Raw genomic sequence first — 113,303 nt, 5'->3', positions numbered from 1 at the left:
ATGGCACGGGCGAAGCGTTTCGCCAGGCGCGGCCCGACATCACGGCCCATGCGGGTGGAGCCGGTGGCCGAAACCAGCGGCACCTTGGGATTATCCACCAATGCCTCGCCGACCGCGCGATCGCCGATCAGCAGTTGGGACAGACCTTCCGGCGCGTCGCCGAAGCGGGCGGCAGCGCGTTCGAAAATGCCCTGAACGGCAAGCGCCGTCAGCGGCGTCTTTTCGGACGGCTTCCAGACGACCGCGTTACCACAGACGAGGGCAAGTGCGGCATTCCACGACCAGACGGCGACGGGGAAGTTGAAGGCGGAGATGACGCCGACAACGCCGAGCGGATGCCAGGTCTCCATCATCCGGTGACCGGGGCGTTCGGTGGCGATGGTGAGGCCATAAAGCTGGCGGGAAAGACCGACCGCGAAATCGCAGATATCGATCATTTCCTGCACTTCGCCCAGACCTTCTGACGGGATTTTGCCCGCTTCCAGCGACACGAGACGGCCGAGATCGGCCTTGAAAGCGCGCAGTTCTTCACCAAGCAGCCGGATCAACTCACCACGGCGCGGCGCGGGAACATTACGCCATGTCTTGAAGGCAGCGTCCGCCCTGTCGATCACGGCCGCTACGCCCTCGACCGACACGGTCTTCAGACTTGCAATCCGCTCGCCTGTCACCGGGCTGAAAGAGGCCATGTCGCCGCCAGTGTAGAGATCGCGGGCAACGCCCATCCTCTCGAGCAGGGCGGCGGCTTCCTGTTTCACGTCGAGCTTCGTGGTTGCATCCATATCAATCGTCCTTCTGGCTGAGAGGGAGGAAAGGCCGCCTTGATATGGCGCCTTCAACTCCCGTCGCTCTTCTTTCCCCGGAATTCGTTATATGTTCTGGGAACTCGCTCCGTCGAACTCGGCAAAACCCCGTTCCATTCTTTCCCGTAATCATATATGGGCATTATGACCCTTTTCCAATGAGGAAAGCGGGTAAGTTGATGCGAGAATGGAATGGATCCGCGTAGAAGACTGGTCCCTGACATCGTCACCCTGCAGGCGTTCGAATGCGCCGCACGGCATGGCAATTTTACCCGCGCTGCCGAAGAACTCAACCTCACGCAGAGCGCTGTCAGCCGACAGATCGGCGAACTCGAAGCGCAGACGGGGATGCAGCTTTTCGAGCGTATCCGCAGACGGGTGGTCCTTTCAGAGGCGGGGCGCAAATTCCTGCCCGATGTGCGGCGCCTGTTGCAGCAATCCGAGCAGCTGATGGTGCGTGCGGTTTCTGCCGGGACCTCACATGCATCGCTCTCCGTCGCGACGCTGCCGACCTTCGGCAGCCGCTGGCTGATGCCGCGCCTGCACCGCTTCATCGACGCCAACCCGGATATGACGATCACAATCGGCTCGCGCTCCCATCCCTTCGATTTCGACGAGGAGGGCTTCGATCTGGCCATTCACTACGGCCAACCGGTCTGGGCACATGGCACCTGCACATTCCTGTGCGATGAGGTGATCGTACCCGTCGCCAGCCCTGCCCTGCTGCGCCATGCGGCAGTGACGCGGCCTGAAGACCTGACGCGGCAGCCATTGCTACACGTCACCACGCGCCCGAAACTGTGGACGGAGTGGCTGGAAATGAACGGGGTGATGGCCGACAATGCCTATCAGGGCAGCCGTTTCGACCAGTTCTCCATGATCATCGAAGCCGCCGCGAGCGGTATCGGTTTCGCCCTTCTGCCGAAATATCTCATCGAGGCCGAACTTTCCTCCGGCCGCCTCGAAATCGTTTTCGATATGCCGTTGCAGACCGACAAGAGCTATTATGTCGCCCTGCCGGAAGGGCGGCAGGACAATGCGCTCGCCCGTGCCTTTCAGGCCTGGCTGCTGGATCAGGTCGGCAAGCCGTTATAGCTGTGCGCATTAGAGGCGATTGCGGAAAAACGGGTTCCAGCGCACCGTGCCGAGCCTGACCTTTTCGCGGATCATTGTCAGCAGCCCGGATGCGGCGATGACGGCAAGCCCGAGTACCGCAATGGCGTCAGGATATTCGTGGAAGAAGACCATGCCCATCGCGACTGCCCAGAGGATTTGCGAATAATGCGAAGGGGCGATCTGGCTTGCCGGTGCAATGCGGGTTGCCACCAGAAGCGTGATCTGCCCTGTCGCCGTGCAAAGCCCGATAAAGGCAAAGGCCAGCAGCTGGTGCAGGTTGGGCATGACAAAATCGGGAATGGAGGCAATGCCGTTGAAGGTGAGGCCGTAGACCAGCAGCACACCCATGATCGAGGTGCGCTTTTCCTTGCCCGCAAGCGAGCGCAAAAGCACGATGGTCATGGCCGCCAGGAAGGCGACGCCGATTGCGGCGATATGCCCAAGTTCCAGCGTCTTGAAACCTGGCCGCACGACAAGGATAACGCCCACGATGCCCGCCAGAACCGCAGCCCAGCGCCATGGGCCGATATTCTCCTTCAGCACGACGGCGGAAAGGACGGTTACGAAGAGCGGTGACAGGAAGATCAGCGCATAGGCTTCCGCCAGCGGAATGGTGGTGAAGGCATAAATACCGAAAATACCCGCGAACAGGCCGGAAATGGCGCGACCGTGCACCGCGAACGGCCGGCTCATGCGCCAGAACTCACGCCACCTTTCCTCGCGCGGTTTGCTGAAGAAGATGAAGATGCCGGAGAACAGGATGCTGAAAAAGCCGATTTCGAAAACGCTGATCTGCGATCCAAGCGACTTGATGGTGGCATCGCCCATGGAAAAGGTCGCGTAGGCGAACAGACCGAGCAGAAAACCCTTTTGCATTTAAACGTCCCCGAAAATCGACCGCAACGCAAAGCTTCTCCCAGCCGCGTGGAACGCGGCCCGGACGCCCCCACTCCGGGGGACAGACAGTCTGGCAGATTTTGATCCTCTCCCTATGGCTAGACCCGGCTACCTATGAGTGCAAGCCGGAAAAATCGTAAAATGGTCCGATTGAACGCGACCAGTGCAAATGGCTGCAAGGTGCGGCAAATTTGTCCCGTCACCGCCATCACATCCCCGTCATGGAAAGACGTTAGCCGGTGTTGATCGCGGCGCTTGGCGGCGGGCATGAAGGCGGCTAAATATTATCCTGCGATTTTCACCCGATGATTTCCCCGGCTGATATTGCTGCGTTACCATGGCCTCGCTAACCGAAAGGGAAAAGAATGCGGATTGTGATGATCGGTTCGGGTTATGTCGGCCTTGTGTCCGGCGCGTGTTTTGCAGATTTCGGCCATGACGTGGTTTGCGTCGACAAGATGCCGGAAAAGATCGAAGCCTTGAAAAATGGCCATATCCCGATCTTCGAGCCGGGTCTGGAGACCATCGTCGCCAACAATGCCAAAGCCGGGCGGTTGAGCTTCACCACCGATCTTTCTGCCGCCGTTGCCAAGGCCGACGTGGTCTTCATCGCGGTCGGCACGCCTTCGCGGCGCGGGGACGGCCATGCCGATCTCGGTTATGTCTATGCAGCGGCAAAGGAAATTGCCCATGCGCTGGATGGTTTTACCGTAATCGTCACCAAATCCACCGTTCCCGTCGGCACCGGCGACGAAGTGGAACGAATTATCCATGAGGAAAACCCCTCGGCCGATTTCGCCGTGGTTTCCAACCCGGAATTTCTGCGCGAAGGTGCGGCGATAGAGGATTTCAAGCGGCCGGACCGTATCGTCGTCGGCCTGTCGGATGAACGTGCCCGGCCGGTCATGACCGAGGTTTACCGCCCGCTCTATCTCAACCAGTCGCCGCTGCTCTTCACCACCAGACGCGCTTCCGAACTCATCAAATACGCCGCCAACGCCTTTCTGGCGATGAAGATCACCTTCATCAACGAAATGGCCGATCTGTGCGAAAAGGTTGGCGCCAATGTGCAGGATGTCTCGCGCGGTATTGGCCTCGATGGCCGTATCGGCCCGAAATTCCTGCATGCCGGCCCTGGTTATGGCGGCTCCTGTTTTCCGAAGGATACGCTGGCGCTCGCCAAGACCGCGCAGGATTATGATGCGCCGGTGCGGCTGATCGAAACCACCATCGCCATCAACGACAACCGCAAGCGCGCCATGGGCCGCAAGGTCATCAACGCGGTGGGTGGCGACGTGCGCGGCAAGAAGATCGCCGTGCTAGGCCTCACCTTCAAGCCGAATACCGACGACATGCGCGACAGCCCGGCGATCGCCATCATCCAGACCCTGCAGGACGGGGGCGCGAAGGTGGTGGGTTACGATCCGGAAGGCATGGCGAATGCCCGCCATCTGATGGAAGACATCGAATATGCAACCGGGCCTTATGAGGCTGCGGAAGGCGCTGACGCGGTGGTCATCGTGACGGAGTGGAACCAGTTCCGCGCCCTCGACCTGCCGCGCCTCAAGGCGATCATGAAAAGCCCGGTGCTGGTGGATTTACGCAATATTTACCGCACCGACGAAGTCGCCGCCCATGGCTTCATCTATGCCGCCGTCGGTCGCCCGCAGGAAGGCGGGTCGGATAACGACGCTTGAAGGCGCCGCCATCGCAGTTTCATCAAAAGGTTTTCTGCGTTTCGGTTTAACCGCAGACGCACCAATGGATTCGGGAAATCATCATGCGTTATCTGGTCACCGGCACAGCAGGCTTTATCGGCTTTTACGTCGCCAAGCGTCTGCTCGATGCTGGTCATTTCGTCACCGGCTTCGACGGCATGACGAAATATTACGATGTCAGCCTCAAGGAAAAGCGTCACGCCATTCTTTCCCGCTCCAACGGCTTCCGGGCGGAGATCGGCATGCTCGAGGATAAGGATGCGCTGAATCGCGCGGCCGACGCCGCCGAGCCTGAAATCATCATTCATCTCGCCGCCCAGGCGGGTGTGCGTTACAGCCTTGAAAATCCCCGCGCCTATGTCGATTCCAATCTCCTTGGCTCGTTCAACATGCTGGAGCTTGCCAGAAGCCTTGATGTCAAGCACCTGATGCTGGCATCGACCTCCTCCATCTACGGCGCCAATGAGAAAATCCCGTTTGCGGAAAGCGACAAGGCCGATGAGCCGATGACGCTTTACGCCGCCACCAAGAAGTCGATGGAACTGATGGCGCACAGTTATGCCCATCTGCACAAGCTGCCCACCACCGCCTTTCGTTTCTTTACAGTCTACGGTCCTTGGGGGCGGCCGGACATGGCACCGATCAAATTCGTCGACGCCATCTCGAACGGCCGCCCGATCGATATCTACGGTCAAGGCAAAATGAGCCGCGACTTCACCTATATCGACGACCTGGTGGAGGGCATCGTCCGACTGAGCGCGGTCATCCCTTCCGAGGAAAACCGCGTCACACAGGAAGGCGTCACCGACACGCTCTCCCACCATGCACCGTTCCGCGTGGTCAATATTGGCGGCGGCCAGCCGGTGGAATTGATGCATTTCGTCGAGACGGTCGAAAAAGCGGTTGGGAAACCGGCGGTCCGCAACATGCTGCCGATGCAGCAGGGTGACGTTCCCCGCACTTTCGCCTCGCCCGATCTTTTGAGAGCCCTTACCGGCTACGTGCCGCAGACGTCGGTCGAAGAGGGCATCAAAGCCCTCGTCGCCTGGTATCGGCAGATGCAATCCTCCGCGCTGCAGGAATAACTACAGCGTTGCCAGCAGGCGATTGGAGATGGAGCCGCCGGACGCGCTCTGCATGGCGATCTTGGTTTCCACTGCCTCTATGATCGTGTCGCTGAAATCCATATCGGTGAGGTCGCGGATATTGGAAAGCCCGCCCGGTGAAAACACGTTCACCTCCAGTATCTTGTCACCGACGATATCAAGTCCGACAAGGAACATGCCGTCCTCCACCAGCTTCGGCCGCACCATTTCGGCAAGCGCCACGATGTCGTCTGTCACCTTCACGGCCTCCGCCGTACCGCGGGCGTGGATGTTGGAACGCAGATCGCCTTTTGCAGGCACACGGCGAAGGGCGGCATATTTGCCGTCGCGCATCAGCGGCCGGCCATTCATCATGAAGAAGCGGATATCGCCGTCCTTAGCAGCCGGCAGATAGGCCTGCGCGATCAGATAACCCTCGAGGCTGACGGCTTCGAAAATCTGGTTGAGATTGGTTTCCTTGCTGGAGCCGATCTTGAAGACGTTCTTGCCGCCGGAGCCCTGCAGCGGCTTGACGATGACGCCTTTTGGATGGGCATCGGCGAAGGCTCGGATTTCATCCACATTGCGCGAAATAATCGTGGTCGGGCGGACGATTTCGGGAAAGCTCTGGAAATAGAGCTTGTTCTGCGCCAGCGCCAGACCTTCGGGATCGTTCAGTACGACGACACCGCGCTGTTCGGCGAGCCGACCGAACAGGATGCCGGCATGGACCGCCCAGGGCCGTGTGGTCTGGTCGAGCGAGGGATCGTTGCGCAGCATCAGAGCATCGACCTCCTCGACATCCATGGTCCGCCGTTCCAGCGTCTTGTCCTGAAGAGCAGCATGAAACGCTTCGGATTTCTTGTATTTCGCCTTCGGCAGCACCGTGGCATGGATCGTCAGGCTGTCATCCGAACGCAGGGTAAAGTCACCCGGCGTCAGATAGATAACCTCATGGCCGCGATTGAGCGCCGCCATGGCCAGCAGGCCGGTTGCAAAATTCGGCCCCTCGGTTTCAATCGAATTGACGAAAAATGCGATACGCATGAAGCCCCTCCTATAATGTCGCGAGTTCGGCAATGGATATTCCCGCCCGGATTTTTTCCAGACGCTCGTTGGCCCTGGCCGGCAGCAGGAATGCGGGCCTGACGCCTGGCGGGCGCAAAAGGCCGCGCAGGGCAAGCTCCTGCATGACCGGGAAATGCTGGGCGGCGATCTTGCCCATCCAGAACGGATCGAGCGCACCGCCCTTGCGCAGATGGTCCAGCACCTCCGCCAGCCCGCGCAAATAGATCGCGTCCTTCGAGAGGCCGCCGCCGCGATAGATGCGCAACGTCATGTTGAAGGCGCCAGCCTCATCAAAACCATGGTCGCGGGTCATGAGCCGGAACGTCTCCACAAAGCTGGCGCCATCCAGCATGGCGGCACAGCCGACGACGCGGGCCGCAATCAGCCGCAGGCGCTCGCGCGTCATTCCGCCAGCCAGATGCTCCGCCAGCACCGCCAGCCCTTCCTGCACGCCCTCATAGCCGGAGAGGCCGGTACGAAAGAGCCTGAGCCCCTGAAACGACCCATTGAAATAGGTGAGGAGATGCACGCCGATCTCATGCGACAGGAGCGCTTCGACACGGCGCTGTTCCATGACGGTGTGCCGGGAAATCAGAAGTTTCTCGCCCGTCACCATCAGACCCGGCGGCAGGTCGTCGCGGATTTCCACCCGTGCCTTGAAGCCCGGCTCCTCGGCCAAGTAGGACTCGACCATCTCGCGCGACTTCCGTGCGACGGCGTAACAATCTACCATCGCGATTTCGCCGCCCTCCTCCCGGCGGGGACAATCCTCCAGCACCCGCAGCGCCAGCGTCAGCAGCGCAGGTTCGACGGCGCCATAGAGGGCGCGGGAAAAATCCGTGAAAGTGCGCCGGTGCAGATTGGCCAGCATCGTCAGTTGCAGATCGATCTCCTGCTGTTTCTCCCGATAGAGATGGTAAAGCACCGGATCTTCCAGATGATCGAAAACCACCGAATAGAGCTTTCGCTTCTGCTCCTCGACATCGACGCCCAACGGCCGGTAGAGAAGACGCGGCTCGAACTGGAAGCTGCCGTCCCGAAACTCCTCGAAGGCCCGGCGGGCATTGATTGGCGTGACGGAGAGAAGGAAATCGAAGGACGATACGATATCGTCGATGGACCTGTCTGCGCGCCTGACCGCATCGACGAAGGCCTTGCGGCCGAGCGCCCTGTGGCTGGTCACTTTAAGCGCGTCCATCCCTGCGGAGAATGACGAGAAGGCTTGCAGGCCCGCGTCGAAAAGATCGGCGATCATCGTCTCGCGCAGGCCCGGATAATCGGCACCGGATTCCGGCTGTCTATAGATCGGCGCGAAACGGACACTGATACAGGGAAAGTCCAGTCCTGCATTCTGAAACCGGAGGATCGGGTCGCCTTCCGGCTCGGGCCGGGTGATGCGCGGTGTACGAAACCGCACCTCGGCGTCACACACAGCCTTGATGAATACCCGACGGGCCTTTTGCGTTTCCGGTTCGGCTGTTGCCGAGGCGGAGACTTCATAATGCGGTAAGAAGGGTGAATCGTCGGCAAGCAGGATGTCGTGCTCCAACTCACCGATATCGAGCACGATGAAGGCGCCGAAACGCTCCCGCATGGCCGTACCCACGGCCTCGATCAACGGCGCGGCCTCCTGAACGGTCGAAGCAATGAGATAGGAAGCGTGAGCGGCGGCAATGTCGCGCGCGGCAAGATCTTTCGTGCCGCCGGTCAGATGCAGGCACAGGAAAGGTAGTGGCCGGTCGATATGAAGCCGGCCGTCTTTGCCGATATCGCGACGTATTGCCTTGCCTGCCTGGAGGCAAGATGTCACGTCATCCACCAGCTCGGCAGTGGGAGAAGGGACATCACGGGCGGCAGAAACATTCATCGCCGCGACCTCAGACATTCCTCGACAACGGGCTGAAGTGCCGTGATCATGTCCCGTATTTCCGACACTACGCGCCTGTCCGGCTTTCCTGTCCATTCGTCCATAAAGAATTTCTTGAACTCGATGGCGATGGCACAGCCGTTTTCCGCGAAACGCTCGTGGATGAAACGGGTCTGTTCCCCCTTGCCCTGAAACGCAACGTTCTCGCGGACATCAAGACGGCGTCCGGCAATGGTCGCTGACGCGAAATGATGACCGACGGCGCTGACGATGTCGTTCCAGCGGCTGCGGTCCATGGAAAAGGTGCCGATATTGATATCGGGTGCTTCCGCAGGCGTGGTCGGCGGCGCAGTCGGACCCTGCCGGCGATGGTTGTAGGTGTGCACGTCGAGCACAACAAAAGCGCCGTGTCGCCGTTCAAGCGCGGCCAGCGTATTTTCCAGCATCGCGTAATAATCCGCGTGGAAATCCAGAGATCGCCAGACCGCTGCCGGCGCGGGCTCCTGTTTCCATACCTCAAGCCCCCAGGATTGTTCCCGCTTCAGATAGATGGCCTGATCGGCGGCGCGGTTGAGGTCGATTTCGAAACGTGAGTGGTGCACGATGATGCGGTTGGTCAATCCCGCAATCATGTCGCCGGTGAACGGATCTTCCTCTCTCAGGCGTTGTTCGCCCGAAAGGGCCATCAGCCCGGCTATATCGGGCCGTATGCGGTGGCCGTCATGGATGGCAGTGCCGATAACCGGCGAATTGCCAAACCCGATCGTCCAGAAGCCCGTATTTTCATCCTTGCCGTCGCTGTGTCTGGCTACCATGCTGCCTCCCCTGCATCAGGGGTAGAACAGCACAAGCGGCCCGTTTGTTCCGGCAAAAATTGCGCGCGATTTATTGGGCCGCAGCACGCATGCGCCGTCAAAAAACTGCGGAACCATACCGGAAAGCTCACGTTGTTCTGGCAGGAGGGCCGCCGTGTCAAACGGACATGATGGCGCTGAAGAACATCGGGGTTTTTCCGTTTTCTCCCGGTGGCCAACGAAACGGCAGTCGAGCTTCTTACCCATCCGGCGTCCCTCCGTTCCCGATTCCACACACAAGGAGCCGCGACATGGAAAAAACCGAAACGCGCAAACTTGCGGAAGAATATCTGCGGCTCGGCGGCACGCGTCAGGTGATGATCGACGACAACAAGACATTTGTGCGCCAATGGGAGCACGAACCAGCTGCAGCCGAGACATTCTGGCAGACGCACATCGAATCGCTCGACGCGGAACGCCGCAAGGACGTGGAATTTTTCCTCCCCTCCGTGAATTCGGACAAGGAAGATTGAACCCAAAGGAGACAGATATGACTGCTATTAACGCCGCAAAAATCCTTATCCTGGCAACCGACGGCTATGAACGCTCGGAGCTCAGGGTGCCCTACGATCAGCTAAAGGCCAAAGGCGCGGATGTAAAGATCGCCTCTATCAAGGAAGGAGAGATCAAAAGCTGGGATGAAAAGGACTGGGGCGACAGTATTGCCGTCGATCTCCCCGCGAAAAGCGTTCGCCCGGATGATTTCGATGCGCTGGTCCTTCCCGGCGGCCAGATCAATCCGGACGTGCTGCGCCATGACGAAGACGCCATGCGGGTGGTCCGCGATTTTCTGAAATCCGGCAAGGTGGTAGCGGCCATCTGTCACGCGCCCTGGCTTCTGGTCGAAGCCGACGCCCTTCGTGGCCGTGACGCCACATCCTATTGGTCGATCAAGACCGACCTGAAAAACGCCGGCGCCAACTGGAAGGATGAAAAGGTGGTTACCGACAAGGGGATCATCACCTCCCGCAGCCCCGATGACCTTGATGCCTTTGTGGCCAAGATCGTCGAAGAGGTGGAGGAAGGTCGCCACGAGCGCCGTGCCGCCTGATACACTCCGCAATTCCTTTGTGCCGCCGGCTTCCGGCGGCACTTTTTTTGGGAGGAAGTCATGAAAAGCAGATTGCTGGCGAGCGCCGCCGAACGTACCTTCATTCTCGTGATCGAGCCGGAAGAAGAGGCATTCGACGCGATCCGCCGCTTTGCGCGGACCGAAAACATCAACGCGGCGTCGGTGACGGCGATCGGTGCCTTCTCCACCGCGACGCTTGCGTTTTTCGACCTTTCATCGCGAGAATACAAAGAAATACCCGTGGCGGAACAGAGCGAGGTCCTGAGCCTGCTCGGCGATATTACCCTTGACGAAAACGATACGCCGAACCCGCACCTGCATGTCGTTCTGGGCTTTGCAGATGGCTCGACCAAGGGCGGGCACTTTCTGAAAGGCGTGGTACGACCGACACTGGAAGTGGTTATCCGCGAAACACCCGCAGAACTGCGACGCCGCTATATCAGTGAGTTCGGCATAGCCCTCATCGACCCCACGAAATAATCCCGCGGAACCGGAAAAACGCCATTGCGTTATCTTTTCACACGGGGGATGGCATGGCGGCGACAATCGATCGGGACGGTGAAGGCGACGACGAGGTCAGACAGTTTCTGACAGGTCTGGCGCGAGGAACGGCGGGCGCATTGCTGTTTGCCCTGCCCATGCTGATGACCATGGAGATGTGGTTTCTGGGCCTTTACATCAGCCCATGGCGGCTCCTGCTGCTTTGCGTCCTCAACCTGCCGCTGCTTCTACTTCTCGCCCGTCGGATCGGGTTCGAGAATATTCACTCCTGGAGCCAGGCGGCGCGAGACGCAATAACCGCCTACGGGCTGGGCGTCGCGGTGAGCGCGGCCGCACTTCTGCTGTTCGGTGTCCTCAACGACCAGATTACCGCCTCCAACATCGTCACAAAGGTTGCGTTACAATCCGTTCCCGCGAGCATAGGCGCCCTGCTTGGCCGCAGCCAGCTTGGACAGCATTCCGATGAGCAGGATGAAGAGAAAGGCGAATATTCGGGCGAGACCGGATATCTGCACGAGCTTTTCATGATGGTGGTGGGTGCGCTCTTTCTGAACCTCAACGTCGCACCGACGGAAGAAATGATCCTCATTGCCTATAAGGTGACCCCCTATCACATTCTCGCCCTGTGCCTGCTGTCGATCGCCATCATGCATGGTTTCGTCTACGCGCTTCATTTCAAGGGCTCGCATCGACTCCACGAGGGACAGAAATGGTGGCAATCCTTCATCCGCTTCACCCTGCCGGGCTACGTCATCGCCATCGGCATCAGCATCTACACGCTCTGGACTTTCGAACGCCTCGACCACACCTCCCTGTCGCAGATATTGAATGCCGCCGTCATTCTCGGCGTTCCCGCCTCGATCGGCGCCGCCTCGGCCCGGCTGATCCTGTGAGGACATGATGACAATCTCCAAGGATGGAAAACACACGGAAAGTTCCGATCCGCACTGGATCGAATGGGTCACGGGCGCCATCTGCACCCTGCTCGTCGCCGCCATGCTCGGCTGGATCCTCTACGACATCTATCGCTACGAACCGGACGACGCCCGCTTCGAGATCGCCGTGACAGACGTTAACGGTGAGCCGGGGCAATATCGGGTGAAATTCGATATCCGCAATCTCTCCATGACGACGGCGGCGCAGGTGCAGGTGCGCGGAGATCTGCAGCAGGACGGCGCCACGCAGGAAAGCGCGGACGTGACATTCGATTACGTTGCCTCGGAATCGCGCGACAGCGGAACGCTTTTCTTCCGCAACGATCCCGCAGGCGGGAGGCTTATCATCAACGTCGCCGGCTATACCGAACCGTGACAGTTTTCAGGACCATTTCATGACCGCATCAGACCTGACGAAGGAACGCGACCTCAGGGAGTCAACCCCGCTCTGGGCCGATACGCCGCGGATCGGTGTCAGAAGCGGCAAGACGCCGAAAGACAACCACTACGACACAATCGTTGTCGGGACCGGCATCAGCGGCGCGCTGGTGGCCCACTCGCTGCATCGCCCGGGACAATCCATGCTGATCGTTGACCGACGCGAACCCGTCAAAGGCAGCAGCATGGCGAGCACCGCAATGATACAGCACGAGATCGACACGCCGCTGACGAAACTTCGGACGATGATCGGCAGGGAGGCCGCAGACAGGGCTTGGCAGCGCTCGGCGCGCGCGGTTCTTCGTCTGGAAGAAATCGTCACCTCGCTCAATATTTCCTGCGGCATGAGGCGAAAACAGGCACTGTACCTCGCCGGTGACGACATGGGTTCGCGCGCTCTGAAGGCAGAGGCGGATGCCCGCGCAGAAGCCGGCATCGAGGCTGAGTTTCTCGGTGCCGCGCAACTGAGAGAGCATTATGGGTTGGAACGGACCGCCGCCATCGTCAGCGACATATCGGCCTCCGCCAATCCCGCCCAGTTGACAGCGGGTCTGCTGCGCCATACCGCGAGCGCTGGAGCGGAAATCGTCGCTCCTCTGGAAATCACCGATCTCAGAAACGTTGGCGACGAAGTAATCGTCGCCACTGCCAACGGGAAAATCCTCTCCGCCGGCAACATCGTATTTTGCACCGGGTATGAGTTCTTGAAAGCGCTTGAAAGCCCGACACACCGGATCATTTCCACCTGGGCGCTGGCCAGCAGAAAAGGGCTGGATCTGCCGGACTGGCTGCAAAGCCACATCGTATGGGAGGCGGCAGACCCCTATCTCTATCTGCGAACCGACCGTGAGGGACGAGTGATTGCCGGCGGCGAGGACGAGGAAAATCCTGTCTCCTATCAGTCGAAGAGCAAGCTGGCAGGCAAGACACGAACGATCCGCCGCAAGATTGAAAAACTGCTGGGCGTGGATATCGGCGAACCCGATTATCGCTGGGCGGGAGCCTTTGGTACGACCACCACGGGCCTGCCGCTGATCGGCCTCGTTCCGGGCATGAAGAATGTCTATGCGGTGATGGGGTTCGGCGGCAACGGCATCACTTTCAGCCAGATCGCCGCCGAAATCGTGGCCGCCGCCATCAATGGCGGTACCGACCCCGACGCCGATCTTTTTCACTTCCGCTGATGCCGTTCATTCATCCTTGATACCGGTTACCACCTGGATACGGCGAAGCGTCCACAATACGACGATGCCCATTGCTGCGGCGAGCAGAGCGAGCGGCCACATGCCAAGACCGGCCGAGAGGCCGATCGCCGCCGAAAGCCACATGCTTGCGCCCGTCGTCAGCCCCTTGACGTCGCCCTTGGTGTAAACGACCACACCTGCGGCGAGAAAGGCGATACCAGCGGTTACGGCTTCCACCAGTCGGATGGGATCGAGCCGCGCTGCCTCATGCCCTTCCGCCATCGTTTCCATCATATGGATGGTGATGACGCAGAAAGTGACGGCGGCAAGGCCGATGAGCATATTGGTGCGCAGACCAGCGGTGTTTTTGTGGAATTCGCGCTCCAGACCGATCAGGCCGCACAGGATGACCGCGCCGAACACGCGCACCAGCAGCACCTCGAACGGAATGGAAATATTCATGGAAAATTCTTCTGCAAGGCTTTGGGGCACTGTCGCGTCTCCTCCCGGAAATTTCTCCACACTAAGTTCGAAAAGGCGCGATGGTTCCGCACAGCAATATAAACGTTGCGTACAACCGAACCGGAACCATAGGAGCAGCTGAAAGTTTGTTTCCCGTGCGCATGAGCGCACATCTTGCATTTCCACTTCATGGGAGAAGGACCAATGGCCGAGAAGAAACTCGACGACCTGTTTTACGACACGCTGAAGGACATCTACTACGCCGAAAGGCAGATCCTGAAAGCCCTGCCGAAAATGGCGCGGGCGGCGACCGACCCGAAGCTGAAGCAGGCTTTCGAAAAGCACAAGGAAGAAACGCAGGGCCACGTAGAGCGCCTGCAGGAAGTATTCGAGATCATTGGCAAGCGCGCCCAGGGCAAGACCTGCGAAGCCATCCAGGGCATCATCGCCGAGGGCGAGGAAATCATGGAGGATTTCAAGGGCACCGCCGCCCTCGACGCCGGCCTCGTCTCATCTGCCCAGGCGGTCGAACACTATGAAATCGCCCGCTACGGCACGCTGAAGGCCTGGGCCGAAAAGCTCGGCCATACCAAGGCGGTATCGCTGCTCGATGCCACTCTTAAGGAAGAGTCCAAGACCGACGACGCGCTGACCGCGCTTGCCAAGACTTCGGTGAACGCCGCGGCCGAGAAGAAGGCTGCCTGACGCCATCCGCATCGGCTCAAAGAAAAACCGGAATGGTCACCCATTCCGGTTTTTTATTGTCGTCGTAGCCTGAAGGTTAAGGCAGGGTGTAGGCGATGACGTAGTCGCCCGGTTTGGTCCCGACGGAACCGTGACCGCCCGCAACCATCACCACATATTGCTTGCCGTCTTCCAGTGCATAGGTCATCGGCGTTGCCTGACCGCCGGCGGGCAGGCGCGCTTCCCAGAGCTGCTTTCCGGTGGTGAGGTCATAGGCCCGCAGATAATTATCCACTGCGGCACCCAGGAAGGCTACGCCGCCCTTGGTGATCATCGGTCCGCCAATTCCCGGCACGCCCACCTTGAAGGGGAGCGGCAGCGGGGTCATGTCATAGACCGTACCGTTCTTGTGCTTGTAGGCCACATCCCCGGTGCGCAGGTCCGCGCCGGCGACATAACCCCACGGCGGCGCCTGGCAGGGAATCTGCAGCGGGCCGAGGAACGGTCCCATGAAAACGCCATAGGGCGCACCGTCATTACGGTTCAGACCCTGCTCGCTGCCCTTTTCGTCCTGACCCTTCGGCGGAATCTGATCGCGCGGGACGAGCTGGGAGGTGAAGGCGAGATAGGTCGGCATACCGAACATGACCTGCCTTTCAGGATCCACAGCCACACTGCCCCAGTTGAAGGTGCCGAAATTGCCGGGATAGATGATCGAGCCGGTCAGTGACGGCGGGGTGTAGCGGCCCTTGTAGTTCAGCTGGTGGAAGCGGATGCGGCAGGCGAGCTGGTCGAACATGGAGACGCCCCACATGTCCTTTTCCTGCAATGGCTCCGGCTTGAACGAGAGGGCCGTTGTCGGCTGCGTCGGCGAGGTGAAGTCCTCGGGGATCGCACCGCCCGGGGCTGGCTCCTCCGTGATCGGCAGAAGCGGCTCACCTGTGCGCCGGTCGAGAACGTAGATATCACCCTGCTTCGTTGGCCCGACGAGCGCAGGAACGGTCTGACCATCCTTGGTTATGTCGAGCAACACCGGCTGGGCCGGCACATCCATGTCCCAGAGATCGTGATGAACCGTCTGGCGCACCCAGCGATCCTTGCCCGTATTGATATCGAGCGCGACGATGGAGGAAGAATATTTCTCCACATTCTCGCTGCGGCCCATGCCGAGCTGGTCCGGAACCTGATTACCGAGCGGGACATAAACGAGCCCGAGGCCTTCGTCATAACTGAAGACGGACCAGCTGTTCGGCGAGTTGGTCGTGTAGGTCTCACCGGCCGCAATCGGCTCGGTCTTTTGCGGGTTACCGGAATCCCAGTTCCAGATGAGCGCACCGCTGTTCACATCGAAAGCGCGGATCACGCCGGATTGTTCCTGCGTGGAGTAATTGTCATTCACCGCGCCGCCGATGATGATCTTGCCCGCGGCAATCACGGGCGGCGATGTCGAATAATAATAGCCGGCGGGATTATATTTCATGCCCTGCTCGAGATGCAGCACACCCTGATCGGCAAAGGAGGTGCAAACCTGGCCGGTGGCGGCATCGAGCGCGATCAACCGTGCATCCGACGTCGGCAGATAGACCCGCTCGGCGCAGGCCGTTCCCGGCGCGGCACCCGGTTCGGCATAATAGGACACGCCGCGGCACGTCTGGTGCTGGCGATCCGGATTTAGGCCGACATTCGGATCGTATTTCCATTTTTCCTTGCCGGTCGCCGCATCGATGGCGATGGCCCAATTATGCGGCGTGCAGATGAAAAGCGTATTGCCGATCTTGAGCGGCGTCACCTGATAGGTGGTTTCGCCCACATCGTCCGGCAGCTTCACGTCGCCGGTCTGGTAACGCCACGCCTCCTTCAATTGCGAAACATTGTCGACATTGACCTGGGTCAGCGGCGAATAACGCTGCCCATAGGGCGTGCGGCCATATTGATGCCAGTCACCATCAGGCACGTTGCCGCCATAGGCGGGCGTCGCGGATGCCGTTTCCTGCGGCAAGGACCCTGGCTGATCATGCGGGTCCTGTGCCATCGAATATCCGGCAACCGCGATGGAAGCGAGAACGGAAAGCGCCAGCGGCCAGGCATTCGGCCCATAGCTCAGCCCCGTCGGGCTTGCAAAACCGAGTGGCTTCCTCACCCAGGGCACCAGGAGCCAGAGGCCTATCACAATGATAAAACCGCCGCGCGGGCCAAGCTGCCACCAGTCAAAACCGACTTCCCAGACTGCCCACGCAAGTGTTGCGACAATGAACACGGCATAGACGTGAAGTGCTGCGCGATTGCGCTTGAAGAGCAGAACGGCCGTCAACAGAAAGGCCAGTCCGGAAAGCACATAATAAAAACTGCCCCCAAGCATCACAAGCTGGGAGCCAAAACCGAACAGCGCGAGGCCGATGAGCGTGAGAAAAACTGCAGTGACGGTGACTGCCATGAATGAAACCCCCGATTCCTGTCACTTTGTGTGAAATGAAATCGGGAGCAATATGGTTCCATTCAAACGCCACGAAAATTCATGGCATCTGCGTCACGGGTTCTGCGGCGCACCCGTGGAGTCCTGCGGGGAAGGGTTTCGCTCCGTTGAAGCCGGCGGCGAAGCACGGCCGTTTGCGGGATTGTTGTCGAAGCTTTCCGAGCCCGACGGCTGCTGCGGGACAGGGGCGTTCTCCGTCTGCGGATTTTGCGGCAGGTTCTCGTCCGGTTCGAAAACCGCGTATTCCACAACAGCCCAGACCACCAGCGCTAACAACACGCTGACGATCAGAATGACAAGAACCGGACGTCCTGTCGATCCTTGCCGTGCCCGTGTGGCCGTCTCCTTTTTCGGAGCATCCCGACCGTCGAGATAGCTGGTATTTTCTCTGGCCATGTCTTTCACTCCCTAAACTCTGTCAATCTAATCCACAGGGAGAGGTTTTGTTCCCGCGAGGGGCCGGCGCATTCGACATGGCGCAATCTGACCCTCACCGGAAGAGGGCGTCCGGGCCTCTCGGTTATTTCGCGGTCCAGCCGCCATCGATGGAAATGGTGGTGCCGGTGATGGAACGGGCCATATCGCCAGCGAGATAAAGTGCCATTTCGGCGATTTCCTCCGGCTGGATGAAGCGTCTTGTCGGCTGCGGCGCAAGCATCACCTTTTTCACCACATCTTCCTCACTCATGCCGTGTACCCTCGCCTGATCCGCGACCTGCGCGGCCACAAGCGGGGTCCAGACATAGCCGGGGCAGATGGCGTTACAGGTGATGCCGAGTTCGGCAACCTCCAGCGCAATGCTTTTCGTCAGTCCCACCACCGCATGTTTGGTTGCCACATAGGGCGCCTTGAAGGGAGACGCGCGCAAACCATGCGCGGAAGCGATGTTGACGATGCGGCCCCAGCCTCTTTCCTTCATGCCCGGCAAAGCAGCGCGGATGGTGTGAAAGGCGCTGTCGAGAGAAATGGCAACGATGCGGGAAAAATCCGCGAAGTCGAACTCATCGATCGGCGCGACCTTCTGAATGCCGGCATTGTTGACGAGGACATCGACATGGCCGAATTCCGCAATGACCTTTTCAGGCAGATGCGCGCTTTCTTCATAGTTCGCGAGGTTGGCGGAGAAATAGGCCGGCCTTTGCCGCGCCACTTTCCCTACAGCCTCCAGCGCCTGCGTCGCCTCCTCCACCGTTTCTATGCCATGCACAGCGACCAGATAGCCCGCCTCGGCGAAACGCCTGGCGATGGCAAGTCCGATGCCGCTGGTGGAACCGGTGACAAGCACGGTTTTCGGTTGATCCTCCATGGGCCTAGTCCTTCAGCTGCGGCAGGTTGCGGAAAAGTTCGAGCGCTTCGGGATTGGCGAGCGCATCGGCATTTTTCACCGGCCGACCATGGATGGTGTCGCGCACCGCGATTTCGGAAATCTTGCCGGAGCGTGTGCGCGGGATAGCGCTGACAGCAATGATCCTTGCCGGCACATGCCGCGGCGTCGCCCCCGAACGGATGCGGCTGCGGATGGTCTTTTCCAGCTCTTCCGTCAAGGCAGCACCACCCTTCATGCGCAGGAAGAGGATGACCCGCTGGTCCCCGTCGATATCCTGCCCAACGGCAATGGCCTCCTCTACTTCGGGCACGGTTTCCACCTGCCGGTAGATTTCCGCAGTCCCGATGCGCACCCCACCTGGATTAAGCGTCGTGTCCGAGCGTCCATGGATCACATAACCGCCGGAGGGCCGCAGTTCGGCGAAATCGCCATGCGCCCAGATGCCGGGGAAACGATCGAAATAGGCGGCCTGATACCGTGAACCATCGTCATCGCCCCAGAATTTGACTGGCATGGACAGATGCGCATTTCGGCAGACGAGTTCACCGGCAACGCCGCGAACGGAACGGCCCTCATCGTCAAGCGTATCGATATCCATGCCGAGCATCGCGCCCTGCAATTCACCGCGATGAACCGGCTGTAGGGGATTGCCGCCGAGGAAACAGGCGCAGATGTCGGTGCCGCCGGAAATGGAGGCGAGATGCACATCCGCCTTCCAGTCGCGATAGATATAATCGAAGGATTGCGGGATGAGCGGCGAACCGGTGGAGAGAATTGTTCGCAGCGATGAAAGATCATGGCTTTCCCGCGGTTTCAGTCCCGCCTTCAGGCATGCATCGATAAATTTCGCAGACGTACCGAAAGTGGCGATCCCTTCGGCGTCGATGAGATCGATCAGCCGGCCGGGCGTCGGATAGCCGGGATTGCCATCATAGGTGACGAGGGTGGCACCGAGCGCGAGACCGGAGACCTGCCAGTTCCACATCATCCAGCCGCAGGTGGTGAAATAGAAAAAGCGCTCACCCTCCTTGATATCGCATTGCAGTTTCAGCTCCTTCATGTGCTGAAGAAGCAAACCGCCGCCGGAATGGGTGATGCATTTCGGCTTGCCCGTCGTACCGGAGGAATAAAGGATCGCCAGCGGCGCCTTGACGGGCAGACGGTTGAAGGCAATCTCGCCAGCCGCATAAGGCGCGACGAAATCCGTAAGCGTCACGCAGCCGAGATCGGCAAGGTTTTCGGGCACGGCATCGCCGATCAGAACGATCTTTTCAGGGGCCGCACTTTCCCCCACGGCGCGGATGGTCGGGCCGACGTCGATGCGTTTACCGGCATAACCATATTCCGGCACGGCGAGGATGATTTTCGGGCCGATCTGAGACAAGCGGTCAGAGGCACCTGCCGGGCCGAAATCCGGAGAGCAGGACGACCAGATGGCACCGATGGCGCTCACGGCCAGATATCCCACGATCGCCTCTATATCATGGGTGACGATCGCCCCGACGCGATCACCTTCCTGCACCCCGGCATGCACGAGCGCCTGCACCATGCGGGACACTGCGTTGTAAAGCCCCTTGCGGCTTATCTCGCGCCTTGCACCATCGTCACGATGGGCGATGAGGGCCAACCGCTCATCGGCATCGCGCAGCAGGTTTTCGGCGTAATTCAACCTCGCGCCCGGATAGAACTCAGCCTCCCGGATCGTCGCGCCCGGCTTGAACGCAACGTCGCCGCGCGTGCCGATAATGCCGAGCTCGTCCCACAGCGCATCGTAAAACTCTTCCGGCGCATCGATCGACCAGCGCAGCAGGCCGGCATAATCATCGTCGGCCTGCCCGTGTATCTTTGCGGTTCTTGTCGCGAAGGCGAAAAGCGCCGAGCGCTTCACCCTCTCTTCCGGCGGCACCCACAGAATGTCAGATGGCCCGGCGGCTGTCATGCTCTGCTCCCGCGCAGCATTTCAACGATGGCGGAAAAATCACGCCCGCCCTGCCCGCCGTCGACGAAGCTCTCATAAAGCGCTGCCGCGGCAGCACCCAGCGGCGTGGAGGCGTCAGCACCATTGGCCGCCTCCTGCGAAAGCTTCAGGTCCTTGAGCATCAAGGCTGCGGCAAATCCGGGCTGGTAATCCTTGTTGGCGGGTGATGTCGGCACCGGACCCGGCACCGGGCAATAGGTGGTGAGCGACCAGCATTGCCCGGAAGATGTGGAGGCGACATCGAACAGCGCCTGGTGCGAAAGCCCGAGTTTTTCGCCGAGCACAAAAGCCTCGGAAACCGCGATCATGGAAATGCCGAGGATCATGTTGTTGCAGATCTTGGCCGCCTGCCCGTTGCCGCCCTTGCCGCAATGCACGATCTTTTTGCCCATGGCTTCCAGCAGCGGCTTCGCCGCCGAAAAAGCCTCCGCCTCACCACCGCACATGAAGGTCAGGGTGCCGGCGGCCGCACCGCCCGTGCCGCCGGAAACGGGGGCGTCGACCGAAGGGCAGCCGGCGGAAGCGGCCAGTTCATGCGCCTTCAATGCGCTTGCCATATCCACGGTCGAGCAGTCGATAAGGAGCGTTCCGGCAGAGATTTTACCAATCAGATCGCCATAGGCCGAAACGACATGCTCGCCCTTGGGCAGCATGGTGATGACCACATCAGCCGCGTTGACTGCTTCGGCAGAATTCGCGGCAACCGGAATGCCCGCCTCCTTTGCCGCTGCGCGGCAGGCTTCGGCAAGATCATATCCCCTGACGGCATATCCCGCCTTGACGAGATTGGCGGCCATCGGCAGGCCCATATGTCCCAGCCCCAGAAAAGCGACGGTCTTCATCGGTAGGTTCCTTTCAGCGATTATCCGCAAGGATCATGTCGGCGGCCTTTTCCGCAATCATGATCGTCGGCGAATTGGTATTTCCGGATGTAATGCGCGGCATCACCGAGGCATCGGCGACGCGCAGCCCGGCGAGCCGGCGGAACTTCAGGCGCGCATCAACGACACTTTCCATATCCGATCCCATGCGCAGCGTGCCGACAGGGTGGAAGATGGTAGTGCCGATATCACCTGCCGCCTTGGCAAGATCATTGTCGTTTTCGAAGGAAGGGCCGGGCCGGTATTCCTCCGGCCTGAAGCGGGAAAAGGCCGGCTGGGCGACGATGCGGCGTGTCAGCCGCATGGCATCTATGGCCACCTTCCGGTCGCCTTCGGTGGAAAGGTAATTCGGGCGGATTTCCGGTTGCATGGCGAAATCCGGTCCTTTCACATGCACTGAGCCACGGCTTTCCGGCCGCAGATTACAGACGCTTGCCGTTATGGCGGGAAAAGTGTGAACCGGATCCCCGAACTTGTCGAGCGAAACCGGCTGCACATGATATTCCAGATCAGCGGTTTCCTTTTCCGGCGAAGAGCGGGTGAAGACACCGAGCTGGCTCGGCGCCATCGACATCGGCCCGGAGCGCGTCAGCGCATATTCGAGGCCGATCCGCGCCTTGCCGAAGAGCGTCGAGGCCCGCTCATTGAGCGTCAGAACACCGGAGACCTTGTAGACCATGCGCAGCTGCAGGTGGTCCTGCAGGTTCTCGCCCACGCCCTGCACCTCCGCCACCGTATCGATACCCGCAGCCTGCAACACATCCCCACGACCGACCCCGGAAAGCTCCAGAACATGCGGCGAGCCTATTGCGCCGGCGGACAGCACGGTTTCGCGCCGCGCCCGCATTTTTTTCAGGACGCCGTCATGATGGAATTCGACACCCGTCACCCGGTCTTCTTCGATGATGAGCCGTTTGACATGGGCCTTGGTCAAAACGGTGAGGTTCTTGCGGCCAAGCACCGGTTTCAGGAATGCTTTCGCCGTGTTCCAGCGCCAGCCCGCACGCTGGTTGACATCGAAATAACCCGCCCCTTCATTGTCTCCGCGGTTGAAATCGTCAGTCGCGGGAATACCCGCTTCTCCTGCCGCCTTCTTGAAGGCATCAAGCACATCCCAGCGCACGCGGGCCTTTTCCACACGCCACTCGCCCCCGCTGGAATGCAGGTCACTCTTGCCGCGATAAAAATCCTCCGACTTCAGGAAATAGGGCAGGATGTCGTTCCAGCCCCAGCCTTCGCAGCCAAGCTGCCGCCAGACGTCATAGTCCCGCGCCTGCCCGCGCATGTAGATCATGCCGTTGATGGAGGAGCAGCCGCCCAGCACCTTGCCACGCGGATAGATCAGCGCGCGGCCGTTGAGGCCCGGCTCTTCCGCCGTCTTGAAACACCAGTCCGTGCGTGGATTGTTGATGCAATAGAGATAACCGACCGGAATATGGATCCAGTGGTAGTTATCGTTGCCGCCCGCTTCCAGAAGCAGCACGCGGTTGTTCGGGTCTTTCGAAAGGCGGTTGGCGAGAACGCATCCGGCGCTCCCCGCTCCGATGACGATATAGTCATATTCGCCCATTCTCTTCTCCACACGCCATCCTTGCCGCGTCGTCCCGAACGCGGGGAGGCTTTTCAGGTGTTTTCAAAATTGGCTAGCTGCGGTGCTGAAAGCCGAGTTTCCGCCCCAGCCGGGAAGCATAAAATTCACCGATCAGACCGCGACGGAAAACCAGAACGCAGGCCATGAAAACGAGGCCGGTGATGATGGTGACCGGGAAGTCCGAGGTCGCGAGATAGTTCTGCAGGGTCACGACAAGGCCCGCGCCGAAAATCGGGCCGATCATGGTGCCGATGCCGCCGAGCAGCGTCATCAGGATCACTTCACCGGACATCTGCCATGTCACGTCGGTCAGCGTCGCGAACTGGAACACCAGCGCCTTCAGCCCGCCAGCAAGCCCGGCGAGCGCCGCCGACATGACGAAGGCGCCGAGCTTGTAGCGCTGCACGCTATAGCCGAGCGAAATGGCGCGTTGCTCGTTTTCACGGATCGACTTCAGGATCATGCCGAAAGGCGAATTGACGAAACGCCAGATGATCAGTAGCGCCAACACGAAGGCGGCAAGCACCGTGTAATAGATATTGAGCGGACCGTTGAGATCGAGAATACCGAAGAGATGGCCGCGCGGCACGCCCTGCAGGCCGTCCTCTCCATGAGTAAACGGCGCTTGCAGGCAGAAGAAATAGAACATCTGCGACAAGGCGAGCGTGATCATGGCGAAATAGATGCCCTGGCGGCGAATGGCGAAAAAGCCGATGACAAGGCCGAGAAGAGCGGCACCGGCCATGCCGATGACCAGACCAATTTCCGGTGTGACACCCCATTCCTTCACCGAATAGGCGGTGAAATAGGCGGCGCCGCCAAAGAATGCCGCATGGCCGAAGGAAAGCAGCCCGGTATAACCGATCAGCAGATTAAAGGCGCAGGCAAAGAGCGCAAAGCAGAGAAGCTTCATCAGGAAGATCGGATAAACGAACATCGGCGCGGCGATGAGAATGGCAAGCCCGGCCAGAATGAGCACCGTCTTGATGGTTGCTGCCGTCGTCGATACTTCCGTCCGCGGCATTGCGCCGGCTGTCGGGCTATGGGTGGCTTTGGACATATCAGGCGTCCTTTCCGAAAAGTCCGGCGGGGCGGATGAGCAGCACAAAGGCCATGATGACGAAGATGACGATATTGGAGGCCTCAGGGTAGAACACCTTGGTGAGGCCCTCGGCGATACCGAGCATGTAGCCGGTGACGATGGCGCCCATGATCGAGCCCATGCCGCCAACGACCACCACCGCAAAGACGACGATGATGAGGTTTGTGCCCATCAGCGGCGAGACCTGATAGATGGGGGCGGCGAGAACGCCGGTGAAACCCGCAAGCCCGGCGCCGAGCGCGTAGGTGAGCGTCAACAGAACAGGCACATTGATGCCGAAAGCCTGCACAAGGGTCGGGTTTTCCGTCGCGGCGCGCAGATAGGAGCCGAGACGCGTCTTTTCGATCAAGGCCCAGGTGGCGATGCACACGATCAGCGAGATCACGACGACGAAGGCGCGGTAGTTCGGCAGGAACATGAAGCCGAGATTGGTGCCGCCTGCGAGTTCGCGCGGCACCGAATAGGGTTGGCCCGCCGCGCCGTAAAGCCACCGGAACGTGCCTTCCACCACCAGCGCCAGGCCGAAGGTGAAGAGCAGACCATAGAGTGGATCGAGATCATAAAGCCGCGACAGAAGGAAACGTTCGATGATCGCCCCGAACAGCGCGACGACGAGCGGCGTGACGATGAGCGCCACCCAGAAATTGATGCCGAAATATTGCAGGCCGAGAAAGGCGACGAAAGCGCCGAGCATATATTGGGCGCCATGGGCAAAATTGATGACGCGCAGCAGCCCGAAGATGACAGCAAGCCCAAGTGACAGCAGCGCATAGAATGAGCCGTTGATAAGGCCGACCAGCAATTGCCCGAGGAGCGCCTGAATTGGAACGCCGAAGATCATCGTCATGGTTAAACCCCCAGCACCTTGTTAAGCTCGCCCATGCGGGCGGAAAGCTCCCCCACCGGAAAATCGCCGACCATCTGGCCGTGGTCCATGAGATAGAAGCGATCGGCGATACGGCTCGCAAACCGGAAATTCTGCTCCACCAGAACCACGGTCATGCCGCGGCTCTTCAGCTTCTGCAAAACCTCTCCAATACGCTGTACGATGACGGGGGCAAGCCCTTCGGTCGGCTCATCCAGCAGCAGCACCTTGACGCCGGTGCGCAGGATGCGCGCCATGGCCAGCATCTGCTGCTCGCCACCGGAGAGCTTCGTGCCGGGGCTGGTGCGGCGTTCGTAAAGATTGGGAAACAGCTCGTAGATTTCATCGAGCGTCATGCCGCCGGACGCGACGACGGGCGGCAGCTTCAGGTTTTCCTCAACACTCAGGGTCGCGAAGATGCCGCGCTCCTCCGGTACGAAACCGAGGCCGTATTTCGCCGTACGATGCAGCGGCACCGGCATAAGATCCTTGCCGCCGAGCTTGATGACGCCCTTGCGGTTGCGGATGATGCCCATGATGGTTCGCAACGTCGTGGTCTTGCCCACGCCATTGCGGCCGAGAATGGTGATGGTTTCGCCCTCGCCGACCGTCAGATCGACGCCGTGCAGCGCCTGGCTTTCGCCATACCAGGATTTCAGGTTGGAGACTTCGAGCATCGCCGCCATATCAAGCCTCCTCCGTGCCCATATAGGCCGTGCGCACGCGCGGATCGGCAGAAACCGTGGCATAATCGCCCTCAGCCAGAATTTCTCCACGCTGCAGAACAGTAACGTGATGGCAGATATCGGCCACGACCTTCAGATTATGTTCGACCATCAGCACCGCACGGGTCTTTGCCACCTCACGAATAAGCTCGGCCACATGCGAGACATCTTCTCCACCCATGCCCGCCATCGGCTCGTCCAGCAGCAGAACTTTGGGATCAAGCGCCAGCGTAGTCGCGATTTCGAGAACCCGCTTGCGGCCGTAAGACAGATCAGCCGCAAGCGCGTGTTTTTCCCGCGTGAGGCCCACCATGGAGATCAGCTCCTCGGAGCGGGCATTCAGCCTGTCCAGCGAAGAGAGCGGCAGCCAGAACTGCGTTGCAAGGCTGTTGGGCCGCTGCAACGCCACCCGCACGTTTTCCAGAACCGTCAGATGCGGAAACACCGCCGATATCTGGAAAGACCTGACCAGGCCAAGACGCGCCACCTTGTCCGGTGGCGTTTTTGTTATATCCGTTCCCATGAAGGTGATCGCCCCGCCTGTCGGCTGGAGAAACTTGGTCAACAGGTTGAAAACCGTTGTCTTGCCGGCGCCGTTGGGGCCGATCAGCGCATGGACACGGGCGTGATGCACGTCGAGATCGACGTTTTTCACGGCTGCGAATGCGCCGAAGGTCTTGGTGAGACCACGCGCCGAAAGAACGACGCGAGGTTCTGCCTGCCCGGCGGGGGCGGGAGCGATCGTCATGAAACTTTCCCCTTTATTGCGTCAGTCTTTTATTGCGTCACCAGCGGGCAACCGCTCTTTGCGGGGTCCATGAAGGCTTCCTTGCCGGGGATGGTGGCGAGAACCTTGTAGTAATCCCAGGGCTGCTTGCTTTCGTCAGGCTTCTTCACTTCCATGAGGTACATGTCGTGGATCATCCGACCATTGGCAGCCACATGGCCATCCTTGGCGAAGACGTCGTTGACAGGCATTTCCTTCATGGCCTTGGCGACGGCGTCTGCATCGTCGGTGCCGGCCTTCTCGATCGCCTTCAGATAATGCAAGACAGCGGAATAGGTGCCGGTGTGAACCATGTTCGGCATGGCGCCGGTTCGTTCCTTGAAGCGCTCACCAAACTTGCGCGATTCATCGTCGCGGTCCCAATAAAAACCTTCCGTCAGTGTCAACCCTTGAGCTGCCTCAAGGCCGAGGCCATGGACTTCGGCTAGCGTGAAGAGAAGCGCTGCAAGGCGCTGGCCACCTGCAACGATACCGAATTCCGCAGCCTGCTTGATGGCGTTGGAGGTGTCGAGACCGGCATTGGCAAGACCGATAACCTTCGCGCCCGAAGACTGCGCCTGCAGCAGGAAGGACGAATAGTCGGTGGTGGCGAGCGGATGGCGTACGGAGCCCAGCACCTTGCCGCCATTGGCCTTGACGAAATTGGACGTATTTTCTTCCAGCGAATAACCGAAGGCATAGTCGGCGGTCAGGAAGAACCAGCTGTCGCCGCCCTGTTTGACGAGTGCGCCACCGGTGCCGACAGCCAGCGAATAGGTGTCATAGGCCCAATGAAAACCATAAGGGCTGCACTGCTTGCCGGTCAGCTCGGTGGTGGCAGCACCGGTGTTGACGGTGATCTTCTTCTTGTCCTTCGAAAGTGCCTGCACGGCAAGGCCGACAGACGACGAGGTCAGCTCCATGATCGAATCGACCTGTTCGGTGTCGTACCATTGGCGGGCAATGTTGGAGGCAACATCCGCCTTGTTCTGATGGTCGGCGGTCACCACTTCCACCGGCGCACCGAGCACCTTGCCGCCAAAATCCTCGACCGCCATCTTCGCGGCTTCATAGGAGTATTTGCCGCCGAAGTTAGCGTAAACGCCAGACTGGTCGTTCAGGATGCCGATCTTGACCTTGCCGTCCGAAATCTCGGCGGCATAAGCGGCAGTGCCGGCGGCAAGTGCCATGGCCGTGGATAAAACGATACTCTTGCGCATGACTTCTCCTCCCAGAGATGATTGCGAGCCTCAGATTGTCTGTGCAGCGGTGAACCGAAACCCTGCACATGAATGGCCGCACCGCCCTCCTCAAAGCGGTGCATCCTGAGCGTAGACTTCTCGAATTCGGCCGTTGACACAAGAGCGTGTCATCATCAAATTGCGAACAGGAACTGTTCATTTTTGAACAGAACTCTTGATGGGAGACAATTATGGCGACCCCTTTCACCTGGGACGACCTTCAATATTTCCTGGCCGTGGCCCGCACCGGACAGCTCTCATCCGCCGCCAGAAGCCTGCGCACCAGCCACGCCACCGTCTCCCGCCATATCGACCGGCTGGAATTTTCGCTTAAAACCAAGCTCTTCGAGCGGAACCCGCGCGGTTATGAGCTGACGACGGTGGGGCGGCGACTGGTCGATACCGTCGAGCGGATAGAGGCAGAGGCTGAACGGCTGCAATCGGATATTTCCGAAAGCGGCAGCCTCCTGCGCGGCGTTGTGCGCCTGAGCGCTCCCGAAGGTTTTTCCAATTTTTTCTTCGTCGAGAGGCTGAAGGACTTCGCCGCCACCCATCCCCACATCATGGTGGAAATGGTGACGATCCAGCAGATCATGGCGCTTTCCCGAAAGGAGGCGGATGTGGCTGTCACGCTCGATCCGCCGAAGGCCGGTCCCTATATCAATGAACAGATCATCGATTACACTCTGCATATTTACGCCTCACGGTCCTATCTCGCCGGACAGCCGAAAATCACGAAGCGGGAAGACCTGCTCGACCACTTCTTCATCGGCTACGTGCAGGATCTGATCTTTTCACCCGGCCTCGACTACATGCGCGATGTGCTTCCGGGCCTGCGGCCAAATTTCCAGTCCTCGAGCATTTTTGCGCAACTGACCGCCACGCTTGGTGGCCGAGGGCTTTGCATCCTGCCGAATTTCATCGCCGCGCGCTTTCCGGATTTGCAGATGGTGCTTCCGGGTGAGGTCGAGCTGCGGCGAGGTTACTGGCTCACCAGCCATCAGGACTTTGCCAATGTGCCGCGGGTGCGCTCCTTGATGGATTTCATCCTCACCACCGCGCGCGCCCACGAAAAGCTCTTTATTCTCAAGCGCGGCATCATGGTCTGAAGTCGCGATCGTTCACATTTCGGCGACACCCTGTCTTCGTCTCGCAGGTTGGAGGATCTGCGCCGTTGCTTATATGAGGGACAACAACGATGTCGCTGCACTAGCGGACATCCTCCAAATCTGGAAGGTCATTATGAAAAAGATCGGATTCCTATCCTTCGGCCACTGGACGCCCTCCCCCCAGTCGCAGACCCGCTCGGCGGCCGATACGCTGCTGCAGTCGATAGACCTCGCCGTGGCCGCAGAAGAACTGGGGGCTGACGGCGCCTATTTCCGTGTGCACCATTTCGCCCGTCAGCTGGCCTCGCCCTTCCCGCTTCTGGCCGCCGTCGGCGCCCGCACGAAAAAGATAGAGATCGGCACCGGCGTCATCGATATGCGTTACGAAAACCCGTTCTACATGGTGGAGGACGCCGGTTCGGCCGACCTCATCGCCGGTGGACGCCTGCAGCTCGGCATCAGCCGCGGCTCGCCGGAGCAGGTCATCGATGGCTGGCGTTATTTCGGTTATCGCCCGGCCGAGGGCCAGAGCGAAGAAGATATGGCGCGTCAGCACACCGAGGTCTTCCTCGAGCTTTTGAAGGGCGAAGGCTTTGCCGAGCCGAACCCGCGGCCGATGTTCCCCAACCCGCCGGGTCTTCTGCGGCTGGAGCCGCATTCCGAAGGCTTGCGCGAGCGCATCTGGTGGGGCTCGAGCTCCAATGCAACGGCAGTGTGGGCGGCAAAGCTGGGCATGAACCTGCAAAGCTCCACGCTGAAGACCGACGAAACCGGTGAGCCTTTCCACGTCCAGCAGGCGCAGCAGATCCGCACCTTCCGGGAAGCCTGGAAGGAGGCCGGACATGCGCGTGAGCCACGCGTCTCCGTCAGCCGCAGCATCTTCGCCCTCGTCAATGATCGCGACCGGTCATATTTCGGTTACGGTAACGAAGGCGACGACAAGATCGGCTATATCGACGATAAGACGCGTGCGATCTTCGGACGCAGCTATGCCGCCGAACCGGAAAAGCTGATCGAACAGCTGAAGGCCGACGAAGCCATCGCCGAAGCTGACACGCTGCTGCTGACCGTGCCGAACCAGTTGGGCGTCGATTATAACGCCCATGTGATCGAGACCATCCTGAAGCAGGTAGCGCCGGCACTTGGCTGGCGCTAAATCTGGAAAAATCGTATCATCCACACGCCGTCACCCCGGACTTGATCCGGGGTCCAGCGCGATCAAGTCTTTGATCGCGAAAGAGTCGTTTTACGGCGCAGACGCGCCGTGGCTGGATGCCGGATCTAGTCCGGCATGACGGAGGACGTGCTTTCCCTCCGTTAAAATCCGGGCTGTATACCGCTGCTCTATTTCAGCGCCTTGCCATAACGCGCGAAACTCTCCGCCAGCGGCGTGGTGCTCGCACCCGGCTGCTCAGGCCGTTTGTAGACACCATCCCGCACTTGGATCGGTTCTTCGAAATGATCCTTGATCCACGGAATATATTCGAGAATGGTCGACGCCGGATGCCAGTAGCTCAGATGCACATGCACCTGGCTCATCTCGCCGGCATGCGGCACGACAGGCAGGCGATGGGCGAGTGCCAGATCGGCAACCTGGATATATTCGGTGACGCCGCCAAGCCGTGTTACATCCGGCTGGACATAAGCGACGGCGCCGGCATCGATGAAGGAACGGAACGCATCCACCGTATAAAGCTGCTCGCCGAGCGCAATCGGGATAGTGGTATTGCGCGCCAGTCGGGCATGGCTTGTCACATCGTCATACCACAGCGGCTCCTCGAACCAGTAGATGTCCAGATCCCTCGCTGCCGCACAGAAGCGCTGGCATGTGGGCAAATCCCATTTGCCGTTGCCATCGATGGCGATGCCGATGGATGAGCCGACGCGTTTGCGGACAGCAGCAAGCCGGGCGATATCGATATTCGGGTCGTCATGCCCGACCTTGATCTTCAGCCGGGTGAAACCGTCTTCCTCCACCGCCCTTGAGCTGCCTGCGAGCAAATCGTCCAACGAGAAGGAAAGCCAGCCGATATCGGTATTATAAGCTTCCACTGCCGCCGTGCGTGCGCCGCCGAGATAGTGCCACAGCGGCACGCCTGCCTTTTTCGCTTTCAGGTCCCAGAGAGCCACATCGATCGCAGCTAACGCCAGATGGGTGATGCCAGCCCTGCCGACCCATTGGAGCGAGGGATAACGGGCGAGCTTCATCCAAAGCCGTGAATACTCCGACGCATCCTCGCCGACGAGCAAGGGCGCATAACAATCGCTGATGCAGGATGTGATCAGCCTGTCCGATGCCAGATGCGCATGGGTGCCGGTGAAACCATAGCCCTCGAGGCCGTCACTGGTGGTGATCTTTGCGCCGACAACACCCCAATGGGTGATGCTGTGGGTGGAATCGGAAATGGAGTCCGATGTCAGCGGCAGGTGCAGGATGAAGGGTTCGACGGCGGTAATTTTCATGATCGGTCATTCCTCGATGCTTGAACGCTTCTGGGGAGGAGAGGCGGAAGTCCCTTTCTGAGACACGCTTTGCCGACTGGGCGGGTGAAATCGCGTCATCTCCCGCGTCCAATGGTTGCAGGAGTCAAACCGTCAGGGGATTGCCGGACCGCCCTCCTCCGGCAGCCGGCTTCCGATGGCAGATAGAGCTAACGGAAAAACGGATTTTGTAAAATAAAAAATTTTTTATTTTTAATATTCGATCATTGCCTGCTTCACAAAGCTGGGCGATGATGTGGGCATGAACACACTCGTCAAAGTCACGCTCGCCGAACAGGCGCACCGGGAACTGCGCGCACGCATCGTCAGCGGCAAATTGCGCGGCGGCGAACGTCTGCTGCCAAATGAACTTGCCGCCGATCTCGGCATCAGCCCGACGCCGGTCAAGGAAGCCTGCCTGAAACTCGAGGCGGATGGGCTGGTGGTCAGTTCGTCCCGGCGCGGAATGGTGGTGCGCGACTTCACGGTCGAGGATGTGGAGGAACTATACGCGGCCAGGATGCTGCTTGAAAAAGGTGCGGTGGAAGTGGCCTTCGATGCCGGGCAGCTGGACGGAACGCTGCACGTGGCACTGCTGGAAAGCCTCGACAAACATCGCGCCTTCGCCAAAGGCTCGACGCTGGATGAATTGTCGAAAGCGCTTTTTTACGACCGCAGTTTCCACGCGACCCTGGTCGCAGCGGCGCGCATTCCGGTCATTTCCGGTTCGCATGAGCGCATTCTAGACCAGACCCACACGGTCTTCGTCTCGATCCTCGGTGATTACGCCCGCTCGGTCGAGGAGCACCAGAATATTGCCGATGCCATTGCCGCCGGCAGCAAGGCCCAGATCATCGATGCGCTGTGGCGGCACCTGGAGCGCAGCCGCCAGAACACGCTGCGTCAGGTCCGATTGCTCAAAGAGGCCGGCGCCTGATCATTTAAAAGACAAGTGGAGGACTGCATGTACGAAAACCCCGGGGTCGCAATTCCATCAGCGCGAGCCGAAACCATCTCATTCGCCAGGGGGATTTTGTGCTGATGATGGACCGGCTTTCCGCTAGAACCCTGCCCCGCCTGCCGCACACGGTCACGACCCCTGCCTATGAGCGCATGAAAATCACGCCCGGCATCGTGCATCTCGGCGTCGGCGCCTTTCACCGGGCGCATCAGGCGGTTTTCATCGACGATTGCCTCAATCGCGGCGAAACAGGATGGGGCATCGTCGCCGCATCGCTGCGCAGCCCGGACACCCGCGACGCCATCGAACCGCAGGATAATCTCTACACCTTCTGCCTTCGCGATGGCCAAAGCGAGCGCCTGCGCATCGTCGGCTCGATTCTTGAAACCGTCGTCGCCCCGGAAAACCCGGAGCGACTGGTGGAGCGGATGGCCGACCCGCGCGTTCTCATCGTGACTCTGACTGTGACGGAGAAGGGTTACCTGACCAATCTCGCCTCCCGCAGCCTGCTGCGTGACCATCCCGATATCGTCCACGATCTCGAAAATCCGGAGCGGCCGCGCTCGATCTTCGGCTTCATCCTTGCAGCGACCCGGCGCAGACGTGCCGAAGGTTCCCTGCCGCTGACACTGCTGTCCTGCGACAACCTGCCCGCCAACGGCCACGCGCTGCGAAAGCTGCTGCTGGAATTCGCGAGCCTTGCGGATCAGGAACTGGCCTCCTTCATCGAAGCCAATATTGCCTGCCCCTGCTCGATGGTGGACCGTATCGTTCCCGCCACCACGGATGCGGACCGGGATGCGATTTCGGCCGCACTCGGCCTCAGCGATGCATGGCCGGTCGTTGCGGAACCTTATTTCCGTTTCGTCATCGAAGACCGTTTTCCTCATGGCAGACCGGCGCTTGAGAAATCGGGCGTGGAATTCGTCGATGATGTCGAACCTTACGAGCATATGAAGCTGAGGATGCTGAACGGCTCCCACAGCGCCATCGCCGCCATCGGCCAGATTGCCGGCCTTGCGACGGTGGCCGATGCCTGGGCTGAAAAGACCGTGCGCGACTTCATCGACGTCTATTGGCGTGAGGTCGGACGGACGCTGGATCCTGCCGTCGATGGTTCTGAATTCGCAGCCGGCCTGCGGCAGCGTTTCGCCAATCCCTCATTGCAGCACAAGACCATGCAGATCGCCTCCGATGCGTCGCAGAAAGTGCCGCTGCGGATACTTTCACCACTACGAGAATTGCTGGCGGAAAAGGCTGAGTGCGGAGCGGTCATTTTTGCCGTCGCGCTGTGGATCAGGTCCTGCGCAGAGGAGGATGAAAAGGGGCAGCCGATCACCATTCTCGACCCCGCCTTCAGGGAGTGGGATGCGCCGGATCAACTGGCGATGGCTCCGGATGCGGTGGTCGACCGCTTCCTCGGTTTCGAACGCACCTTTGGCAGCGACCTGCCCGCCAACGAAACCTTTGTCCTGGCCCTGAAAGCCGCCTATCGCAACATTCGCGAGCAGGGCGCCCTGGCGGCAATTGGGCGATTCCTGAAGTCCTGAAAAAAGAACAGGCCGGAAATCCGGCCTGCTCCCAACCTTTCGTCAACCGTCAGGCTGTCGCCGCCTGTCTCGCCGCCTTGCGGCGCTCCACGCGGGCGCGAATGGCATCGACATCCGTGATTGGGGTCGCGGCGAAGAGCTGACGGGTATAGGGGTGCTTCGGATCGGCGAAAAGTTCCTCGCGCGTGCCCTGCTCCACCGCTTCGCCCTTGGAGATGACCATCACGTCATCAGCAATGTAACGTACAACGGAAAGATCGTGGCTGACGAAGACATAGGTCAGTTCGAATTCCTCCTGCAGATCGCGCAGCAGGTTCAAGACCTGTGCCTGCACCGAAAGATCGAGTGCCGAGACCGGCTCGTCCAGCACCAGCAGCGCCGGGTTCAGCATCAGTGCACGCGCAATGGCGATACGCTGGCGCTGCCCCCCGGAGAACATGTGCGGATAACGGTTGAAATGCTCAGGACCAAGGCCAACCTTGACGAGCATGGCTTCAGCCCGCTCGCGGCGCTCGGAAGCAGGAATTTTCGTGTTGATGATGAGTGGTTCCATCAGCACGTCACCCACCTTCTGGCGCGGATTGAGGCTGCCATAGGGGTTCTGGAACACCATCTGCACCTTGGAGCGCATTTCCGTGCCGGGACGGCGCCTGGCGATATCGACCGGCTGGCCATCGATCTTCAATTCACCGCCGGAAGCCGGATCGATGAGGGCAATGATGCGAGCCAGCGTCGACTTGCCCGAGCCGGATTCACCGACAATAGCGAGCGTCTTGCCGCGCTCGACGGCGAAATCGATGCCCTTCAGGGCCTGCACCATCCTCGCACCGCCGAACAGGCCGCCGGGAACGTGATAGTCGCGGGTAATGCCCTTGCCTTCAACCACGATACTCATCGAACGCCCTCCTTGCCGAAGAAATCGGAGACGGTGGGCAGACGGTCGCCGGTGGCATTTTCCGGCAGGGCCGAAAGCAATGCCTTGGTGTAGGGATGCTGCGGGGCTTCGAAGAGGCTCAGCACATCCGCCTCCTCCATCTTGCGGCCCTTATATTGCACGACGACACGATCGGCGGTCTCGGCAACCACGCCCATATCGTGGGTGATGAGGATCAGCGCCATGCCATATTCTTCCTGCAGCTTCATCAGCAGGTCGAGAATCTGCTTCTGTATCGTCACGTCGAGCGCAGTCGTCGGCTCGTCGGCGATCAGGAGACGCGGCTTGGAGGCAATCGCAATGGCGATCATCACGCGCTGGCACTGCCCGCCCGACATCTGGTGCGGATAGGCCTTGAGCTTGGATTCCGGATCGGGAATACCGACAGCACGGAATAGCTCCAGCGCGCGGGCGCGTGCGGCAGCGCCGCTCATGCCGAGATTGAGGCGAAGCACTTCCTCGATCTGGAAACCGACCGTGAAGGACGGATTGAGCGAGGCGACCGGCTCCTGGAAGATCATGGTGATCTCACGGCCGATCAGCTTGCGGCGCTCCTGCGGCGACATGGCCAGCAGATTGATGCCGTCAAAGACCATCTCATCGGCGGTAATCGTCGCCGTATCGGGCAGCAGGCCCATGACGGCGAGCATCGATACCGATTTGCCCGAACCGGATTCACCGACGATGGCCAGCACTTCGTGTTTGTCCACGGACACATCAATGCCGTCGACGGCGGTGAAGGCACCGGTGGCGGTGGCGAATTTCACCGTCAGGTTCTTGATTTTCAGCAGGCTCATATCTCAGCTCCGCTTCAGTTTGGGATCGAGCGCATCACGCAGCCCGTCACCCATCAGGTTGATGGCAAGCACCGAGGTCAGGATCGTCAGGCCGGGAAGGGTAACAACCCACCAGGCGCGCAGAATGAACTCACGCGCTTCCGCCAGCATCGTGCCCCATTCGGAGGCAGGCGGCTGAGCGCCCATGCCGAGGAAGCCGAGTGCGGCCGCATCGAGAACCGCAGACGAGAACGAAAGCGTTGCCTGTACGATCAGTGGCGCAAGGCAGTTCGGCAGGATGGTCTTGAACATCAGCCGGAGATTGCCGGCACCGGCCACGCGCGCGGCCGTGACATATTCACGCCGAAGCTCGCTCATCACCGCCGCACGCGTCAGACGCGCAAAATGCGGCTGATAGACGATGGCAATGGCGATCATCGCGTTGGTGAGCCCCGGCCCAAGGATCGCGACCAGCACCAGCGCCAGAAGCAGCGATGGGAACGCCAGGATGACGTCCATCACACGCATGATGACGGTATCGACCCAGCCGCCGAAGAAGCCTGCGATGAGACCGATGACAATGCCGCCAACGAGCGCGATGGAAACGACAACGATGCCAATGAACAGCGAATATTGCGCGCCGTATATCAGACGGGACAACATGTCACGCCCGACGGCGTCGGTGCCGAAGAAGAAGCCGGCACGGCCGCCTTCCTGCCAGACCGGCGGCACCAGCAGCGCATCGCGATATTGCTGGGTTGGATCATGCGGTGCGATGAGCGGCGCAAAAACCGCGACCAGCACGAGGAGAATAAACACGGCAAGGCCGATGACGGCACCACGGTTCTGACGGAAATAGAACCAGAAATCGGCGATCATCCGGCGGCGGATGGCGGCGTCAGAAAGCCTGACGACCGGAGCTGTGGTCACATCGCTCATTTGTGACGGATCCTTGGATTGATGAGGCCGTAGGTCAGGTCGACGAGCAGGTTGACGATCATCACCAGACCCGCAATCAACAGCAGGCCGCTCTGCACGACCGGATAGTCGCGGCGCGAGATGGAATCGATCATCCACTTGCCGATACCCGGCCAGGAAAAGATGGTTTCGGTCAGGATGGCGCCAGCCATCAGCACGCCGATCTGCAGACCGATGGTGGTGATGACGGGGATCATGGCGTTGCGCAGCGCATGGATGCCGACGACACGGGAAGGCGACATGCCCTTGGCGCGGGCCGTGCGCACATAATCCTCGCCGAGAACCTCCAGCATGGCCGAGCGCGTCTGGCGCGCAATGACGGCAAGCGGAATGGTGGCAAGCACCACCGAGGGCAGGATGAGATGCGAAAAGGCCGAGGCGAAGGCGCCCTTCTGTCCCGAAATCAGGCTGTCGATCAGCATGAAACCGGTAACGGAGGGGAAGAAATACATCAGCGAGATGCGGCCCGAAACCGGCGTCCATTGCAGGATGCCGGAGAACATGATGATGAGCAGCAGACCCCACCAGAAGATCGGCATGGAGAAGCCGACGAGCGCCGTCGTCATGGAAATCTGGTCGAACCAGGAGCCGCGGCGAATAGCGGCGATCACGCCGACCGGAACGCCGATGAGCGTTGCGATGATGATGGCGACGAGACCAAGCTCGACCGTCGCGGGAAAGAGCGACAGGAACTCGGTGAGAACCGGCTTCTTGGTGACCAGCGAATTGCCGAGATCGCCCTGAAGCAGCCGTCCCAGGAAATGAAGATATTGCTGCCACACGGGCTGGGCAAAGCCGAGCTGTTCGGCAAGCTGCGCATGCCGTTCGGGCGAAATGCCACGCTCGCCCGCCATCAGCAGCACGGGATCGCCCGGCAGGACGCGCACGAAGGCGAAGGCAACGATGGTGATCCCGAGGAAGGTCGGAACGAGATAGAGAAGTTTGCCGAGAATGAACCGGATCATGGCTTTTTCCTGAAAAGACGCGCGGAAGAACAGGGTTCTTCCGCGCGTCCGGTTGTTCGGGGATTACTCCGCGATGTCGACGTTTTCGAAGGTGAAGTCGCCAAGCGGGCTCATGGTGAAGCCGGAAACCTTGGCAGACATGGGAACGAACTGCGTGGAGTGCGCAAGCGTCGCCCACGGAGCCTGTTCCTTGAAGATCACCTGTGCCTGCTCATAAAGCTTGGTGCGCTCGGCAACGTCGGTGGTCTGCTTTGCCTTGGCCAAGAGGTCCGAGAACTCCTTGTTGCACCACTGTGCACGGTTCGCACCGCCTTCACCGGTTGCGGCGCAGGACAGGAGAACGCTAAGGAAGTTGTCCGGGTCGCCGTTGTCGCCGGTCCAGCCGAGGATGACGGCACCGTCGCGCTTCGTTTCGGTGGACTTCTTGAGATATTCACCCCACTCGAAGGAGACGATCTCGGCCTTGACGCCGACCTTAGCAAAATCCGACTGGATCAGCTCGGCGGTACGACGGGCGTTCGGCATGTAAGGACGCTGCACCGGCATCGTCCAGATCTTCATCGACAGATCCTTGACGCCAGCGGCTTCGAGAGCCTTCTTGGCAGCTTCCGGATCGTAAGCATCGTCCTTGATGCTGTCGTTGTAGGACCACATTGTCGGCGGGATCGGGTTCTTGGCAACCTGGCCTGCACCCTGGAACACAGCGTCGATGATCGCCTGCTTGTTCATCGCCATGTTCAGCGCCTTGCGGACTTCCGGCTTGTCGAAAGGTGCAACGGTCGTGTTGTAGGCGAAGTAAGCGACGTTCAGGCCCGGCTGTTCATCGAGCTTGAGGTTCTTGTCGGCGCGGATGGTCGCGAGATCAGCCGGAGCGGGGTATGGCATCAGGTGGCATTCGCCAGCCTTCAGCTTCTGCAGGCGAACCGCGGCGTCAGGCGTGATCGCGAAGATCAGGTCGTCGATCTTCGGGGCTTCACCCCAGTAGTCGGCGTTCTTCTGGAAGCGGATGACCGCATCCTTCTGATAGGCGACGAACTTGAACGGACCGGTGCCGATCGGCAGGTTGTTGAAGTCTTCCTTGGTGCCGGCCTTCTCAAGCGTATCGGCATATTCCTTCGACACGATGGATGCGAAAGGCATGGCGATGTTGGCGAGGAACGGCGCTTCCGGGCGGGTCAGCACGAACTTGACCGTGTAATCGTCAACCTTGACGATTTCCTTGATCAGGGACGGCATTTCCATGGAGTTGTAATATTCGTAGGTGATGCCTGCGATATACTGGTTCCACGGGTTCTTCGCGTCGCCCTGGCGGTTGTAGCTGAAGATCACGTCGTCAGCGTTGAATTCGCGGCTCGGCGTGAACTTGTCGTTGGAGTGCCACTTGACGCCCTTGCGCAGGTGGAAAGTATACTCGAGACCATCCTTGGAAACGTCCCACTTTTCCGCAAGGCCTGGCTCTACTTCTGTCGTGCCCTTTTTGAATTCCGTCAGACGGTTGTAGACCGGATGCGCGGAAGCGTCGAAGGTGCCGCCGGCGGTGTAAGGCGACGGATCAAAGCCTTCCGGCGATGCCTCGGAGCAGTAAACGAAGGTCTTCGCCATGGCTGGCATGGCGGAAGTCATCGCAAGTGCAGAAGCGATAAGCAAACTGCGGGTCAGCATTTTCATCTGATGGTCCTTTCCCTCTTTTTCTGAGTTCCTGCGGCCCCCTCCAGGGGCCTACCTCTTCTGGTCAGCGGCGGCACGGGGATGCCCGTCTCGCCGTTCGGTCTTTGCCTCCCGACCAATTACCCGGCGACCGGCTGAAACAACCGGTCGAGGTTCGTTTCCGGTGGGCAGAACCAACGCGGCCCTGCCTCCGTCATGTAAGCGATATCTTCGAGACGAACGCCGCATTCCCCATAAACGCACAGCATCGGCTCGATGGAAAAACACATGCCGGGCTCAAGCGCCGTGGCATTTCCTGCAACGATATAGGGTTCTTCGTGAATATCCAGCCCAAGCCCGTGACCCGTGCGGTGCGGCAGACCGGGAAGCTGATAATCCGGACCAAATCCGGCCGCCTTCAGACTGTCCCGGGCGGCCTTGTCCACCTCGAAACAGGCGGCGCCAACGCGGGCGGCAGCGAAGGCCGCGGCCTGTGCGTCACGTTCGGCATTCCAGATAAAACGCTGCCGTTCCGTTGGCTTGCCAAAGACATAGGTACGGGTGATATCGGAACGATAGCCATGAAGAATACCACCGAGGTCGACCAGTACCATGTCGCCCTGGTTCAGCGTCTGCGCATGGGGCACGCCATGCGGATAGGCCGTCGCCTCGCCGAACTGCACCGCCACAAAAAGCGGCTTCATGCCAAGGGCAATATGGGCGGCATTAACGAAATCCGCGACTTCCGTGGTGGAGATGCCGGGACGCAGGCCTTCGAACACCGCCTTCTGCACATTATAGCTCGCGTCCATCGCTGTCTGAATGAGGGCGATCTCCGCTGCAGACTTGACCTGCCGCTGGGCGACAATCAACGGCTGAGCGGAAATGATGCGGCCTTCCAGACGCTGCATGAGCGCGGATGCGAAAACAAAGGGCGTGGCGGGATCGATGGCGACGAAGTGACCTGCACAGGCCAGCGCACCGATGCGCCTTGCCATCACGTCGAACGGGCTTTCATCCTCTTCCCAGGTGGCGACTGCGCCGGGGATACGGATCAGGGTCTGGAGTTTCGGTTCCTCGAAGGTTGGGCTTATATAGATCGGCTCGCCCTCGGCCGGCACCAGAGCACCGTGAATACGCTCGGAAAGGCCAAGCGACAGACCGGTATAATAAGTCAGCGACGACGAAGCGTCGAGCCAGACCGCCTTGATGTTTTGCTGGGTCATTCGCGCCTGCAGGCCACGCAACCGCAACCTGAGCTCGTCTTCAGCGATCGATGAAACCGCGACCGGCTGAAACTGCTTCAGCGCCTCTTGAAAGTCTGCCATTCTCTCCCCGCCGCCTTCGGGCGCACGGACACTGGCGTGCCGGCACCTCCCAAGCGTTCTTTTGCCCATGCTTAACCACAGGGGGAGGGCTAAGCAATGGGGCGGGAGGACGCACCGCCACAAAACTGTGCATATTTATCTAGACATAACGAAATCGTGATCGACGCGAGCCTGATTTCAGGAGTCGTTGCCTTGACGCGGAAATCAAAAATCCCCCAGAAATCCAAGGGAGAAACCGGCCCCTTATCCACGCGTCGCGTGCAGTCGGGGAAACGAACGCCAATCCACCACGTAAAAAAGAGCCCAGAAAAGGAAAAAGCCTGCCGCGGGAGGAGGTGCGGCAGGCTTCAAACTTGATCGGTGATTGGGAGGAGGAGTACCACCGATCCACATCGAGCGACGCTGGGAGGAGGAGTGCGTCGCTTCGATGATTTGAATATAGCGGTATCTGTGATTTTTAACAGAGCAAGTCTCGCAATGCAGCATTGCATTTCTGCATAGCTCCGGAATGACTGCCCGGTTTTTCGGCACAACCTACCCTACCGCGGGAGGTCAGCTCTCCCGGTAGACCTGGAAACCGGCGAAGGACTGGTTGACTGGCATGAGCTCAAGACTGTTGATGTTGATATGTTTGGGCTGTGAGGCGACCCAATAGATGGTGTTGGCGATATCATCGGCCGTGATCGGATTGACGCCCTTGTAGAGATTGTCCGAAGCTTCCTGATTGCCCCCGGTGCGCACCAGCGTAAATTCCGTTTCGCACATGCCCGGTTCGATTGAGGTTACCCTGACGCCCTTGCCGTGCAGATCCGAGCGCAGACCGAGCGAAAACTGCCGCAGGAAGGCTTTGGTGCCGCCGTATACATTGCCGCCCGTATAGGGATAATGCGCGGCAACAGACGAAAGGTTGACGACGATACCTTTACGGTCGATCAGTGTCGGCAGGAGATGGTGGGTGATGTTCAGTAGACCGGTGATGTTGGTGTTCACCATGGTCTGCCAGTCCTTTAGCGGCACCTGCGGCGCGGGGGCCGTGCCCAGTGCCAGACCGGCATTGTTGACGAGGACATCGATGTCTCGGAAGCCCTCCGGCAAGGCGGCAAGCGCTTTTTCGGCCGCGTCCTCATCGGTGATGTCGAAGGCGGCGCCGTAGAAAGCCGATCCGAGTTCGGCCGCCAGTGCCTCCAGTCGTTCCGCCCGACGGCCCGTGCCGATGACCTTCCACCCTTCTCTAATGAAGCGTCGGGCCGTAGCCTCTCCGAAGCCCGACGTCGCGCCGGTGATGAGGATGGTTCCGCTCATGATGATGCCTCCACTCTATTCGTTTTTTCAGGGTCAATCGGTGTCAGTAGTTTTTCCGCCGCCGCTGCAAGGCAACGCCGGTAGGCGGCGAGATCCGTATACAAGTCCTCATCGGAAACGTCGCCGACAATAACGCTGCCGCCCCGCCGCAAAATCCCGCCGTGCAGCATGAGATTGTCGACCATGTCGAAATTCTCGATCGACAACCCGTCCGGTCCGCGATACCGCCCTGTTTCATCCACGGTGACGACATTGCCGTAATGCGCCTTGATGCGGCTGAAGTGATTGGCCGCGACATTGGTGTAGGCGAACACCGGCTTGCCCAGCGCGCACATGAAGCCCAGCTCGTAGCTCGTTCCCGTGTCGGCGGCGATGCCGCGAAACGGTGTGAGATTGGCAATCACGGCATCCGCTTCAAGCATCATCCCTTCGTCGACTTCATTGATGTTGCAGCCATGACCGATCCTGGTATCCGCCGGCGGGATCTGCAGATCGCCCGGCGAAAGCGGGATAAAGCCGGCCTCCCGCGCCAGTGCTGCCTTGAGGTCGAGCATTTCGCGCGCGTTCGGGAGGAACACTTCCGGTCCAGCGAGATAGATTTTCTTTGTCATCGGGAATTCATGCGATTTGTCAGGAAAAGATTTCCGACCCTAACCCGGGGACTTTCGCAAAGGCAAGTGCCAAGGGCGTGCGGCGTGGCGCGGCGGACCGACCGATAAAACGGTATCGTCCCGCTAGTCTTTCCGTTATAGCCGGAGCAGTAGACTGGAATTTCTGGAGCAGGACATGGCAGCACCCATCCGTTATCACGAAGGCGATATTTCCGCCGAAGATGCCGCGCGCTATACCGGCGCCATCGCCATCGATACGGAAACGCTGGGGCTGGTGCCGCGTCGCGACCGCCTCTGCGTCGTCCAGCTTTCGCCGGGCGACGGCACGGCAGACATCATCCGCATCGCCGCTGGGCAGAAAGAAGCGCCGAACCTCGTGCGCATGCTTGCCGATCCCGCCCACCAGAAGATCTTTCACTATGGCCGTTTCGATATCGCCGTGCTTTTTCATACGTTCGGTGTGACGACCACGCCTGTCTTCTGCACCAAGATCGCTTCACGGCTGACCCGCACCTATACGGACCGGCACGGGCTGAAGGACAACCTCAAGGAAATGCTGGAGGTCGATATTTCCAAGGCGCAGCAATCTTCGGACTGGGCAGCGCAAACGCTTTCCCCGGCGCAGCTCGAATATGCCGCTTCCGACGTTCTTTATCTGCATGCGCTGCGCGACAAGCTGACGGCGCGTCTCATCCGCGACGGCCGCCTTGATCATGCCGATGCCTGTTTCGCGTTTTTACCGACCCGTGCGAAGCTAGACCTGCTCGGCTGGGACGAAACCGACATTTTCGCCCATAGCTGAGCGTTTTCGCCTTCGTTTAAACACTGATTTACCAGACTTGCCTATTCTCGGCCGTAACTTTGGGCGGCCGGGGACTTTCCAGATGATTACTCCGCTACAACAGACGGCGGGCATTGCAGTGAGCGACCTCATGCGCTCGATGGTCGAAACCATCGAGGAACGCCAGCGCGAGGAGCAGGAAAAGGCCAACGGCACCAAGAAGGATGATGCGGTCAGAACGAACCCGCAGCCGGATGAAAGCCAGCGCGTCGCCAATGAGAAGATAAGCGCTTATCTCTTCGGTGCCATGAAGCCGGACCCGGATGCCTTCGCCTCGCTTGTTTCCCGCTTTTCTGCCGCCCTCGGCATCACGCAGGACGTGGATGAATCCAATTTTTCCTTTGCACAAAGGCTTCAGGATGCGCTGACCCTGACCCAGAGTTTCGAAAAAACCGATGCGCAGGGAAAAGCCACCACAATTTCCCTCGCCTCCTTCGGTGTTTCGCAGTTGCAGGTCGTCGATGTGCTGAACAACGGCGTCAACGCCAAAACCGATCCCATGGCGGCGCTTGCCGCCCGCATCGCCGAGCGTGCCGGCCTCACCGGAACGGAGGAGGATTTTGGCGCGCAGATGTCGGAGGCCATCATGGCCGCGCGGGCGACCTTGCCCAGGAACGTCAGTGAACTGGAGGAATCGACCGGTCTCGAGGAGCTCGGCATCTCAGCCAGCGCGATGATCGCCGCCATCGCCAATCCTTACGGAGATCAGGCGCGAGCGGTAAAAGATGCGCTCAATGACAAGGCGCAAGGCACTCTCTTCATGACAAGGGAGACCCTGAAGGTCATCCAGCGTCTGGAAGACGTGACAGATCCGAAGTCCAAGGAAGAATTGCAGGCCGAACGTGGCGAAAAGCGCATTGGCGAAATCAACGATGCGGAAGTGGCAGCCGAACGGGAAGAAGATATCCAGACCCGTGACGCACAGGGCAAGCTTGAGGACGTGCAGGAAATTCAGGACGTCGTGAAGGAGCACATTGACGCCTCCGCCGATGAGAAGGCGGATGGCGCAGCCGGCCAGGGCCCCGCCGACATCTCATCGGAAATCGCCCTGATTTCCGTGCTCGCGGCAACGCCGGCGGAAGAGGCCCCACCTGCTGAAGGCGATAACGAGCCTGAGGGAGCGGATGCGGCCACCACGCCGGCCGATGCGGAAAACGAGGCGGAAAAACTGCTTGATGCACAGGCAGCTGTCGAAGCTGCCGGAACCGACATCTTGCCGATTTCGGTCGATGAAAATGGCCTTTATGCATTGCTGAAGAAAAAGGCGGCATGATTGCCGTCTGGAACTGCCACGTGAGCGAAACATGATGTGAGTTCAGACATGGTTGATATCTCAGGCGTATCAGGCGGCGCCATTCACGATGCCGAACCGAACGCGGCCCAGGCCCTTCTCTCCATGGCGGCTCCGCCCCTCGCGCCGGAGGATGCCGCCATCATTTCACTGGCTGGCGAAGAAGCGACTATCGCGCCCGCAGAAATCCAGCCGGAGCGGAGCTTTCCGAAAGCGAGCTGGCTGGATGCCATGCCGCCGGAGGCGCTGGAAGTCACGGTGAGCGAACCCGATCGTATCTCCTCCGTCAATTCGGACGATAACGGGCTTTATCGCATGTTCATCGGCGTTTCGCCCTGAGCCGGTCCGGCCGGTCGCAATCACTTGGTTAGCCAAATCTTAATATCTGCAGGCGAGGATTCGGCTTGATGATTCTGTGTGCGCTGAAAAGAGCGGGCCTTCGAGCCTATGGTGCACATGGCGCTCCCGCATGAGCGGGCGAGATGACACCTGTATGCCAGCGGCGTGGCGATTTTCAACATTCGAGGCAGATGCGGATCACAGAGCCAATGGGGATTGGCGCTTTCGCAGCCGGCGCCGGCCACCGATAGAAACGGAGCGCAGCATGTTACCGCCTGTATCCAAAGTTTCCGCAGCCGATGCCACCTATGGAGCCTCGCTCGCGCCGGCGCAGCGCGCGCAGCCGAAAGGCGTCGTGCAGCCGCAACCAAGCGCTGCCCTTCCCGAACAGAGCGCCAGCCTTTTTTCACGGGCTGCAGTGGCCTCCCTCGCCGGCGAGTTCCAGCTGGCCCGGAGCACCGCAGTCTTGGCGGAAACACTCGGCAAGCTGATGAACCTGCCGCGACGGGACGGCGAAGCTGTCGAAACCTATGTCGGGCGTCTGACGGAAGCCTTACGCGCCCTGCCGCCCGCGCAGCGTCTTGCGCTGGAACAGCAGATTGGCAAAGCCCTGCAGGGTCTCAGCCTTTCGATGCTCGCGGAAATCCTGAAACAGCCGACGGGACCGGATGCGGCGCGGCTTGCGCTGCTGATCGAGCTTTCGCGCTACAGGGGGGCCGATCTGGCTGCGAGGGCGGTGGTCTCCTCCTATCAGCAGAATAATTCCGCCAGTCCGGCGCCCGCCCAGCCCAGGCAGCAGCCGACCGCCGCGAACCCCAATGCGGAGTTCCGTTCCAATCCGCCCGCGGCAGCGCAATTGCCGGGCTCCACGACAACCGGCCGTCTGTTGCCGCTGCTCACTGGCCCCCTCGCTCTCAGCGGTGCGGCAATGAAGGCAACGGTCACGGCGCTGACCGCGCAACCGGAAGGAGCCGTCCGGCATTCCGCCGCGCCCGCAGATGCGCCTGACCTGCCAGACCAGTCGGCAAAACCGGAAGGCAGGACGGAAAACACGACGCGTCCGCTTCCGCCGCAGACGGGCAGCATGACAAAAGAAGCGCCGGCAGAGACCCGTCCAGGCAATTCGCCTCGCGCGCAAATCGGCGAAACACGCCCTGCCCTTCCGCCTCGGGAGATGATGAAGACCGAGCAGAAAGACGTCCGCACCGCCTCACCATCAATCTTCGGCCCGCCTGCAACTGATGCAGAGAACGTGGCCCGTCTTGTGCTGGCCGCCACGGCCGGCAAACTGCCGGCGAGAGCAAGCACGACGCAGCAGCCCCCCGCCATGCCGCAGGGCATCGAGCCGCCATCGCCCGACGATCAGCCAACCGAAAAGTCGGGGCTGATGACGTCCGCTGCCCACCCAACAGGGGAAGAAGCGGAAACAGTGGCTCACCGGCCTGAAACTCCCTACTCTTCGCGACTCCCGCTGGACCCGGAAGCGAGAATGGCGATGATGGAGCAATCCGCTTCGCAATCGCTGATCGCCGCCGCTTTGGCAAAAGACGGCACGCCGCTGCCGCTCGTCGCTTATCCCCCTGCCGATGATGATTACGAATCAGAAACGCCACCCCGCGGCGGCGGGCCTTTTTCCGACGATGAGGCGGAAAGCGAAAGCGGAGCGGAGTCTGAAAATTCCGGCGATGGCGATGGCCTGGAAGAGCGCATTGCCGCCAATGACGGGATCGACACGCAGGAAAGTCCGACGGCGACGGCCTCCGACGACAGCGCGGAGAATTATTATCTCAAGATGAGCGGCGTCCTCTGAACGCCACATTGCCTGCCGGCGGATCGCCCAAGAAAAAACCCGCCGGAAAATTCCGGCGGGTTCTTCATTTCAACGATCTAGACGATTATTCGCCGCGGTTCTTCAGAGCCGCGCCGAGGATGTCGCCGAGTGAAGCGCCCGAGTCGGACGAACCGAACTGTGCGACGGCTTCCTTCTCTTCAGCGATTTCCAGAGCCTTGATCGAAAGCATGACCTTGCGGTCCTTCTTCGAGAAGTTGACGACGCGGGCGTCGACAACCTGGCCAACGGAGAAGCGCTCAGGGCGCTGCTCGTCACGGTCACGGGAAAGATCAGCGCGACGGATGAACGAGGTGAGGTCTTCGTGGTTGACGAGCTTCACTTCGATACCGCCATCGTTGACCGCGGTGACTTCAGCGGAAACGACTGCGTTCTTGCGCAGGTCGCCGGAAGAAGCGGCTTCGCCGACAGCGTCCTTGCCGAGCTGCTTGATGCCGAGCGAGATGCGTTCCTTCTCAACGTCAACGTCGAGAACGACAGCCTTAACGACGTCACCCTTGTTGTACTCTTCGATGACCTGCTCGCCCGGACGGTTCCAGTCGAGGTCCGACAGGTGAACCATGCCGTCGACATCGCCTTCGAGGCCAATGAACAGGCCGAATTCGGTCTTGTTCTTGACTTCGCCTTCGACTTCCGTGCCAGCCGGATGGCTGTAAGCGAATGCCTGCCACGGGTTTTCAAGCGTCTGCTTGAGACCGAGCGAGATACGGCGCTTGGACGGATCGACTTCGAGAACGACAACGTCAACTTCCTGGCTCGTGGACAGGATCTTGCCGGGGTGTACGTTCTTCTTGGTCCAGGACATTTCGGAAATGTGGATCAGGCCTTCGATGCCCGGCTCCAGTTCAACGAATGCACCGTAGTCGGTGATGTTCGTGACCGTACCGGAGATCTTCTTGCCAACCGGGTACTTGGCGGAGATGCCATCCCACGGATCCGACTCGAGCTGCTTCATGCCGAGCGAGATACGGTGGGTTTCCTGGTTGATGCGGATGATCTGAACCTTGACCTGCTGGCCAATGTTGAGGATTTCCGAAGGATGGTTGACGCGGCGCCATGCCATATCGGTGACGTGCAGCAGACCGTCGATGCCGCCGAGGTCAACGAACGCACCGTAATCGGTGATGTTCTTGACGACGCCGTCAACAACCTGGCCTTCTTCGAGGTTCTGAACGATTTCAGAACGCTGCTCGGCACGCGACTCTTCGAGAACCGTACGACGCGAAACAACGATGTTGCCGCGACGCTTGTCCATCTTGAGGATTTCGAAGGGCTGCGGGTTGTGCATCAGCGGGGTAACGTCGCGGATCGGACGAATGTCGACCTGCGAACGCGGCAGGAACGCAACAGCGCCATCCAGATCGACGGTGAAACCACCCTTGACCTGGTTGAAGATGACGCCTTCGACGCGCTCGCCAGCTTCGAACTTGGCTTCGAGCTTGACCCAGCTTTCTTCGCGGCGAGCCTTCTCGCGCGACAGAACGGCTTCGCCGAGAGCGTTTTCAATGCGCTCGACGTAAACTTCGACTTCGTCGCCGACCTTCAGCGTGCCGTCCTTGGACTTCGCGCCGAATTCCTTCAACGGTACGCGGCCTTCAACCTTGAGGCCGACGTCGACGATGGCAACGTCCTTCTCGATTGCCGTTACGATACCCTTGGCAACATAGCCTTCGGCAAGATCGTTGGAGGCAAAGGATTCTTCGAGAAGCGCTGCGAAATCTTCGCGCGTGGGGGTAGATACTGACATGAAATCTCCTGATTGCATCCGCGCGATGGCGAATACAAAAGCGCCGGTGGGCTAGTGTTGTTGATACCCGACCCCATGCCCGCCTTTTCAAAAGGCTTTCCGGCGCAAGGACATGTCTTCGGGCAATTCCTGACTAAACGCAGACGGCAGGAAGCCGTTCCGCGAAAAACCTATCTCTTCAGAGCGGCGTCGATGATCGTGCGCGCGGCCTGAAACGCCGCCTCTATACTCATTTCCGACGTATCTAGCAAGTGTGCGTCTTCCGCCGGCTTCAGCGGACTGTCGGCGCGGCCCATGTCGCGCTCGTCGCGTTTTTTCACCTCGGCGAAAATGGCATCATAATCCGCGGTGCCGCCATTGGCCAGAATCTCATCGTAGCGCCGGCGCGCCCGCACGTCGGCAGAGGCGGTGACATATAGCTTCACTGGTGCATCCGGGCATACTACCGTGCCGATATCGCGGCCATCGAGAACCGTACCCGGCTCCCTCAAGGCAAAACGCTGCTGCGCCATCACGAGCGCGCGCCTCACCGGTGTCATCACCGCAATCCTCGACGCGGCTTCGCCAATATCGTGCCGGGACAGGACGGAGCGGTCGAGCCCCGCAAGATCGACCTCCAGGGCGACCTTCTCCGCCACGGCCTCGTCATCCAGCGGCAGGCCCGCGTCCAGAAGCGCCTTCGCTGTCGCCCTGTAGGTCAGCCCGGTATCGAGATGATGAAAACCGTAGGCTTCCGCGATCTTTCGCGACAGGGTTCCCTTGCCCGCCGCAGCCGGCCCGTCTATGGCGATCGTGAAGGTCATTAAGCTTTCCGCCTGTGCATCTGTTATTCATATAATAGAGTGCGACACGCCTTACGATTTATATCAGCATTCCCGCACAGGGGTTGCGCCAAGGCAGGAGGCACCCGAAGTTTGTCTTTGACACGAAAGAGCGCAACGATTAAGGGGACCGGCTATAAATTTTACCGTCTATGCCGGTTTTACGGCGTACACACCGAAACTCATTCGACAATTTGAGGCTTAGACAGTGGCAAAAGCGGAACTTGGTACCAAGCGCACAGACCCCGATACCGGCAAGAAGTTCTACGATCTGAACCGCGATCCGGTCGTTTCTCCTTACACCGGCAAGTCCTGGCCGCTCTCCTTCTTCGAGGAAAGCACAGCTCAGGCAAAGCTCGAGCAGGCTGAAGAAGAGGATGTAGCGGAAGTCGATACCGAAAACACGGAAGTCGAACTCGTGTCGCTGGAAGATGCCGACGGCGACAACAGCGGCGACGATATCCCTGATCTCGGCGACGACGATGACGTCGAAATCGACGACGACGACGACACCTTCCTGGAAACCGACGACGAGGATGACGACGACGACATGTCCGGTATCATCGGCGTATCGGGCGACGACGAAGAAGCTTGATTTTATTCGATAATTCGGCCCGACGACAAAAAAATGACGCCGGGCCGTTTTTTATGCTTGCACTCGTCGGAAAGCCGCAGTAGTAAGCCGCCACCGAACGGAACAACAACCGCTTCGGTTCCCGGAACCGGAAGAAATGCCGGAACCCTTATGGGGCTATAGCTCAGCTGGGAGAGCGCTTGCATGGCATGCAAGAGGTCAGCGGTTCGATCCCGCTTAGCTCCACCAATTTTCCTAGACATCCATATTTGATAATTTTATCAAACCCTTACGGGGAATTTCCCGAACCCTCTCAGACCAATTCAGACCAACCTTTCAGACCAATTTTCAGCTATCGCTGATATTATTGGGTTTCAGGCTGTGGCCGGCTATCGGTCGGGACGGTGGATACCCGAGGCGGAAGCAGCAGGGGGTGCAATTGCACCTCCCTACTCATTGCACCCTTGGTGTCAGAAGTTGACGTCCTCCATCTCGTCGTCCGAGCAATCGGCATCATCGGTCAGGGTGTCCCCGAACCATTCGTCCCGTTCCTCATTCTCTCCGAAGAAGTAGTCAGCCAGTTCCTTGAAGCGTTTGTCGCCAATAGCCTCAAGGATTGCGGTATCGACCGCCCAGCCATCCCGTAAGATCGCCTTCTCTGGCCTCTTACGTCTGTCGATGACATCGCGGATTTCAGACACGAGGATTGCAATCTCCCGTTCCCGTCGAGCGTCGGTCATTTCCGACCCCTCCCGCTCCTCCGATGGACCAGAGCGGTCACGCCACCATTCCCCTGTAGGCTCCTGCCCCGCCTTGACCATTTCGGTCCATCGGCTGCGCATATAGTTGACTGTACGGGCCGACACGCTGGCCATGCCGACAATCTCCTTGCGGGTATAAGATGGCTCGACAGCTTCCCTCACCAGCCTCCAAGCCGCGTCCGTTCTCTCTGTTCGACTGAGCGGAAGGACCTGCTTTGCATTCGCCCCCAGAGCAGCCAGCAACGCCGTTCGACGGTCACAGTGAAGAATGACCGCCGGAATACCCCGCTTCCACCCTGCGGCCTTGTACGCCGCCAAGCGATGCTCGCCATCAATGAGGACCAGAGCGACACTCGTGTCTTGGCTGGCCTCGCTGTCTTGCCATAGGAGAACAGGATCAAGTGCCTTCCCGGTCTTCCGTATATGACCCGCAAGGTCAGCCTTATGGTACTTGTCGAGCTTGCCCCAGCGGAACTTGAAGTGATCCGTCTGGTTGATCCGCTCGATGGCAACCGTCGCTCTCTTGCGAAGGGTGGCGGGGTTTCCCGCGCCCCCGCTCATACTGCGACCTCCATTTCGGAGATTGACGCAATCTGGCCGTCGCACCTCTTGGCCGATCCGCGCCGACTTCTGAGATTGCTGGCTCTAAGATCGAGCCTATCCCCATTTGCATAGCGGACGATCTTCCCTCTCCCCGCGTCGGTGATCAACCTTGCGACCTGAACTAGAGTTGGCTTGCCGCTACCGCTCGCGAGGCTCCAGCATCGGACATAGGAGTTACCGTGTCCGTTGTCGTTCAACAGCCAGACGCCTGTGGCTCTGTCCGCTGTAGCTCTTTGATAAGATGCTTCGTCAACGACCGCGTATCTCTTTCTCTTGCTGTCCAACGGCACCCGAAGGCATCGCTGGCCAAACTCGTCAATAAACGGGATCGGCTGTCTTTCCTGTGCCAATCTGCTTCTTTCGGACACTGTTCTTGCTGCTTCTGCTCTCATGAGCTTTTCCTTTCGCATAAAATGAAAAAGGCCCTCCGAGGGGTTCTCGGAAGGCCACTGAGGTGGATTGATGAAGGCGGTCGCTAGGTCGCCATTAAGCGCCCGATAGACATGGGATATGTGAACCGGGAATTAGTTCTATTGAACGGCCTAATTGGTCGAGGGCCGCTCATTGGAAGAAGCGAGGTGGTCGGGTACTGTTGTGCGGCGAAATGCGATCAGCCCAGACATGGGTATGATTGGGGAGATGATCGCGCCTGATTTCTAGTGGGTGGGGTAATTGGAAGGCTTCGGAAAACCTGACTGAGATTGCAGGTCGTTGTCCGAGTGTGCATCCTAAAAGGGTCCACCTATCATGAAACCTGATTGGAGGATGTTGCTATACTAGTGGACGGCGTAATCACTTTCGCTGCATCCACCCGATCAAAACGAAGGTCGCAACAGCCGCTGCCCCAATGCCGGAAATGATGGCGATAGAGGCCAGCGTCCCGAGGTTCGACATAGCGAGAGCGAAAACGAAAGGCGCACTGGCGGAGACGATGAGCCGAGCCGACATGACCTTTCCTTGTAGTCGCCCATAGCCTTCACTGCCGAACAACGACAGCGGAAGCGTTCCCGAGACGATGCTGAACAGCCCGTTCCCGAAGCCGAACAAGACCGCAAAGACCATCGCGCCCATCGCGGCGGGGGAAGTTGCGGCAAGAACCAGTCCCGAAAGGGCCATGAGCGCGGCGGCTATGGTGGCCAACGTAAGCGGCGGGAGGTCTTTCCCTAGCACCATGTTGATCAACCGGCTGGCAACTTGTGCAGGGCCGAACAGTGTCCCAACCAGCGCAGCGGAAGCGCCAAGCCCAAGGCCAGACAGCAGCGGCACCATATGGACAAGCACCGCTGAGCCTACGAGCGATTGCAGCGCAAAGGCTGTCACCATCAGAATGAAGCCAGTCTTCCGGGCATCGGGGGAAAGTGATCCCGCTACCGTATGGGCGGTCTTATGAGCGCCGCCGTTCTTCTTGCGTTGCGTGGCTGTGTGGGCCAGCCAAGCATGGATAGGGAGGCAAACCAGAAGATTGAGGCCCGCGAATACGAGATAGACGCTCTCCCACGAAAGGTGCGCGTGAAGGGCGCTTGTGATCGGCCAAAAGATTGTCGATGCGAAACCGGCGATCAGCGTTAGATACGTGATGCTTCGTTGCGCGGTGGCAGGGCCGATCTGGACCAGCAAGGCAAACGCCGCCCCATACTGCACCAGATTGGCAGACACCTCGACCGAAATCAGCGTCACCGTGAAAGTGGTTCGATCAGGTGCCAGGGCGCATCCTATCAACGCCACAGCAGCAGCCAGAGAGCCAAACGTCATGACCCTGCCAGCGCCGAACCGATCTATCCAGCGGCCAAGCCAAGGGGCAACAAGCCCGCCGACAAGCAGTGCAGCGGAGAGAACTCCGAAGACCCACTCCACGGACCATTCAAAGTCTTTCGCCATGTCAGGCGCGAGGATGCTGAAACTGTAATAGAGGCTTCCGTAGCCGATGATCTGGGTGATGCCGAGGCCGAGGACGGCTCCGAGGGGAAACCGTTCCGGGGTCATATGGACTTGAGCGCCACGCGTTGCTCTAGCTTCTCCGCGTCTTCTTTCCGCTCGCTGTAGCGGTTAACCAGATAGGCAGAAGCGCCCCTCGTCAGCAGCGTGAACTTCACAAGCTCCTCGCAAACATCCACCACGCGGTCATAGAATGGCGACGGCTTCATTCTGCCGTCAGCGTCGAACTCCTGATAAGCCTTTGATACCGACGACTGGTTGGGAATGGTGATCATCCGCATCCAGCGCCCGAGGACGCGCATCTGGTTGACCGCGTTGAACGACTGAGAGCCGCCCGAAACCTCCATCACTGCGAGGGTCTTGCCCTGTGTCGGACGAACCGAACCGATGGCAAGGGGTATCCAATCGATCTGTGATTTCATGACGCCGGTCATTGCGCCGTGGCGTTCCGGACTGACCCAAACTTGCCCCTCTGACCATTCCGACAGTTCGCGAAGCTCCTGCACCTTGGGGTGACTTGCTGGTTCCTCATCCGGCAGCGGAAGTCCCTTTGGATCGTATATGCGGACCTCACAACCGAAATGCTCTAACAACCGCCGCGCTTCTTGGGCGAGTAGACGACTGTATGAGACCTCGCGAAGTGACCCATACAGGATCAAAATACGGGGCTTGTGGTTCGCACACTGCGGGCGTAGCGCCTCAAGATCGGGCTGCTGTAGATGGTCGAGCGAAGCTGCGGGCAGATCAGACAATGCGCTTCCCCTGCTCGTTCAATACCTGTTCGCCGTCTTCCTTGGTGAAAGGTCCCTTATGCGTATCTGGCAGGATGTCGAGGACGACTTCGGACGGTCTGCAAAGGCGCGTCCCTGTCTGCGTCACAACAAAAGGCCGGTTTATAAGGATCGGATGCTCAAGCATGGTGTCGAGAAGCTGCGCATCACTCAAGCCCGGATCGTTCAAGCCAAGGTCTCCGTACGGCGTTCCCTTTTCCCGAATGGCCTCCCTCACGGACAACCCTGCATCAGCGATCATGGAGGCGAGTTGGTCCCGTGACGGTGGCTCTTTCAGATACTCAATGACTGTCGGCTCAATTCCCGCATGGCGGATCAGGGCCAAGGTGTTGCGAGAGGTTCCGCATTCGGGGTTGTGATAGATGGTGGCGTCCATTGTCATGCCTCTTTGGAATTGATGGAATGAGAACCAGTGCGCACCCGATGGCCACGCTCGTACCAACCCTTGCTACGATTGACGATCCAGACGACAGACAGCATGACAGGCACCTCTACGAGGACACCGACGACTGTTGCGAGTGCAGCGCCCGACTTGAAGCCGAACAAGCTGATTGCAGCAGCGACGGCCAGTTCGAAGAAGTTAGAGGCACCGATCAGAGCCGATGGACCAGCAACGCAATGCTCCTCACCGCTCCATCGGTTGAGTAGGTAGGCCAGCCCCGCATTGAAGTAGACTTGGATCAGGATAGGGACGGCCAGCAGCGCAATGATAGTCGGCTGCGCAATGATCTGCTCTCCTTGAAAGCCGAACAGCATAACCAAAGTTGCCAGTAGTGCGATCAGCGAGACCGGTTGCAGCGTTTCGGCCAGCCGATTGGCGTCGGTAAGGCGGCGCAGGACTTGGGACACGATCACCGGAAGGACAATATACAGGACCACCGAAAGGATCAGGGTGTCCCATGGCACGGTGATTGCGGACAGCCCGAGCAGGAGGCCAACGACCGGCGCGAATGCCACAACCATGATCGCGTCGTTCAAGGCGACTTGCGAGAGAGTGAAGTGGGGCTCTCCTTTGGTCAGATTGGACCAGACGAACACCATTGCGGTGCAAGGGGCGGCGGCAAGGATGATCAGGCCAGCAACGTAAAAATCGATCTGGTCCGCTGGAAGGAACGGCCGGAACAGCCAGCCGATGAACAGCCAGCCAAGCAGCGCCATCGAGAACGGCTTGATCGCCCAATTCACAAAGACCGTGACACCGATACCGCGCCAATACCGACCGACCTTCCCCAGCGCCGAGAAGTCGATCTTCATCAGCATTGGGATGATCATTAGCCAGATCAGGACTGCCATGGGCAAATTGACATTGGCAACCTCCAGCGCCCCAATCGCGTGGAAAGTGGCTGGCATGAAGTGACCAAGCGTGACGCCTACGATAATGCAAAGGCCAACCCAAACGGTCAGGTATCGTTCAAACGGAGACATCCCGGTTCCTCACTGCACATTCTGGACAGGAGCGCAGCAAGCCGCGATCTCGGCAGCGGGAGCGCAAATCTCGGGATGGCCCGCGCAACAGTCCTCCATGAGAAACCGCACTAGACCGCCAAGCGCCTCATAGTTGGCGAATGAGATGATAGAGCGTGAGACGCGCTTCTGAGTGATCAACCCGGAACGCTCCAGTTCCTTGAGGTGGAATGAGACATTCGACGGCGACAGGCCGGTTCTCTCTGCCACCATTCCCGCCGCCATCCCATCTGGTCCTGCCACTACGAGCATTCGAACGATCTGAAGCCGGGTTTCCTGCGAAAGCGCGGCGAACGATGTCAGAGCTTGACGTTGATCCATATTTCAATGATCCTTGAACTATTGAAACGGGAGTAACGCAGATGAATGCTCACGGCAAGCCCCTTTTGCAGTCCGCTACCGACATCAGCTTAGGCGACCTATTAGCCACGCTGGACAACGCCACAGAGATGCCCCTGGTCTTCACCTACGATGGTGGAAGGATTAGAGGCGGCTACCACGTCACTGAGGTAAAAGCCGGTCAGTTCGCGGCGCTTGACTGCGGTGCTAACCCCGAAGCATGGGCGGAGATATTCGTGCAGCTATGGGATATTGACGAGGATGATCGCACTCACATGCCAGCCGGGAAGTTCTCCGCTATCATCCGCAAAGTGTCCGAGCATGTCAGCCTTGAAAGCTCCGCACGGTTGACGTTCGAAGTTAGCGACGGAGTGCAGCCGATGCGGCTCTATTGCGCAGACAGTCCAACCGTTTCAGGCGACACTCTGGAAATCCGCCTCGCACCTCGCGCAGCCAGTTGCAAGCCACGTGACCGGTGGTTGGCGCAACAGAATACGAAAGCAGATGGCTCTTGCTGCGGGGGACAGAAGACGTCCTCATGCTGCACTTGAAGGGAACGCGCGGGGGCTTTGGGGGAAACAGATAGGGACGCACGAATGACGGTAGGCGAAACCCAGCGCGAATGGCGGGAAGTATCAGGAAGTAAATCCGACTGATTTTTTTGACGTCATTTCCTTAATGGGGTGGTAATTGACAGACAGTAAAAATCATCCTCTTCCCATTTATAGCCCTAGCAACTAATTCGCATGTTGCATCAGAATTTGATCGCCTTTGATGATAGAAGCGCATTCTCGCTTAATTTTTACTCAGCCTGTTTTTACCGAAAATCGCACTAATCTTATATAATCTACAATCCGTATCCATCTTTATTCTTGCTTGGCCTCCCAAGATCATCGCCGGAAGAACGTCTCCCAGACGCCGATGACCCCCGTAATAGTCATGCCGCCTATGACCAGCCAGTGCAAAACTTGAACCGCCGCTTCCATCCTTATGCCTCCTGTGCGGAAGCAATGCGCTTCGCCAGTCGAGATAGTGTCGAGCGCGAGCACCCTGTGGCGCTGACGATATTGTTCCAGCTTTGGCCAGACTTGAGCATAGCAATGATTGCCTCGTTCCGCTTGGCGTCCTCTGGGCGGCCCCGATAAACTCCATCGGACTTGGCCTTATCGATGCCCTGTCGCTGCCTCCTGCGGCGATCCTCGTAGTCCTTACGTGCTATAGCGGCCAGCATGTCGAGCATCATGCCGTTGATTGCATCCAGCATTCGGCTTGTGAAGTCGTCTCCCGAGTTCGCCAACTGGTAGGAGGTGGGAAGATCAAGGGCGACAACCCGAACGCGCTTAGCGGTGATTTCAGCTTTGAGCTTCGACCAATCCTCAGCGTTGAGGCGGCTAAGGCGGTCAACTTGTTCGACCAGTAGGATGTCGCCGGGATGGCAGTCGGAAAGCAGCCTAAACAGCTCAGGGCGAGCCAAGGAAGCGCCGCTCTCATTCTCGACGTACCAAGACGCCACTTTCAGACTGAGTTCGTCAGCAAACCTCTGGAGGTCGTTTCTGGCTCGGCTCGCATCTTGCTCTTTTGTGCTGGCGCGAAGGTAGGCTCTGGTAAGCATCTGGAACCCCTTGGTTCGTTTTATGTGGTTCGCTTATCATCGGTTCCATTTGGGTTGTCAATAGGTATTTATCGAACCGGTATTTTCGTGGTTCTCTTGATGCACACCCAAATGGACGCCAGCCACATATGGAATTCAACTTGAAAGCGTATTACGCTAAATGCGCAACAAAGGGGGGGCGTGGTGGATTTTCTTTCTATCATTTTGGCGGCGATCGGTTGGGAGAAGGACCGAAGCAGCAAAGTCAGTGAACGCCGGATTGAAGCCTACCGTCTGAACGCGGAAGTGGCTGCGGAGGCCGCACAATGCGTAAATATGTTGAGCCTCGCCACACCTGACCTACTTCGCCGGGTAGAGGCACAGTTTCCGGGGCAACCCGCGATTTACCAAAGTGTCCATGACACGCTAACAACGATGCGTTCTCAAGCGGAGCAAATCTATCTGATGGCGGAGGGCTATAAGCCAACGATCGAACGCACCAGCACATGGACCGACTGGGAGAAAGCGCTCAGCAAACTTCATGAATGGCGGGCCACGGCCTCTATGTTACGCCCGCAGACAGCAAGCATAATCGATAGATACGAGACCCTGCTAGCCAGCGCGGGGAGCCCTCCTCCGGCCGTTGCCGCTCCCGTCAAAGATAGGGGATGGAACGCCCCGCCACTATAATAGCCGCCTAAGCCTTAACTAGATAAGCTCACTCAATAACCTAGAAGCCGCGAATATCGTCATGCCAAGCCGACCAAGAAGTCATGTCATTGAAGACCGTGCCCAAGCGAAGTTCATGCTTGCTATCCAGCCGAGATGGATCCTCCGTCCAAAGGACAAGGACTATGGAGTTGATTGGGAAGCGGAGCGGTTAGGTGAAAATGACAGCGGTACAGGCGATGTTTTCTATGTTCAGTCCAAGGCGACAGATGTGGAAAAAAGTGCCCAATCGGTTCAGATCAAAACCGACCGGCTGCGCTATCTCACATCTTTTGAAGTACCGGCGATCATCGTACGATACTGCGTTCCGACGGATACCACATATTGGATGTGGGCTAATGAAGCTCTAGCTCAAAGCAAACCCGGCGCAGAAACGGTCAACGTAAAATTTGGGGAGCGGCATTTATGGGATGACGACACGCTTAGTGAGATCGAACGAACAATCCCCATCCTCCGGGTCATCAAACGACGTGATCCGAAAACCGCTTTTTCGCTCGCCCTACCAGCCGAGGTGCCCGCGAAGGTATCTATCAGCTTTGGCAGGATTTTTAGCCGTCTTTCTACCTCGTTCCACTTCATAGATCAGCGCCAGCAGAGCGGCGTTCCTATCCGGCTGGCTTTTGCTGGAACAGAAATAATGCTGAGCATCGAACGCGTTGCTTCTGTCAAAGCAGAAGTCAACCAAGATGACTTTGATGCTTTATCCAGCACCATCTATTATCTACTGGCAGCGCTGCTGGAGGAGCTAGATCAGATATCTCAATCAGCCGCTGTGGCGAGTTTTTGCCTTAATGAAAGACGCGCGACCCATAGAGACGATCTAGCCGCGAAAGCGGCTATGGCACTCCTGCAAAATGGTCGCGCGAATGAGGCGACCGATCTTGCAATTCTGAATGAGCTTCATGCCAGCCAAGGCTTCGGTCACGCTATGTTCAGGTTAGTCCTAGCATCCCCTATCATTCCGCAGGATCGCACGGCCGAAGCGGCAGATAGATTTTACAACGCAGCAATTTCGGCATGTCAGGTGCAGGGCGAAGGCGTGGGTGCGCTTCGTTACTCCTATGCGAACTACTTGGCCTCAAAAGGCAGATTTTCTGACGCTGTGAAGGCCTTTAATGCCACCAGAAAAGACGAACCAGGCTATTGGACACGCTCCTATTATCTTAAGGAGTTGGGCGGAATTCTTTTCCGAAGTGCCAGATACAGGGCATCTGCAAAGGCATACAAATGCGCATTCGCATCTGACCCGACCGAGCGCACCCGTTTTTGTCTCGCTGACGCAGAACTATACGCCGGAAACCTTCGCGCTAGCGTAGAAGCATTTCAGCCGCTGGCAGAGTTGGGATCGTCAGTGGGAGCAGAAGTTCGTCTTAAGTTGGCGCTTATCGCATGGGCAGAAAGCCGTGGCTTGCAGACCGTGAACGATTGGAGCGGGTTGCATTCCATCCGCGAAGCTGCCCTCCCGGGAAGTGACGTCATGAATGCCTTCGGCGCTCAACTGGCGATAACTTTTATTCTCGAAGATGACATCGAGTGCTGGGCTGACGCAATATTTTTAGCAGCAGCATCAACTAACCTCGGCCTGATCGAAGATGTCATGCTGGTTGCAGCAAAGCGCACCCACTTTGAGGCTTACTCAAGGTTCAAAGAGCGGCGTCAGGATTTCTTGAACTACGATGAGTTTATCGCAACTGAACTGGATCGTATCGCACTTGCGTACAATGAGCAGATCGCTCATGAGCATTGGTAAACTCCGAGGATAATACGAGATGCACTCGTTCACACTCGACACGAACTGCTTGATCGACATGGCAGAAGACCGGCCAGCAGCCGTGCATATCCGGGCGCTGCTCGCCGCAAGAGCAAAGGGAGAGGCTGACCTAGCATTGGTGGCGTCCAGCGCCTCAGAGCGACAGCAAGGCGGTACATTCCTAGCCAGCATCGCAATCTTTGAAGAACGCCGGAACGCACTCGGCTTCGAGGGCTTGCCCCTACTGCCGTCCATCGGCAGATGGGACGTATCATTCTTCGACCACTCAGTTTGGGGATCAGAAGAAGGATCGGCTCGGGAGGCCGCGATCTACAGCCTACTATTCCCCACATCGCCAGTCGAATGGGCCGAGTATGCGACTGCGAAGGGTGCCGACGTGAACGACCTGACTTCACCGGCAGGGATGCGGTGGCGCAATCAGATGCTCGATGCTCAAGCCCTGTGGGCGCACGATCATGCGGGCCGCGACGTTTTCGTGACGAGCGATCAGCGCCTCAAGGTACTGAACGGCCACCCGGACTTCCCCGCGATGACCGTTCGAACGCCAGAGGAAGCGGTCGCCTTGCTGCAATAGGCGCGAAGGCCACCGGGGGGGTCATGGCTCCGCACTTGTCGAGGTCGATGCCTCGCAAATTTCTGTCAGTTTTAAGCGGCCTCAACCGCCTCAGCCGCTTCGACAACCTCAGTCTTTTCCTTTAGCTCGGGCAGGTTCACAGAGGTAACGCAAACCCGCATCTGCTGCCACGCAGGGCCGTCAGAATAGGTTTTAAGGGTTATCGACTTGCGGCCTTCTTCATGGCCCACAACAGAGGATATTGTGCTTTCCGCTACGCCAGCCCGCTCCGCCTCGGTAATGAACCAGCGACGGAAAGAGTGAAAGTTGACCAGACTGCGCCGCTGACCCGGATGTTTGTCGTCAACGCCAAGCTTCAAACGGTATTGTCGGAACCGCTTTCCGAAGATGTCCCCGGCATCGCGTTTATCAGCTAGTTCATCGAACAGCCAATCTTGTGGCCCTTTCCCCTTGGAACGGCGCTTGACGATCTCAAGGAGTTCCGGGTGCATTGGGACGCGTCGTTCCGCAGCGCCGGTCTTACCCTGCCGTATGTCGAAATATCCGTTCTCGTTCTCGTCAATCGGGCATTCTTCGACCCATAGAGTGACTATCTCACTCTCTCTCATTCCAGATAGGGCAGAGATGCGCATCGCGTCGCTAAGTTGGGCTTCAAATGCCTTACTCGTACCGGCAGGATAGGGCGAGTAAATGAGCGTTTTGATCTCGTCCTTCGTGAAGGCCCGTTCCTTTTTCTTACCGTTGCGCTCAACCCTTCGGCCCCGTTCCGGGAGCTTTTGGCGGTCCCATGGGTTATCACCAGCGACGTGCCCTCGGATAATCAGGTAGTCCCAATAGACCTTAACGCTGCTCAAGTGTTTTCGTGCTGTGCGCACGTCGAGGGGTGCGATTGCCTCGGAATAGTAAGCGCCCGCCCTCGCACGAGTTATCTCGTGAAGCGGCCAGCCCTTTAGCTTGGCCCAATTGGCGAACCGCTTGATAAGATTACGGCGCTCTTTGGTTGTCTTCTCCGCGAGCTTCGCTTCGCTAAGGAAAGTCTCCATATGATGATCAACGTCTACGCGACCTTGGACGAGGTCTAGGAAACGGTCACGTCCTGCCCTCCCATGGGTACGCTCTATTTCCTCGGCTTCTCGCTCGACGAACTCTCGGGGGGTATCAACATCCTCGTCTTCGATGTCTTCCGGGCGACGATGATAGATTTTGGCGGTCCAGGCCCAAGGATCGGCAGCGGCTTCCGCGATCTCCTTCGTCCACACGTCGGCCTTTTCTCGGATCACGTCGATCACTGGAGCCAACGACCTACCAGACTTGGCGTCTCGGAACAGCTTGTCCGTCTCCCGGCGCAATTCGTCTCGTCGGGCCATTGCAGCGCGAATGTCGCCGGTCTCCAGATTGACCAAATAGGCACTCTTGCCGTCAAACTGAGAACGGACCGCCGCCGGGATGTCGCGCTTGAACCAGTATTTCAGACCGCGCAAACTGAGGTAGCGCATCGAACTTTTTGCCATTTCAGACCAATCACTCAGACCAACTTTAGTCCGCGATTATCACGCCTTATCAATGGCTTCAAGGGGTTAGACGCCAGTCGTGGGGGACCCGCTTAGCTCCACCAAATTTCCCAAGACAAAATTCATCACGTCAGTAAAATCTGGATCGTGCGACCTTCAGTCCCACCTCACGCGGCCATCTATCGTAATAACGCCCGCACATCCTGTCCGTTGATACGGCATTCCAGAGAACGGAGCGCGCCGCTCTCCTCCACCACGCGACATTCGATATGTCTGCCGCGCAAACGGTTCTCCAGCGCTTTGAAGGCATCGAGGCCGCAGGCATAACGGCGGCCGTCCGGGGTGGTGCAAACACGGTTTCTCTCCACCTCCTCCACGCCTGCGAGGCGGAACTCCTCGTTTTTGAAGGTGAAGCGGCTGCTGGAGATAACGCGAAGGCGCTGGTCGGCATGCATCTTCAGCGGGAAGGGATCCGGTGGGGTCGGAACGCGCTCGTATTCCTGCCGGATGGGGTCAACCCGTACGGGCGAGGTGGTCCACAGCTGTTCGGTGTTGGGCGCAAGTCCTGCCGGGGCGGAGGCAGTCTCGCCATTGACGAGCGAGGCAATACGCATGCCGGCTATGGCGACGCCTATGACCAGGGCGATCTGAAACAGCAAAATTGCGACCTGCCGGACCATGTCACCGCAACATCAAAAACAATGAACAAAATAAAATCGGTCTGACGTCCCCTTGCGAGAGGCCACGGCCGCCCATCACATCAATAGAAGCTTGCCTGCGCTGATATCCCTGACCGTGCCCATGGCCATAATCGGAAGCCGATCGCTGTCGAGGATCACCCGTCCTGTTGTCCGCAGCCAGCGAAAACCACCAGAGGTGAGCTGGATACGATATTCCTGATCGTAAAACACGCCGTTCGTCAGCGAATTATAGACCGCTTCAGCCACACGCGCCCGGGAGCCGCTTTCGATTTGTGCAATAAAATCCTCTACCGGGATACCGCGGGCGGCCTTTTCCGGACGAACCTCCCGCAGGCGCGCGGCCACGGCATCCAGATAAACCAGATTTTGCCCGATATTCCAGGTGTAGTAACCCACAAGTGTCTCTTCGAGAGATATGTTCTTCAACATCGGCCTTCAACAGTCTGAGATGCTTGTGGCGGGTCTCTACCATAATGGACGATAAACGGCTAACCACAAGAATTCATTCTTTTGTCTGATATAGTATCTTTTTGGCCGGTCGCTTATCGACAGGCCATTTCGGCCGCCATGTTGGCGAAGCGATCTTCCTGTGCCAAAGAAGGTTGACCTTGCCGCCACAGATCACAGGAGCCGCCGTGACTATCGGGCTTGCCCATGCCGAACTCATTGCCGTCGTCACCGCCATTACCGGAGATGAACCGCGCGTGATGACCGTTCGGGCGGGGGCGGCGCTTCCTTCGGGACCCTTCGAATTCGGTCACAGGACGCTTCAAAGCGGCTTGCGGGAATGGATTCACGAGCAGACGCATCATCCCGTCGGTTATCTCGAGCAGCTTTACACCTTCGCCGACCGCGACCGAAACAACGATATTCCGGGCGGCAGAACCATCTCCATCGGCTATCTGGGACTTGTCCGCGAACAGGAGGCGATGGACGGCAAACGTCCTTTCTGGCACGGGTGGTACGATTACTTCCCGTGGGAAGACCATCGCCAAGGACGCCCCGCGGTTCTCGCCAGCATCATCGAGAAGCTGCGGGCATGGGCGGATTCCGACCCATCTTGTAAAAGCCAGCGCCACTTGCGGGCCGATTTTACCTTCGGCCTCGACGGCGGCGGCTGGAACGAGGAACTCACCCTTCAGCGTTATGAGCTGCTGTATGAGGCGGGGCTGGTTGAGGAAGCGCAGGCCGAACCCCGGATCAATTTCGGAAGGCCGATGTTCGCCGATCACCGCCGCATCCTCGCCACCGGAATTGCCCGGTTGAGGGCCAAAATCAAATACCGGCCGGTGGTATTCGAACTGATGGCCGACACCTTCACGCTGCTGCAATTGCAGCGCGCCGTCGAGGCGTTGGCCGGGCTGACGCTGCACAAGCAGAATTTTCGCCGGCTGATCGAACAGCAGCAACTGGTGGAAGAAACCGGCGACATGGCTACGGAAACCGGCGGACGACCGGCAAAGCTTTTCCGCTTCCGCCAGACCGTCCTCGATGAACGCGCCCTTTCCGGAACGAAACTGCCGCTCTCCCGCAATTGACATATGCTCATAATGAGAATATCTCTTCGTTCTAGATATACTCAAAACGAGCATAAATGAGAGAGCACCGTGAACGAGCAGATTTCCGCCGCAAGCCTTTACGACCGAGTCGCCCGCGTCATTCCCAAGGCCGAATGGATTAGTTTCCAGGACGATGTGGAGGCGATCCTTGAGTTGAAGCGCAAGCGTAATGCCGTCATCCTCGCCCATAATTACCAGACACCTGAAATATTCCACGGTGTCGCCGATATCGTCGGCGACAGCCTTGCCCTTGCCCGCAAGGCGATGGAGGTGGAGGCGGATGTCATCGTTCTCGCCGGCGTGCATTTCATGGCCGAGACGGCGAAGCTGCTCAATCCGGGAAAAACCGTGCTCATTCCGGATATGGCTGCCGGCTGTTCGCTTGCCGATTCCATCACGCCGGAGGATATCGCCCTCCTGCGAAAGGCCTATCCCGGCGTGCCTGTTGTGACCTATGTGAACACGTCCGCCGCAGTGAAGGCGGCGTCCGATATCTGCTGCACGTCGGGTAATGCCCGCCAGGTGGTGGAATCTCTCGGCGTGCCGCGCGTCTTGATGCTGCCGGATGAATATCTGGCGAAGAACGTGGCCAAGGAAACCAATGTCGAACTGATCGCCTGGCGCGGCCATTGCGAAGTGCACGAGCTTTTCACCACCGATGACATCAGGGAGCTGCGGGAAAGCCATCCCGGCGTGATCGTACTGGCGCATCCCGAATGTCCGCCTGAGGTTGTCGAGGTCGCGGATTTTTCCGGCTCTACCGCCGTCATGTCCGACTATGTCGGTCGTGAGCGCCCCGCCCGCGTGGTGCTTCTGACGGAGTGCTCGATGAGCGACAATGTCGCCGTGCATCACCCGGACGTCGAATTTATCCGCCCGTGTAATCTCTGCCCGCACATGAAACGCATCACGCTCGGAAATATCCGCACAGCCCTTGAGGAAAACCGCCACGAAGTGACTGTCGATCCGGCCATCGCCGCCGCCGCCCGTCGCGCGGTGGAAAGGATGCTGGAAGTATGAGCGAGCGCTTGCCGCAGCAGGACTGGACGGCCATCGTCGGCAGCGGCATTGCCGGCCTGATGGCGGCGCTGACACTTGCGCCGCAGCCCGTGCTCCTTCTGACACGTGGTGCGCTTGGCGGCGAAACGTCGAGCGCCTGGGCGCAGGGCGGCATTGCCGCAAGCCTCGGTCCCGATGACAGCGTCGCGCTGCATCTTGCCGATACGCTCGCCGCTGGAGACGGTCTCTGCGATGCGGAAATGGCCGCCGATATCGTTTCCGCCGCCCCTGCTGTCATCGAGGCGCTGGAGCAGGCCGGGGTGCGCTTCGACCGGGACGCCGATGGCAGGCCCATCTTCGGGCTGGAGGCCGCCCACAGCCGAAGGCGCATCCTGCACGCCGAGGGCGACGGTTCGGGCGCGGCCATCGTCAGGGCTCTCGCCGCCGCCGTTCTGCGCACACCGTCGATCACGGTTCTTGAAGGCACCGAAGTGCGCCGGCTGCTGATACAGGACGGCGCGATTGCTGGCCTCGCCTGCGCCGGACCGAAAGGCGGCTTCGTTCTGCCGGCAACGCGGGTGGTTCTCGCCACTGGCGGCCTCGGTGGCCTCTACGAGGCCACGACCAATCCTTCCGGCAATTTCGGACAGGGCATCATGCTGGCCGCCCGCGCCGGCGCAATTCTTGCCGACATGGAATTCGTACAGTTCCATCCGACGGCGCTTTCTTCAGCGCGGCGGCCGCTGGCGCTGGTCAGCGAGGCGGTGCGGGGCGAAGGCGCACTTCTCCTCAACGAAAGCGGTGAAAGGTTCATGGCCCCTGTTCCCGGCGCGGAACTCGCCTCCCGCGACGTCGTCGCACGCGCGATAGATCGTGAAATCCTGCGCGGCGGCAGGGTGTTTCTTGACGCCCGCAAGGCCCTTGGCTCCGGCTTTTCCGCCCGGTTTCCTGCAATCGACCTGCTCTGCCGGGAGGCTGGAATAGATCCGGCCCGTGAACTGGTGCCCGTGCGCCCTGCCGTGCACTATCATATGGGCGGCATTGCCACGGACGGCAGAGGGCGAAGTTCGGTGCCGGGCCTGTGGGTCGCCGGCGAGGCCGCCTGCACGGGGCTTCACGGCGCCAACCGGCTGGCCAGCAATTCCCTGCTGGAAGCTGCCGCAATGGGTATGCGTGCGGCGCAGGATATCGCCACCCAGCCCTCGTTCGCACCGCCGAGTACCACCGCTTCTGCAACCCGCACGGTGGACCATCCTGCCGCCGATCCCGCCACCGTCCGCACCATCATATCCCGACATCTCGGTATCGTCAGACATGCGACGGGTCTAACCGAGGCGATCCGGGATTTACTGCCGCTCGTGGAGGGAAAGGGCCCGGCATCCGATCCCGCCCTCGTGGGTCTGGCAATCGCCATTTTTGCCGCCTTGCGGACGGAATCGCGCGGAGCGCATTTCCGCGATGATTTTCCTGGGAAGGATGCGACGGCGACGAGGCGTCGCCTGAGCATGGCAGAGGTGATTGACCTTGCCCATGCCCTTTCCTCGACCAGCCCCTCCTCTTCCAGCTTCGCACGGACCGCCTGACATGACCCTTGCCCCCCTGCCCCGCCTCATCATCGAACCGCTGGTCCGTAACGCCCTTCTGGAAGACCTGGGCCTTGCGGGCGACGTCACTTCTACCGCCGTCATTCCCGCCGATCACCGGTCGGTCGTCGTCATGGCGGCACGCGAAGAGGGTGTCGTCGCCGGGCTTGATGCTGCGGAACTGGCCTTCCAGCTCGTGGACCCCGCCATCACGATAGAGCGGAACGTGCAGGATGGAGCTTCCGTCGCACCGGGCGACACCGTCGCAACGATCAGGGGGCCTTCACGCGGGCTTTTGACGGCAGAGCGTACGGCTTTGAATTTCCTCGGCCACCTGTCGGGCATCGCCTCCGTCACGGCTAAGATCGTCGCGGCCATCGCCGGGACCAATGCTTCGGTCGCCTGCACCCGCAAGACCACACCAGGCCTCCGGGCACTGGAAAAATACGCCGTGCGCGCCGGCGGCGGCATGAACCACCGTTTTGCACTCTATGACGCTGTTCTCATCAAGGACAACCACATCGCCGTGGCGGGCAGCGTGCGTGACGCGATCCGCCGTGCAAAAAAGGGTGTCGGCCATCTCGTCAAGATAGAAGTCGAGGTGGATACGCTTTCGCAGTTGCGCGAGGCGATGGATGAAGGTGTCGATGCGGTTCTTCTCGACAATATGATGCCTGAACAGCTGCGCGAAGCGGTGAAAATTGTCGCCGGTCGTGCCATTACCGAAGCGTCCGGGCGCATCACTCCACAGACGGCTGCGGCCATCGCCGCCACGGGCGTCGACCTCATCTCCATCGGCTGGCTGACCCACAGCGCGCCGGTTCTGGATATCGGACTGGATTTCGAGAGCAAAAATTGAAGCCTGCACGCGGCACGGAACAAATTTTCCGCGCCATCGTTATTATTCCGCCTGGGGTCGATTCAAGGCGGGGGGACGTGCGCACAAAGCGGGTCCATATGCCTTTTGACCTCTCTTAGAAAGGAAAGGCCTGTTATGGAAGACGCACAAGTTGGCTGGATTGCAGCAATCATCATTGGCGGCGTAGCTGGTTGGCTCGCCGAACAGTTCATGAAAAGCAATATGGGTGTTTTCATGAACATTATCCTTGGCATTGTCGGTGCCATCGTCGCCAATTTCCTTCTGGGACTGGTGGGCGTTTCGCTTGGCGGCTGGATTGGCTATCTCATTGCCGGTTTCATCGGCGCCTGCATTCTTATTGCCGTCGGGCGTGCATTTCGCCGCTAAGGGGAGGACAGAATGAGCTTTTTCGACAAGATCAAGAACGCGATTTTCGGCAAGGCGGAAGCCGCCCCACAGACTTCGGCTCCGGCCGGCACGCCGACGGGCACTGCCAGCACAACTGCAGCGGCACCTGCCGCACCGGCTTCACCTGCACCGACAACGGCGGCACCGGCTTCTACCGGCAACGTCGATGTAGCGTCCATCCTGGATGCGGCGGTCAAGAAAAACGGCCAGAAGCTGGACTGGAAGCACTCCATCGTCGACCTTCTCAAGGCCCTCGACCTCGACAGCAGCCTGACCGCCCGAAAGGAACTCGCCAGCGAACTCGGTTACACCGGCGATACCTCGGATTCGGCCACCATGAACATCTGGCTGCACAAGGCCGTCATCAAGAAACTTTCCGAAAACGGCGGCAAGGTTCCGGCCGAACTTCTGGACTGAACCGATAAACGGAGGCCGCCATGGACGACTATTCCAGCTTGAGGGAGCAGATCGGTCGCGATCTCGACACCCTGCAGGGAACGGAGAACCCGAAGTCGATCTTCGAAATCGCCGACGATTACCTTTTGGGAGATCCGGGTCTGAAGCGAACCATCGTCGAAGACATTATCAAGGAAGAAGCGGACAAGCGCGGTATTGCTATCCACTGAAGCAGCGCCCTGGCAGGCACCGGCATTAAAAAAGGGGCGGCATCCGGTTTGGATGCCGCCCCTTTCGTGTCGCGCACATCAAGCCGCTATCTATCCAGCTTGGCTTCGGCCTTTTTCGCGTTTTCTTCCATCAACTCATACCACATCGCATTCATGACGGCGAAGATGGCGGCGAGAGGCAGGCCGAGCAGCCAGGCGAAGTACCACATGTTCGATCTCCTTCTTTCTTGATCAATAAGCATGACCGCTGTCATCGCGGATCGCCTTTTCATCCACCTTGCCCCACAGCACCCGATAGACCCACGAGGTGTAGGCGACGATGATCGGGATGAAGATGAGGGCGACGACCAGCATGATGAACAGCGTCATATGGCTGGAGGACGCGTCCCATACCGTCAGGCTCGATTTCGGATCGACCGAAGACGGAAGGATGAAAGGAAACATCGTGAGCCCCACCGTCGAGATGATGCCGAAGATTGCGAGCGAACTGGCAAGCAGCGCCATCACCTCCCGGCGCAGCGTCAACAACAGCAATGCGACGAGCGGAAAAACAAGGCCGAGGGCCGGCGCCAGCATCATCCATGGATGCTCTGCATAATTGGAGAACCAGACCCCGGTTGCAATCTCCACCGTCTTTGACAAGGGATTGGACGGCCCATCGGTCACGACTTCCGAGGTGAAGCGATAACCATCGATACCAAGCCACAGAAGAACGCCGCCAAGCGCGAAGAGAACGGTGGTGGCAAGTGCGGCGACGAAGCCGAAACTGCGGGCGCGGGCCGCCACCGGACCATCCGTTTTCAGTACCAGCCATGCGGCGCCATGCATGACCAGCATGGCGACGGATACAAGCCCGCAGAGAATGGCGTAGGGGTTCAGAAGTTCAAACAGCGTCGTCCCGTCATAGAAAATCCTGAGATCGTCATCAAGGTGGAAGGGAACACCCTGCAGTACGTTGCCGATCGCCACGCCGAAGATAAGCGAAGGAACGAAGCCGCCGATGAAAAGCGCCCAGTCCCAGCCGGTGCGCCATGCGGTGCTCTCGCGCTTGGACCGATATTTGAAACCGACCGGCCGCAGGATCAGTGCAAACAGGGTGGCGAACATCGCCAGATAGAACCCCGAGAATGACACCGCATAAAGCGGCGGCCAGGCCGCGAAGATCGCTCCGCCACCAAGGATGAGCCAGACCTGATTACCCTCCCAGACCGGGCCGATGGAATTGATGACGACACGCCGCTCCACATCCGTTTTCGCCACGAAGGGCAACAGCGCGCCGGTGCCGAGATCGAAACCGCCGGTCACGGCAAAACCGATCAGCACCACGCCAAGCAGCAGCCACCAGATGATGCGGAGGATTTCGTAGTCGATGAGTTGGTGCAATATCATGATCGTTTACTCCGCAGCGACGAGTTTTTCAGGAACGAGCGGCGCTTCCGGCTGATGGTCCGGATCGGGGCCCTTGCGGATCGCTTTCAACATCAGCCCCATCTCGACGATGAACAGCACCGTGTAGATGGCGATGAAGCACAGGAGCGTGATGAGGACCGTGGACGCACTGAGACTGGAGACGGCGGCTGCGGTCGGCAACACGCCCTCGATGATCCATGGCTGGCGGCCGAACTCGGCCACGACCCAGCCCATTTCCGCCGCGATCCATGGCAGCGGAATGGCGAATACCGCCACCTTCAGCAGCAACGGGTAATGATCCAGCCGGCGGCGGGCCGAAAGATAGAAGAAGGTCGCGGTCAGAAGGATGAAGAACATGCCGAGACCAACCATGATGCGGAACGACCAGAAGAGCGTCGGCACATGCGGGATGGTATCCGCCGCCGCCTTGGCGATCTGCTCTTCGCTCGCCTGACGAGGATCGTCCACGTAGCGTTTCAGCAGCAGGGCGTAACCGAGCTCATGGCCGAGTTCCGCGAAGGTGCCGCGCACCTCTTCCGGCAATTCGGCGCCCTTGCCGGTGGCGCGAATCTGCATCAGGGCATCATAGGCCTTGATGCCGTCGCGGATGCGGGTTTTGGCCTGCTCCACGAGATCGTTGATACCGGGAATTTCCGTATCGAGCGAGCGTGTGCCGATGAGGCCCATGACCCACGGGATCTTCACGGCAAAATGTGTCTCGCGCGATTCCTGATCCGGAAAGCCGATGGCGGTGAACGGGGCCGGCGCAGGCTCCGTCTCCCACATGGCTTCGATGGAGGCGAGCTTCATCTTCTGGTGTTCGGTCGAAAGATAACCACTTTCATCACCCAGCACGACGACGGACAGCGCGGACGCCAGGCCGAATGAGGCAGCAACCGTCATCGAGCGTTTGGCAAGATCGACATGGCGGCCTTTCAGCACATACCAGGCGGAAACGCCGAGCACGAAGATGGATGCCGTGACATAACCGGCGGAAACCGTGTGAACGAACTTCGCCTGCGCCACCGGGTTGAACAGGACTTCAAAGAAGTCAGTTACTTCCATGCGCATGGTCTGGGGATTGAAGGCGGAGCCCGTGGGGTTCTGCATCCAGCCATTGGCGATCAATATCCAAAGCGCTGAGAAATTGGAGCCGAGCGCCACGCACCATGTCGCGACGAGATGGCCGAGCTTCGACAGTTTATCCCAGCCGAAAAAGAACAGACCGACGAAGGTGGCTTCCAGGAAGAAGGCCATCATGCCCTCGATCGCCAACGGCGCACCGAAGATATCGCCGACATAATGGCTGTAGTAACTCCAGTTCATACCGAACTGGAATTCCATGACGATGCCCGTGGAGACGCCCAGCACGAAATTGATACCGAACAGGGTGCCCCAGAATTTCGTCATCTGCCGCCAGATTGTGCGGCCGGTCATGACATAGACCGTTTCCATGATGGCGATCACCACCGATAGTCCGATCGTCAGGGGAACGAACAGAAAGTGATAGAGAGCCGTCACCGCAAATTGCAGGCGCGACAGCGCCACTATGTCGAGTTCCATGGTCTTATCCACCTTTTCCGGAAGGCCGGCCTTCCATTTGTAAGACGACGCCGGCTCTCAAAAAAATCTCAGTCCGGGCGCAATGTGTTCAGCACTACGCCGTATTCCGGAGTGCCGCTTTGACATTCATCAAATTGACGCCCCTCTTTCAGCACGACGATGCGGTCTGCGAATTCCGCCTCGCGGCGATTATGGGTGATGACCACGACGGTCCTGCCCTCCGCCGAGGCAAACAGGCGGGCAAGCACGTCGCGGGCGGTCTCGCCGTCCAGCCCTTCCGTCACCTCGTCGAGAAGCCAGAGGGGCTTGTCGGTGAGCAGGAAGCGGGCCAGCGCAAGCCGGCGCGACTGGCCGCTGGAAAGCCCCTGTCCCGCTTCGCCAAGCCTCGCCTCCAGTCGACCCGGCATGGCCTTGACGTGTTCGGCAAGGCCCGCCGCCGTGAGGACCTCCCACAACTGGCTCTCGGTCGCGGCAGGATTTGCCAGCCTTAGATTGTCGGCGATGCTGTCGCGGAAGAGCTGGCTTCTCTGTGTCATAGGGCTGGACGGCAGCGCGCTGACCGTGCCTGCCGACGGCTGCAATTCGCCCGCCAGCAGCTGGATGAGGCTTGTCTTGCCCGCGCCGCTTGGACCGACGATCGCAAGCCTTTCTCCGGCGCAGATCTCAAGCTCGATACCCGCCAGCACTACGTTGCCTTCACGTTCGAGGCGCACGCCCTGAAGCTTGGCCGCAATGCCGCCAGCCGGCAGGGGCGGACAGTGCAACGCAGCTGCAGGCGCGAGCCGTGGTGCAATGCGGCGTGCGGAAAAAAGCGTTCGTCCCAGTTCCATCGCCCCACGGCGCAGCGCCGTGAACGGCTCCAGCGCCGCCAGACAGACCAGCAGACCAAGCGCCGCGGCGGGCGCACCGAGCTTTTCCTGCTCCGCCAGCCAGGCCACGCCGAGAAGCGTCGCGCTCAAAAGTACCGCCGTTGCAACGCCGAAGGAAAACCCGGCATTCGTCTCAATGCGGTTCAAAGCTTCATCGCAATCGAGCAGATAATCATCGGCCCGTTTCACCGCCTCGACCTGTGAGGCGAGCCGGCCGGCCACGAGCAGTTCCGCCTGCCCGCCGACAAGATCCGCCGCGCGAGCGCGTAGCGCCTCCAGACCGACCGCCCTTCGGCGCGAGAATTTCTCCGCCCGCACAGCTGCGCGCACCGCAATACCGAGGCCGGAAGCGACAAGAAACAATGCAGCCAGAAGACCGGCAAGCGGATCGATGAAAGCAAGCCAGATGCCGGTTGCGATCGCCGCAAGGGCCGCGACGGCCGCGGGAAGCAGCACACGCAGGTAGAGTGAATCCAGCGCATCGATATCCGCTGTCAGCCGGTTCAAAAGGCGCGCCGGCCTTGCCTGGAGATTTTTCGCCGCCTGCGGCGCTGCAAAACCGCGAAACAGCTTTTCCCGAAGTGCCGCGAGGATGGAAAGCGTGGCCTCGTGGGTCGTCATGCGCTCACCATACCGCGCGGCGGTGCGGGCCAGCGCGAGAAGGCGAATGGCGGCTGAAGGTGCAAAAACGTCGAAAGCATAAGCTGTCGCCGGAAGCAGGCCGGCAATAGCGGTGGCCGTGATAAACCAGCCGGATATGCCAAGCAGACCGATGCCTGCCAGCACTGTGGTCGCCGCCAGAGCCGCACCGGCCAGCAACATGCCGCTCCGTGCCGACCAGAAGAGGGCGATAACGGGTTTCAATATGGCGAAGCGTGACATCATGAGGGATCTCCCGATCTCACCGCCGCCATATCCACGACCCTGTCCATGCGCGCGGCCAGCACCGGATCATGGGTCGCGACGATCAACGTCCTTCCCTTTGCCAGTTGCAGCAGGTTTTCCGTAACGAGTTCGGCCGTCTCGCGGTCGAGATGCGCCGTTGGCTCATCGGCCAGAATGAGCCGTGCGGCGGGGTCGGCGAAGGCACGGGCAATGGCGAGCCGCACCGCTTCACCGCCGGAAATGCCATGGCCGCCATCTCCCACCGGCAGATGCCCGCGGGAAGACGACAATTGATCGAGGCCGGTGCTTTCGAGCGCCATGTCAACCATGCTCCGCGTGATGCCGGCCCGGCCGAAGCGAATGTTCGCCTCCAGCGAGCCGGCTGTGAAAAACGGCTTCTGGCCAATCCAGCCGATGGATTTGCGCAGTATGTCCGCCGTCTCATCGTCGAGTACGGTGCCGCCGATTTTTATCGTGCCGCCCTGGGCCTTGGCGAGCCCGGCAACAAGGGAGAGCACCGTGGATTTGCCGCAACCAGAGGGTCCGAGAAGTGCCACTGTTTCACCCGCCCGGACATTGAAATCGAAATTTCGAAGCACGGGCGATGCACCGGGATAGGCGAAGGTCAGGTCATGCAAATGCACGGTTGCCGGCGTCGCAACTGTCACGTCCGGCGCGTCCTTGCCCGTGCCTGCAATAGCCGACCCACCCTTCGCCAGATTGTCGAGCGCGCCGAGCGCAGCCTCGCCGGCCGCCCGGTCGTGCCAGACGGCGGACAATTCCCGCAGAGGCTCGAAAAATGCCGGCGCGAGAAGCAAGATGAAAAGACCTTCGGCAAGCGTCAGTTTCTGACCCCACGCGCCGAAATCGAGAAAGCCGAGCAGATGGAAACCAATGTAAACGGCCGTCATGGCGACGCCGAGCGCCGCGAAAAGCTCAAGCACTGCCGATGAGAGAAAGGCGATCCTGAGCACCGCCATCGTTCTCTTCTTGAGGTTCTGCGCATCGGCGCTCAGGCGTGTGGCCGTTAGATCGACCGCTTCCAGCGCCCGAATCGTTTCCAGCCCGCGCAGCCGGTCGAGCAGGAAAGCGTTCATATTGCCGGCCTCGGCAAGCTGCTTTTCACTAGCGGCCTTGGCCTGCCAACCGATCAAAGCCATGAACAGCGGAATGGTCGGCATGGCAAGCAAAAGCACCAGCGCCGCGATCCAGCTGAACGGAAGGATGACGAGGGCATATGCCACGGGAACGATCGTTGCCTTCATCCTTGCCGGCTGAAAACGGGAAAGATAAGGCACCAGTGCCTCCGACGTTTCGGCGACGACAGCTGCCACCTCACCGGAAGCCGTTCGCGAGAGGTCGAGCGGGGAGACCCTGGCCAGGGCGTGGAGCGCTTCCAGCCGCCGCTGCGAAAGAGCCGCCCGCGCCATACGGAACGACATGCGCGCTGCGGTTCTTTCCAGAAGGGCCTTGAGGATACCAAGAAGAAAAATGGCGGCAGCCGGCGGCATGAGCTCCATCATTGGCGCACCATCAGCAATTTTTCCGACAGAAAAGGCAAGCAGACCCGCCTGTGGCAACCAGAACAGCGAAACGAGAACATGCAGCAGGGAAGCCGATCTTGCCGCCGCCGGTGCGTGCATTTTTTGCGGGGTGGGCGCTTTATCGGCGCGGGGCTTGCGGCCAGGAATGGAAAAGACCCGCCGCGTACCGAGCGACAGTGCAACCGGCGCGGAACAGCCGTCATCGCGGCTGTCGGCCAAGGGAGGGGTCTGGGCTGACATGGTCATTATCGCCTTAGCCGTCCTTTTTCGCGACGCGGGGCCGACCAAGGGAAACGATCTTGTCCTTGGCCTCCAGAAGCTTGGTGACTTTGGAGCCGAGCGCCAGAAGAGAAGCCAGCCGTTCCGTCTCCAGCCTTTTCACATCGTCATACCAACCCGTCAGCTGCTCGATCAGCGTCTTCATCTCATCGATACGCCTCTGCGCATGACGCTCATCTTCGTTTTCCGGCGTTTCCATCAGGATTTCCCGAAGCACGCTGAGGGTCGGATCGATTTCGCGTTTCTTGCGCTCCTCAGCAAGCGTTCGCAGGATGTGCCAGACATCCTCAGGCGTCGTAAAAAAATCACGCCTGTCTCCGGGGAAGTGCTTGAGGATTGCCAGGTTCCAGGCTTGCAGTTCCTTGAGGCTCATCGACACGTTGGACCGCGAAATGCCGAGCGCCTCCACAATATCGTCCGCGCAGAGCGGCTGCGGCGATATGTAAAGCAGAGCATAGACTTGGCCGACAGTGCGGTTGATGCCCCAGCGGCTGCCCATCTCACCGAAATGCAGCACGAAGGACTGAACGAGCGGGGAGAGATTGGAAGACATTTCTCTTCTTTCTGAATTTTCAGTAATTTCTGAAATTTCGATAACGCAAAAAACGACTGGCGGCAAATCACCTTTTTGACCTGCGTCAAAATGTGCAAATGGGCAGAGACGACGCTGGTATAGACGGTCCTGGGTGCAGTCCGGGCAAAATATGCGGCAGTTGTGTTGGGGGGTGTGACAGGCTGGAGCGTTTGCTGGCGTCCGTCACTTTCCCTCCGTCATTCCGGTCTTGAGCCGGAATCCAGCCAGCCCAAGTCCTTGGGCCGCAAGGACTCTCTCGTCGCGCAGACGCGTGTCGGCTGGATCCGGCTCCAGGCCGGAATGACGTCCCGAAGCAGTCGATGATATCGATAACATCTACGCGAGTCGCCACGACCAAGAATCAGCCCAAAAAAATGGGCGGCGGGATGACCCGCCGCCAATCGAAACGCCGGCGTAGTCGCGCGTAGAAACCTTGCTTACGAAAAAGCGATCTGAACCTTCATGGCGCGGCTGCGGTCGGAAGCGAATTCGAAGGCCGAGATGGCATCGGCGAGATCAACGGTCTGGGTGATGAAAGGTTTGACATCGATCAGGCCCTTTTGCATCAATTCAACGCCGGTTGCGAATTCCTCATGGAAGCGGAAGGAACCGCGCAGATCGAGTTCCTTGGCGGTGATCGCCATCATCGGCAAGCTCATATCGCCGCCAAGGCCAAGCTGGACGATGATGCCGCGCGGGCGAAGCGCCGCGATACCGCCGGCAAGCGCCACGGCGGCGCCTGAGCATTCATAGAGAATATCGAAGGTTCCCTTGTTCGCACCGTAGGCGGCAAGCGCGTCGGGCTCGTCCTTGCTATTGATGACGCGATCCGCACCCGCCTCACGCGCCTTGCCAAGCGTGAAATCGGAAAGATCGGTGGCGACAATCTCAGCTGCACCGGCGCGGCGCGCGGCCAGAATGGAGAGGATACCGATCGGGCCGCAGCCCGTGACAAGTACACGTTTTCCCAGCATATCACCGGCGCGGCGGGTGGCGTGTAGCGTTACCGCCAGCGGTTCCGCCATGGCGGCCTCACCGGCGCTCAGGCCATCGGCCGGCACGCATTGCAGGGCGTCGGCCACCAGGACCTCGCGGAAGGCGCCCTGAATATGCGGGAAAGGCATGGCGCTGCCATAAAACCGCATGTTCAGGCACTGGTTGTGCAGGCCTTCCTGGCAGAAGCGGCAGGTTCGGCACGGCCGGGATGGCGAAACCGCAACCAGACCGCCGGTCTTCAGCCCATCGACGCCTTCGCCCAGTTCCTCAATGACGGCGGAGACCTCATGGCCCAGCACCATCGGTTCACGCAGCCGCACGGCGCCGAAACCGCCATGATTGTAATAGTGCAGATCACTGCCGCAGATTCCGCCCCTGGCCAGACGGAGCCGCACCTCACCCGGTCCCGGCTTTTCCTCCGGCCGGTCTTCGATGCGCACATCCTTTGCCCCGTGGGCGACAATCGCTTTCATGACAACTCCCGTTCAAGCGCGCGCCATTATGGCGCATAAAATTCTTCATCCCATTGCTGCCGCAAGATGCGCCTCGACGCGCCTTGTCAGTTCGCCACCCGCCCGATACGTACTGAAAGCGGGCGCATCAGCCTTGACATCCGCCCTCAAACGGATGAATGTTATCGGTAACATACACTTTCAAGAATGCAATGTCGAGAGACTGGAGGAAACAGTGGGCCTTAATTTGTTCGATCTTTCCGGCCGCCGCGCCCTGATCACGGGTTCGTCCCAGGGCATCGGGTTGGCGCTGGCGCACGGGCTGGCGGAAGCAGGGGCGGAAGTGGTGCTGAACGGGCGCGATGAGGTGAAGCTGAAGGCGGCGGCAGCGGGCATCAAGGGTGCCAGAACGCTTGCCTTCGATGCTACCGATCACGGCGCGGTGCGCGAGGCGATCGACCGTTTCGAAGCGGAGGTCGGCGCCATCGATATCCTCGTCAACAATGCCGGCATGCAACACCGAACGCCGCTGGAGGATTTTCCGGCGGATGCCTTCGAGCGCCTGCTGCAAACCAACGTCGCCTCGGTGTTTCACGCCGGGCAGGCTGCCGCGCGCCACATGATCGGCCGCGGCCGTGGCAAGATCATCAACATTGCCAGCGTGCAGACCGCCCTTGCCCGCCCCGGCATCGCCCCCTACACCGCCACCAAGGGTGCCGTTGGCAACCTGACAAAAGGCATGGCGACGGACTGGGCCAAATATGGACTGCAGTGTAACGCCATTGCGCCCGGTTATTTCGACACCCCGCTCAACGCCGCCCTTGTTGCGGACGAGACCTTTTCGGCATGGCTTGAAAAGCGCACGCCGGCCGGTCGCTGGGGCAAGGTCGAAGAGCTCGTCGGCGCCTGCATTTTCCTGTCGTCCGATGCATCATCCTTCGTGAACGGCCACATTCTCTACGTCGACGGCGGCATTACCGCCTCGCTTTGACACATCAGGCCCCGATGGCCGGCTGCACCGCCATCCGGGCTTGAACGACGACACCACGACGCTTTGGGAGGAGGCCGTGACCACCATGACCGAGAAGAACAAAGTTGCACTGATCGGCGCAGGCGCCATGGGCGGGGCGATCGGGACACGGCTCATAGAGACCGGCAATCAGCTGACGGTTTTCGATCTGGATGCGGAAAAGGTGGCGGCACTGACGAGCCTCGGCGCGCACAGCGCGAGCACAGCGGCGGAAGCAGCGTCGGTTTCCGATGTGGTCATTCTCAGCCTCAATTCGCCCAAAATCGTTCGCATCGCCGTCTTCGGCAAGGATGGCGTCGCGGCGGGTGCGAAGCCCGGCACGCTCATCATCGACATGTCTTCCATCGATCCGGAAGCCACAAAGGAACTGGCAGCCGATGCCGCCGAAAAGGGCCTGCGCTGGGTGGACAGCCCGCTTTCGGGCGGCGCGCCCAAGGCGCTTGTCGGCCAACTGACGCTTATGGCGGGGGGCAGCGAAAAGGATGTGGCCGATGCGCATCGCGTGCTGCGACATGTGGCCAGCAATTACACTCATATGGGACCCTGCGGCGCAGGGCAGACCACAAAACTCATCAACCAGGTCCTGTGCGGTCTGAACTTCCTTGCTGTAGCGGAAGCGACGCAACTGGCGCTGGACGCCGGCGTCGATGCCGCAAAAATTCCGCAGGCACTGAGGGGCGGCCGCGCCGACAGCGTCATCCTGCAGGAGTACATGCCGCGTTACGTGGCCAGGGATTACCGCCGCACCGGCCGGATCGACAATATGGTGAAGGACCTGAACGGCGCGCAGGATCTCGCCAGACGCACCAACACGGCCATGCCGCTGACGGCTGTTTGCGCCGAGGTGCACCGGATGCTCACGGCAGCAGGGCTCGGTGGAGAGGACCAGGCAGCGCTTATGGAGTTTTTCAGCGGCGCAAAGCGAAGCTTTCCGGACTGATTGACCGGCAGACAGGGGATGGCCGGAGCCTGTTGATACAGTCCCTGCGAGCCATTGCGAAATTGTCTTTCAGGGAAGATGATCAGGCGAATCGGCACGGCAGTGGCCCCGATGACAGCAGACGCATGTATGCAAAGGACAATTTCCCGATGACCACCTCCGCGACAGGCACGGGAATTGCCAGTCTGACCGTTTCCGGAACCGGTTTCATTGCCGAAATCGCCTATCAAGGGGCGACGCTTCTGAGCTGGCGGCCGGTCTCTGCCGATGGCAGCGGAGGCGAAAATCTCGTCGACGGATATTCGACGCCCGCCGAAATGCAGTCCCAAAATGGCGTGAGGAACGGCATTCTCGCGCCCTTCTCCAACCGCATCCCGGATGGTCGGTTTAGTTTTGCCGGGCAGACGCACCGCATTGAGCCGGTGCTTGCCCATGAAGCCCTCGTCTTCCACGGATTTGCCAGAGCCCTGCCCTTCGTCCTCGCCCAGTCATCGGAGGAAAACGGCGCTCATATTCTCATCTTCCGTGCCGAAATATCGCCTGCGGATTTCAGCGGTTACCCTTACCGTCTCGCCATCGAAGTGGAATATCGCTTCGTCGGCCATGACGTTACCATCGACATTCGCGGCATCAACCGCGACGACCGGCCCCTGCCCTTCGCCGCCGGCTGGCATCCCTATTTCCGCCTGCCCGGCACCACGTCTATCGACGACCTTATCCTCACCCTGCCTTCGCGAACAGCTATTGAAACAAACGAGTATCTCATCCCCCTGCAAAACCCACAGGGCGGGTTAGTCAAACGGAACGACACCCTTTTTCTCCATACCCCGCTGGCCGGGCATGTGGTCGATGCCTGTTTCACTGATCTGATTGCATCCGCAAACGGGCTTTACGAGACGAGGCTCGAAAACCCGCATGACGGTTCAAGCCTGACGGTCTGGCAGGAGCGTGGGCACATGCATGTCTTTACCGGGGATACGCTCGCACGCGACAGGCGGCGCTCCATCGCGCTCGAACCCGTGGAAACGCCGACCAACGCTTTCAACCAGGCGGAACTCGCGGATGCAATCACGCTGCAACCGGGCGAGACGCGAAGCTTCCGCTTTGGCGTCCGTTTCAAGGCAGCACGCTGATCACGGTTCGATAGCCCTCAGATATGCGTCGTCGGCAGCGAAGACGACAGTTTCACCGTCTCCATGGAGATATAGGCGGACATGTCGTAAAGCTGCACGCGGCGCAGAATCTGTTTGTAGACCGTGTCGTAATATTCGACATTCGGCAGTACGAGCTTCAGAATATAATCGAAATTGCCGGTGAGCCGGTGAACCTCGACGATTTCAGGGATGGTGCTGACTGCGGCATGGAACCGGTCCAGCCAGTCCTCCGCATGAAGGCCCGTTCTTACCAGCAGGAAAACCGTGGTCGGAAGATTGATCTTCCGCCGGTCGAGCAGCGCCATGGTGCCTGTCACGTAACCTTCCGTTCGTAGCCGCGTGATGCGGCGCGAACAGGCCGAGAGCGACAGGGAAACTTCCTCTGCGATATCGGCGAGCGGGGTTTCGGCATTTTCCTGGAGAATCGCAAGGATTCTGCGGTCGCGGTCATCAATCATCAGCGAACAATGCACAGGATAACGCAAGCGCGCAAGAAATTTGCGACATTGGGACAGAAAGCGCGCCGAGTTTGCATCTAGGCCGCGAAAACTGCGCAAAAACGCATGCCGTTTTCGTTGCGACGATGGCATTCTTACTTTCAATCAAAGTTGAAAAGGGAACTCTTATGAAACGGATCGGCCTGATCGGCGGCATGAGCTGGGAATCCACCGCAACCTATTACCGCATGATCAACGAGGCGGTTCGCGACAGCCGCGGCGGTCTGGTCTCGGCCGATATCGTCATGCATTCGCTCGATTTTTCCGAGGTCGTCGCCCTTCAGAAGGCAGACCGCTGGGATGAGGCCGGCGCGCTGCTGGGTGCAGCAGGCGCGCGCCTTGCCAATGCCGGCGCCGATTGTGTACTGATCTGCACCAATACCATGCATCTCGTTGCCGACACCGTTGCAAAAATGTCCGGCGTGGCGCTGATTGACATCATCGACGAGACCGCAGCCGCCCTGAAAACGGATGGACGCCGCAAGCCGCTGCTGCTCGCCACCCGCTACACGATGGAACACGGTTTCTACACCGACCGGATGCGCCGCCATGGCGTCGACGTGGTCGTGCCGGATGCCGAAGACAGGGGCGCCATCCACGACATCATCTTCGGTGAATTGTGCCAGGGCGAGATCAAGTCCTGCTCGCGTGACCGCTATCTTGCGGTCATCGAGAAGGCCCGCGCACTCGGCGTTGATTCCGTCATTCTCGGTTGCACCGAAATTTCCCTGCTGATCGATCCCGACGCCCTGCCGCTGCCGGGTTACGATTCGACCGCCATTCACGCGAAGGCCGCCGTCGGTTTTGCGCTCGGAGACAAGGCATTCGACAGAGCCGCATGAATGTGCCGCCTCTTTGCCTATTCCGGTAAACCGGTCTGGCTCGACAGCCTGCTGATCGAGCCGGAAGCCTCGCTGGTCAGCCAGTCCATGGCAGCAAGGGAAGCCAAGACCGTCGTTAATGGTGATGGTTGCGGCCTTGGCTGGTATGGCGAACGCGGAACGCCCGGCGTCTTTCGCGACACGCGGCCGGCCTGGTCAGACGCCAATCTCGCGGCACTTTGCCACCAGCTTCGATCGGGCATGTTCATGGCGCATGTGCGATCCGCCACGTCGGGCGAAGTCTCGCGCGCCAATTGCCACCCCTTTGCGCATGGGAAATACCTTTTCATGCATAATGGCCAGATCGGTGGCTATGAGCAGATCAGGCGCGATATCGATTCCCTTATCCCCGATGACATCTATGCATCCCGACGCGGCACGGGCGATAGCGAAGCGATCTTCTTGATTGCCGCCGGCCATGGCCTTGAGGTGGACCCGGTCAATGCCATCTCTACCGCGCTGCAGCTTTGCCAGGAAAAGATGATGGCGGCAGGTGTCTCTTCCGCATTGAGATTCAGCGCCGTTCTGATGGATGGTGATTGCGTTCACGCCTTCCGCTGGTCAAGCGATGACAAGCCGCCGACACTTTACTGGCGCGGTCTGGACGAAGGCATTGCGTTGAGTTCGGAACCCTTTTCCTTCGATTGTGCTCCCTGGTGCGCCGTTCCACCAAATACCAGCGTGACGATCCGCGCCGGAAAAATGACGACACAGGCTTTTTTCCTTCCGTAATCCCGGCTTTGCTGGCCGCATTTTCCCGGTTTCGCGGCGTCGCTTCCGTCGACCGGTGCGGCTGCAGCAATGCCTCGTTTATTTTCATTGTATTATTGCAGCCGCGAAGGCTAGTGTGTGGTCCATGGCGTCGGATCGGAATAAGCACGATTTTCGGCTCGACGCGCAAAACGGAATATTAGAGCGAAACAGATTTCAGGACCGGTGAACCATTTAGAAGTGTTGCAGCCTCTCCCTTTCTTGCACGTTGCCCGCCATCGCGAAGACTATGCAAACCCGTTCAGGAACGACCCGTAATGGGCCGGCAATCCCTTCGGCGATCCTCGGAACGCAGAGTAAAAATTCTTATTTTTCATCACCCTAAGCCGTTCAACTTTCCGAAAAAATTGCTGTTGCCACACCTCCATATCGATGCATAAACTGGCATCAGCAAAGGCAACACGGATCGACCTCATCAGACCCTCTCCTCCCACCAAGGTGCTGACCGACCAATGATCAATAATCTCAACGCCGCCGATCTCCCCCGTCCCGCGCCGCGCAGTTCCAACCCGGAAATCATGGCGTCGGAAATCATCGAACGCCTCACCTACCGTATCGGCAAGGACGTCAAGGTTGCCAAGCCGCATGACTGGCTGACCGCAACCATTCTCGTCGTACGCGACCGCATCATCGACAAGTGGATGGAATCCACCCGCAAGGCCTATGCCAACAATTCCAAGCGCGTTTATTACCTGTCGCTCGAATTCCTGATCGGCCGCCTGATGCGCGACGCCATCTCCAATATCGGCCTGATGCATGAAATCCGCGACGCGCTGTCATCGCTCGGCGTCGATCTTGACGTCATCGCCGGGCTGGAGCCGGATGCCGCGCTCGGCAATGGCGGCCTTGGTCGTCTCGCCGCCTGTTTCATGGAATCCATGGCGACCGTTGATATCCCCGCCTATGGCTATGGCATCCGTTACGTGCACGGCCTCTTCCGCCAGCAGATGGCTGACGGATGGCAGGTGGAACTGCCGGAAACATGGCTTGCCCACGGTAACCCCTGGGAATTCGAACGCCGCGAAAGCTCCTATGAAATCGGCTTCGGCGGATCTGTAGAGACGATCGGCGGTTATGAAGATCCGCAGCGTTTCGTCTGGAAACCGGCCGAACGCGTCATCGCCATGGCCTATGACACGCCGGTCGTCGGCTGGCGCGGCACCCGCGTCAATACGCTCCGCCTCTGGTCGGCACAGCCGATCGATCCTATTCTGCTGGCTGCCTTCAACGCTGGCGACCACATCGGCGCGCTGCGTGAAAGCAACAAGGCGGAGAGCCTGACGCGGGTTCTTTATCCTGCTGACGCGACGCCTGCCGGTCAGGAACTGCGCCTGCGGCAGGAATTCTTCTTCTCCTCCGCCTCCTTGCAGGACATTCTGCGCCGCCATCTGCAGCAATATCCGGATTTTACTTCGCTGCCGGAAAAGGTCTCGATCCAGCTAAACGATACACATCCGGCCATATCCATTGCGGAGATGATGCGCCTTCTATGCGATGTGCACGGGCTGGAATTTGATGAGGCCTGGAAGATCACCCAGGGGACCTTCTCCTACACCAATCACACGCTGCTGCCGGAGGCGCTGGAAAGCTGGCCCGTGCCGCTGCTCGAACGTCTTCTGCCCCGGCACATGCAGATCGTCTACGCCATCAACGCAAATACGCTGCTCTTTGCCCGCAAGGAAAAGAAGATGGCGGATCAGCAGATCCGCTCCATCTCGCTCATCGATGAAGGCGGCGAGCGCCGTGTGCGCATGGGCAATCTCGCTTTCATCGGCTCTCATTCGATCAACGGCGTTTCCGCCCTCCATACCGAGCTGATGAAGGAGACGGTCTTTGCCGATCTCCACGGCCTCTATCCTGACCGTATCAACAACAAGACCAACGGCATCACACCGCGCCGCTGGCTGATGCAGTGCAATCCCGGCCTCACCAGCCTGCTTCGCGAAACGATCGGCGACGATTTCCTCGATGATGCGGAAAAGCTGACAGCGCTCGACCGTTTCGCCGACGATGCCGCGTTCCGCGAGAAATTCGCCGAGGTGAAGCGTCTGAACAAGGTGCGCCTTGCCAACACGGTGGCGCAGCGCATGGGCATTCGCGTCGATCCGTCGGCCATGTTCGACATCCAGATCAAACGTATCCATGAATATAAGCGCCAGCTTCTGAACCTCGTGGAAACCGTCGCGCTTTATGACCAGATTCGTTCTCACCCGGAACTGGATTGGGTTCCGCGCGTTAAGTTCTTTGCAGGCAAAGCGGCGCCGAGTTACCACAACGCGAAGCTGATCATTAAGCTTGCCAACGATATTGCCCGGGTCATCAACAACGATCCGGCCGTGCGCGGGCTTCTGAAAGTGGTATTTGTTCCGAACTATAACGTCTCGCTCGCGGAAATCATGGTACCCGCCGCCGATCTCTCCGAACAGATCTCAACGGCCGGCATGGAAGCCTCCGGCACCGGCAACATGAAATTCGCCCTCAACGGCGCGCTGACCATCGGCACGCTCGATGGCGCCAACGTTGAAATGCGCGATCATGTCGGTGAAGAAAACATTGTCATTTTTGGCATGACGGCCGATGAGGTGGCCAGAGCCCGTGCAGAGGGTCACAATCCCCGCGCGATCATCGAAGGATCGTCGGAACTGTCGCAGGCCGTTTCGTCCATCGCATCAGGCGTCTTCTCGCCGGATGACCGCTCACGATTCGCCGGCCTGATCGACGGTATTTACAACAGCGACTGGTTCATGGTTGCCGCCGATTTCGACGCCTATGCCGGTGCGCAGCGAGAAGTAGATGCGATCTGGAGTAATCCGGATAGCTGGTACGCCAAAACAGTGCGCAATACGGCGCGCATGGGCTGGTTCTCCTCCGACAGGACGATCCGCCAATATGCCACCGAGATCTGGAGAGCCTGATGAAAAAACCGCTCAATTCGGCCGAAGAAAAAAAGACTGGCGACATCACGAAGGCTGAAATCGAGGCGATCAAGAGCGGTTTGCATTCCAATCCCTTTGCCCTTCTCGGCGTTCACGAAACGCCGGAAGGGTTTTCTGCCCGCTGTTTCATTCCGGGTGCCGAGGAGGTTTCCGTCCTAACGCTGGACGGAAATTTCGTGGGAGAATTGAAGCGGCTGGACCCGGATGGCTTTTTTGAAGGCCCGATCGATATTTCGAAACGCCAGCCCGTGCGTTACCGCGCCTGCCGCGACGATGCCGAATGGGCGGTGACCGACCCTTACAGCTTCGGCCCTGTTCTCGGCCCCATGGACGATTATTTCGTTCGTGAAGGCTCGCATCTGCGGCTGTTCGATAAAATGGGCGCGCATCCGCTGAAGCTCGAGGGTGTCGAAGGTTTTCACTTCGCCGTCTGGGCGCCGAATGCGCGGCGCGTTTCCGTCGTCGGCGATTTCAACAATTGGGACGGCCGCCGGCATGTGATGCGTTTCCGCAAGGATACGGGCATCTGGGAAATCTTCGCGCCCGATGTCTATGCCGGTTGCGCCTACAAGTTCGAGATTCTCGGTGCAAACGGCGAGCTGCTGCCGCTGAAGGCCGACCCCTATGCCCGCCGCGCCGAGTTGCGGCCGAAGAACGCTTCCGTCACTACGCCCGAACTGACGCAAAAATGGGAAGATCAGGCCCATAGGGAGCATTGGGCGCAGGTGGACCAGCGCCGCCAGCCGATTAGCATCTATGAGGTGCATGCCGGCTCCTGGCAGCGCCGTGAGGACGGCACCTTCCTAAGTTGGGACGAGCTCGCCGCCCAGCTCATTCCCTATTGTACCGATATGGGCTTCACCCATATCGAGTTCCTGCCGATTACGGAACATCCCTATGACCCTTCCTGGGGTTACCAGACGACGGGTCTCTACGCCCCAAGCGCACGTTTTGGCGATCCCGAAGGGTTTGCCCGCTTCGTCAATGGCGCTCACAAGGTTGGCATCGGCGTTTTGCTGGACTGGGTTCCCGCCCATTTTCCCACCGACGAACATGGACTTCGCTGGTTCGATGGTACCGCACTCTATGAGCACGCCGATCCGCGTCAGGGTTTCCATCCCGACTGGAACACGGCGATCTATAATTTCGGCCGCGTCGAGGTCATGTCCTACCTCATCAACAACGCGCTTTACTGGGCTGAAAAATTCCATCTCGACGGCCTGCGCGTCGATGCGGTCGCCTCGATGCTCTATCTCGATTATTCCCGCAAGGAAGGCGAGTGGATCCCGAACGAATATGGCGGGCGTGAAAATCTCGAATCCGTGCGCTTCCTCCAGAAGATGAATTCCCTCGTTTATGGCACCCATCCGGGCGTCATGACGATTGCCGAGGAATCCACCTCCTGGCCGAAAGTGTCGCAGCCCGTTCATGAGGGTGGCCTCGGTTTCGGTTTCAAGTGGAATATGGGCTTCATGCACGACACGCTGAGTTATTTCTCGCGGGAGCCTGTGCATCGCAAGTTCCATCATCAGGAGCTGACCTTCGGCCTGCTTTACGCCTTCACCGAAAATTTCGTGCTGCCGCTGTCCCACGACGAGGTGGTGCACGGCAAGGGGTCGCTGATCGCCAAAATGTCCGGCGATGACTGGCAGAAATTCGCCAATCTCCGCTCCTATTACGGCTTCATGTGGGGTTATCCCGGCAAGAAGCTGCTGTTCATGGGGCAGGAGTTTGCACAGTGGAGCGAATGGAGCGAAAAGGGCGCGCTCGACTGGAACCTTCGCCAATATCCGATGCATGAAGGCATGCGCCGCCTCGTGCGCGATCTCAACCTCACCTACCGATCCAAAGCCGCCCTGCATGCCCGGGACTGCGAACCTGACGGCTTTCGCTGGCTTGTGGTCGATGATCACGAGAATTCCGTCTTCGCCTGGCTGCGCACGGCGCCCGGCGAAAAGCCGGTCGCGGTCATTTGCAACCTCACCCCGGTCTATCGGGAAAACTATTATGTGCCGCTGCCCCAGGCGGGGCGGTGGAGGGAGATTCTCAACACCGATGCCGAAATTTATGGCGGCAGCGGCAAGGGAAATGGCGGACGCGTTCAGGCGGTCGATGCCGGCGGCGATATCGGGGCGATGCTCGTCCTGCCGCCGCTCGCCACGATCATGCTCGAGCCGGAAAACTGACAGACAGAGAGGGAGGACACCATGTCGGAAAAAAGAGTTCAGCCTTTGGCGCGTGATGCAATGGCCTATGTCCTCGCGGGCGGCAGAGGCAGCCGCTTGAAGGAACTGACGGATCGCCGAGCAAAACCCGCCGTTTATTTCGGCGGCAAGGCGCGCATCATCGATTTCGCGCTCTCCAACGCGCTTAATTCCGGCATTCGCCGCATCGGCGTCGCCACGCAATACAAGGCGCACTCCCTCATTCGGCACCTGCAGCGCGGCTGGGACTTCTTCCGCCCCGAACGTAACGAAAGCTTCGACATCCTGCCCGCCTCCCAGCGCGTTTCCGAAACGCAATGGTATGAGGGTACGGCAGACGCGGTTTACCAGAACATCGACATTATCGAGCCCTATGGGCCGGAATACATGGTCATCCTCGCCGGCGACCATATCTATAAAATGGACTACGAATACATGCTGCAGCAGCATGTCGATTCCGGTGCGGATGTGACGATCGGCTGCCTTGAAGTGCCGCGTATGGAAGCAACCGGCTTCGGCGTCATGCATGTGAATGAAAAAGACGAGATCATCGATTTCATCGAAAAGCCGGCCGATCCGCCCGGCATTCCCGGCAATGAGGGTTTTGCGCTCGCCTCCATGGGCATCTACGTCTTCCACACGAAATTCCTGATGGAAGCGCTGCGCCGCGATGCCGCAGACCCCACCTCCAGCCGCGATTTCGGCAAGGACATCATTCCCTATATCGTGAAACACGGCAAAGCCGTCGCCCACCGCTTCGCAGATTCCTGCGTACGTTCGGATTTCGAGCATGGCCCCTACTGGCGCGACGTCGGTACCATCGACGCCTACTGGCAGGCCAATATCGACCTGACGGATGTGGTGCCCGACCTCGATATCTACGACAAATCCTGGCCTATCTGGACCTATGCGGAAATCACCCCGCCGGCGAAATTCGTGCATGACGATGAAAACCGCCGCGGTTCCGCCGTGTCCTCGGTCGTTTCCGGTGACTGCATCATTTCGGGTGCGTCGCTCAACCGCAGCCTTCTGTTCACAGGCGTGCGCGCCAATTCATACTCCCGCCTTGAGAATGCCGTAGTACTGCCGAGTGTGAAGATCGGGCGTCATGCCCAGCTCAGCAATGTCGTCATCGACCATGGCGTGGTCATTCCGGAAGGACTGATTGTAGGAGAAGACCCAGAATTGGATGCCAAACGTTTCCGCCGTACCGAAAACGGCATCTGCCTTATCACCCAATCGATGATCGACAAGCTGGACCTGTAGCGCCGATGAATGTCCTTTCGGTTTCATCCGAAATCTACCCCCTGATCAAGACCGGAGGGCTCGCCGATGTTGCCGGCGCGCTCCCCATCGCGCTCGAAGCCTATGGCGTCAAGACGCGCACGCTGATACCTGGGTATCCGGCGGTGAAAGCTGCCGTGACAAACGCGGTGAAATGTTACGAATTCACCGACCTGCTGGGTGAAAAGGCCGATCTGCTCGAAGGCCAGCACGAAGGACTGGATCTCCTCATCCTCGATTCGCCCGCTTATTACGAGCGCTCCGGCGGACCCTATCTCGACCAGACGGGCAAGGATTATCCTGATAACTGGAAACGCTTTGCGGCGCTTTCGCTGGCGGCGGCCCGGATTGCAGCCGGCGAATTTCCCGACTGGCGGCCGGATCTCCTGCACGCTCATGACTGGCAGGCTGCCATGGCGCCAGTCTACATGCGTTATGCCGAAACGCCTGAAATTCCGAGCCTGCTCACCATTCACAACATTGCCTTCCAGGGGCAGTTCGGCGCCAACATCTTCAGCAAGCTTGGGCTACCAGCCCATGCTTTCGGCATGGAGGGCGTGGAATATTATAACGACGTGAGTTTCCTCAAGGGCGGACTGCAGACGGCGACGGCGCTCAGCACCGTCAGTCCCTCATATGCCGAGGAAATCCTCACCCCGCAATTCGGCATGGGCCTGCACGGCGTTATCGGCAGCCGCGCCCATGTGCTGCACGGCATCGTCAACGGTATCGACGCGGACGTCTGGAACCCGGCAACGGATCATCTGATCCATGACAATTATTCCGCCGCCAATCTCAGAAACCGGGCCCTGAACAAGAAGTCTGTTGCCGAACATTTTCGCATCGACGACGATGACAGCCCGCTGTTCTGCGTCATCTCCCGCCTCACCTGGCAGAAGGGCATCGACCTCATGGCCGAAGCTGTGGACGAGATAGTTTCCCTCGGCGGCCGCCTGGTGGTGCTGGGCGCGGGCGATGTCGCGCTGGAAGGCGCGCTCCTGGCGGCGGCGTCCCGCCACCATGGCCGCGTCGGCGTTGCCATCGGTTACAACGAACCCCTGTCACATCTCATGCAGGCGGGCTGCGACGCGATCATCATCCCCTCGCGCTTTGAACCCTGCGGCCTCACCCAGCTTTATGCGTTGCGTTACGGCTGCATTCCGGTCGTCGCCCGCACCGGCGGCCTTGCAGACACGGTGATCGACGCCAACCATGCCGCCATCGCCAACAAGTCGGCGACCGGTGTGCAATTTTCCCCCGTCACGCTTGATGGTCTCAAACAGGCGATCCGCCGGACCATCCGTTATTATCACGACCCGAAACTATGGACACAGATGCAGAAACTCGGGATGAAATCCGATGTTTCCTGGGAAAAGAGCGCCGGCCTTTACGCCGCGCTTTACAGCCAGCTTATTTCGAAAGGCCATTGAACCAATGATCAAGACTGTTCAGACGAAGCCCTATCAGGACCAGAAGCCGGGCACTTCAGGCCTGCGCAAGAAGGTGCCCGTCTTCGCCCAGGAAAATTACGCCGAGAACTTCATCCAGTCGATCTTCGACGCGCTTGAGGGCTTTGAAGGCCAGACGCTGGTGATCGGCGGCGATGGCCGATACTACAACCGCGAAGTCATCCAGAAGGCAATCAAGATGGCCGCCGCTGCCGGCTTCGGCAAGGTTCTGGTCGGTCAGGGCGGCATTCTCTCCACGCCGGCGGCATCCAACATCATCCGCAAATACAAGGCCTTCGGCGGTATCGTGCTCTCCGCCAGCCACAATCCCGGCGGCCCTACCGAAGATTTCGGCATCAAATACAATATCGGCAATGGCGGTCCCGCCCCGGAAAAGATCACCGACGCGATCTACGCCCGTTCCAAGGTCATCGACAGCTACAAAATTTCAGACGCCGCCGATATCGACCTCGACAAGGTGGGCAGCTTCAAGGTGGACGATCTGACGGTCGAGGTGATCGACCCCGTCGCCGATTATGCCGCCCTGATGGAAGAGCTGTTCGATTTCGATGCCATCCGTGCCCTCATCGCCGGCGGCTTCAAGGTCGTGGTCGATTCCATGAGCGCCGTCACAGGCCCTTATGCCGTTGAGATCATCGAAAAGCGGCTTGGCGCTCCGAAGGGCTCGGTCCGCAATGCTGCACCGCTGCCGGACTTCGGCGGCCATCACCCCGACCCTAATCTTGTCCACGCCAAGGAGCTTTATGACGATGTCATGAGCCCGGAAGGCCCCGATTTCGGCGCTGCTTCCGATGGCGACGGCGACCGCAACATGGTCGTCGGCAAGGGCATGTTCGTCACGCCATCAGACAGCCTGGCGATCATCGCCGCCAATGCCAGACTGGCACCCGGTTACGCGGCAGGCATTTCCGGCATCGCCCGTTCCATGCCGACAAGTGCGGCAGCTGACCGTGTCGCCGAAAAGCTCGGCCTTGGCATGTACGAGACTCCAACCGGCTGGAAGTTCTTCGGCAACCTCATGGATGCCGGCAGGGTGACGATCTGCGGCGAAGAAAGCTTCGGCACAGGCTCCAATCATGTACGCGAGAAGGATGGTCTCTGGGCCGTGCTCTACTGGCTGAACATCGTCGCCGCCCGCAAGGAAAGCGTGAAGGACATCGTCACCAAGCACTGGGCCGAATATGGCCGCAATTATTACTCCCGCCACGACTATGAGGAAGTGGATTCGGACGCCGCCAACACGCTGGTGGCGACCCTGCGCGAAAAGCTCGCGACGCTTCCCGGCACCAGCTACGGCAATCTGAAGGTCGCCGCGGCAGATGATTTTGCCTATCACGATCCGGTCGATCAGTCCGTCAGCAAGAACCAGGGTATCCGCATCCTGTTCGAAGGAGGTTCGCGCATCGTGCTGCGCCTTTCCGGCACCGGTACGGCGGGCGCCACACTTCGTCTCTATGTCGAGCGTTACGAGCCGGACGCGGCGCGTCACGGCATCGAAACGCAGGAAGCGCTCGCCGACCTGATTGCCGTTGCCGATACGATCGCCGGCATCAAGGCCCATACGGGACGAAGCGCGCCGAGCGTTATCACATAAGCTGGCTGCGGCGCTGCTTTCTCCTGAGAGAGCCGGGCACAATACGATGAGTTCACAAAGCAACTCGTTGGAGTGACACGTCCGCCACCCTGCTCGGCGTCATCCTCGGGCTTGCTCGAGGATGACGGAGGAGGATTTCCAACCCTCCTATTCTGCCGATACCTTTCAGAAGAGATATTATCTAGCGGAGACAGATAATGCAGACACCTTCCGTTTTCCCTAAAGGCGCGCTGCAGACGGAAAACGGAACGGAATTCACGGTCTATTCCCGGCACGCCTCCCAGATCGATCTTTGTCTTTTCGATACGGCCGGGGAAAAAGAGATGGCGCGCCTGCCAATGGTGCGCGGTGAAGGCGACATTCACGGATTGATCGTCTCCGACGCTGGTCCGGGTACGCGTTACGGCTTTCGCGCTCACGGTATTTATTCGCCCGAACATGGCCTGTGGTTCGATCCCGCAAAGTTGCTGCTCGACCCCTATGCCACGGAGATAGACCGTTCCTTCCGGCATGATCCAGCCCTTTTTGCCTTTGGTCAGGAAACGGGCCACATCGTGCCCAAGGCAATTCTTGCCAGCCATGAGCCGCTCAAGCGCCAACCGCCGCTTTTCACCGACGGTGGGCTGATTTACGAACTTTCCGTGAAATCCTTTTCGCAGCTGCATCCCGAGGTGCCGGAAGACATCCGGGGCACCGTCGCCGCGCTCGCCCATCCCGCCATCCTAGCCCACCTGAAAAAAATCGGCGTCGACGCGGTGGAGCTGATGCCGATTACCGCGTGGATCGATGAGCGTCACCTGCCGCCTCTCGGCCTTTCCAATGCCTGGGGTTATAATCCCGTCGGCTTCATGGCGCTTGATCCGCGACTCTGTCCCGGTGGCGTGCGGGAACTGCGCGAGACGGTTGCAGCGCTGCATGCGCAGGGCATCGGCGTCCTTCTCGATCTGGTCTTCAACCACACGGGTGAAAGCGATATCGAGGGATCGGTTCTGTCGCTGCGCGGGCTCGACAATCTCACCGCCTTTCGTCACCCGCCGGGCAAACCGGGGATTCTGGTCAACGATACCGGCACCGGCAACACGGTCGCCTGCGACCATCCCTATATCCGGCAGCTCATCATCGATTCTCTCAGACATTTCGTTCTGAGTGCCGGCGTGGACGGTTTCCGCTTTGATCTGGCCCCAGTGCTCGGACGAACGGCCAATGGCTTCGAAATGGCAAGCGAAACGCTCTCGGCCATGCATTCGGACCCCTTGCTTTATGACCGCGTGCTGATCGCCGAACCGTGGGATATCGGCCCAGGCGGGTACCAGCTCGGCAATTTTCCGGAAAGCTTCCTCGAATGGAACGATCGCGCCCGCGACGACATGCGCCGGTTCTGGCGCGGGGAGGCCGGCACGACCGGGGCGCTGGCCGATGCGCTTTCCGGTTCCTCGCCGATCTTTTCCCGCCATGGCCGCCAAAACACCCGCAGCGTCAATTTTCTCGCTGCGCATGACGGTTTCACCCTGTACGATCTCGTCAGCCACGAACATAAGCACAATGAGAAAAACGGAGAGAGCAATCGCGACGGCCACAATGACAACCATTCCTGGAACAATGGTTTTGAGGGGCTGACAGACGATCCCGCCATTGGAGCAGCCCGGATTGCAGATGTGAAGGCGCTGCTCTCCACGCTTTTCGTCTCTCGCGGCGCCCTGATGCTCACGGCGGGCGACGAGGGCGGCCGCAGCCAGCAAGGCAACAACAACGCCTATTGCCAGGACAATGAGATAAGCTGGGTCGACTGGTCATCGCTTCTCTACGAATTGATCGACCATACCGCCTTTCTCGCCTCATTGCGCAAACGTTTCGACGTGTTTTCGGGGACAGGTTTCTTCTCAGGCCATGGCGATGTGACATGGCTCGCCCCCGCCGGCGAGCCGATGACGACGGCAGACTGGGAAAGGCCGAATGCGCAGGCTTTTGCCATGGTGCTTTCCACACTCGACCGGGAAACTGGTGCCGACGCTGAACTTGCCGTGCTGATAAACCGCAGCCGTGAGATCGTGCCTTTCACCCTGCCGGGCGATGGCTGGTCCGCCATCGGCACGGATTTCGGTAACCCCGCCTTCCTTCCAGCCCGTTCGGTGGTGTTTTATCTGCGCGGTTGATCCCGTCGCGTCACGAGCCCTATAAGTCGCGGGAGACAATGCGGACGAGGTAACATGACAAAAGAAATTGCGCTGGCCGAGATGAAAAACCACGTTGGCACAGAAATGGGCGTTTCCGACTGGATCACGGTCGACCAAACGATGATCGACAGCTTCGCAAAAGCAACACTGGATGACCAGTTCATCCACACAGACCCGGAACGCGCCAAAGCGGAAAGTCCCTTTGGCGGCACCATTGCGCATGGGTTCCTGACGCTATCTCTGCTTTCGGCCCTGAATTACGACGCCCTGCCGCGCATTCGCGAGCAGACCATGGGCATCAATTACGGCTTCGACGCCATTCGTTTCGTCGCTCCGGTCAAAAGCGGTGCTCGCGTGCGCGGCCGTTTCACCCTGGCGGAGACGCGCTTTCGCGGAGCCTCCATGCTGATGACCACATACGATGTAACGGTGGAAATCGAAAACGAGAAAAAGCCGGCGCTAACCGCGCGCTGGACCACCATCAGCCAGTTCAATCCGGAGGACAGGCCGGAAGACGCCTGAAACCCACGAGGGAGAGACCGCATGCACGATGAAGCCGTAAGGAATGCGTTTCTCGTTCAGGCAAGAGCCTGCGACAGCCTCGGCTCTCCCTTCACGGCACGGCTTTGCCGCGCCATGGCAACAAGGCTCGACCGCCAGACAGAGGTCGGCGAGCGAGTTTTGTCCTGGTCCGGCGATGTCGGTCCATCCGGAGATTCCGTACCGCTACGGCTGGCGGGCGCCCTGCATGCGCTTGCCATAGAGGAAAAGATCGCGCCGCTCGCCGATATTCCGCCGGAAAACGAAGAAGCGCTCTGGCAGGCATGTGCAAACGCCCTGCGTTTTCATTCCGCCTTCATCCTCGAAAGGTTGCAATCACCGCCGCAGACCAACGAGGTTCGCCGTTCTGCCGTTCTGCTGCCTGGCTTTCTTTCGATTGCGAAAATGACGGGCAAGCCGCTGGTGCTTTCCGAAGTCGGGGCCAGCGCTGGCCTCAACCTGCAATTTGACCGTTACCGATATCGCCTCGGCGATCTCGCCTGGGGTGAACAGTCCGATGTTTTCCTGTCACCGGAATGGCGCGGCGACACCCCCGCCCATGAGCGGATCGACGTCATCGAGCGCGCCGGCTGCGATATCAACCCACTCGATCCGTCATCCGCGGAAGATCGTCTGCGGCTGATGTCCTATGTCTGGGCCGACCAGACGGACAGGCTCGAACGAACGGCCGCCGCCCTGCGCATTGCGATGGAACACGCTCTGCATGTCGAGAAGGCCGACGCTGTCGACTGGCTGCAACGCCGCCTTGCCACGCAATATCCGGGCGCTGCCCATGTCATCTATCATTCCGTCGCCTGGCAATATCTGCCCGATGACCTGAAACAGGCCGGCGAGACTGTGATTGCCGAGGCCGGCACCCGCGCCACGCCGGACGCCCCGCTTGCCCGGCTGCAAATGGAAGCGGATGCGACGCCCGGCGGTGCTGCAATTATGCTTCAAATCTGGCCGGGCGGCGAAAAGCAGGAAATCGGCCGCGCCGATTTCCATGGGCGATGGGTGGAATGGCGGGGTTGGACAGAGAGTTAAACCGCCACGTCCTCAGCCGCCTCCTGCAGCAGCCCGCCGACATAGGTCGCGAAGGAGCGCCAGCACTCCACCCGGAATGTGTCATCCCCCGTGCGCAGCAGGACCACTTCCGCCTTGCCGAAAATAGTGCGTGAGCAGCCACCTACCGGGAACCTCGCAAGAGAAAGGTCCTGCGGGCAGCCGGCATTGAGAGCTGCTTCCGCGCCAGCGCCGGAAACGATGATGGCGGTGTTGCGGTGGGAAATATCAGTTGCCGAAAACAGGCCGGAAACGCCGGCAAGCGCCACCATGAGATCGCTTTCGCCCTGATCAATCACCAGCCATTCATCCGGGCCGAGCCACAGAGCGGATCGCAGACCAGAGGTGACCGAGCTTTTCGGGCTGGTCGGCAAGGCAAGACCGAGCGCTTCGGACAGCGCCGGCACGGCGCTCTCGCGTGCCCGCAGCGACAACCGCGAGGCAGAAGCCGCAGGCTTCAGCGATACAAAGGGCGAACCGCCGTGAAAATCCTCAAGCACGGATTTGCGTTTTGCGTGCAGCATATCAGCCATTGAGACGGGCTCCTTCCTTGTCGAGGAAGACCATGTCGGTCACTTCGACGGCAATGGTTTTATCAGCAAGCGGAATATAGAGCGTTTCGCCCATGCGCGCCCTGCCATCCGCCACCAAGGCGAAAGCAATGGAATGGCCGAGATTTTCCGACCAATAGGCCGAGGTCACATGGCCGAGCATGGTCATTGGCTTTGGCTGGTTCGGATCGGCAACGATCTGACCGCCCTCGTCCGGAACGGTCAGCCGGTCCTTCGTCTTCAGGCCAACAAGCTGTTTGCGGCCGGAGCGCGTTAGATCGGGGCGTTTCAGACCGCGAATGCCGACGAAATCCGTTTTCTTTTTGGAGACAGCCCAGCCAAGCCCGGCATCATCGGGCGTCACGGTGCCGTCCGTATCCTGTCCGACGATGATATAGCCCTTTTCGGCACGCAGGATATGCATTGTTTCGGTACCGTAGAGGCAGCCGCCGACGGCTTCCGCCCTCTCCCGGATTGCAGACCAGACGGCCGCGCCGTAATCGGCAGGCACATTGATTTCGAAACCGAGTTCGCCGGTGAAGGAGACGCGGAAAAGCCGCGTCGGCACGCCGCAGAACTTGCCTTCCGCCACCGCCATATGCGGAAAGACCTCCGGCGAAAGGTCGATACCCTCGACGAAAGGCGCGATAACCTCGCGCGCCTTCGGCCCCTGCACGGCAATCACGGCCCATTGTTCGGTTGCCGATGTCAGCCAGACATTGAGATCGGGGAATTCGGTCTGGAGATAGTCCTCCATGTGCTGGAGAACGCGCGGCGCGCCGCCCGTCGTCGTCGTCACGTGGAAACGGTCTTCGGCCAGGCGCCCAACAACGCCGTCATCGTAAACGAAGCCGTCTTCGCGGGTCATGATGCCATAACGGCAGCGGCCGGGTTTCAACGTATCCCAGGCATTGGTGTAGATGAGGTTCAGGAACTTCGCCGCATCCGGGCCAACCACCTCGATTTTTCCGAGGGTTGAGGCATCAAACACGCCGACGCTCTCACGAACCGTCTTGCATTCACGGTTGATCGCTTCATGCATGTCCTCGCCCGCCCGCGGGAAGAACCAGGCACGCTTCCAGTTGCCGACATCCTCGAATACCGCGCCAGCTGCCAGCTCTTCGTCGTGCATCGGCGTCTTGCGCGCAGGATCGAACAGCGCGCCGCGTGAATGGTTGATGAGCGTGCCGAAAGTAACCGGCGTATAGGGCTGGCGGAAGGTGGTGAGGCCGACCTTGGGCAAATCCCGGCCAAGCGCTTCCGATGCAATGGCAAGGCCATGCATGTTCGACATCTTGCCCTGGTCGGACGCCATGCCATTGGTGGTGAAGCGCTTGATATGCTCGACCGAATGCATGCCCTCGCGCACGGCAAGGCGAATATCCTTGGCGCAGACATCGTGCTGGAAATCGATGAAAGCCTTGACGCCGGTGCCCTCGCCTGCACCCTCCGCCGCACCAATCATGCCGCCTGTCCAGGCCCGGGCGTTTTCACCGGAAAACGCCACCGCGCCGCCACCCGCAGCCGCGGCCTCGGCGATCAGCGCCGAAAGATCATCCGTGCCATTGCAGGCGCCGATGGAGACGCAGTTCTGCACATGAATGTCAGGCAGGAAACGCTGGTTAGCCGCGTCAAACCTCAGCTTGCCGCGCGATTGCGAGAACAGATGCACTGAAGGCGTCCAGCCGGCGGAGACAACAAGCGCGTCGATGGCGATCTTGCGCTTGTTCGACCCGCCATTGCGGCCGACCGTCATGGAAGATACGCGCAGGCGGCCGGCGGTGTTGTAAACGCTGTGACCCGCCAGCACTTCGATGCCGAGCGCCCGGGCCTCGTCCAGCAGACGCTGGTCCGGATTTTCGCGGCAATCGACGATGGTGGCGATCTTCACCCCGGCCTTCTTCAGATCGAAGGCAGTCTCATAGGCGGAATCATGAGCGGTGTAGACACCGACATTGTGGCCCACGGCGACGCCGTAATGGTTCAGATAGGTGCGGGCGGCCGAAGCCAGCATGATGCCAGGCCGGTCATTGTTGGCGAAGACCATGTGGCGCTCGATCGCACCGGCCGCCAGCACGACCTTTTTGGCGCGGACCTGCCAAAGGCGCTCGCGCGGCTGATGTTTGGCCGGCGTCGCGAGATGATCGGTGACGCGTTCGGCGAGCGCGACAAAATTGTGGTTGTAATAACCAAAGGCGGTCGTGCGCGTCAGAACCCGGACGTTGGGCAGGGACTTCAGCTCGGCAAAAACCTTCTGCGCCCATTCATAACCGGGCAGGCCGTCGATGACCGCGCCGGCATCGAAACGCAGGGCTCCGCCGACTTCCGCATTCTCATCCACCAGAATGACGCTGGCGCCAGTTTTCGCGGCAGAAAGCGCAGCTGTGAGACCGGCGACCCCAGCGCCGGCCACCAGCACGTCGCAATGGGCATAACGTCCGGAATAATGATCCGCATCCGGCTCGCTTGGCGCCTTGCCGAGGCCGGCGGCGCGGCGGATCAGCGGTTCGTAAATCTTATGCCAGGCGGCCTTCGGCCACATGAACGTCTTGTAGTAGAAACCGGCCGCGAACATCGGCGACAGAAGATCGTTGATGGCGCTCAGATCGAAGGACAGCGACGGGAAACGGTTCTGCGAGGCGATAATCGCCCCGTCGAACACTTCCTGCACCGTGGCACGCACGTTGGGCTGCTTGCGCAGGCTGTCGCGGGAAACGTCAATGAGCGCATTCGGTTCCTCCGGCCCGGCCGACAGGAAACCGCGCGGACGGTGGTATTTGAACGAGCGGCCGATCAGGTGCACGCCATTGGCCAGAAGCGCCGACGCGACGGTGTCGCCCTCCAGCGCCGGATAGATCTTGCCGTCAAAGGTAAAGCGCGCGGTTCTCGCCGGCGTGAGACGGCCAGCGCCCTTGATACGATAATCGCCGCTCATTGCCCGGCTCCCTTTTCTGCCGAAAGGACCGTTTCAATATCGGGTTTCGGTTCACCCGCCTTATAGGTCATCAGGAATCTGTCGCTCACCGAATCGCGGGCGGCGTTGAAAAAGCGGCCGCAGCCGTGAATGTGACGCCAGCGCTCGAAAACGAGGCCCTTGTCGTTGTCGCGGATGAAGAAATATTCCGCGAAGGCCTCGTCGGAGATATCGGCGATGTTTTCCGGCCGGGCGATATGGGCTTCGCCCGCCCAGCGGAATTCCAGTTCGGAACGGTCTTCCCCGCAATAGGGGCAATGGATCAGAAGCATCGTCGCTCCACCTAGAGAGAATTTTCCGGAAGGATCGTTCCGGCGGGTTGGTCACACAGCCGCTTCCCCATGGCTACAAAAGGGGAAAGCCGCTTTAAAAGCTGCTCAAAATTATCGAAGGGGCGCAACGCCGAGGCCCGGCCCATATTGACGATGGCGACCGCCATCATGTCGGTGTCGATCGCGAAGGGATAATCCTGCTCGCCATCCTCATTCTCTCCGACAAAATAGACCATCTTGTCCGCGAGGCTGGGAGCACACAAAAGCAGGCCTTTTTCCGCCGTGAAGGGCCAGTCTTTCTCACCCTGCATCTTCGCAATCTTCTGGCTGCGAAAATCCTCGGCCCCGGGAATGACGCTACCGGCGGGCACGGCCTCGGCCGCGCCTGATATATTGATCGCAAGCATGGCCGCCGCCAGCATCAATGCGCCACCGCGGCAGCGGCAGCCTCATCAATCAGGCGGCCGGTGCGGAACCGGTCAAGCGTCAGCCCGGCCGCCAGGCGATGCGGTTCACCGCGGGCGATGAGATGCGCGAAGAGATTGGCGGAGCCCGGCGTCGCCTTGAAGCCGCCGGTGCCCCAGCCGCAATTAACGAAGAGGTTTGGCACCGGCGTCACGCTCTGGATCGCGGAACGATCAGGTGTGTTATCGGTGATGCCGCCCCACTGGCGCATCATCTTCACCCGCCGGAAGATCGGGAACAGCTCGCAGATGGCGTCGAGCGTGTGAGTGATGATCTGCAGACCACCGGTCTGGGAGTAGGAATTATACTGGTCGGTGCCAGCTCCGATCACCAGTTCGCCCTTGTCCGACTGCGAAATATAGGCATGCACCGTGTTGGACATGACAACGCAGGGGAAAATCGGCTTCAGCGGCTCCGAAACCAGCGCCTGCAGCGGGTTCGAATGCAAGGGAACGCGCACATCTGCCATCTTCATGATGACGGAGGAATGACCGGCGGCCGATACGCCGATCTTCTTTGCGCCGATGAAGCCGCGATTTGTCTCGACACCCGTCACCGCGCCATCAGGCCCGCGGCGAATGCCGGTCACCTCGCAGTTCTGGATGATATGCACGCCGCGGTCGGAGGCCGCGCGCGCATAACCCCAGGCGACAGCGTCATGGCGTGCCGTGCCGCCGCGACGTTGAAGGGCTGCGCCATTGATCGGGTAACGCGCATTGCCGGATATGTCGAGCGGCGGACAGTACGCCTTTGCCTGCTCCGGCGTCAGCCACTCATTGTCGATGCCATAAAGACGGTTGGCATTGATATGACGGCTGAAGGACTGCCGGTCATGGATATTGTGCGACAGCATCATCACGCCGCGCGCAGAATACATGACGTTATAATTGAGATCCTGGCTCAAGCCTTCCCACAGTTTCAGGGAATGCTCGTAAATATCCATGCTCTCTTCATAGAGATAATTGGAGCGGATGATGGTGGTGTTGCGGCCGGTATTGCCACCGCCGAGCCAGCCTTTTTCCAGGACTGCGACATTGGTAATGCCATGTTCCTTGGCAAGATAATATGCCGCGCCGAGACCGTGGCCGCCCCCGCCAATGATGATGACATCATAGTCCTTGCGCGGCTCGGGTGAGGCCCATTGCGCATCCCAGCCCTTATGACCCCTAAGCGCCTCACGCGCCACGGCAAAAACGGAATATTTGCGCATTCGCAATCTGCTCCTCGAGAACCGGCCAGAGGCCTGGAACATAGCCCCGGCCCGTATCATACACATGGCAAATCGGGATGGGAGGCAATATCCATTTTGCGACGCGGCAATGGTTTTGTTTCGACATGGCCGAAAGATTGCGGGACGGCGCGCATTTTGTGGCTGAATATGCGCTACCGGCTGGACTTGCTGCAAATGATCTGTTATTGCACGTCACCAATCGCCCGGCTCAACAGCCGGATGAACCACTTTTTGTTTGCGTGCGAATGCCTTTATTCACACAGCAAGATAACCAAACTAAAGGAACGGGTTTAACGTGCAGGTACTAGTCCGCGACAATAACGTTGATCAGGCGCTCCGCGCCCTGAAGAAAAAGATGCAGCGCGAAGGCATTTTCCGTGAAATGAAGATGCGTGATTATTACGAAAAGCCCTCCCAGAAGCGCGCTCGCGAAAAGGCTGAAGCCGTTCGCCGCGTTCGCAAGCTGGCACGCAAGCGTGCACAGCGCGAAGGTCTGGTTGCTGGCCCCCGCGCAGGCCGTTAATAGGCCGTCTTTTGGACGTTTTTGAATGCTTGTTGGGCGGGGGCGATCAATTCGCCGCCGCTCTTTGTGTTTGTGGCCGGAGAACGCTCTTGAAAACGACCGTGAGACCGGCCTGCGAGGGAACCCACACCGAATGATCGCTGTCGACACCTGTGTTGTGAAAAACGCCGATGCCTCCACGCGCCGGTTGCCATTAAAAAACAACAGAGGGTTCCGCGCTTCTCTGGTCGTCTGCGCCGTGCTTGCCGGTCTTTCCGGCTGCGCGACATCCAACCAGACGGAAGATGTGTTCCGGATCGACCGCGCACAGGGCTCGCAGGAAAACATCGCCTCGCTCACCTCGGTCATCAACGCCAACCCGCAGGATCCTGAGGGTTACAACGTCCGTGGCTCTGCCTACGGCCGCGCCGGCGATTCGCGCCGCGCCATCGAAGATTTCAACAAGGCGCTGCAGCTCAACCCGCGCTTTTACCAGGCCTATGCCAACCGCGCGCTGGTTTACCGCAATAGCGGCCAGCAGCAGCAGGCCCTTCAGGACTACAACGCCGCCCTGCAGATCAATCCGAGCTACGATGTGGCGCTGATCGGTCGCGGCAATCTTTACCGGCAGTCCGGACGTGTCAACGAAGCCTTCAACGATTTCTCCCGCGCCATCGAGCTGGAAACCACCGACGGTCGCGCCTGGCACAATCGCGGCCTGATCTACCAGCTGCGTAACCAGCATGCCCAGGCCATCGAGGACTTCTCCAAGGCAATCTCGTTGTCATCGACGTCACCGGAGCCCTATAACGGTCGCGGCCTTTCCTACGTCGCGCTCAATGACGACGAAAACGCCTTCGCGGATTTCAACCACGCCATTTCGCTTGACGGGAATGTGGCGGAATCCTGGGCCAATCAGGCGCTGGTCTATGAGCGACGCGGCGAAATGGCCAAGGCGGCCAAGTCCTATGCGCATGCGGCGCGACTCGATCCCAAATACAAGCCCGCACTGGATGGCGTTGCCCGCACGCGCGGCGCCGCTGGCGCCTCCTAAGGCGTCCGGAACCAATAAAAAAGCCGGCTGGTTTATAACCCGCCGGCTTTTTTAATGAAGAAAAAGAACCATCAATGGCTGTCGCGACGTGCCTCGGGCGCGGCATCCACCGCCCACAATTCAGCCTGCACGGCGTTTTGAAATTCCATGACCTCGCGCCGCATGGCGGCGTCCTCATAGCCAAGCGCCGTCAGACGGGCGGCCAGTTCACGGCACTCCCTGCGCCAGAAATCATTCGCCTCCACACCATGCAGCCGGTCGAGCATGGTTGCACATCGTTTTACGTCGGCAATGCGGTTCTTTGCCGGAAAGGCGATTACTTCTGAACTCGTCGTCACGCGGGCACCCTGCTCTTCGAGGAATCAATACCGACTTTTTAAAGGCGAGATGGTTAACGAAGTCTGCAGAGCGGGCCAGACACTCCGCAAGGCCTGCACCGGAGGCGGTTTTAGACTTATCAGAAGCAGGCATCACTGTTGTCTGGCCGACGTCATCGATGCGAATCGGCAGTTACTGAGGAATTTACCAATCAAGATTACCGAAATTTCATGCCGCGGGAGGTAGAAGAAGTATATGTGTGTTGAAACAGCACCGGTCTCATCGTATATTTCCTGCAAAGAAGAAAAATGCAGCAGCGCAGTCAAAAATGGAGAAATCGTTCTCGGGAGGAGAGCAACATGTATGCACCTCGTGTTTTTTTCAGCATGATCGGTGCTTTGCTTGCTTTTGCGGTTGCGACATATTTCATCCACGGCTCCTTCTATACGGCGTTCATTCAGACCCTCATTTGCGCAGTCATTCTGCAAGTCGGTTACTTCGTGGCGATTTTGGTTCTGGTCGCCCGTGAAAAACGCCGGATGCGGGAGACCTTTTCCCGGGACCTCAGCGCTGAAACAATTGCGGCAGACACCGCAAAAAGCGCACCGCCGCATGGGGCAAAGCTGACGGATATGTAAGTTTTTTCGCATCCGCTTTTATTGCATCGCAAAAAATCGCTTGCATCCATATCGCTGACACTTTCTGCTGGCCAAATCCTGAAGGTTCGTCAAAGCAGAAGGACACCCCATGGTGAGCGGTTCACAGCCCATTTGCGTCATCATCGCTGCAAAGAATGCATCTGATACCATCGATATCGCCATTCGTTCCGCCCTTGCGGAGCCAGAGGTCGGTGAAGTCGTGGTGATCGACGATGGTTCCACCGATACAACGAGCGACGTGGCGCATGCGGCGGATGACGGCACGGGCCGCCTGCGGGTGGTGCGATTCGACGTCAACCGCGGGCCATCGGCTGCGCGCAATCATGCCATCTCGATTTCCTCCGCTCCCCTCATCAGCATTCTCGATGCGGACGATTTTTTCTTCCACGGCCGTTTCGCCGCCATGCTGGCCGATGACGACTGGGACCTCGTGGCCGATAATATCGCCTTCATTCAGCAATCCGTTCCAGGCGCGTCCTCCATGCAGCCTGCCCGCTTCGAGCCCCAGGCGCGGTTTTTGTCGCTGACGGAATTCGTGGAAGGCAATATTTCCAGGCCTGGTGTGGAGCGCGGGGAAACCGGCTTCCTGAAACCGGTGATACGCCGCGCCTTTCTCGACAAACATGCGCTGCGTTATGACGAGGCTCTGCGACTTGGCGAGGATTACGAACTTTACGTGCGCGCGCTGGCGGCCGGCGCGCGCTACAAGGTCATCCGTCATTGCGGTTACGGTGCGATCGTTCGCGGCAACTCGCTGAGTGGCCGCCACCGAACCGAAGATCTCCGTCTTCTCTACGAAGCAGACAGGGCGATTCTCGCCGGTTGCCGGCTCTCGGCAGAGGAAACGGCGATCCTGCGCGAGCACGAGAAACACATCCGCGCCAAATTCGAGCTTCGCCATTTTCTCGATACAAAAAAACAGAAGGGTGTGAGCGGAGCGCTGAGCCACGCCCTTGCGCGTCTGCCCGCCCTGCCCGCCATTACACGCGGTATCTGGAGCGACAAGACCGCCCGCTTCCGCAAAGCGGCGCCGGTGCGGGACGTGCGTTATCTGCTGGACGGCACGCCGGTTTCCTAAGGGAAAAGACAACTCACGACAAATCTTTGCCGTCCGCCCCGGGGCTTGTCCCGGGGATTTGCTCACGTATCCTCTAAGCGTTCAGTCGCAGATGCTCGGGACAGGCCCAAGCATGGCGATGCAGCAACGGTGTCCTCAAGCAAAAGCCGCAGAAAATTCTCTGCGGCATCCGCTCCTCACCTCTAGAGATAATCCCGCTTTACCGTTTCCAGAACGGCGGCGAAACGCTCCTTGCGTTCCTCCAGTCTGCCATCCGGGCTAAGACGCGGTTCCGCTCGGCTTGCCTGCCAGAGCGCCAGTGTGGAAGGTGCGGCCAGCACCTGCTTGGCGAGCTTCCGCAACGAGCGGGATTGCGTTTCCTGCGGACGCACCATTACATCGCCCTCATGCGCCCGGCCCTCAAGCGCAGAGACGGAATCGGCGGTGACAACGGGGGCGGGCGGTGGGGGGAAGCTCATACCCCAGAAGCGTGAGCCCTTTTTCGCCGCTTCCGCGCGGGTCGAAACCGGTACATAGCGCGGCTGATATTCGACTCCGACGCTGCCCGCCCAATCGCTCCATTTGAAGCTGTTGATCGATGGTGAAGTGCTGACGGCGACCCACGGCACGCGGAAGGCATCGGCAAGGATTGCACCATGCATGGATTCAGCCACGATGAATTCCGATTGGGCAATGGCGCGGATGACCGCTTTTGCCTCGCCACGCGGGTCGAGATAGGTAAGTCCTGCCGGTTCACAGACGGTTTCCCACATGCCGAATTCCGCCGATTCCCAATGGGGGACGAAAGTCTTCTTGTGGAGCTTTGGCAGCCCTTTGAAATCAGGCATCTCGGTGACCATCACGGCGGGATCGACAATGCCTTTTTCGGGAGCGAGCCCCAACTTGGCGGCGGTTTTTTCGCCGCGCACACACCGGATATCCCAGAACTCGGTGCCGGTATCCGGCACCGCGCCATAACCATAGCCGCTGCCAATCACCAGCTTGCGCTGCTTGGCGGGCAAAAGAACGTCGTTGAGCACCGTTCCGACGCCCACGAGCATGACATCGTCATGCACATCGCGCAGGCCCGGAAGCAGAAAGTCCCACAGCCACAGGTTGAGATCGTCACCGAAATTTCCGTGATGAGATTCCCAGTGGTAAGGTTTCATGAGGTCACTCCTGGGTGAAAAACATATAAATTGTTGCGGGCGAAAATTCGCTCATCTGGAGCGGACGATTTTTCCGGCGCCGAGTTCGAAAGCGGCGCGCAGCAGTGCCGGATCGCGCATTGCCCATTTTAGGAGCAAACCGAATTCGGGAGCCTTGCGCCGTTTCAGGTTGCCAGCCTGGCTCCAGAGAGCCTGTTTGCGCGCGGTGTTTTTATAGGAAGCAATGGACGCCACATCGGCCGGCCGGCGAGAAAAACGTCCCTCCAGCGTATCGAGCGCCACCCAGGTATTGAACTGCTGGCGCAGGAATTCCGGCGAGGTATTGTCGATGCTGTGGAAGATATTGACGCCCATGCCGCGCATCGCGCCGGCGTCGTCACAGAGCAGTGTCCGCTTCGATGCAAGGATGGAATCGCAGAAAAACAGCACGTCTTCCGCCGCCAGTCTGAGCGCCGGATCGAAACGGATCTTCTCGAAAAGAGGACGACCGATCACCATGCAGGAGAGATGCAGGAAGCTCCAGTTCCGCAGCATGACGCTTGCGAGATCCGGCAGTTCGATCACCAGCGGCTTCTCCGAAAGCCGTGCCGCACCCTCATTCTTCTCCAGCTCGGAAATGGCGAAATGATAATAAAATTCGTCACTTGCCTGCATGGACGCCCAGTAGCACTCGCCGCCATAGGTCGTGAGCGCAAAGGCCGCATTCCGCAGATGATCGGGCGTCCAGATATCGTCGGAATCAAGAAAGGCAACGTAGTCGGTGCCGTCAGGCACATTGTCCAGACCGGTGTTGCGGGCGCCGCCCGGGCCGGCATTGGCCTGCTTAATGACAAGAATCCGGTCTTTCTGTTCCTGCGAAAGTTCCGCAAGTTCCTGATCGATCGGGTATGGCGATTCGTCATCGACGATGACAAGATCGAAGTCCTGGTAAGTCTGCGCAAAAACCGATGCGAGTGCACGTCCCAGGACACCGTGCTGCTTTTGATAGTAGGGAATGACGACAGTAAATCTTGCCATTGTTTCGCCCCTTGCGTTGATCAAGAAGTGTCGGGCCCGATCCTAAAAGCGGCCCCGATGGTATCGGCAACTCCCAACCGGCTTCCTCCCGCCGGCCTCCAGAAACAGGATGCTTGTATGCCCCCAGCGCCAAATGTAAAGACCATCACCACGAATGTCGGCTGGAGCGTTTTATCAAAAACAGGGACATTCGGGCTTAAATTTGTCACGGTCCCTATTCTTGCAAGGCTGCTTTCCCCGGAGGAATTCGGGGTGGTAGCGGTAGGACTAACGGTTGTACAGTTCCTGACCATGATTGCTGGCGCGGGGCTCACCTCCGCTCTCATCGTTGAGAAGGAAGAGGATATGGAAACGATCCATACCGTCTTCTGGGCTAATCTGGCGATCTCCTGCACCATGGCAGCCGTCCTCTACATCTGGGCGGAATTTTTCGGCGGACTGCTGGGGGCGGTGGAAAGCGCATACCTGCTGCGCATCATGGCCTTCCTCATTCCATTGCAGCTTGCCGGCGATGTCGCCTATTCGCTGCTGGCGCGACGGATGAACTTCAGCAAGGATGCGCTCTGGAGCATGGCCTCGGAGAGCATCGCAGCGATTGTCGCGGTCGCGCTCGCCTTCATGGGGTTCGGCGTCTGGGCACTTATCATCCAGCTTTTTGCCGCAGCTCTCATCCGTCTCGTCGGGCTTTATGCGGTTTCCCGCTATTGCCCGCGTTTTGTCATGAAGCCACGCCGGCTGGTGCCGCTTCTCGGCTTCAGTTCGGGGCTGATGGGCTCAGAAATCGCCAATTTTGTCACCTTCCAATCGCCGATGGTGGTCATTGCCCGTCACCTGGGTCTGGCGGATGCCGGCGCCTATTCCGCCTCCAACCGTTTCGCCAGCATTCCCAACCAGGTGGTTTTATCCGCCGTCATGGGGGTTCTGTTTCCCGCCTTCAGCCGCATGATGGACGACCCGCAGCGCCGTCGTGATGCGTTGATGTTCAGCACGCAGGTGCTGACCGTACTGCTCGCGCCCATGATGTTCGGTCTCTGGGCCGTGGCCGAGCCGGCCATGCTTGTCATCTTCGGCCAGAACTGGGCCTATGCCTGGCCTGTCCTCGGGCTCCTCGCCCTGTCCAAGGCCATTCTCACACCGTGCAGCACCTTCATCCCGTATCTGAAGGGTGCTGGTTACGGTCGCGTATTGTTCTGGTCGGCGACGATCCGCGCCATCGTCACCACGGTGGCAGTGTGGCTCGCCGCACTTTATGGCACGCTGATCGACGCCATGGTCTGGCTTTGCATCGTCAACGCGGTCACACTGGTCGCTTACTCCTGGGCCGTGTTCAAGGCCAGCGACACGCCTTTCTTCCGGGGCCTTTATGTCAGCAGTCGGCCGATGATCGCCGCTTTCGTGATGGCCGTTGCGGTGCGCTATCTGCTTCACCTTCTCGCCGATCGCATTCCCAATGCCACCCTTCAGGTTCTTATCGGTGCTGCCGTGGGCGGCGCCATCTATGCAATACTGATCCTGCTGACTGAACGTGCCCTGCTGGGAAAAATCCTGGGCATGGTCAAATCACGGCGTATGCCGAATACCGCAACCCAAGGTTAGAAATATCACAGAAAAATGCGCCTCATTTCTGCCCTTAAGGGGCCTCGCCACGGTGATTTCTCTCGCCGTGGCAAGGTGGGTTCGCCGCTCTTTTTGCAGCGCAACATCACGGCAAATGACAAATTCGCACGCTTCAGAGATTTTTAATGAGGCGTGAATTTATATAAAACTAATTTATTTCAATTATTTAATTTTTCCACGTGATAGAAACTGTGCTGACGCCAGACATTCACCCGCAAAATCTAATCTTGTGTTTTTCCCGCGTCGCCACATTTTATCCCAAAGTCGAAACCAGACTTCCCAGTGCGGGCTTAAGTTCGCTCTGGTTGCAACGCGGCGTGGGGAGACGCCGCCCAATAGGGGTGACTGATGTGACTGTCGATCAGAACCTATCCTCCCGTATCAACTTGATGCGCATATTGCTGATTTCAGGAATCGTGTTCGTGCATGTGCCACACAATGCCGAAACCAGCCCCTTTCTTGGCCTTTACGGCTTTTTCGACTGGCTGCGGGTTTTCCTTGGCGACGCGCTGTTTCGCATCGGCGTGCCCTGTCTCAGCGCCATTTCCGGTTATCTGCTGTTTCGCCGCGGCATGAGCGCTTTCGATTATCCGGCGACGATCCGCTCCAAGACGAAAACCGTGCTGCTGCCATTCCTCTTGTGGAATGGCGCACTGTTTGCCGCCGTGCTGCTGATCCAGCTGTTCGAGGTTGGCGTCGGATATTTTCCCGACCTATGGAACGCCAGCCCGCGCGAAATACTCAGCCATGGTACGGCGCTGGAAGAGCTGCCGGTGAATGTGCCGCTTTATTTCCTGCGCGACCTTTTTGTCTGCATTCTGCTGTCGCCGGTGCTCGCATTTCTGATGCGCCGCTTTGCGCTGCCGACGCTCGTAATCCTGCTGATCGTCACGGCCATGCCGGACCTGAAGATCTTCATTGTCCAGAAAAAATCCATCCTCTTCAGCTTTTCGCTCGGCATCGCGCTTGCGCTGCACCGGGTCGACGTCAAGGCACTTGATCCTTATGCCCTGCCGATCATGTTGTTGACATTTGCCGCGTCGGCCATTCTCGCCACAGGTCTCTATTTTACTGGCCCTGAATTCACATTCTGGCTGAATATGTCGCGCAATCTGCTCGCGGTCTTCGGCGCGCTCGGCTTTTGGGTGTCTTCATCGATCTTGATCCGCAGCCGGCTTGGTCAGAGGCTTGCCGAGACCGGCAGTCTCAGCTTCTGGATATTCTGCGCCCATTATCCGCTGCTGGTCATCATGTGGATGGTCTGGAACAAGGGCGGGCCGGATTTCTATCCCGCTTTCTACATCAGCGCGACGCTTTGCGCCTTCGTCATTTTGGTGATCAGCAATGCCCAGACCCGCAAATACCTGCCGGCCGTCTACGCCGTATTGACCGGAAGCCGCAGCGGCAAAGGCAAGGCAAAGGCCGAATTCGCGGCCAAACGGGCTTCCACGATAGGCCCACCCACATCCGAAACACTTTATTCGCAACGACAGAGGTGAACCAATGACAACATTTGTCACCCGCGTTCAGACACGCATTCTTCTTGCCGCCGCCCTCACTGCAACGGCATTCACGGCCCCCGTTAACGCCCAAGAGGGCAATGGTACGTCCTTCATGGAGAATTTCGACCAGATGGACAGAAGCTTCTGGTACGTTTCTGACGGCTGGAACAATGGCGCGCACCAGAACTGCACCTGGTCGAAGAAGCTGGCAACGGTGGAGAACAACCAGCTGACGCTGGGCTTCGAGGAAGCCAAGGCTGGCGACCGCAACTTCGCCTGCGGTGAAATCCAGACCAAGGGCCGTTATCGTTACGGCACCTATGAAGCGCGCATGAAGGCCGCCACCGGCCCTGGCCTGAACTCCGCCTTCTTCACCTATATCGGCCCGACCGACAAAAAACCGCACGACGAAATCGACTTTGAGGTTCTTGGCAAAAATACCGGTCAGGTGCAGCTCAATCAATATGTGTCCGCCAAGGGCGGCAATGAGAAGCTGGTGCCGGTGGAAGGCGGCGCCGATGCCGGCTTCAACGACTATGCCTTCGTCTGGGAACCGCAGCGCCTGCGTTATTACGTCAACGGCAAGCTCGTTCATGAGGTGACGGACGCGACGAAAATTCCGCAGAACGCTCAGAAAATCTTCTTCAGCCTGTGGGGAACCGACACGCTGAAGGACTGGATGGGCAAGTTTGCTTATGCCGGGCCATCGCAGATGGTCGTTGACCGCTTCGCCTTCACCGCGCTCGGCGATAAATGCCAGTTCCCGGAAAGCATCGCCTGCGCTCTGAATTGACCGATTTTTTTGAACCAAATCCTGTGCTGCGGCGTCTTTGACCCGCGAACCGACCGGAACCCTGCATGATCCATATTCTCTACCTCGCGCATGATCTGTCAGACCCCGCCATTCGTCGGCGGGTGCTGACGCTGCTTGCAGGCGGGGCGCGGGTCACGCTGGCCGGTTTCCGGCGCGGACAGAACCGGCTGGCGGAGATCGAAGGCGTCGTACCTGTCGTGCTCGGGGAAACCGCCGACGGGCAATTTCTGCAGCGCATGGCGGCAGTGGCGAAAGCCAGCCTTTCGCTCGGCAAAGTCTTGAACGGAATTCCGGCACCCGACGTCGTTCTCGCCAGGAACCTCGAAATGCTGGCTCTGGCAAAGCGCGCCATGTCGATCTATTCCGGCCGCCCGGCGCTGGTTTACGAATGTCTCGATATTCATCGCCTGCTGCTCCACGAAGGCAAGCCCGGACAGATGCTGAATGCCGCGCAGCGTTATTTCGCACGCGACGCAAAGCTTCTGGTGACAAGTTCCCCGGCATTCGTGGAGCATTATTTCAAGCCCGTGTCGGGCCTCGACCTTCCTGTCCTGTTGCAGGAAAACAAGGTGCTGGCGCTCGACGACACCATTGCCGCCACGCCAAGACCACGGGCGCCCGCGCCCGGCGAACCATGGAAAATCGGCTGGTTCGGCGCGCTTCGCTGCCGCAAATCGCTTGAAATTCTCGCTGAGTTCGCTCGCCGCATGGAAGGCAGGGTCGAAATCATCCTGCGTGGCCGGCCGGCCTATTCGGAGTTTGCTGATTTCGATGGCTTCGTGGCGGCTGCTCCACATGTGCATTTCCACGGACCTTACAAAAACCCCGAGGACCTAGCCGCCATCTATAACGAGGTGCAATTTACCTGGGCGATCGACTTTTTCGAGGAAGGCCAGAATTCCAGCTGGCTGCTGCCCAACCGGCTTTACGAGGGCTGCCTTTACGGCACTCTGCCGATTGCACTTGCTGGCACGGAAACGGCTCGCTTCATTGAAAAACGCAATATCGGCTTCGTCCTGCAACAGGCGGGCGCTGACGATCTTGCCGCCCTCTTCAACCGGATGACCCCGCAAACCTATGCGGATGCCTTCCACACCCTGTCGGCAACAGACAGGAAACAATGGCTGACCGACCGCGACGATTGCCGTCTGCTGGTGCAGCAATTGTCCTCTCTCGCCAAATCCGCTTCCGGCCACGCCCGTGAAGCGCAGTTTTCACCCGTGTAGTGCGTAGGGGGCAAATCATGGAAGGTCCAGGTCATTCCGGCATCAGAACGCTAATCGTCATACCCTGCCTCAATGAGGCGAAGACGATCGAGGGGTTGCTTGTCAAATTCACCGGCGCAATGCAGGGGCGCCTGTTCCGCATCGTCGTCGCCGATGGCGGCAGCACGGATGGAACGCGCGATATCGTTGCCGCCTTTGCGGCAAAGGACGAACGCGTCACGCTTCTTGCCAATCCGAAGCGTATCCAGAGCGCCGGCATCAACCTTGCCGTCGCCACCTTCGGCGAGGATTTCGATTATCTCATCCGCATCGACGCCCATGGCGATTATCCCGATGATTATTGCCAGCGGCTGATCGAGGATGCGGAACGGACGGGTGCGGACTCCGTCGTCGTCGCCATGGATACAGTCGGCCACGGCCTGTTCCAGAAGGCGACTGCCATTGCCCAGAATTCCAAGCTCGGCAATGGCGGTTCCAAGCACCGCGAAGGCGCAAAAGGCCACTGGATCGATCACGGCCACCACGCGCTGATGCGGATTGCCGCTTTCGATGCGGTCGGCGGTTATGATGAGAGCTTCAGCCACAACGAGGATGCGGAGCTGGATTTCCGGCTGCGCAAATCCGGGTTCCGCATCTGGATGACCGACAAGACCCGCATGACCTATTATCCGCGCGCCAGCGTCATGCCGCTCTTCAAGCAATATCTCGCCTATGGCCGCGGCCGGGCGAAGAACCTGTTGAAACATCGCTCAATCCCGAAAATCCGCCAGATGATTCCGCTCGCCGTGCTGCCGGTCTTCATCTTCGCGCTGCTGTCGCTGGTGCATTGGGCAGCCCTTATTCCGCTCGGCCTCTGGATTGCCGCATGTGTGGGTTATGGCTTGTGGATGGCAATAGGTCAGAAAAATCCATACGGCCCGCTCGCCGCTTTTTCGGCAATGGTGATGCATCTGGCCTGGTCCACCGGCTTCTGGCTGGAACTCCTGAAATTCCGGGGAAGAAAGGCTGTCTCATGACCGACAACACCGTCACCGGCACGCAATATCTCAAGACCGTCGATATCGGCATCTGCACCTACAGACGCCCGGCGCTTGTCGCCACACTTCTGTCACTCTTCGAGCTGGATGTGCCTGAAGGCGTGAAAGTTAGGCTGATTGTCGCCGATAATGACGAGGAGCCCAGCGCAAAGGCAAGCGTCGATCGCCTGCGCGAAACCGCCCCCT

The 113,303-nt window shown here is 59.4% G+C and carries 108 protein-coding genes and 1 tRNA gene (2 of these 109 cut by a window edge); 54 read left to right on the top strand and 55 right to left on the bottom strand.

The window, feature by feature from the left end:
- Positions 1-782: the 5' portion of an aldehyde dehydrogenase family protein gene (locus BTN45_RS20650; protein ID WP_207590806.1), read on the bottom strand. It extends 748 nt beyond the left edge of the window; the window shows 782 of its 1,530 coding nt (coding positions 1-782); the start codon lies at positions 780-782; its stop codon lies off the left edge, out of view.
- Positions 783-995: 213 nt separating this feature from the next.
- Between BTN45_RS20650 and BTN45_RS20645 the strand changes: the two genes are divergently transcribed.
- A complete protein-coding gene (locus BTN45_RS20645; RefSeq protein WP_037090657.1) occupies positions 996-1,898 on the top strand; it encodes a LysR family transcriptional regulator in 903 nt (300 codons plus the stop codon).
- A gap of 9 nt (positions 1,899-1,907) precedes the next feature.
- Here BTN45_RS20645 and BTN45_RS20640 read toward each other — a convergent pair whose 3' ends face one another.
- Positions 1,908-2,795 (bottom strand): DMT family transporter, encoded by an 888-nt coding sequence (locus BTN45_RS20640; protein WP_044459426.1) that lies wholly within the window; start codon positions 2,793-2,795, stop codon positions 1,908-1,910.
- Positions 2,796-3,181: 386 nt separating this feature from the next.
- On the opposite strand from BTN45_RS20640, the gene BTN45_RS20635 reads away from it, so the two are divergent.
- Entirely contained in the window at positions 3,182-4,513 is a 1,332-nt protein-coding gene (locus BTN45_RS20635; RefSeq protein ID WP_207590804.1) for a UDP-glucose/GDP-mannose dehydrogenase family protein, read from the top strand.
- Positions 4,514-4,596: 83 nt separating this feature from the next.
- Positions 4,597-5,619 carry an NAD-dependent epimerase gene (locus tag BTN45_RS20630; protein ID WP_207590802.1) on the top strand — a complete coding sequence of 341 codons (1,023 nt, stop codon included), beginning with the start codon at positions 4,597-4,599 and terminating at the stop codon, positions 5,617-5,619.
- Here the strand turns inward: BTN45_RS20630 and BTN45_RS20625 are convergent, their stop codons facing one another.
- The 4 genes from BTN45_RS20625 to BTN45_RS20610 are packed head-to-tail and all read right to left on the bottom strand — an operon-like array spanning position 5,620 to position 9,615.
- Positions 5,620-6,666 (bottom strand): glutathione synthase, encoded by a 1,047-nt coding sequence (locus BTN45_RS20625; protein WP_207590800.1) that lies wholly within the window; start codon positions 6,664-6,666, stop codon positions 5,620-5,622.
- 10 nt (positions 6,667-6,676) lie between these two features.
- The gene (locus BTN45_RS20620) at positions 6,677-8,554 is read right to left on the bottom strand and encodes a flavohemoglobin expression-modulating QEGLA motif protein (RefSeq protein WP_207590798.1); all 1,878 of its coding nucleotides are present in this window, start codon (positions 8,552-8,554) and stop codon (positions 6,677-6,679) included.
- Positions 8,551-9,369: an N-formylglutamate amidohydrolase gene (locus tag BTN45_RS20615; RefSeq protein ID WP_207590796.1), complete on the bottom strand. Its 819-nt coding sequence runs from the start codon at positions 9,367-9,369 to the stop codon at positions 8,551-8,553. The genes BTN45_RS20620 and BTN45_RS20615 overlap by 4 nt, the downstream gene beginning before the upstream one ends.
- Before the next feature lie 15 nt (positions 9,370-9,384).
- Positions 9,385-9,615 carry a hypothetical protein gene (locus BTN45_RS20610; protein WP_004437918.1) on the bottom strand — a complete coding sequence of 77 codons (231 nt, stop codon included), beginning with the start codon at positions 9,613-9,615 and terminating at the stop codon, positions 9,385-9,387.
- A 44-nt stretch (positions 9,616-9,659) separates the two neighbouring features.
- On the opposite strand from BTN45_RS20610, the gene BTN45_RS20605 reads away from it, so the two are divergent.
- The 6 genes from BTN45_RS20605 to BTN45_RS20580 are packed head-to-tail and all read left to right on the top strand — an operon-like array spanning position 9,660 to position 13,538.
- Positions 9,660-9,881, top strand: coding sequence for a hypothetical protein (locus tag BTN45_RS20605; RefSeq protein WP_207590795.1), 222 nt, complete (start codon positions 9,660-9,662; stop codon positions 9,879-9,881).
- Positions 9,882-9,898: 17 nt separating this feature from the next.
- Complete coding sequence (locus BTN45_RS20600; RefSeq protein ID WP_107340525.1) at positions 9,899-10,459, top strand: type 1 glutamine amidotransferase domain-containing protein; 561 nt, start codon at positions 9,899-9,901, stop codon at positions 10,457-10,459.
- 60 nt (positions 10,460-10,519) lie between these two features.
- Complete coding sequence (locus BTN45_RS20595; protein ID WP_207590794.1) at positions 10,520-10,960, top strand: PPC domain-containing DNA-binding protein; 441 nt, start codon at positions 10,520-10,522, stop codon at positions 10,958-10,960.
- Positions 10,961-11,013: 53 nt separating this feature from the next.
- Positions 11,014-11,874, top strand: a complete 861-nt coding sequence (locus BTN45_RS20590) for a TIGR02587 family membrane protein (protein ID WP_004437909.1) — start codon at positions 11,014-11,016, stop codon at positions 11,872-11,874.
- A 7-nt stretch (positions 11,875-11,881) separates the two neighbouring features.
- Positions 11,882-12,292, top strand: coding sequence for a TIGR02588 family protein (locus BTN45_RS20585; RefSeq protein ID WP_207590793.1), 411 nt, complete (start codon positions 11,882-11,884; stop codon positions 12,290-12,292).
- Positions 12,293-12,311: 19 nt separating this feature from the next.
- Positions 12,312-13,538 carry an FAD-dependent oxidoreductase gene (locus BTN45_RS20580; RefSeq protein WP_207590792.1) on the top strand — a complete coding sequence of 409 codons (1,227 nt, stop codon included), beginning with the start codon at positions 12,312-12,314 and terminating at the stop codon, positions 13,536-13,538.
- A gap of 6 nt (positions 13,539-13,544) precedes the next feature.
- Here BTN45_RS20580 and BTN45_RS20575 read toward each other — a convergent pair whose 3' ends face one another.
- The gene (locus tag BTN45_RS20575; protein WP_004437902.1) at positions 13,545-14,030 is read right to left on the bottom strand and encodes an MgtC/SapB family protein; all 486 of its coding nucleotides are present in this window, start codon (positions 14,028-14,030) and stop codon (positions 13,545-13,547) included.
- A 174-nt stretch (positions 14,031-14,204) separates the two neighbouring features.
- Between BTN45_RS20575 and BTN45_RS20570 the strand changes: the two genes are divergently transcribed.
- The gene (locus tag BTN45_RS20570) at positions 14,205-14,705 is read left to right on the top strand and encodes a ferritin-like domain-containing protein (protein WP_004437899.1); all 501 of its coding nucleotides are present in this window, start codon (positions 14,205-14,207) and stop codon (positions 14,703-14,705) included.
- A gap of 76 nt (positions 14,706-14,781) precedes the next feature.
- Here the strand turns inward: BTN45_RS20570 and BTN45_RS20565 are convergent, their stop codons facing one another.
- The 11 genes from BTN45_RS20565 to BTN45_RS20515 all read right to left on the bottom strand — a co-directional run bounded on the left by BTN45_RS20565 (position 14,782) and on the right by BTN45_RS20515 (position 27,612).
- Complete coding sequence (locus BTN45_RS20565; RefSeq protein WP_006698058.1) at positions 14,782-17,118, bottom strand: glucose/quinate/shikimate family membrane-bound PQQ-dependent dehydrogenase; 2,337 nt, start codon at positions 17,116-17,118, stop codon at positions 14,782-14,784.
- A 93-nt stretch (positions 17,119-17,211) separates the two neighbouring features.
- Positions 17,212-17,553 carry a hypothetical protein gene (locus tag BTN45_RS20560; protein ID WP_022563475.1) on the bottom strand — a complete coding sequence of 114 codons (342 nt, stop codon included), beginning with the start codon at positions 17,551-17,553 and terminating at the stop codon, positions 17,212-17,214.
- 124 nt (positions 17,554-17,677) lie between these two features.
- Positions 17,678-18,463: a 3-hydroxybutyrate dehydrogenase gene (locus tag BTN45_RS20555; RefSeq protein ID WP_207590790.1), complete on the bottom strand. Its 786-nt coding sequence runs from the start codon at positions 18,461-18,463 to the stop codon at positions 17,678-17,680.
- A gap of 4 nt (positions 18,464-18,467) precedes the next feature.
- Positions 18,468-20,423 (bottom strand): acetoacetate--CoA ligase, encoded by a 1,956-nt coding sequence (locus BTN45_RS20550; RefSeq protein ID WP_207590789.1) that lies wholly within the window; start codon positions 20,421-20,423, stop codon positions 18,468-18,470.
- Positions 20,420-21,304 (bottom strand): 3-hydroxyisobutyrate dehydrogenase, encoded by an 885-nt coding sequence (gene mmsB, locus BTN45_RS20545; RefSeq protein WP_207590788.1) that lies wholly within the window; start codon positions 21,302-21,304, stop codon positions 20,420-20,422. Before mmsB ends, BTN45_RS20550 begins: the two co-directional genes overlap by 4 nt.
- Positions 21,305-21,317: 13 nt before the next feature.
- Entirely contained in the window at positions 21,318-22,913 is a 1,596-nt protein-coding gene (locus BTN45_RS20540) for a GMC family oxidoreductase (RefSeq protein ID WP_207590786.1), read from the bottom strand.
- 73 nt (positions 22,914-22,986) lie between these two features.
- A complete protein-coding gene (locus tag BTN45_RS20535) occupies positions 22,987-23,994 on the bottom strand; it encodes a branched-chain amino acid ABC transporter permease (protein ID WP_207590785.1) in 1,008 nt (335 codons plus the stop codon).
- 1 nt (position 23,995) lies between these two features.
- Positions 23,996-24,883, bottom strand: a complete 888-nt coding sequence (locus tag BTN45_RS20530; RefSeq protein WP_004437878.1) for a branched-chain amino acid ABC transporter permease — start codon at positions 24,881-24,883, stop codon at positions 23,996-23,998.
- A 2-nt stretch (positions 24,884-24,885) separates the two neighbouring features.
- Positions 24,886-25,587 carry an ABC transporter ATP-binding protein gene (locus tag BTN45_RS20525; RefSeq protein ID WP_004437876.1) on the bottom strand — a complete coding sequence of 234 codons (702 nt, stop codon included), beginning with the start codon at positions 25,585-25,587 and terminating at the stop codon, positions 24,886-24,888.
- A 1-nt stretch (position 25,588) separates the two neighbouring features.
- Positions 25,589-26,374 carry an ABC transporter ATP-binding protein gene (locus tag BTN45_RS20520; protein WP_207590784.1) on the bottom strand — a complete coding sequence of 262 codons (786 nt, stop codon included), beginning with the start codon at positions 26,372-26,374 and terminating at the stop codon, positions 25,589-25,591.
- Between the two features lie 29 nt (positions 26,375-26,403).
- On the bottom strand, positions 26,404-27,612 hold the full coding sequence (locus tag BTN45_RS20515; protein ID WP_006698064.1) for an ABC transporter substrate-binding protein: 1,209 nt from the start codon (positions 27,610-27,612) through the stop codon (positions 26,404-26,406).
- A 212-nt stretch (positions 27,613-27,824) separates the two neighbouring features.
- Between BTN45_RS20515 and BTN45_RS20510 the strand changes: the two genes are divergently transcribed.
- Together BTN45_RS20510 and BTN45_RS20505 are read left to right on the top strand one after the other, a co-directional pair.
- Positions 27,825-28,742 carry a LysR family transcriptional regulator gene (locus BTN45_RS20510; protein ID WP_004437871.1) on the top strand — a complete coding sequence of 306 codons (918 nt, stop codon included), beginning with the start codon at positions 27,825-27,827 and terminating at the stop codon, positions 28,740-28,742.
- Between the two features lie 133 nt (positions 28,743-28,875).
- A complete protein-coding gene (locus BTN45_RS20505; protein WP_112635511.1) occupies positions 28,876-29,898 on the top strand; it encodes an LLM class flavin-dependent oxidoreductase in 1,023 nt (340 codons plus the stop codon).
- A 188-nt stretch (positions 29,899-30,086) separates the two neighbouring features.
- On the opposite strand, the gene BTN45_RS20500 is transcribed toward BTN45_RS20505, so the two are convergent.
- The gene (locus BTN45_RS20500) at positions 30,087-31,205 is read right to left on the bottom strand and encodes a mandelate racemase/muconate lactonizing enzyme family protein (protein ID WP_207590783.1); all 1,119 of its coding nucleotides are present in this window, start codon (positions 31,203-31,205) and stop codon (positions 30,087-30,089) included.
- A gap of 280 nt (positions 31,206-31,485) precedes the next feature.
- Here BTN45_RS20500 and BTN45_RS20495 point away from each other — a divergent pair, with 280 nt between their 5' ends.
- On the top strand, positions 31,486-32,160 hold the full coding sequence (locus BTN45_RS20495) for a GntR family transcriptional regulator (RefSeq protein WP_112635455.1): 675 nt from the start codon (positions 31,486-31,488) through the stop codon (positions 32,158-32,160).
- A 104-nt stretch (positions 32,161-32,264) separates the two neighbouring features.
- The gene (locus BTN45_RS20490) at positions 32,265-33,734 is read left to right on the top strand and encodes a mannitol dehydrogenase family protein (protein ID WP_113344213.1); all 1,470 of its coding nucleotides are present in this window, start codon (positions 32,265-32,267) and stop codon (positions 33,732-33,734) included.
- A gap of 49 nt (positions 33,735-33,783) precedes the next feature.
- On the opposite strand, the gene BTN45_RS20485 is transcribed toward BTN45_RS20490, so the two are convergent.
- The 8 genes from BTN45_RS20485 to BTN45_RS20450 form a co-directional block, all read right to left on the bottom strand.
- Entirely contained in the window at positions 33,784-34,629 is an 846-nt protein-coding gene (locus tag BTN45_RS20485; protein WP_004437861.1) for an ATP-binding cassette domain-containing protein, read from the bottom strand.
- Positions 34,626-35,465 carry an ABC transporter ATP-binding protein gene (locus BTN45_RS20480; RefSeq protein ID WP_022563464.1) on the bottom strand — a complete coding sequence of 280 codons (840 nt, stop codon included), beginning with the start codon at positions 35,463-35,465 and terminating at the stop codon, positions 34,626-34,628. Before BTN45_RS20480 ends, BTN45_RS20485 begins: the two co-directional genes overlap by 4 nt.
- A gap of 3 nt (positions 35,466-35,468) precedes the next feature.
- Positions 35,469-36,383 (bottom strand): ABC transporter permease subunit, encoded by a 915-nt coding sequence (locus tag BTN45_RS20475; RefSeq protein ID WP_207590782.1) that lies wholly within the window; start codon positions 36,381-36,383, stop codon positions 35,469-35,471.
- Positions 36,380-37,387: an ABC transporter permease subunit gene (locus BTN45_RS20470; RefSeq protein WP_004437854.1), complete on the bottom strand. Its 1,008-nt coding sequence runs from the start codon at positions 37,385-37,387 to the stop codon at positions 36,380-36,382. The genes BTN45_RS20475 and BTN45_RS20470 overlap by 4 nt, the downstream gene beginning before the upstream one ends.
- A gap of 63 nt (positions 37,388-37,450) precedes the next feature.
- Positions 37,451-39,055: an ABC transporter substrate-binding protein gene (locus tag BTN45_RS20465; RefSeq protein ID WP_207590781.1), complete on the bottom strand. Its 1,605-nt coding sequence runs from the start codon at positions 39,053-39,055 to the stop codon at positions 37,451-37,453.
- Positions 39,056-39,174: 119 nt separating this feature from the next.
- Entirely contained in the window at positions 39,175-40,362 is a 1,188-nt protein-coding gene (locus tag BTN45_RS20460) for a Xaa-Pro peptidase family protein (RefSeq protein WP_207590780.1), read from the bottom strand.
- 552 nt (positions 40,363-40,914) lie between these two features.
- A complete protein-coding gene (locus tag BTN45_RS20455) occupies positions 40,915-41,664 on the bottom strand; it encodes an SDR family oxidoreductase (RefSeq protein WP_035210670.1) in 750 nt (249 codons plus the stop codon).
- Positions 41,661-42,275, bottom strand: a complete 615-nt coding sequence (locus tag BTN45_RS20450; RefSeq protein ID WP_207590778.1) for a nucleoside 2-deoxyribosyltransferase — start codon at positions 42,273-42,275, stop codon at positions 41,661-41,663. The genes BTN45_RS20455 and BTN45_RS20450 overlap by 4 nt, the downstream gene beginning before the upstream one ends.
- A gap of 175 nt (positions 42,276-42,450) precedes the next feature.
- Here BTN45_RS20450 and BTN45_RS20445 point away from each other — a divergent pair, with 175 nt between their 5' ends.
- The 4 genes from BTN45_RS20445 (at position 42,451) to BTN45_RS20430 (ending at position 46,556) form a co-directional block, all read left to right on the top strand.
- Entirely contained in the window at positions 42,451-43,077 is a 627-nt protein-coding gene (locus BTN45_RS20445; protein ID WP_006698074.1) for a ribonuclease D, read from the top strand.
- An 82-nt stretch (positions 43,078-43,159) separates the two neighbouring features.
- Positions 43,160-44,389, top strand: a complete 1,230-nt coding sequence (locus BTN45_RS20440) for a hypothetical protein (RefSeq protein ID WP_207590777.1) — start codon at positions 43,160-43,162, stop codon at positions 44,387-44,389.
- A 48-nt stretch (positions 44,390-44,437) separates the two neighbouring features.
- Entirely contained in the window at positions 44,438-44,746 is a 309-nt protein-coding gene (locus tag BTN45_RS20435; protein WP_037090631.1) for a hypothetical protein, read from the top strand.
- A gap of 265 nt (positions 44,747-45,011) precedes the next feature.
- Positions 45,012-46,556 carry a hypothetical protein gene (locus tag BTN45_RS20430; protein WP_207590776.1) on the top strand — a complete coding sequence of 515 codons (1,545 nt, stop codon included), beginning with the start codon at positions 45,012-45,014 and terminating at the stop codon, positions 46,554-46,556.
- A gap of 85 nt (positions 46,557-46,641) precedes the next feature.
- Here the strand turns inward: BTN45_RS20430 and rpsA are convergent, their stop codons facing one another.
- Together rpsA and cmk are read right to left on the bottom strand one after the other, a co-directional pair.
- Complete coding sequence (gene rpsA, locus BTN45_RS20425) at positions 46,642-48,342, bottom strand: 30S ribosomal protein S1 (RefSeq protein ID WP_004437832.1); 1,701 nt, start codon at positions 48,340-48,342, stop codon at positions 46,642-46,644.
- 170 nt (positions 48,343-48,512) lie between these two features.
- The gene (gene cmk / locus BTN45_RS20420) at positions 48,513-49,145 is read right to left on the bottom strand and encodes a (d)CMP kinase (protein WP_004437829.1); all 633 of its coding nucleotides are present in this window, start codon (positions 49,143-49,145) and stop codon (positions 48,513-48,515) included.
- Positions 49,146-49,371: 226 nt separating this feature from the next.
- Here cmk and BTN45_RS20415 point away from each other — a divergent pair, with 226 nt between their 5' ends.
- Together BTN45_RS20415 and BTN45_RS20410 are read left to right on the top strand one after the other, a co-directional pair.
- The gene (locus BTN45_RS20415; RefSeq protein WP_004437826.1) at positions 49,372-49,758 is read left to right on the top strand and encodes a TIGR02300 family protein; all 387 of its coding nucleotides are present in this window, start codon (positions 49,372-49,374) and stop codon (positions 49,756-49,758) included.
- A gap of 152 nt (positions 49,759-49,910) precedes the next feature.
- Positions 49,911-49,986: transfer RNA gene (locus BTN45_RS20410), tRNA-Ala, on the top strand.
- Positions 49,987-50,207: 221 nt separating this feature from the next.
- Here BTN45_RS20410 and BTN45_RS20405 read toward each other — a convergent pair.
- From BTN45_RS20405 to BTN45_RS20380, 6 genes are all read right to left on the bottom strand, one after another.
- Entirely contained in the window at positions 50,208-51,059 is an 852-nt protein-coding gene (locus BTN45_RS20405; protein WP_207590775.1) for a ParB N-terminal domain-containing protein, read from the bottom strand.
- 834 nt (positions 51,060-51,893) lie between these two features.
- Positions 51,894-53,084 carry an arsenite efflux MFS transporter ArsK gene (gene arsK, locus BTN45_RS20400; RefSeq protein ID WP_207590774.1) on the bottom strand — a complete coding sequence of 397 codons (1,191 nt, stop codon included), beginning with the start codon at positions 53,082-53,084 and terminating at the stop codon, positions 51,894-51,896.
- Positions 53,081-53,788 carry an arsenical resistance protein ArsH gene (gene arsH / locus BTN45_RS20395; protein ID WP_207590772.1) on the bottom strand — a complete coding sequence of 236 codons (708 nt, stop codon included), beginning with the start codon at positions 53,786-53,788 and terminating at the stop codon, positions 53,081-53,083. The genes arsK and arsH overlap by 4 nt, the downstream gene beginning before the upstream one ends.
- Positions 53,781-54,203 (bottom strand): arsenate reductase (glutaredoxin), encoded by a 423-nt coding sequence (gene arsC, locus BTN45_RS20390; protein ID WP_207590769.1) that lies wholly within the window; start codon positions 54,201-54,203, stop codon positions 53,781-53,783. The genes arsH and arsC overlap by 8 nt, the downstream gene beginning before the upstream one ends.
- A gap of 2 nt (positions 54,204-54,205) precedes the next feature.
- A complete protein-coding gene (gene arsB, locus BTN45_RS20385) occupies positions 54,206-55,252 on the bottom strand; it encodes an ACR3 family arsenite efflux transporter (protein ID WP_207590768.1) in 1,047 nt (348 codons plus the stop codon).
- Between the two features lie 9 nt (positions 55,253-55,261).
- Entirely contained in the window at positions 55,262-55,612 is a 351-nt protein-coding gene (locus BTN45_RS20380) for a helix-turn-helix transcriptional regulator (RefSeq protein WP_207590767.1), read from the bottom strand.
- A 41-nt stretch (positions 55,613-55,653) separates the two neighbouring features.
- Here BTN45_RS20380 and BTN45_RS20375 point away from each other — a divergent pair, with 41 nt between their 5' ends.
- Complete coding sequence (locus BTN45_RS20375; protein WP_207590765.1) at positions 55,654-56,181, top strand: DUF6428 family protein; 528 nt, start codon at positions 55,654-55,656, stop codon at positions 56,179-56,181.
- Between the two features lie 437 nt (positions 56,182-56,618).
- Here BTN45_RS20375 and BTN45_RS20370 read toward each other — a convergent pair whose 3' ends face one another.
- A complete protein-coding gene (locus BTN45_RS20370; RefSeq protein ID WP_207590763.1) occupies positions 56,619-57,242 on the bottom strand; it encodes a recombinase family protein in 624 nt (207 codons plus the stop codon).
- 180 nt (positions 57,243-57,422) lie between these two features.
- Between BTN45_RS20370 and BTN45_RS20365 the strand changes: the two genes are divergently transcribed.
- The 3 genes from BTN45_RS20365 to BTN45_RS20355 all read left to right on the top strand — a co-directional run bounded on the left by BTN45_RS20365 (position 57,423) and on the right by BTN45_RS20355 (position 60,295).
- Entirely contained in the window at positions 57,423-57,911 is a 489-nt protein-coding gene (locus tag BTN45_RS20365; RefSeq protein ID WP_246751713.1) for a hypothetical protein, read from the top strand.
- Positions 57,912-58,026: 115 nt separating this feature from the next.
- The gene (locus BTN45_RS20360; RefSeq protein ID WP_207590761.1) at positions 58,027-59,700 is read left to right on the top strand and encodes a DUF4365 domain-containing protein; all 1,674 of its coding nucleotides are present in this window, start codon (positions 58,027-58,029) and stop codon (positions 59,698-59,700) included.
- Between the two features lie 19 nt (positions 59,701-59,719).
- Positions 59,720-60,295: a hypothetical protein gene (locus BTN45_RS20355; RefSeq protein ID WP_207590760.1), complete on the top strand. Its 576-nt coding sequence runs from the start codon at positions 59,720-59,722 to the stop codon at positions 60,293-60,295.
- Between the two features lie 71 nt (positions 60,296-60,366).
- Here the strand turns inward: BTN45_RS20355 and BTN45_RS20350 are convergent, their stop codons facing one another.
- From BTN45_RS20350 to BTN45_RS20340, 3 genes are all read right to left on the bottom strand, one after another.
- Positions 60,367-61,806, bottom strand: a complete 1,440-nt coding sequence (locus BTN45_RS20350) for a tyrosine-type recombinase/integrase (protein WP_207590759.1) — start codon at positions 61,804-61,806, stop codon at positions 60,367-60,369.
- A gap of 179 nt (positions 61,807-61,985) precedes the next feature.
- Positions 61,986-62,486: a thermonuclease family protein gene (locus BTN45_RS20345; RefSeq protein ID WP_207590753.1), complete on the bottom strand. Its 501-nt coding sequence runs from the start codon at positions 62,484-62,486 to the stop codon at positions 61,986-61,988.
- 75 nt (positions 62,487-62,561) lie between these two features.
- Positions 62,562-62,936 (bottom strand): PAS domain-containing protein, encoded by a 375-nt coding sequence (locus tag BTN45_RS20340; protein ID WP_006698082.1) that lies wholly within the window; start codon positions 62,934-62,936, stop codon positions 62,562-62,564.
- Positions 62,937-63,142: 206 nt separating this feature from the next.
- Here BTN45_RS20340 and BTN45_RS20335 point away from each other — a divergent pair, with 206 nt between their 5' ends.
- The 7 genes from BTN45_RS20335 to BTN45_RS20305 all read left to right on the top strand — a co-directional run bounded on the left by BTN45_RS20335 (position 63,143) and on the right by BTN45_RS20305 (position 68,541).
- On the top strand, positions 63,143-64,045 hold the full coding sequence (locus tag BTN45_RS20335; protein ID WP_035210713.1) for a membrane protein: 903 nt from the start codon (positions 63,143-63,145) through the stop codon (positions 64,043-64,045).
- Between the two features lie 69 nt (positions 64,046-64,114).
- On the top strand, positions 64,115-65,086 hold the full coding sequence (gene nadA, locus BTN45_RS20330) for a quinolinate synthase NadA (protein WP_207590751.1): 972 nt from the start codon (positions 64,115-64,117) through the stop codon (positions 65,084-65,086).
- Entirely contained in the window at positions 65,083-66,648 is a 1,566-nt protein-coding gene (locus BTN45_RS20325) for an L-aspartate oxidase (RefSeq protein WP_207590749.1), read from the top strand. The genes nadA and BTN45_RS20325 overlap by 4 nt, the downstream gene beginning before the upstream one ends.
- 1 nt (position 66,649) lies before the next feature.
- Positions 66,650-67,507 carry a carboxylating nicotinate-nucleotide diphosphorylase gene (gene nadC / locus BTN45_RS20320; RefSeq protein WP_207590747.1) on the top strand — a complete coding sequence of 286 codons (858 nt, stop codon included), beginning with the start codon at positions 66,650-66,652 and terminating at the stop codon, positions 67,505-67,507.
- A 135-nt stretch (positions 67,508-67,642) separates the two neighbouring features.
- Positions 67,643-67,894, top strand: coding sequence for a GlsB/YeaQ/YmgE family stress response membrane protein (locus tag BTN45_RS20315; protein ID WP_004437812.1), 252 nt, complete (start codon positions 67,643-67,645; stop codon positions 67,892-67,894).
- A gap of 12 nt (positions 67,895-67,906) precedes the next feature.
- Positions 67,907-68,332: a DUF3597 domain-containing protein gene (locus BTN45_RS20310; protein ID WP_004437809.1), complete on the top strand. Its 426-nt coding sequence runs from the start codon at positions 67,907-67,909 to the stop codon at positions 68,330-68,332.
- A 20-nt stretch (positions 68,333-68,352) separates the two neighbouring features.
- Positions 68,353-68,541 (top strand): hypothetical protein, encoded by a 189-nt coding sequence (locus BTN45_RS20305; RefSeq protein WP_004437805.1) that lies wholly within the window; start codon positions 68,353-68,355, stop codon positions 68,539-68,541.
- Between the two features lie 86 nt (positions 68,542-68,627).
- On the opposite strand, the gene cydX is transcribed toward BTN45_RS20305, so the two are convergent.
- The 7 genes from cydX to BTN45_RS20270 all read right to left on the bottom strand — a co-directional run bounded on the left by cydX (position 68,628) and on the right by BTN45_RS20270 (position 77,134).
- The gene (gene cydX / locus BTN45_RS20300) at positions 68,628-68,750 is read right to left on the bottom strand and encodes a cytochrome bd-I oxidase subunit CydX (protein ID WP_006698088.1); all 123 of its coding nucleotides are present in this window, start codon (positions 68,748-68,750) and stop codon (positions 68,628-68,630) included.
- Positions 68,751-68,772: 22 nt separating this feature from the next.
- Positions 68,773-69,930: a cytochrome d ubiquinol oxidase subunit II gene (cydB, locus tag BTN45_RS20295; protein WP_207590746.1), complete on the bottom strand. Its 1,158-nt coding sequence runs from the start codon at positions 69,928-69,930 to the stop codon at positions 68,773-68,775.
- 6 nt (positions 69,931-69,936) lie between these two features.
- Positions 69,937-71,514, bottom strand: coding sequence for a cytochrome ubiquinol oxidase subunit I (locus BTN45_RS20290; RefSeq protein ID WP_006698090.1), 1,578 nt, complete (start codon positions 71,512-71,514; stop codon positions 69,937-69,939).
- A gap of 68 nt (positions 71,515-71,582) precedes the next feature.
- Positions 71,583-73,268 (bottom strand): amino acid ABC transporter ATP-binding/permease protein, encoded by a 1,686-nt coding sequence (locus BTN45_RS20285; RefSeq protein ID WP_207590745.1) that lies wholly within the window; start codon positions 73,266-73,268, stop codon positions 71,583-71,585.
- On the bottom strand, positions 73,265-74,911 hold the full coding sequence (gene cydD / locus BTN45_RS20280; protein WP_207591688.1) for a thiol reductant ABC exporter subunit CydD: 1,647 nt from the start codon (positions 74,909-74,911) through the stop codon (positions 73,265-73,267). Before cydD ends, BTN45_RS20285 begins: the two co-directional genes overlap by 4 nt.
- A 154-nt stretch (positions 74,912-75,065) precedes the next feature.
- Positions 75,066-75,644 (bottom strand): GbsR/MarR family transcriptional regulator, encoded by a 579-nt coding sequence (locus BTN45_RS20275; protein ID WP_004437788.1) that lies wholly within the window; start codon positions 75,642-75,644, stop codon positions 75,066-75,068.
- A gap of 458 nt (positions 75,645-76,102) precedes the next feature.
- Positions 76,103-77,134: an L-idonate 5-dehydrogenase gene (locus tag BTN45_RS20270; RefSeq protein WP_060942206.1), complete on the bottom strand. Its 1,032-nt coding sequence runs from the start codon at positions 77,132-77,134 to the stop codon at positions 76,103-76,105.
- A gap of 214 nt (positions 77,135-77,348) precedes the next feature.
- On the opposite strand from BTN45_RS20270, the gene BTN45_RS20265 reads away from it, so the two are divergent.
- From BTN45_RS20265 to BTN45_RS20255, 3 genes are all read left to right on the top strand, one after another.
- A complete protein-coding gene (locus BTN45_RS20265; protein WP_004437782.1) occupies positions 77,349-78,104 on the top strand; it encodes an SDR family oxidoreductase in 756 nt (251 codons plus the stop codon).
- 85 nt (positions 78,105-78,189) lie between these two features.
- Complete coding sequence (locus tag BTN45_RS20260) at positions 78,190-79,083, top strand: NAD(P)-dependent oxidoreductase (protein ID WP_207591684.1); 894 nt, start codon at positions 78,190-78,192, stop codon at positions 79,081-79,083.
- A gap of 149 nt (positions 79,084-79,232) precedes the next feature.
- Positions 79,233-80,216: an aldose 1-epimerase gene (locus BTN45_RS20255; protein WP_207590744.1), complete on the top strand. Its 984-nt coding sequence runs from the start codon at positions 79,233-79,235 to the stop codon at positions 80,214-80,216.
- A 17-nt stretch (positions 80,217-80,233) separates the two neighbouring features.
- On the opposite strand, the gene BTN45_RS20250 is transcribed toward BTN45_RS20255, so the two are convergent.
- Complete coding sequence (locus BTN45_RS20250; RefSeq protein WP_003508584.1) at positions 80,234-80,695, bottom strand: Lrp/AsnC family transcriptional regulator; 462 nt, start codon at positions 80,693-80,695, stop codon at positions 80,234-80,236.
- Between the two features lie 167 nt (positions 80,696-80,862).
- Between BTN45_RS20250 and BTN45_RS20245 the strand changes: the two genes are divergently transcribed.
- The 10 genes from BTN45_RS20245 to BTN45_RS20200 all read left to right on the top strand — a co-directional run bounded on the left by BTN45_RS20245 (position 80,863) and on the right by BTN45_RS20200 (position 95,634).
- Entirely contained in the window at positions 80,863-81,576 is a 714-nt protein-coding gene (locus BTN45_RS20245; RefSeq protein WP_207590743.1) for an aspartate/glutamate racemase family protein, read from the top strand.
- Positions 81,577-82,347, top strand: coding sequence for a class II glutamine amidotransferase (locus tag BTN45_RS20240; RefSeq protein ID WP_207590742.1), 771 nt, complete (start codon positions 81,577-81,579; stop codon positions 82,345-82,347).
- Positions 82,348-82,838: 491 nt separating this feature from the next.
- A complete protein-coding gene (locus BTN45_RS20235; RefSeq protein WP_207590741.1) occupies positions 82,839-85,301 on the top strand; it encodes a glycogen/starch/alpha-glucan phosphorylase in 2,463 nt (820 codons plus the stop codon).
- Entirely contained in the window at positions 85,301-87,508 is a 2,208-nt protein-coding gene (gene glgB, locus BTN45_RS20230; RefSeq protein WP_207590740.1) for a 1,4-alpha-glucan branching protein GlgB, read from the top strand. Before BTN45_RS20235 ends, glgB begins: the two co-directional genes overlap by 1 nt.
- A 21-nt stretch (positions 87,509-87,529) precedes the next feature.
- Positions 87,530-88,792: a glucose-1-phosphate adenylyltransferase gene (glgC, locus tag BTN45_RS20225; RefSeq protein WP_004437759.1), complete on the top strand. Its 1,263-nt coding sequence runs from the start codon at positions 87,530-87,532 to the stop codon at positions 88,790-88,792.
- Positions 88,793-88,797: 5 nt separating this feature from the next.
- Positions 88,798-90,240 (top strand): glycogen synthase GlgA, encoded by a 1,443-nt coding sequence (glgA, locus tag BTN45_RS20220; protein ID WP_207590738.1) that lies wholly within the window; start codon positions 88,798-88,800, stop codon positions 90,238-90,240.
- Positions 90,241-90,244: 4 nt separating this feature from the next.
- Complete coding sequence (locus tag BTN45_RS20215) at positions 90,245-91,873, top strand: alpha-D-glucose phosphate-specific phosphoglucomutase (RefSeq protein WP_207590736.1); 1,629 nt, start codon at positions 90,245-90,247, stop codon at positions 91,871-91,873.
- A 197-nt stretch (positions 91,874-92,070) separates the two neighbouring features.
- Positions 92,071-94,026, top strand: coding sequence for a glycogen debranching protein GlgX (gene glgX / locus BTN45_RS20210; protein ID WP_207590734.1), 1,956 nt, complete (start codon positions 92,071-92,073; stop codon positions 94,024-94,026).
- A 54-nt stretch (positions 94,027-94,080) separates the two neighbouring features.
- Positions 94,081-94,569, top strand: coding sequence for a MaoC family dehydratase (locus BTN45_RS20205; protein ID WP_004437750.1), 489 nt, complete (start codon positions 94,081-94,083; stop codon positions 94,567-94,569).
- Positions 94,570-94,590: 21 nt separating this feature from the next.
- Positions 94,591-95,634 carry a DUF2332 domain-containing protein gene (locus BTN45_RS20200; protein WP_207590732.1) on the top strand — a complete coding sequence of 348 codons (1,044 nt, stop codon included), beginning with the start codon at positions 94,591-94,593 and terminating at the stop codon, positions 95,632-95,634.
- Here BTN45_RS20200 and BTN45_RS20195 read toward each other — a convergent pair.
- From BTN45_RS20195 to BTN45_RS20175, 5 genes are read right to left on the bottom strand one after another with little or no spacing between them, the layout of a single operon-like run.
- Positions 95,631-96,185: a sarcosine oxidase subunit gamma gene (locus BTN45_RS20195; RefSeq protein WP_006698104.1), complete on the bottom strand. Its 555-nt coding sequence runs from the start codon at positions 96,183-96,185 to the stop codon at positions 95,631-95,633. The two genes, BTN45_RS20200 and BTN45_RS20195, sit on opposite strands and share 4 nt — an antisense overlap.
- Positions 96,178-99,138 (bottom strand): sarcosine oxidase subunit alpha, encoded by a 2,961-nt coding sequence (locus BTN45_RS20190; protein WP_207590729.1) that lies wholly within the window; start codon positions 99,136-99,138, stop codon positions 96,178-96,180. Before BTN45_RS20190 ends, BTN45_RS20195 begins: the two co-directional genes overlap by 8 nt.
- Complete coding sequence (locus BTN45_RS20185) at positions 99,135-99,449, bottom strand: sarcosine oxidase subunit delta (RefSeq protein WP_004437737.1); 315 nt, start codon at positions 99,447-99,449, stop codon at positions 99,135-99,137. The genes BTN45_RS20190 and BTN45_RS20185 overlap by 4 nt, the downstream gene beginning before the upstream one ends.
- A gap of 11 nt (positions 99,450-99,460) precedes the next feature.
- Entirely contained in the window at positions 99,461-99,871 is a 411-nt protein-coding gene (locus tag BTN45_RS20180) for a hypothetical protein (RefSeq protein WP_004437734.1), read from the bottom strand.
- Positions 99,871-101,124 (bottom strand): sarcosine oxidase subunit beta family protein, encoded by a 1,254-nt coding sequence (locus BTN45_RS20175; protein ID WP_003522141.1) that lies wholly within the window; start codon positions 101,122-101,124, stop codon positions 99,871-99,873. Before BTN45_RS20175 ends, BTN45_RS20180 begins: the two co-directional genes overlap by 1 nt.
- Before the next feature lie 316 nt (positions 101,125-101,440).
- Between BTN45_RS20175 and rpsU the strand changes: the two genes are divergently transcribed.
- Together rpsU and BTN45_RS20165 are read left to right on the top strand one after the other, a co-directional pair.
- Positions 101,441-101,668, top strand: a complete 228-nt coding sequence (rpsU, locus tag BTN45_RS20170) for a 30S ribosomal protein S21 (protein ID WP_003508541.1) — start codon at positions 101,441-101,443, stop codon at positions 101,666-101,668.
- 133 nt (positions 101,669-101,801) lie between these two features.
- A complete protein-coding gene (locus tag BTN45_RS20165) occupies positions 101,802-102,701 on the top strand; it encodes a tetratricopeptide repeat protein (RefSeq protein ID WP_006698105.1) in 900 nt (299 codons plus the stop codon).
- A 71-nt stretch (positions 102,702-102,772) separates the two neighbouring features.
- Here the strand turns inward: BTN45_RS20165 and BTN45_RS20160 are convergent, their stop codons facing one another.
- Positions 102,773-103,039 carry a DUF6074 family protein gene (locus BTN45_RS20160; protein WP_004437715.1) on the bottom strand — a complete coding sequence of 89 codons (267 nt, stop codon included), beginning with the start codon at positions 103,037-103,039 and terminating at the stop codon, positions 102,773-102,775.
- Positions 103,040-103,378: 339 nt separating this feature from the next.
- Here BTN45_RS20160 and BTN45_RS20155 point away from each other — a divergent pair, with 339 nt between their 5' ends.
- Together BTN45_RS20155 and BTN45_RS20150 are read left to right on the top strand one after the other, a co-directional pair.
- Positions 103,379-103,657, top strand: coding sequence for an exopolysaccharide production repressor protein (locus BTN45_RS20155; protein WP_004437712.1), 279 nt, complete (start codon positions 103,379-103,381; stop codon positions 103,655-103,657).
- 109 nt (positions 103,658-103,766) lie between these two features.
- Entirely contained in the window at positions 103,767-104,756 is a 990-nt protein-coding gene (locus BTN45_RS20150; protein WP_173615645.1) for a glycosyltransferase family 2 protein, read from the top strand.
- Positions 104,757-104,938: 182 nt separating this feature from the next.
- Here the strand turns inward: BTN45_RS20150 and BTN45_RS20145 are convergent, their stop codons facing one another.
- A complete protein-coding gene (locus BTN45_RS20145) occupies positions 104,939-105,904 on the bottom strand; it encodes a polysaccharide pyruvyl transferase family protein (RefSeq protein WP_207590727.1) in 966 nt (321 codons plus the stop codon).
- Positions 105,905-105,955: 51 nt separating this feature from the next.
- A complete protein-coding gene (locus tag BTN45_RS20140) occupies positions 105,956-106,921 on the bottom strand; it encodes a glycosyltransferase family 2 protein (RefSeq protein WP_004437703.1) in 966 nt (321 codons plus the stop codon).
- A gap of 117 nt (positions 106,922-107,038) precedes the next feature.
- Here BTN45_RS20140 and BTN45_RS20135 point away from each other — a divergent pair, with 117 nt between their 5' ends.
- From BTN45_RS20135 to BTN45_RS20110, 6 genes are all read left to right on the top strand, one after another.
- On the top strand, positions 107,039-108,517 hold the full coding sequence (locus BTN45_RS20135) for a lipopolysaccharide biosynthesis protein (protein WP_108081710.1): 1,479 nt from the start codon (positions 107,039-107,041) through the stop codon (positions 108,515-108,517).
- Positions 108,518-108,888: 371 nt separating this feature from the next.
- The gene (locus tag BTN45_RS20130) at positions 108,889-110,037 is read left to right on the top strand and encodes an acyltransferase (protein WP_022563429.1); all 1,149 of its coding nucleotides are present in this window, start codon (positions 108,889-108,891) and stop codon (positions 110,035-110,037) included.
- 4 nt (positions 110,038-110,041) lie between these two features.
- A complete protein-coding gene (locus BTN45_RS20125) occupies positions 110,042-110,833 on the top strand; it encodes a glycoside hydrolase family 16 protein (RefSeq protein ID WP_100911353.1) in 792 nt (263 codons plus the stop codon).
- A 65-nt stretch (positions 110,834-110,898) separates the two neighbouring features.
- Positions 110,899-112,080 carry a glycosyl transferase family 1 gene (locus tag BTN45_RS20120; protein ID WP_207590725.1) on the top strand — a complete coding sequence of 394 codons (1,182 nt, stop codon included), beginning with the start codon at positions 110,899-110,901 and terminating at the stop codon, positions 112,078-112,080.
- 17 nt (positions 112,081-112,097) lie between these two features.
- Complete coding sequence (locus BTN45_RS20115; RefSeq protein ID WP_004437687.1) at positions 112,098-113,096, top strand: glycosyltransferase family 2 protein; 999 nt, start codon at positions 112,098-112,100, stop codon at positions 113,094-113,096.
- Positions 113,093-113,303 carry the beginning of a glycosyltransferase family 2 protein gene (locus BTN45_RS20110; protein WP_006698114.1) on the top strand. It continues 734 nt past the right edge of the window, so 211 of the gene's 945 nt are visible here — the first part of the coding sequence; the start codon lies at positions 113,093-113,095; its stop codon lies beyond the right edge, outside the window. Before BTN45_RS20115 ends, BTN45_RS20110 begins: the two co-directional genes overlap by 4 nt.

This window comes from Rhizobium sp. ZX09, assembly GCF_017357485.1.
GTDB lineage: Bacteria > Pseudomonadota > Alphaproteobacteria > Rhizobiales > Rhizobiaceae > Agrobacterium > Agrobacterium pusense.
The sequence above is the reverse complement of the archived record's forward strand: the minus strand, read 5'-3'. Positions and strand labels throughout refer to the sequence as shown.

What these genes read in the sequence shown, in the direction of transcription:
- BTN45_RS20155 (WP_004437712.1), top strand. Translation starts at nt 103,379, where the DNA reads ATGTATGCACCTCGTGTTTTTTTCAGCATGATCGGTGCTTTGCTTGCT.
- BTN45_RS20540 (WP_207590786.1), bottom strand. Translation starts at nt 22,913, where the DNA reads ATGGGCGAATATGACTATATCGTCATCGGAGCGGGGAGCGCCGGATGC.
- glgB (WP_207590740.1), top strand. Translation starts at nt 85,301, where the DNA reads ATGAAAAAACCGCTCAATTCGGCCGAAGAAAAAAAGACTGGCGACATC.
- BTN45_RS20145 (WP_207590727.1), bottom strand. Translation starts at nt 105,904, where the DNA reads ATGAAACCTTACCACTGGGAATCTCATCACGGAAATTTCGGTGACGAT.
- arsB (WP_207590768.1), bottom strand. Translation starts at nt 55,252, where the DNA reads ATGTCTCCGTTTGAACGATACCTGACCGTTTGGGTTGGCCTTTGCATT.
- BTN45_RS20430 (WP_207590776.1), top strand. Translation starts at nt 45,012, where the DNA reads ATGTTACCGCCTGTATCCAAAGTTTCCGCAGCCGATGCCACCTATGGA.
- BTN45_RS20200 (WP_207590732.1), top strand. Translation starts at nt 94,591, where the DNA reads ATGCACGATGAAGCCGTAAGGAATGCGTTTCTCGTTCAGGCAAGAGCC.
- BTN45_RS20125 (WP_100911353.1), top strand. Translation starts at nt 110,042, where the DNA reads ATGACAACATTTGTCACCCGCGTTCAGACACGCATTCTTCTTGCCGCC.
- BTN45_RS20185 (WP_004437737.1), bottom strand. Translation starts at nt 99,449, where the DNA reads ATGCTTCTGATCCATTGCCCCTATTGCGGGGAAGACCGTTCCGAACTG.
- BTN45_RS20530 (WP_004437878.1), bottom strand. Translation starts at nt 24,883, where the DNA reads ATGACGATGATCTTCGGCGTTCCAATTCAGGCGCTCCTCGGGCAATTG.
- BTN45_RS20505 (WP_112635511.1), top strand. Translation starts at nt 28,876, where the DNA reads ATGAAAAAGATCGGATTCCTATCCTTCGGCCACTGGACGCCCTCCCCC.
- BTN45_RS20270 (WP_060942206.1), bottom strand. Translation starts at nt 77,134, where the DNA reads ATGAAAGCGATTGTCGCCCACGGGGCAAAGGATGTGCGCATCGAAGAC.
- BTN45_RS20620 (WP_207590798.1), bottom strand. Translation starts at nt 8,554, where the DNA reads ATGAATGTTTCTGCCGCCCGTGATGTCCCTTCTCCCACTGCCGAGCTG.
- BTN45_RS20315 (WP_004437812.1), top strand. Translation starts at nt 67,643, where the DNA reads ATGGAAGACGCACAAGTTGGCTGGATTGCAGCAATCATCATTGGCGGC.
- BTN45_RS20465 (WP_207590781.1), bottom strand. Translation starts at nt 39,055, where the DNA reads ATGAAAATGCTGACCCGCAGTTTGCTTATCGCTTCTGCACTTGCGATG.
- BTN45_RS20570 (WP_004437899.1), top strand. Translation starts at nt 14,205, where the DNA reads ATGGCCGAGAAGAAACTCGACGACCTGTTTTACGACACGCTGAAGGAC.
- BTN45_RS20630 (WP_207590802.1), top strand. Translation starts at nt 4,597, where the DNA reads ATGCGTTATCTGGTCACCGGCACAGCAGGCTTTATCGGCTTTTACGTC.
- BTN45_RS20140 (WP_004437703.1), bottom strand. Translation starts at nt 106,921, where the DNA reads ATGGCAAGATTTACTGTCGTCATTCCCTACTATCAAAAGCAGCACGGT.
- BTN45_RS20325 (WP_207590749.1), top strand. Translation starts at nt 65,083, where the DNA reads ATGAGCGAGCGCTTGCCGCAGCAGGACTGGACGGCCATCGTCGGCAGC.
- BTN45_RS20560 (WP_022563475.1), bottom strand. Translation starts at nt 17,553, where the DNA reads ATGGCCAGAGAAAATACCAGCTATCTCGACGGTCGGGATGCTCCGAAA.
- BTN45_RS20480 (WP_022563464.1), bottom strand. Translation starts at nt 35,465, where the DNA reads ATGAGCCTGCTGAAAATCAAGAACCTGACGGTGAAATTCGCCACCGCC.
- BTN45_RS20580 (WP_207590792.1), top strand. Translation starts at nt 12,312, where the DNA reads ATGACCGCATCAGACCTGACGAAGGAACGCGACCTCAGGGAGTCAACC.
- nadC (WP_207590747.1), top strand. Translation starts at nt 66,650, where the DNA reads ATGACCCTTGCCCCCCTGCCCCGCCTCATCATCGAACCGCTGGTCCGT.
- arsC (WP_207590769.1), bottom strand. Translation starts at nt 54,203, where the DNA reads ATGGACGCCACCATCTATCACAACCCCGAATGCGGAACCTCTCGCAAC.
- BTN45_RS20495 (WP_112635455.1), top strand. Translation starts at nt 31,486, where the DNA reads ATGAACACACTCGTCAAAGTCACGCTCGCCGAACAGGCGCACCGGGAA.
- BTN45_RS20470 (WP_004437854.1), bottom strand. Translation starts at nt 37,387, where the DNA reads ATGATCCGGTTCATTCTCGGCAAACTTCTCTATCTCGTTCCGACCTTC.
- BTN45_RS20645 (WP_037090657.1), top strand. Translation starts at nt 996, where the DNA reads ATGGATCCGCGTAGAAGACTGGTCCCTGACATCGTCACCCTGCAGGCG.
- BTN45_RS20550 (WP_207590789.1), bottom strand. Translation starts at nt 20,423, where the DNA reads ATGACAGCCGCCGGGCCATCTGACATTCTGTGGGTGCCGCCGGAAGAG.
- glgA (WP_207590738.1), top strand. Translation starts at nt 88,798, where the DNA reads ATGAATGTCCTTTCGGTTTCATCCGAAATCTACCCCCTGATCAAGACC.
- BTN45_RS20245 (WP_207590743.1), top strand. Translation starts at nt 80,863, where the DNA reads ATGAAACGGATCGGCCTGATCGGCGGCATGAGCTGGGAATCCACCGCA.
- BTN45_RS20555 (WP_207590790.1), bottom strand. Translation starts at nt 18,463, where the DNA reads ATGGAGGATCAACCGAAAACCGTGCTTGTCACCGGTTCCACCAGCGGC.
- cydB (WP_207590746.1), bottom strand. Translation starts at nt 69,930, where the DNA reads ATGATATTGCACCAACTCATCGACTACGAAATCCTCCGCATCATCTGG.
- BTN45_RS20520 (WP_207590784.1), bottom strand. Translation starts at nt 26,374, where the DNA reads ATGACGATCGCTCCCGCCCCCGCCGGGCAGGCAGAACCTCGCGTCGTT.
- BTN45_RS20615 (WP_207590796.1), bottom strand. Translation starts at nt 9,369, where the DNA reads ATGGTAGCCAGACACAGCGACGGCAAGGATGAAAATACGGGCTTCTGG.
- BTN45_RS20345 (WP_207590753.1), bottom strand. Translation starts at nt 62,486, where the DNA reads ATGGTCCGGCAGGTCGCAATTTTGCTGTTTCAGATCGCCCTGGTCATA.
- BTN45_RS20380 (WP_207590767.1), bottom strand. Translation starts at nt 55,612, where the DNA reads ATGGATCAACGTCAAGCTCTGACATCGTTCGCCGCGCTTTCGCAGGAA.
- BTN45_RS20455 (WP_035210670.1), bottom strand. Translation starts at nt 41,664, where the DNA reads ATGAGCGGAACCATCCTCATCACCGGCGCGACGTCGGGCTTCGGAGAG.
- glgC (WP_004437759.1), top strand. Translation starts at nt 87,530, where the DNA reads ATGTCGGAAAAAAGAGTTCAGCCTTTGGCGCGTGATGCAATGGCCTAT.
- BTN45_RS20485 (WP_004437861.1), bottom strand. Translation starts at nt 34,629, where the DNA reads ATGAGTATCGTGGTTGAAGGCAAGGGCATTACCCGCGACTATCACGTT.
- BTN45_RS20370 (WP_207590763.1), bottom strand. Translation starts at nt 57,242, where the DNA reads ATGCTTACCAGAGCCTACCTTCGCGCCAGCACAAAAGAGCAAGATGCG.
- BTN45_RS20450 (WP_207590778.1), bottom strand. Translation starts at nt 42,275, where the DNA reads ATGACAAAGAAAATCTATCTCGCTGGACCGGAAGTGTTCCTCCCGAAC.
- mmsB (WP_207590788.1), bottom strand. Translation starts at nt 21,304, where the DNA reads ATGAAGACCGTCGCTTTTCTGGGGCTGGGACATATGGGCCTGCCGATG.
- BTN45_RS20510 (WP_004437871.1), top strand. Translation starts at nt 27,825, where the DNA reads ATGGCGACCCCTTTCACCTGGGACGACCTTCAATATTTCCTGGCCGTG.
- BTN45_RS20165 (WP_006698105.1), top strand. Translation starts at nt 101,802, where the DNA reads ATGATCGCTGTCGACACCTGTGTTGTGAAAAACGCCGATGCCTCCACG.
- BTN45_RS20440 (WP_207590777.1), top strand. Translation starts at nt 43,160, where the DNA reads ATGATTACTCCGCTACAACAGACGGCGGGCATTGCAGTGAGCGACCTC.
- BTN45_RS20585 (WP_207590793.1), top strand. Translation starts at nt 11,882, where the DNA reads ATGACAATCTCCAAGGATGGAAAACACACGGAAAGTTCCGATCCGCAC.
- BTN45_RS20355 (WP_207590760.1), top strand. Translation starts at nt 59,720, where the DNA reads ATGCACTCGTTCACACTCGACACGAACTGCTTGATCGACATGGCAGAA.
- BTN45_RS20360 (WP_207590761.1), top strand. Translation starts at nt 58,027, where the DNA reads ATGCTTGCTATCCAGCCGAGATGGATCCTCCGTCCAAAGGACAAGGAC.
- BTN45_RS20215 (WP_207590736.1), top strand. Translation starts at nt 90,245, where the DNA reads ATGATCAAGACTGTTCAGACGAAGCCCTATCAGGACCAGAAGCCGGGC.
- cydD (WP_207591688.1), bottom strand. Translation starts at nt 74,911, where the DNA reads ATGCACGCACCGGCGGCGGCAAGATCGGCTTCCCTGCTGCATGTTCTC.
- BTN45_RS20115 (WP_004437687.1), top strand. Translation starts at nt 112,098, where the DNA reads ATGGAAGGTCCAGGTCATTCCGGCATCAGAACGCTAATCGTCATACCC.
- cydX (WP_006698088.1), bottom strand. Translation starts at nt 68,750, where the DNA reads ATGTGGTACTTCGCCTGGCTGCTCGGCCTGCCTCTCGCCGCCATCTTC.
- BTN45_RS20175 (WP_003522141.1), bottom strand. Translation starts at nt 101,124, where the DNA reads ATGCGCAAATATTCCGTTTTTGCCGTGGCGCGTGAGGCGCTTAGGGGT.
- BTN45_RS20515 (WP_006698064.1), bottom strand. Translation starts at nt 27,612, where the DNA reads ATGCGCAAGAGTATCGTTTTATCCACGGCCATGGCACTTGCCGCCGGC.
- BTN45_RS20120 (WP_207590725.1), top strand. Translation starts at nt 110,899, where the DNA reads ATGATCCATATTCTCTACCTCGCGCATGATCTGTCAGACCCCGCCATT.
- BTN45_RS20235 (WP_207590741.1), top strand. Translation starts at nt 82,839, where the DNA reads ATGATCAATAATCTCAACGCCGCCGATCTCCCCCGTCCCGCGCCGCGC.
- BTN45_RS20635 (WP_207590804.1), top strand. Translation starts at nt 3,182, where the DNA reads ATGCGGATTGTGATGATCGGTTCGGGTTATGTCGGCCTTGTGTCCGGC.
- BTN45_RS20375 (WP_207590765.1), top strand. Translation starts at nt 55,654, where the DNA reads ATGAATGCTCACGGCAAGCCCCTTTTGCAGTCCGCTACCGACATCAGC.
- BTN45_RS20525 (WP_004437876.1), bottom strand. Translation starts at nt 25,587, where the DNA reads ATGGCGGCGATGCTCGAAGTCTCCAACCTGAAATCCTGGTATGGCGAA.
- BTN45_RS20405 (WP_207590775.1), bottom strand. Translation starts at nt 51,059, where the DNA reads ATGAGCGGGGGCGCGGGAAACCCCGCCACCCTTCGCAAGAGAGCGACG.
- BTN45_RS20625 (WP_207590800.1), bottom strand. Translation starts at nt 6,666, where the DNA reads ATGCGTATCGCATTTTTCGTCAATTCGATTGAAACCGAGGGGCCGAAT.
- BTN45_RS20275 (WP_004437788.1), bottom strand. Translation starts at nt 75,644, where the DNA reads ATGTCTTCCAATCTCTCCCCGCTCGTTCAGTCCTTCGTGCTGCATTTC.
- BTN45_RS20590 (WP_004437909.1), top strand. Translation starts at nt 11,014, where the DNA reads ATGGCGGCGACAATCGATCGGGACGGTGAAGGCGACGACGAGGTCAGA.
- BTN45_RS20605 (WP_207590795.1), top strand. Translation starts at nt 9,660, where the DNA reads ATGGAAAAAACCGAAACGCGCAAACTTGCGGAAGAATATCTGCGGCTC.
- BTN45_RS20305 (WP_004437805.1), top strand. Translation starts at nt 68,353, where the DNA reads ATGGACGACTATTCCAGCTTGAGGGAGCAGATCGGTCGCGATCTCGAC.
- BTN45_RS20350 (WP_207590759.1), bottom strand. Translation starts at nt 61,806, where the DNA reads ATGGCAAAAAGTTCGATGCGCTACCTCAGTTTGCGCGGTCTGAAATAC.
- cmk (WP_004437829.1), bottom strand. Translation starts at nt 49,145, where the DNA reads ATGACCTTCACGATCGCCATAGACGGGCCGGCTGCGGCGGGCAAGGGA.
- BTN45_RS20195 (WP_006698104.1), bottom strand. Translation starts at nt 96,185, where the DNA reads ATGGCTGATATGCTGCACGCAAAACGCAAATCCGTGCTTGAGGATTTT.
- BTN45_RS20240 (WP_207590742.1), top strand. Translation starts at nt 81,577, where the DNA reads ATGTGCCGCCTCTTTGCCTATTCCGGTAAACCGGTCTGGCTCGACAGC.
- BTN45_RS20285 (WP_207590745.1), bottom strand. Translation starts at nt 73,268, where the DNA reads ATGATGTCACGCTTCGCCATATTGAAACCCGTTATCGCCCTCTTCTGG.
- BTN45_RS20255 (WP_207590744.1), top strand. Translation starts at nt 79,233, where the DNA reads ATGACCACCTCCGCGACAGGCACGGGAATTGCCAGTCTGACCGTTTCC.
- arsK (WP_207590774.1), bottom strand. Translation starts at nt 53,084, where the DNA reads ATGACCCCGGAACGGTTTCCCCTCGGAGCCGTCCTCGGCCTCGGCATC.
- glgX (WP_207590734.1), top strand. Translation starts at nt 92,071, where the DNA reads ATGCAGACACCTTCCGTTTTCCCTAAAGGCGCGCTGCAGACGGAAAAC.
- BTN45_RS20490 (WP_113344213.1), top strand. Translation starts at nt 32,265, where the DNA reads ATGATGGACCGGCTTTCCGCTAGAACCCTGCCCCGCCTGCCGCACACG.
- BTN45_RS20445 (WP_006698074.1), top strand. Translation starts at nt 42,451, where the DNA reads ATGGCAGCACCCATCCGTTATCACGAAGGCGATATTTCCGCCGAAGAT.
- BTN45_RS20290 (WP_006698090.1), bottom strand. Translation starts at nt 71,514, where the DNA reads ATGGAACTCGACATAGTGGCGCTGTCGCGCCTGCAATTTGCGGTGACG.
- BTN45_RS20610 (WP_004437918.1), bottom strand. Translation starts at nt 9,615, where the DNA reads ATGGGTAAGAAGCTCGACTGCCGTTTCGTTGGCCACCGGGAGAAAACG.
- BTN45_RS20475 (WP_207590782.1), bottom strand. Translation starts at nt 36,383, where the DNA reads ATGAGCGATGTGACCACAGCTCCGGTCGTCAGGCTTTCTGACGCCGCC.
- BTN45_RS20600 (WP_107340525.1), top strand. Translation starts at nt 9,899, where the DNA reads ATGACTGCTATTAACGCCGCAAAAATCCTTATCCTGGCAACCGACGGC.
- BTN45_RS20340 (WP_006698082.1), bottom strand. Translation starts at nt 62,936, where the DNA reads ATGTTGAAGAACATATCTCTCGAAGAGACACTTGTGGGTTACTACACC.
- BTN45_RS20190 (WP_207590729.1), bottom strand. Translation starts at nt 99,138, where the DNA reads ATGAGCGGCGATTATCGTATCAAGGGCGCTGGCCGTCTCACGCCGGCG.
- BTN45_RS20640 (WP_044459426.1), bottom strand. Translation starts at nt 2,795, where the DNA reads ATGCAAAAGGGTTTTCTGCTCGGTCTGTTCGCCTACGCGACCTTTTCC.
- BTN45_RS20435 (WP_037090631.1), top strand. Translation starts at nt 44,438, where the DNA reads ATGGTTGATATCTCAGGCGTATCAGGCGGCGCCATTCACGATGCCGAA.
- BTN45_RS20205 (WP_004437750.1), top strand. Translation starts at nt 94,081, where the DNA reads ATGACAAAAGAAATTGCGCTGGCCGAGATGAAAAACCACGTTGGCACA.
- BTN45_RS20460 (WP_207590780.1), bottom strand. Translation starts at nt 40,362, where the DNA reads ATGGCAGACTTTCAAGAGGCGCTGAAGCAGTTTCAGCCGGTCGCGGTT.
- rpsA (WP_004437832.1), bottom strand. Translation starts at nt 48,342, where the DNA reads ATGTCAGTATCTACCCCCACGCGCGAAGATTTCGCAGCGCTTCTCGAA.
- BTN45_RS20250 (WP_003508584.1), bottom strand. Translation starts at nt 80,695, where the DNA reads ATGATTGATGACCGCGACCGCAGAATCCTTGCGATTCTCCAGGAAAAT.
- BTN45_RS20500 (WP_207590783.1), bottom strand. Translation starts at nt 31,205, where the DNA reads ATGAAAATTACCGCCGTCGAACCCTTCATCCTGCACCTGCCGCTGACA.
- BTN45_RS20150 (WP_173615645.1), top strand. Translation starts at nt 103,767, where the DNA reads ATGGTGAGCGGTTCACAGCCCATTTGCGTCATCATCGCTGCAAAGAAT.
- BTN45_RS20260 (WP_207591684.1), top strand. Translation starts at nt 78,190, where the DNA reads ATGACCGAGAAGAACAAAGTTGCACTGATCGGCGCAGGCGCCATGGGC.
- BTN45_RS20310 (WP_004437809.1), top strand. Translation starts at nt 67,907, where the DNA reads ATGAGCTTTTTCGACAAGATCAAGAACGCGATTTTCGGCAAGGCGGAA.
- BTN45_RS20595 (WP_207590794.1), top strand. Translation starts at nt 10,520, where the DNA reads ATGAAAAGCAGATTGCTGGCGAGCGCCGCCGAACGTACCTTCATTCTC.
- BTN45_RS20135 (WP_108081710.1), top strand. Translation starts at nt 107,039, where the DNA reads ATGCCCCCAGCGCCAAATGTAAAGACCATCACCACGAATGTCGGCTGG.
- BTN45_RS20180 (WP_004437734.1), bottom strand. Translation starts at nt 99,871, where the DNA reads ATGCTGGCGGCGGCCATGCTTGCGATCAATATATCAGGCGCGGCCGAG.
- BTN45_RS20535 (WP_207590785.1), bottom strand. Translation starts at nt 23,994, where the DNA reads ATGTCCAAAGCCACCCATAGCCCGACAGCCGGCGCAATGCCGCGGACG.
- BTN45_RS20565 (WP_006698058.1), bottom strand. Translation starts at nt 17,118, where the DNA reads ATGGCAGTCACCGTCACTGCAGTTTTTCTCACGCTCATCGGCCTCGCG.